Genomic DNA, 113,950 nt, shown 5'->3' with positions numbered 1-113,950 from the left:
GTGAGCCGGGGCGAGAAGAGGTCCGCCCAGGCGAAGTCGTCGAAGCAGCACAGCGCGAGGTCACCGGGCACGGACAGGCCCCGGTCCCGCAGGGCGCGCAGCGCGCCGATGGTCATGGCGTTGTTGGCGGTGACCAGCGCGGTGGGCGGCACCGCCAGGGACAACAGGTCCGACGCGGCCCGTTCGCCGCCGGCCGCCTCGGAGTCGCCGTGGACCAGCAGCCGCTCGTCGAAGGGCAGCCCCGCCGCGGCGAGGCCGTGCCGGTACCCGGTGATCCGCTCACGGGTGGTGCTGAGCCCCGGCCGGCCCGCGACCAGGCCGATCCTGCGGTGGCCGAGTCCGGCGAGATGGCCGACCAGCCGGGCCGTCGGCTCGGTGCTCTCGGCGCAGATCTGGTCGAGGCGCGGCGCCGCTTCGCCCTCGGGCACGTCGACGACCCGGTCGAGGAGCACGGCCGGCACACGGTGGCGTCCGAGATAGGCGAGGAGGGCGCGCGGGTCCGCGGACGGTGCGACGATCATGCCGTCTACGCGCCGCTCGTGCAGCAACTGGACGACCTTGCGCTCGTGCCCGGGATCGTCGTGCGGGTCGGCGATGAGCAGGCTGTAACCGTGCTCCAGGGCGCGGGCCTCGACGCCCTGGAGGATCTCCGTGAAGTACGGGTTGCTGATCGCCGACACCGCGAGCCCGATGGAGCGGGTGCGGGAGGTCACCAGGGAACGGGCCAGGGTGTTCGGGGTGTAGCCCAGCTCCTCGACGGCGTCGAGGACGGCCTGACGGGTGTGCGGCAGCACCGGGCGGGTGTCGTTGAGCACGTGCGAGACCGTAGCCACCGAGACCCCGGCGCTCCGCGCCACATCGGCCATGGTCACCACCCGCCCACCCCCTTCGCGTACGGCCGCGGCGCCTGCGGGCACACGTCGTCCCGGGTGTCCTTGCCGCGCGCACTGGCCGGACCGTACCCCATCGCACAGAGGCACGTAAACGCTTGCGCAAGCGTTTACGTGCCCCCTCGACTCTCCCGCCTTCCGGTCACCCGGTCCACGGGACCAGCCGGGCCGCCGGATATCGTCGCCCTGCACCCGCACACCCCCGCTCCGACCAGTGGAGATGCCATGTCCGGCCGTCCCGTCCCGAGCCGCCGTACCGTCCTGCGCTCGGCGGCGCTCACGCCCGTCGCCGGGCTCGGCCTCGCCGCCTGCTCGCCGGGCGACGACGGCGCCGCGCCGGCCACGCCGACCGCGCCCGTGGACCTCGGTGCCGACGGGGAGGTCGCCAAGGGTGCGACCAAGCTCTTCCCGGACGGGAACGTCGTGGTCAGCCGGGCCGATGACGGTTCCCTGAAGGCGTACAGCACCGTCTGCACGCACGCGGGGTGCCCCATCAAGAAGCTGGAGGGGACCAAACTCGTGTGCAACTGCCACGGCAGCGAGTTCGACGCCCGTACCGGCGAGGTGCTGCACGCCCCGGCGACCGTGCCGCTCACCGAACTGCCGGTCGAGGTGAAGCAGGGCCGGATCGTCGCGAGCCCGGCGACCTGACCGGGGCGGGCCGGCGTCCTACTCCCAGTCCCAGCCGATCCCCAGCATCCCCGACCTGACCCGCGGCTCCACGAGGAGCACCGAGTGGTGCCGCCCGCTGAGCGCCAGCTCCTGCCGGCCGCCGCGCGGCGCCGCCGGCGAGTGCTGAGTGAACCGGTGACAGCGCACCGGCAGCACCCCGGAGTCGAACCGCACCTGGAGCGCGTACTGTCCGCCCGCCGTGGCGAACCCGCGGACGTACTCCCGCGACACCCCGGCGGTGCCGTCCTCGACGCCGTAGCGGAACAGGTGGGTGTCGCCGGCCCGCAGCCGCGTGTCGAAGAGCAGCTCGGTCACGAGCACACCCGTGTCCTCGTGGGTGCGGACCCGCCCCGTGCGGCAGTTCTCCAGCGCGTGGACGGTCATCCGGGCGGGAGCGCACCCGGGATCGCCGTAGTGGACGGCGACGAAGCGGTCCACGCCGTCGCGGTGGGCGCGCACGATGTGCTGCGACTCCCGCCCCGCCAGCTCGCGGCGCGGCCCGATCCGGACGCGTTCGTGGTGCCCGAGGGTGTGCACCCCGCCGTCCGGGGCGGGCTGGTCCAGATCGGCCAGCAGCCGGTCGAGAACGCCCGTGGCCGCCAGGTGGGCGCGGTAGGAACGGGCCGCGGGCCGCCGCTCCAAAATCTCCTCGTCGGCCTCGGCGAGCAGGCGGATCAGCGACTCCTCGGGCAGCTGGAGTATCTCCTCCAGGGCCCGCACGGCCCGCAGGGACTCCGGTCGCTGCGGACGCCGGGCGCCCTGCTGCCAGTAGCTCAGGCTCGTGACGCCGACCTTCACCCCGTGGCGCGAGAGGTGGTGCTGCACGCGCTGCAGCGGCAGTCCGCGAGCGGCGATCGCGGCGCGCAGGGCGACGTGGAAGGGGCCACCGCGCAGGGCCGAGTCGAGTTGCGCGGTGGCGACGTCCGCGTGCGGTGTGGCGTGCGGCATGCAGGGGCCTTCCTGTGAAGTTCACGACGGCTGGTCAGGCCGTCGACACGGATCGGCCGGGGCCGTCCCCCCGCTCGCGGCGCAGGGGTCTTCACATCCGTACGCCACGCTTCAGGGCCCCGAGTCCCCCCGCATTGAAGCGTGTTGACAAAGTCCCGACAACACTTTGCGCCCGACCGTCACGCGCTCCTGGCCGAGAACGCACGGGCCCGTCGTCCCCGGGGCACCCGGAGTGACCGACCGGCCCCGCACCGTCCTCCCCGGCCGTCCCGTCCGGCCGTCCACAGGGGGCCCGGCCCGTCGTCCACAGCCCCGCCGAAGTGTCGGTCCGCGCCAGTAGGGTGTGAGTCATGGCCGACCCCTCCAGCTACCGCCCCAGGCCGGGAGAGATCCCGGACTCCCCGGGGGTGTACAGGTTCCGTGACGAGCACCGCCGGGTGATCTACGTCGGAAAGGCGAAGAGCCTGCGCCAGCGCCTGGCGAACTACTTCCAGGACCTGGCGAACCTCCACCCCCGCACCCGCACCATGGTCACCACGGCGGCGTCCGTCGAATGGACGGTGGTGTCCACGGAGGTCGAGGCGCTCCAGCTGGAGTACTCCTGGATCAAGGAGTACGACCCCCGGTTCAACGTCAAGTACCGCGACGACAAGAGCTACCCGTACCTCGCGGTGACGATGAACGAGGAGTTCCCGCGCGTGCAGGTGATGCGCGGCCACAAGAAGAAGGGCGTGCGCTACTTCGGGCCCTACGGGCACGCCTGGGCGATCCGCGACACCGTCGACCTCCTGCTGCGCGTCTTCCCGGTGCGCACCTGCTCCGCGGGCGTCTTCAAGAACGCCGCCCGCACCGGCCGCCCCTGCCTGCTCGGCTACATCGGCAAGTGCTCGGCCCCCTGCGTGGAGCGGATCTCCGCCGAGGACCACCGTGACCTCGCCGAGGAGTTCTGCGACTTCATGGCCGGGCGCACGGGCACCTACCTGCGCCGCCTGGAACGCCGGATGGCCGAGGCCGCCGACGACATGGAGTACGAACGGGCGGCGCGGCTGCGCGACGACATCAGTGCCCTGAAGAAAGCCATGGAGAAGAGCGCGGTCGTGCTCGCCGACGCCACCGACGCGGACCTGATCGCGGTCGCCGAGGACGAGCTGGAGGCCGCCGTCCAGATCTTCCACGTACGCGGCGGACGCGTGCGCGGCCAGCGGGGCTGGGTCACCGACAAGGTGGAGGAGATCACCACCGGCGCCCTCGTCGAGCACGCCCTCCAGCAGCTGTACGGCGAGGAGAGCGGGGACGCCGTCCCCAAGGAGGTCCTGGTCCCCGCCCTGCCCGACCCGGTCGAGCCCGTGCAGCAGTGGCTGACCGACCGGCGCGGCTCGGGCGTGTCGCTGCGCATCCCGCAGCGCGGCGACAAGAAGGCGCTGATGGAGACCGTCCAGCGCAACGCCCAGCAGGCCCTCGTCCTGCACAAGACCAAGCGGGCCTCCGACCTGACGACGCGCTCGCGCGCCCTGGAGGAGATCGCCGAGGCCCTCGGTCTCGACAGCGCCCCGCTCCGGATCGAGTGCTACGACATCTCGCACCTCCAGGGCGACGACGTCGTCGCCTCCATGGTCGTCTTCGAGGACGGGCTGGCCCGGAAGAGCGAATACCGCCGGTTCCAGATCAAGGGCTTCAGCGGACAGGACGACGTCCGTTCCATGCACGAGGTCATCACCCGGCGCTTTCGCCGCTACCTCGCCGAGAAGGAGAAGACCGGCGAGTGGGTGGACGGCGAGGAACTCCCCGCCGGCGAGCAGGGCAGTGAGGGAGAGCGGGGCACCGAGGGAGAGCGGGGCACCGGCGGCCCGGCCGCCGCGGGCGAGGGACGGGCCCTCACGGAGGGACCGGCGCTCAAGGACGACGACGGTCGCCCCAAGCGCTTCGCCTACCCGCCTCAGCTCGTCGTCGTCGACGGCGGGCAGCCGCAGGTCGCGGCAGCCCAGCGGGCGCTGGACGAGCTGGGCATCGACGACATCGCCGTCTGCGGCCTCGCCAAGCGTCTGGAGGAGGTCTGGCTGCCCCGCGAGGACGACCCGGTCGTCCTGCCCCGCACCAGCGAGGGCCTGTATCTGCTGCAGCGGGTCCGCGACGAGGCCCACCGCTTCGCGATCACCTACCAGCGCGCCAAGCGCGCCAAGCGCTTCCGCTCCAGCCCGCTGGACGACGTGCCGGGCCTGGGCGAGACGCGCAAACAGGCGCTGATCAAGCACTTCGGTTCGGTGAAGAAGCTGAGGTCGGCGACGATCGACCAGATCTGCGAGGTACCCGGCATAGGCCGCAAGACGGCCGAGACCGTCGCCGTGGCCCTCGCCGGCGCCACCCCGGCCGCACCCGCCGTGAACACGGCGACCGGAGAGATCATGGACGACGAGGACGGGGCACCCGAGACGAGGGCGGATGCCCCGGGGGAGCCCGTGACCGCGGGCACCCCGGACGAACGACGGGGGCAGGAGAGATGACCGAGCACGAGACAGAACCCACAGTCGGACGAGAACAGACCCGCGACGACGGAGCACAGGTGAGTACGGGCAAGGAAACGGCCGGGGCGCACGAGGCGGCCATCCCCGAGCTGGTGATCATCTCCGGCATGTCCGGGGCCGGCCGCTCGACGGCCGCCAAGTGTCTGGAGGACCTGGGCTGGTTCGTCGTCGACAACCTCCCGCCCGCGCTGATCCCCACCATGGTGGAGCTCGGCGCCCGGTCCCAGGGCAACGTGGCCCGCATCGCGGTCGTGGTCGACGTCCGCGGCCGGCGCTTCTTCGACAATCTGCGCGAGTCCCTCGCGGACCTCGACGCCCGCGGCGTCACCCGGCGGATCGTCTTCCTGGAGTCCTCCGACGACGCCCTGGTGCGCCGCTTCGAGTCGGTGCGCCGCCCGCACCCCCTCCAGGGGGACGGCCGCATCGTCGACGGCATCGCCGCCGAGCGCGAACTCCTGCGCGAGCTGCGCGGCGACGCCGACCTGGTGATCGACACCTCCAGCCTCAACGTGCACGAACTGCGCGCCAAGATGGACGCCCAGTTCGCGGGCGACGAGGAGCCCGAGCTGCGGGCCACCGTGATGTCCTTCGGCTTCAAGTACGGCCTCCCGGTCGACGCCGACCTCGTCGTCGACATGCGCTTCCTGCCCAACCCGCACTGGGTCCCGGAGCTTCGCCCCTTCACCGGCCTCAACGAGGAGGTGTCCAGCTACGTCCTCAACCAGCCCGGCGCCAAGGAGTTCCTCGACCGCTACGCCGAGCTGCTCCAGCTGATCGCCGCGGGCTACCGTCGGGAGGGCAAGCGCTATGTGACCGTCGCCGTCGGCTGCACCGGCGGCAAGCACCGGTCCGTGGCCATGTCGGAGAAGCTCGCCGCACGGCTCGCCGCCGAGGGCGTGGAGACGGTGGTCGTCCACCGGGACATGGGACGGGAATGACAGGGGAATGACAGGACGTACTCCGCGGCTGAGCAGGCTGCGCCGGGTGGTGCCGGAAGGGCGCGGCGGCAGACCCGCCGACGCCCGCGCCGCCAGGCCCGAGCAGACACGCGGCGGCAAGCCGCGTCGCCGGGGCGCCCAGCCCAAGGTCGTCGCCCTCGGCGGCGGCATGGGCCTGTCCGCCTCGCTCGCCGCACTGCGCCGGATCACCGGCGACCTCACCGCCGTCGTCACCGTGGCCGACGACGGCGGCTCCAGCGGGCGGCTGCGCGACGAGTTGGGCGTCCTGCCGCCCGGCGACCTGCGCAAGGCGCTGGCCGCGCTGTGCGGCGACGACGACTGGGGGCAGACCTGGGCCCGCGTCATCCAGCACCGCTTCCAGTCCCAGGGCGACCTGCACGAACACGCGGTCGGCAATCTGCTGATCGTGGCCCTGTGGGAGCAGCTCGGCGACCATGTGCAGGCGCTGGACCTGGTGGGCAAGCTGCTCGGCGCACACGGGCGCGTGCTGCCCATGTCGGCGGTCCCGCTGGAGCTCCAGGCCCTGGTCAAGGGCCACGACCCGGACCGGCCCGACGAGGTGGACACCGTCCGCGGACAGGCGACCGTGGCACTGACGCCCGGCGAGGTGCAGTCCGTGCACCTGGTGCCCAACGACCCGCCCGCCGTCGTCGACGCGGTCGACGCCGTCCTGGACGCCGACTGGGTGGTGCTGGGCCCCGGCTCCTGGTTCTCCTCGGTCATCCCGCACCTGCTGGTGCCCGATCTGCTGGACGCGCTGGTCGAGACGAAGGCCCGCCGGGTGCTCTCGCTGAACCTCGCCCCCCAGCCCGGAGAAACCGAGGGCTTCTCTCCGCAGCGTCATTTGGAGGTTTTGGGACGACACGCCCCTAAACTCGCTCTGGACGTGGTGCTGGCCGACGAGGCCGCCGTGCCCGACCGTGACTCACTCACCGACGCCGCGAAACGGTTCGGCGCCGCGGTCGAACTGGCTCCGGTCGCCCGGACCGACGGGACCCCGAGGCACGACCCGGAGCTGCTGGCCGCCGCGTACGACCGTATTTTTCGGATGCATGGAAGGATCGGCCCATGGCGATGACGGCAGCGGTGAAGAGCGAGATCTCCCGGCTCCCCGTCACCCGGACCTGCTGCAGAAAGGCGGAGGTCTCCGCAATTCTGCGATTCGCCGGCGGCCTTCACCTGGTGAGCGGGCGCATCGTGATCGAGGCGGAGCTGGACGTCTCACGGGCGGCACGCCGGCTCAAGCAGGACATCCTGGAGATCTTCGGGCACAGCTCTGAGCTGATCGTGATGGCGCCGGGCGGGCTGCGCCGCGGTTCGCGTTACGTCGTACGGGTGGTTGCGGGCGGTGACCAGCTGGCCCGGCAGACCGGCCTGGTGGACGGCCGGGGCCGCCCGATCCGGGGCCTGCCGCCGCAGGTGGTCTCGGGGGCCACCTGCGACGCCGAGGCCGCCTGGCGCGGGGCCTTCCTGGCCCACGGCTCGCTCACCGAGCCCGGCCGCTCCTCCTCCCTCGAGGTGACCTGCCCGGGCCCCGAGGCGGCGCTCGCCCTGGTCGGCGCCGCCCGTCGGCTGTCGATCCCCGCCAAGGCGCGCGAGGTGCGCGGCGTGGACCGGGTCGTGGTCCGCGACGGCGACGCGATCGGCGCCCTGCTGACCCGGCTCGGCGCCCACGACGCGGTGCTGGCCTGGGAGGAGCGCAGGCTGCGGCGCGAGGTCCGCGCCACCGCCAACCGCCTCGCCAACTTCGACGACGCCAACCTGCGCCGCTCGGCCCGCGCGGCCGTCGCCGCCGGTGCCCGGGTCCAGCGCGCCCTGGAGATCCTCGCCGACGACGTTCCCGAGCACCTCGCCGCCGCGGGCCGACTCCGCATGGAGCACAAGCAGGCCTCCCTGGAGGAGCTGGGGGCCCTCGCCGACCCGCCGCTGACCAAGGACGCCGTCGCCGGCCGCATCCGCCGCCTGCTGGCCATGGCCGACAAGCGGGCCTCCGACCTCGGCATCGCCGGCACGGACGCCAACCTCGGCGAGGAGGAACTGGCCGACAACCTCGTCGGCTGAGCGAGTCCGGCCCGAGACGGCCCTTCGCCCGGGCCGAGACGGCCGTTCGCCCGGGCCGGGACTGTCGGACGCCCGGACCCGGGACGGCCGGGCGCCCATGCCGGGCCAGCTGGACGCCCGGACCGACCGGGGCCACTCGGATACCCGGACCGGAACGGCCGAGGGGTCCGGACCGGGACAGCCGAGGGGTCCGGACCGGGACAGCCGATGGGTCCGGGTCGGGACAGCCGAAATGCCCGGACCGACCGGGCCAGCCGAAGGGCCCGAACCGTGGACAGCCGATGCTGTCCGGACCACGGGCGGCCGATGCGTCCGGACCACGGACGGCCAGTGATCCGACCACGGACGGCCGGCGATCCGACCACGGACGGCCGGTGATCCCGGCCGCCGGTCGTCGGCCACCTGGCGTCCGGATCGCGAAGCGGCAGCCAACAGGCCGGTGCGAGCCCCCACTTGGGTGACCGGCACCGGCTTTCGCGTGTCCTTGCCGCACCCTTGACTCGATCATGAGCTGTCATGAGCCTGGCATCTGTTCGCCACTGTGGCGGACCCAGGCCTGTCGGACAGGCCCCATCTAGGGGGGTTCATGAGACGAAGAGCGAGATCGATCCTCGCCGTCGGCGCGCTCCTGCTCGGCGGAGCGGGCTTCGCACCCGTCGCCCAGGCACAACCCGCGGACCCGGCAACCCCGGACGCGAACGAAGTGAAGGTCTTCCGCGCCGACGTCACCAAGGAGCAGGTACCCCTGCTGCTGGCCACCGGCCAGGACGGCCACGAACTCGGCGAGCAGGTACCCGACCGGGGAACCGCCGCCGTCGAGCTGTACCTCACCGAGAAGCAGGCCGGCACGCTCCAGAAGCAGGGCGTCGACCTCACCGAGCACACCCTGTCCACCCAGGCCGAGAAGCGCGTCGAGAGTGCCGCCGACGGCGTCTTCCGCCCCTACAGCGGCAGCGGCGGCCTGCGCGAGGAGATCCTGCGCACCGCCCAGGAGAACCCCGGGCTGACCAAGGTCGTCTCCATCGGCAAGACGGTGAAGGGCCAGGACATCCTGGCGCTCAAGCTCACCAAGCACGCGAAGAAGTCGAAGGACGGCTCCAAGCCCTCCGTCCTCTACATGTCCAACCAGCACGCGCGCGAGTGGATCACCCCGGAGATGACGCGGCGGCTGATGCACCACTACCTGGACAACTACGAGAAGGACCGGCGGATCAGGAAGATCGTCGACTCCACCGAGCTGTGGTTCGTCCTGTCGGCCAATCCCGACGGCTACGACTACACCTTCGAGAGCACCGACAACCGCCTCTGGCGCAAGAACCTGCGCGACGTCAACGGAGACGGCGCCATCAGCACCGGCGACGGCGTCGACCTCAACCGGAACTTCGCCTACAAGTGGGGCTACGACGACGAGGGCTCCTCCCCCAACCCCACCAGCGAGACCTACCGCGGCGCGAGCCCCGGCTCCGAGCCCGAGACGAAGGCCCTGGACGCCTTCCAGAAGCGGATCGGCTTCACCTACGGCATCAACTACCACTCCGCCGCCGAACTCCTCCTCTACGGCGTCGGCTGGCAGGTGGCCACCAACACCCCGGACGACGTCCTCTACAAAGCGCTGGCCGGCACCCCCGACAACTCGGCGATCCCCGGCTACCACCCGCAGGTCTCCTCGGAGCTGTACACCACCAACGGCGAGGCCGACGGGCACGCGGCCAACGTCAACGGCATGGCGATGTTCACCCCGGAGATGTCGACCTGCAAGACGGCCTCCGACGTGGACCCCGACGACCAGTGGAACGCGCGGGACTGCCAGTCCGGCTTCAACTTCCCCGACGACGAGAAGCTGATCCAGCAGGAGTTCGCCAAGAACATCCCGTTCGCGCTCTCCGTCGCCGAGACCGCCGCCCACCCCGACCGGCCCTCCTCCTCGGTCGGCCTGGACGCCGCCGACTTCACCCCGTCCCCCTTCACCACCTCCTACGCGCGCGGCGCCGACCAGGAGGTCTCCGTCGTCGTCCGCAAGTCCGTGCGCGACAGGGAGCTGAAGTACCGGGTCAACGGCGGACGCACCCACGACGCGACGCTGCGGCCCTGGCGGGGCGGCGAGACGTACGGCGGCGAGGACAACCTGTACTTCGACGAGTACCGGGCCAAGGTCCGGGGCGCCGGCCCCGGCGACCGCGTCGAGGTCTGGTTCACCGGCGAGACACCGCGCGGCACCCACGACCGGCACGGCAAGCACGGCAAGCGCACCGAGAGCGAGCACTTCACGTACTCGGTCGCCGAGCGGCCCCGCGCCGACGTCCTCGTCGTCGCCGAGGAGGGCGCGAAGGCCACGCAGACCCAGACGTACGTGGACGCCCTCAAGGCCGGCGGCCACCGCGCCGCCCTCTGGGACGTCGCCACCCAGGGCGCCCCCGACGCGCTCGGCGTCCTCGGCCACTTCGACACCGTCGTCCACTACACGGGCGCCGCGGTGCCCGGCAACGCCACCCAGCTCCAGTTGCGCGCCTTCCTCAACGAGGGCGGCAAGCTGATCGAGGCCGGAGAGCAGGCCGGCGGCGACGTCGACCTCGGCGGCGGCACCCTCTCCGACGACTTCAGCCAGTACTACCTGGGCGCCTACACCCGCACCGCCACCTCCGGCGCCACCGGCTTCACCGGCTCCGGCACGCTCGACAAGGCGGGCGGCACCCTCGGCGACGCCCCCGGCAACCCCCTGGACGGCGCCGGCACCTACAGCGTGACCTCCGACGAACTCGACCCCGGCACCTACCCGCAGTTCGCGAGCGCGGGCGCCGGGAAGTTCGCCGGGACGGTCAACCCGTACGGGCCCTACGCGGGGGAGTGGATGGCCGCCGCCGTCCACACCGACGACGCCTACAAGCGCCTCACCCGCACCGTCGACCTCACCGGCGTCACCGCCTCCGACCGCCCCACGCTCCGCACCCAACTGCTGTGGGACACCGAGCGCGGCTACGACCACGCCCTGGTCGAGGCCCACACCACCGGCGCCGACGACTGGACCACGCTCCCCGAGGCCAACGGCACGACCGGCACGGCCGTGCCCGCCGAGTGCGCGGCCGGGTTCTACCTGGCCGGGCACCCCTGGCTCGGGCACTACCTCACCCTGTCCGACGACGGCTGCACCGCGACCGGCACCAGCGGGCAGTGGAACAGCCTCACCGGCTCCTCCGGCGGCTGGAAGCAGGTCGAGTTCGACCTGAGCGCGTACGCCGGGAAGTCCGTGGACGTCTCGATCGCCTACGTCACCGACCCGGGCAGCGGCGGCCGCGGCGTCCTCGCCGACGAGGCCTCCCTCGTCGTGGGCGGCACGGCGACGCAGACCGAGGGCTTCGAGACCTCGCTGGGCGCCTGGCTGCCCTCCGGGCCCCCGGAGGGCAGCCCCGCCGTCCTGAAGGACTGGACCCGCACCGGGACGCTGTTCCAGACCTACGGCGCCGTCACCACGGACGACACCGTGCTGCTGGGCTTCGGCCTGGAGCACCTCGCCGAACCGGCCGACCGCGCGGCACTGGTCCGGCAGGCGCTGCGTGCCCTGGACGAGTGAATTCCGGTGTGCGGGGGACTGACCCGGTGTAACCAAATCGGGTGATCAGTCCCCGTGGCCCGGGGCGGTCCGTACCCCTACTGCCGGGTACGGACCGCCCTGCCGGGTATGGGGCGTCTCGATGTCACCCCCGAGGCCCCGGAGAGGTAGGGTCGGAGGTGGTCGGGGACATCCCAAATACAGCTCGCCGGCACATCGGGCCGGCGTACCAACGAGGAGATCGGTTCGTGACGATCCGCGTAGGCATCAACGGCTTTGGCCGCATCGGTCGTAACTACTTCCGCGCGCTGCTGGAGCAGGGTGCGGACATCGAGATCGTGGCTGTCAACGACCTGGGTGACACCGCGACCACCGCCCACCTGCTCAAGTACGACACCATCCTCGGCCGCCTCAAGGCGGAGGTCTCGCACACCGAGGACACCATCACCGTCGACGGCAAGACCATCAAGGTCCTCTCCGAGCGCAACCCGGCCGACATCCCGTGGGGTGAGCTGGGCGTCGACATCGTGATCGAGTCGACCGGCATCTTCACCAAGAAGGCCGACGCCGAGAAGCACATCACCGGCGGTGCGAAGAAGGTCCTCATCTCGGCTCCGGCCAAGGACGAGGACATCACGGTCGTGATGGGCGTCAACCAGGACAAGTACGACCCGGCGAACCACCACGTCATCTCCAACGCCTCCTGCACCACCAACTGCGTGGCGCCGATGGCCAAGGTCCTCGACGAGAACTTCGGCATCGTCAAGGGCCTGATGACGACGGTGCACGCGTACACGAACGACCAGCGCATCCTGGACTTCCCGCACAAGGACCTGCGCCGCGCCCGTGCCGCCGCGGAGAACATCATCCCGACCACCACCGGTGCCGCCAAGGCCACCGCGCTGGTCCTGCCGCAGCTCAAGGGCAAGCTCGACGGCATCGCGATGCGCGTCCCGGTCCCCACGGGCTCGGCCACCGACCTGGTGGTGGAGCTCCAGCGCGAGGTCACCAAGGACGAGGTCAACGCCGCGTTCAAGAAGGCCGCCGACGACGGCGACCTCAAGGGCATCCTGTTCTACACCGAGGACGCGATCGTCTCCTCGGACATCACGGGCGACCCGGCCTCCTGCACCTTCGACTCCTCCCTGACCATGGTCCAGGACGGCAAGTCGGTGAAGATCCTCGGCTGGTACGACAACGAGTGGGGCTACTCGAACCGCCTCGTCGACCTCACGGTCTTCGTCGGCAACCAGCTCTGATCGACTTCAGCAAGGCACCTCGATGCGGTAGCAGGGCTCGGGCAGCGCAAGGTCGCGCTGTCCGGGCCCTGCGTCGCGTCCACCGCGACCAGCCCTCGTAGGATCACGAGCGATCCGAGAACCCAGGAGCCCTCTTGAAGACGATCGACGAACTGCTCTCCGAAGGCGTCGCGGGCAAGCGCGTCTTCGTCCGCGCCGACCTGAACGTGCCGCTGGACGGCACCACCATCACCGACGACGGCCGCATCCGCGCCGTGCTGCCCACCGTCAAGGCCCTGGCCGGCGCGGGCGCCCGCGTGATCGTCGCCTCGCACCTGGGCCGCCCCAAGGGCGCCCCGGACCCCGCCTTCTCCCTCGCCCCGGCCGCCGCCCGCCTCGGTGAGCTGCTCGGCGCCGACGTCGCCTTCGCCGAGGACACGGTCGGCACCTCCGCCGAGGCCGCCGTGTCCGGCCTCGCCGACGGCGGCGTCGCCGTCATCGAGAACCTGCGCTTCAACGCCGGAGAGACCAGCAAGGACGACGCCGAGCGCGCCGCCTTCGCCGACAGGCTGGCCGGCCTCGCCGACGTCTACGTCGGCGACGGCTTCGGCGCCGTCCACCGCAAGCACGCCTCGGTCTACGACCTCCCCAAGCGCCTGCCGCACTACGCCGGCTACCTCATCGCCACCGAGGTCGGCGTCCTGAAGAAGCTCACCGACGACGTCAAGCGGCCCTACGTCGTCGTCCTCGGCGGCGCCAAGGTCTCCGACAAGCTCGCCGTCATCGACGAACTGCTCGGCAAGGCCGACCGGCTCCTCATCGGCGGCGGCATGGTGTACACGTTCCTCAAGGCCAAGGGGTACGAGGTCGGCATCTCCCTCCTCCAGGAGGACCAGATCCCGACCGTCAAGGAGTACATGGAGCGCGCCGAGAAGAACGGCGTCGAGCTGGTGCTCCCCGTCGACGTCGTCGTCGGGCCCGGATTCCCGGACCTGAAGACCAAGGCCCCCGCCGACGCCACCACCGTCGCCGCGGACGCCGTCCCGGCCGACCGGATGGGCCTGGACATCGGCCCCGAGTCCCGCAAGCTGTACGCGTCCAAGCTCGCCGACGCCGCCACCGTCTTCTGGAACGGGCCCATGGGCGTCTTCGAGCACCCCGACTACGCCGAGGGCACCCGAGCGGTCGCCCAGGCACTCCTCGACGCCCCGGGCTTCACCGTGGTCGGCGGCGGAGACTCCGCCGCGGCCGTGCGTACGCTCGGCTTCGACGAGAACGCATTCGGCCACATCTCGACCGGTGGCGGCGCCTCCCTCGAATACCTCGAGGGCAAGACGCTCCCCGGCCTCGCCGCACTGGAGGACTGACCCGATGACCACCCGCACGCCGCTGATGGCGGGCAACTGGAAGATGAACCTCAACCACCTCGAGGCCATCGCCCACGTCCAGAAGCTCGCCTTCGCCCTCGCGGACAAGGACTACGACGCCGTCGAGGTCGCCGTCCTCGTACCCTTCACCGACCTGCGCTCGGTGCAGACGCTGGTCGAGCACGACAAGCTCAAGATCAAGTACGGCGCGCAGGACGTCTCCGCCCACGACGGCGGCGCCTACACCGGCGAGATCTCCGGCCCCATGCTGGCCAAGCTGCGCTGCACCTACGTCGCGATCGGCCACTCCGAGCGCCGGCAGTACCACGCCGAGACCGACGAGCTGGTGAACGCCAAGGTCAAGGCCGCCTACAAGCACGGCCTGACCCCGATCCTGTGCGTCGGCGAGGAGCTGGACGTCCGGGAGGCCGGCCACCACGTCGAGCACACCCTCACCCAGGTCGAGGGCGCTCTGAAGGACCTCCCGGCCGAGCAGGCCGAGACCGTCGTGATCGCCTACGAGCCCGTGTGGGCCATCGGCACCGGCAAGGTCTGCGGCGCCGACGACGCCCAGGAGGTCTGCGCGGCGATCCGCGGCAAGCTCGCCGAGCTGTACTCGCAGGAGCTGGCCGACCGGGTGCGCATCCAGTACGGCGGCTCCGTGAAGTCCGGCAACGTCGCCGAGATCATGGCGAAGCCCGACATCGACGGCGCCCTGGTCGGCGGCGCCTCGCTGGACTCGGACGAGTTCGTCAAGATCGTCCGCTTCCGCGACCAGTAGCCGGGCCGCCGGTCGAGGGCGGATCGACCGGTGAGTATGCTCCGGCGGCGATACGTCGTACCCTTGCGGGGGCATGGTGGCCTGCTGTCACCGTGCCCCCGTCGTTCATCCGAATCCGAGGAAGTTGGTCCAGCCGTGGTTTTGGGGTTCTCGATCGCCCTGATCGTCTTCAGCCTGCTGCTGATGCTGCTGGTGCTGATGCACAAGGGGAAGGGCGGCGGCCTCTCCGACATGTTCGGTGGCGGCATGCAGTCGTCCGTCGGCGGCTCCTCGGTCGCCGAACGCAACCTCGACCGCATCACCGTGGTGGTCGGTCTGTGCTGGTTCGCGTGCATCATGGTGCTCGGTCTGGTGATGAAGGCCAACAACTGACCGGTCCCACCGACCCGTCACACACTTGTGCACGTAAAGCCCCATGTCCGGTACGCGCCCCACGGCGCCGCCTATCATGGGGCTTGCGTCTGCGCGCTGGAGCTTGTAACTCCAATCACTGGACGCGCGTTGGGCCTTACGTAGACTGAGGCGCTCGCAGCGAAGCGAAACGCCGACTCGCTTCGCGGCACCATCACGCAGGGAGTTACACCGTGGCAAGTGGCAACGCGATCCGGGGAAGCCGGGTCGGGGCGGGGCCGATGGGCGAGGCCGAGCGCGGCGAGTCCGCGCCGCGTCTGCGCATCTCCTTCTGGTGCTCCAACGGACACGAGACACAGCCGAGCTTCGCGAGCGACGCCCAGGTCCCGGACACCTGGGACTGCCCGCGCTGCGGCTTCCCCGCCGGACAGGACCGGGACAACCCGCCGGACCCGCCGCGCACCGAGCCCTACAAGACGCACCTCGCGTACGTGCGCGAGCGCCGCAGCGACGCGGACGGCGAGGCGATCCTCGCCGAGGCACTCGCGAAACTGCGCGGCGAGATCTAGCTCCCCTCTCCGTCGATCGCCTTCATCTCCTGATCACATAGGTTGGAACAGCCGGGACAGCTGGGACACCCAAGGAAGAAGGCTGACGTCCGACATGACCGCAGACGGCCGTACCAGGCTCCACCAGACGCCCGAATGGGCCGCGCTGGCCAAGCACCGCGAGCAACTCGGCGAGGTGCGACTGCGCGAGCTGTTCGCCGCCGACCCGGGGCGCGGCACCGACTGCACGCTCCGCGTGGGAGACCTGTACGTCGACCACTCCAAGCACCTCGTCACCGACGAGACCCTGCGGCTGCTCCAGGAGCTGGCCGCCGCCACCGACGTGTTCGGGCTGCGCGACGCCATGTTCCGCGGCGAGCGGATCAACATCACCGAGGACCGGGCCGTCCTGCACACCGCGCTGCGTGCCCCGCGGGACGCGGTGATCGAGGTCGACGGCGAGAACGTCGTCCCCGAGGTGCACGCGGTCCTCGACAGGATGGCCGGCTTCGCCGACCGGATCCGCTCCGGCGAGTGGACCGGCCACACCGGCAGGCGCATCAGGAACGTCGTCAACATCGGCATCGGCGGCTCGGACCTCGGCCCGGCGATGGCCTACGAGGCACTGCGCGCCTTCACCGACCGCTCGCTCACGTTCCGCTTCGTCTCCAACGTGGACGGCGCCGACCTGCACGAGGCCACCCGCGACCTGGACCCGGCCGAGACGCTGTTCGTCATCGCCTCCAAGACCTTCACCACCATCGAGACGATCACGAACGCGACGTCGGCGCGCTCGTGGCTGCTGGCCGGGCTGGGCGGTGACGAGAAGGCGGTCGCCAAGCACTTCGTGGCCCTGTCGACGAACGCCGAGAAGGTCTCCGGCTTCGGCATCGACACGGCCAACATGTTCGAGTTCTGGGACTGGGTCGGCGGCCGCTACTCCTTCGACTCGGCGATCGGGCTCTCCCTGATGATCGCCATCGGCCCGGACCGCTTCCGCGAGATGCTCGACGGCTTCCACCTCGTCGACGAGCACTTCCGCACCGCCCCCGCCGAGTCCAACGTGCCCCTGCTGATGGGCCTGTTGGGCGTCTGGTACGGCAACTTCCTGGGCGCCCAGTCGCACGCGGTGCTGCCGTACTCGCACTACCTGTCGAAGTTCACGGCCTACCTCCAGCAGCTCGACATGGAGTCCAACGGCAAGTCCGTCGACCGTGACGGCGACCCGGTGGAGTGGCAGACCGGGCCGGTGGTCTGGGGCACGCCGGGCACCAACGGGCAGCACGCGTACTACCAGTTGATCCACCAGGGCACCAAGCTGATCCCGGCCGACTTCATCGGCTTCGCCCGGCCCGCGGCCGAACTGAGCGGCGAACTCCAGGCCCAGCACGACCTGCTGATGGCCAACTTCTTCGCCCAGACCCAGGCACTCGCCTTCGGCAAGACCCCCGACGAGGTACGCGCCGAAGGGGTGCCCGAGGAACTCGTCCCGCACAAGACGTTCCGCGGCAACCACCCGACGACCACCATTCTTGCGCGCGAGCTGACTCCGTCGGTGCTCGGGCAGCTCGTCGCGCTCTACGAGCACAAGGTGTTCGTCCAGGGCGCGGTCTGGAACATCGACTCCTTCGACCAGTGGGGCGTCGAGCTCGGCAAGGTGCTCGCCAAGCGCGTCGAGCCGGCCCTCACCGAAGGGGCGGAGGTACCGGGTCTCGACGCCTCCACCGCGGCGCTGGTCGCCGCCTACCGGGAGTCGCGCGGGCGGGCCTGAACGCGCCGAAGGGGCGGCGGGAGGTCCTCACCTCCCGCCGCCCCTTCCCGTCTCAGACGCAGGACGGCCGAGTCACGCCGACGCCGGCGGGTACAGCGACCTCGGCAACCGCGACGCCGCCGCGGAGTCCAGGAGCCACAGGGTGCGGGCGCGGCCCCGCGCCCCCGCCGCCGGGGCCTGGATCTCGCCCGTGCCGGACAGGGCCATCGCGACCGCGTTCGCCTTGTCCTCGCCCGCCGCGAGCAGCCACACCTCACGGGCCGCCCGGATCGCGGGCAGGGTCAGGGAGATACGGACGGGCGGCGGCTTGGGGGAGCCGTGGACGCCGATCACCGTGCGCTCCGTCTCCCGGACCCCGGGGTGCTCAGGGAAGAGCGATGCCACGTGGGTGTCCGGGCCGACACCGAGGAGCAGGACGTCGAACGACGGGACCGCGGCGTGGTTCTCCGGCACGGACGCCGTGGCCAGCTCCTGCGCGTAGGCGGCGGCCGCCGCCTCCACATCCGAACCGTACGGGCCGTCGGACGGTGCCATCGCGTGCACCCGCTTCGGGTCCAGCGGCACCGCGTCGAGCAGCGCCTCGCGCGCCTGGGTGACGTTGCGCTCAGGGTCGCCCTCCGGCAGGAAGCGCTCGTCGCCCCACCACAGGTCGAGGCGGGCCCAGTCGACGGCGTCCCGGGCCGGGGAGGCGGCCAGCGCCGCGAGCAGGCCGTTGCCGTTGCGGCCGCCGGTGAGGACCACGGACGCGCTGCCCCGGGAGGCCTGCGCGTCCACGATCTTCGTGATCAGCCGGGCCGCCGCGGCCTCGGCCATCAGCTCCTTGTCGCGGTGCACGACCAGCTGCGGGGTGTCAGTCATTTCGCCGCCGCCTTTCTCACCGGTGCCTTCTTGCGCGTGGCGTCCTTCGCCGGGGCCTTCGCGGCCGTGGGGACGGGAGCGGAGACCGCGCCGGAGTCGTCACCGTCGACCGCGTCCGCCCGGGCCGGCGCGTCGAGCCGGTCCACCCCGTACCGCAGCGCCGAGGCGTACGTGTCGTCCGGGTCCAGCCGCCGCAACTCCTCCGCGATCAGCTCCGCCGTCTCACGGCGCTTGAGCGCGACCGCGCGGGCCGGCTGCCCCTGGATGGAGAGGTTCGCCAGCGAGCCGTCGGCCCGGTCCAGGACGACCGGACCGCAGTCCGTGTCCATCCGGACCGCCGTCAGACCCGGCCCGCTCGACACCGAACGCTTCACCGGCACGTCCAGCCGGTCCGCGAGCCACATCGCGAGCAGCTCACAGCTCGGGTTGAACTCCTCGCCCTCCACCTCGACCGCCTGCACCTGGCAGTCGACCTGGTCGAGGGCCGCCGCCAGCATCGAGCGCCACGGCGTGATGCGGGTCCACGACAGGTCCGTGTCGCCCGGCGCGTAGGCGTCGGCACGGGCCACCAGCTCCCGTATCGGCTCCTCGCAGGCGTAGGTGTCGGTGACCCGGCGCTGGGCGAGCGCGCCCAGCGGGTCCTTCGCCGGGTCCAGCGGCGCGTTCACCGGCCACCACACCACGACCGGCGCGTCCGGCAGCAGCAGCGGCAGGACCACCGACTGGGCGTGGTCGACGACGTCGCCGTACAGCCTGAGCACGATCGTCTCGCCGGTGCCCGCGTCCGCGCCGAGGCGCACCTCGGCGTCCAGCCGGGACTGGGTGCGGTCCCGGGGCGAGCGGGAGACGCGCTTGATGACCAGGAGCGTGCGCGAGGGATGCTCGTGCGCGGCGTCGCTCGCGGCCCTCAGCGCGTCGTAGGCGTTCTCCTCGTCGGTGACGATGACCAGGGTGAGGACCATGCCGATGGCCGGAGTGCCGATCGCCCGGCGGCCCAGCACCAGCGCCTTGTTGATCTTGCTGGCGGTGGTGTCCGTGAGGTCTGTCTTCATGGCCGCCGCCAGCTCCGTCCGTCTCGCTCCAGCATGTCGTCCGCCTCGACCGGCCCCCAGGTGCCGGCCGGGTACTGGGCCGGGGTGCCGTGCTCGTCCCAGTACACCTCGATCGGGTCGAGGATCTTCCAGGACAGCTCGACCTCCTCGGTGCGCGGGAAGAGGTTGGCGTCGCCCAGGAGGACGTCGAGGATCAGGCGTTCGTACGCCTCCGGGCTCGACTCCGTGAAGGACTCGCCGTAGGCGAAGTCCATGGACACGTCCCGGATCTCCATCGACGTGCCCGGCACCTTGGAGCCGAAGCGGACGGTGACGCCCTCGTCGGGCTGGACGCGGACGACGATCGCGTTCGAGCCGAGTTCCTCGGTGGCCGTCGTGTCGAAGGGGGAGTGCGGGGCCCGCTGGAAGACGACCGCGATCTCCGTGACCCGGCGGCCCAGACGCTTGCCGGTGCGCAGGTAGAAGGGGACGCCCGCCCAGCGGCGGTTGTCGATGCCGACCTTGATCGCGGCGTAGGTGTCGGTCTTCGACCTGGGGTCGATGCCGTCCTCCTCCAGGTAGCCGACGGCCTTGGCGCCGCCCTGCCACCCGGCCGCGTACTGGCCGCGCACCGTGTCCCGGCCCAGGTCCCTGGGGATGCGGACCGCGCCGAGCACCTTGGTCTTCTCCGCCGCCAGCGCGTCCGCGTCGAAGGAGGCCGGCTCCTCCATCGCGGTCAGCGCGAGCAGCTGGAGCAGGTGGTTCTGGATGACGTCACGGGCCGCGCCGATGCCGTCGTAGTAGCCGGCCCGGCCGCCGATGCCGATGTCCTCGGCCATCGTGATCTGGATGTGGTCCACGTACGACCGGTTCCAGATCGGCTCGAACATCGTGTTGGCGAAGCGCAGCGCCAGGATGTTCTGGACGGTCTCCTTGCCCAGGTAGTGGTCGATGCGGAAGACCTGGTCCGGGGCGAAGACCTCGTGGACGATCGCGTTCAGCTCCTCGGCCGACTTCAGGTCGTGGCCGAACGGCTTCTCGATCACCGCGCGGCGCCAGGAGCCGCTCGACTGGTCGGCGAGGCCGTGCTTCTTCAGCTGCTGGATGACCACCGGGAAGGACTTCGGCGGCACAGACAGGTAGAAGGCGAAGTTGCCGCCCGTACCCTGCGCCTTGTCCAGCTCCTCGATGGTGCCGCGCAGCCGCTCGAACGCGTCGTCGTCGTCGAAGGTGCCCTGGACGAAGCGCATCCCCTGGATGAGCTGCTGCCAGACCTCCTCTCGGAACGGGGTGCGGGAGTGCTCCTTGACGGCGTCGTGCACGACCTGGGCGAAGTCCTCGTGCTCCCAGTCGCGGCGGGCGAACCCGACGAGCGAGAAGCCCGGCGGCAGCAGACCCCGGTTGGCGAGGTCGTACACGGCGGGCATGAGCTTCTTGCGGGAGAGGTCGCCGGTGACGCCGAAGATGACCAGACCCGACGGCCCCGCGATACGCGGGAGCCGTCGGTCTGCGGGGTCACGCAGCGGGTTGCTGCTTGACAATGTTTTAGCCCTCCGAGGGGGCGAGGCGCTTCAGCTCCGCCTCGGTCGACTTCAGCAGGTCCTTCCAGGCGTCCTCGAACTTGTCGACGCCCTCCTTCTCCAGCAGCTGGACCACCTCGTCGTAGCCGATCCCGAGCTTCTCGACCGCGTCGAGGTCGGCGCGGGCCTGCTCGTACGTACCGGCGACGGCGTTGCCGGTGATCTCGCCGTGGTCCTCGGTGGCGAACAGGGTCGCCTCCGGCATCGTGTTCACCGTGTTCGGCGCGACCAGGTCGGTGACGTACATGGTGTCGCTGTACGCCTTGTCCTTGACGCCCGTCGACGCCCACAGCGGACGCTGCTTGTTGGCGCCGGCCTTCTCCAGGGCGGCCCAGCGGTCGGTGCCGAAGACCTCCTCGTACGCCTGGTAGGCCAGGCGGGCGTTGGCGACGGCGGCCTTGCCGCGCAGGGCCTTGGCCTCGTCGGTGCCGAGCGCGTCGATCCGCTTGTCGATCTCGGTGTCCACGCGGGACACGAAGAAGGACGCCACGGAGTGGATCTGCGAGAGGTCCAGGCCGCGCTCCTTGGCCTTCTCCAGGCCGGTCTGGAAGGCGTCCATGACCGCGCGGTAGCGCTCCAGGGAGAAGATCAGCGTGACGTTGACGCTGATGCCCAGGCCGATCGTCTCGGCGATCGCCGGGATACCGGCCTCGGTCGCCGGGATCTTGATCAGCGTGTTGGGACGGTCCACCAGCCAGGCGAGCTGCTTGGCCTCGGCGACCGTCGCCTTGGTGTTGTGCGCCAGACGCGGGTCCACCTCGATGGAGACCCGCCCGTCCTTGCCGCCGGTGGCGTCGAAGACGGGGCGCAGGATGTCGGCGGCGTCACGGACGTCCGCCGTGGTGATCATTCGAATGGCCTCTTCGACCGTGACCTTGCGGAAAGCGAGGTCGGAGAGCTGCTGGTCGTAGCCGTCGCCCTGCGAGATCGCCTTCTGGAAGATCGACGGGTTGGTCGTGACGCCCACGACGTGCTGCTGGTCGATCAGCTCGGCGAGATTGCCGGACGTGATCCGCTTGCGCGACAGGTCGTCCAGCCAGATCGCGACGCCTTCGTCGGAGAGGCGCTTGAGTGCGTCTGTCATGGAAAATGCATCTCCTATATGTCGTTACGAGCGTCAGCGCCGGGCCGCGGCGAGGGATTCCCGCGCGGCGGCGGCCACGTTCTCGGCGGTGAAGCCGAACTCGCGGAAGAGCACCTTGGCGTCCGCCGAAGCACCGAAGTGCTCCAGGGAGACGATGCGACCGGCGTCCCCCACGTACTTGTGCCAGGTCAGACCGATGCCGGCCTCCACCGCGACACGAGCCTTCACGGACGGGGGCAACACGCTGTCCCGGTACCCCTGGTCCTGCTGCTCGAACCACTCGACGGACGGCATGGACACCACACGGGTGGGCACACCGTCGGCCTGGAGCTGCTCGCGCGCCCCGACGGCGACGTGCACCTCGGAACCGGTCGCGATCAGCACGACCTCGGCGTCGCCGCCGTCCGCCTCGAACAGCACGTAGCCGCCCTTGGCCGCGTCGTCGTTGGGCGCGTACGTCGGCACGCCCTGGCGGGTCAGCGCCAGACCGTGCGGCTGGCCCTTGCCGAACTCCTTCGTCCAGCGGCGCAGGATCTCGCGCCAGGCGATCGCCGTCTCGTTGGCGTCGGCCGGACGGACCACGTTCAGACCCGGGATCGCGCGCAGCGACGCCAGGTGCTCGACCGGCTGGTGGGTCGGGCCGTCCTCGCCCAGCCCGATGGAGTCGTGCGTCCACACGTACGTCACCGGCAGGTGCATCAGCGCCGACAGCCGCACCGCGTTGCGCATGTAGTCGGAGAAGACCAGGAACGTTCCGCCGTAGATGCGGGTGTTGCCGTGCAGCGCGATGCCGTTCATCTCCGCGGCCATCGCGTGCTCGCGGATGCCGAAGTGGATGGTGCGGCCGTACGGGTCCGCCTCGGGCAGCGGGTTGCCCGCCGGGAGGAAGGACGACGTCTTGTCGATCGTCGTGTTGTTCGAGCCGGCCAGGTCGGCCGAGCCGCCCCACAGCTCCGGAACCACCGCGCCGAGCGCCTGGAGCACCTTGCCGGACGCGGCACGGGTGGCGAGACCCTTGTCCGTCTCGAAGACCGGGATCTTCTCCTCCCAGCCCTTGGGCAGCTCACCCTTGGCGACACGCTCGTACTCGGCGGCGCGCTCCGGGTTGTTGTCCCGCCACTGCTGGAAGGACTTCTCCCACACCGCGCGGGCCGCCCGTCCCTTCTCCAGGGCCTTGCGGGTGTGCCCGATGACCTCGTCGGAGACCTCGAAGGTCTTCTCCGGGTCGAAGCCCAGGACCCGCTTGGTCGCGGCGACCTCGTCGTCACCGAGCGCCGAGCCGTGCGCGGCCTCGGTGTTCTGCGCGTGCGGGGCGGGCCAGGCGATGATCGAGCGCATGGCGATGAAGGACGGCCGGTCGGTGACCTTCTTCGCCTCCTCGATCGCGTCGTAGATCGCGTTCGGGTCCAGGTCGCCGTCCGGCTTCGGGGCGACGCGCTGCACGTGCCAGCCGTACGCCTCGTACCGCTTGCAGGTGTCCTCGGAGACGGCGGTCTCGGTGTCGCCCTCGATGGAGATGTGGTTGTCGTCCCACAGCAGCACCAGGTTGCCGAGCTTCTGGTGACCGGCCATCGACGACGCCTCGGCGGAGATGCCCTCCTGAAGGCAGCCGTCACCGGCGACGCAGTAGACGAAGTGGTCGAACGGGGAGGTGCCCTCGGCGGCCTCCGGGTCGAACAGACCGCGCTCGTAGCGGGCGGCCATGGCCATGCCCACCGCGTTGGCGACACCCTGGCCCAGCGGGCCGGTCGTCGTCTCCACGCCCGTGGTGTGGCCGTACTCCGGGTGGCCGGGGGTCTTCGAGCCCCAGGTGCGGAAGGACTCCAGGTCCGCCAGCTCCAGGCCGAAGCCGGCCAGGTACAGCTGGGTGTAGAGGGTCAGGGACGAGTGACCCGCGGACAGCACGAAACGGTCGCGCCCGACCCAGTTCGCGTCGGCGGGGTCGTGCCGCATCACCTTCTGGAAGAGGGTGTAGGCGGCGGGCGCCAGGCTCATCGCCGTACCCGGATGGCCGTTGCCAACCTTCTGTACGGCATCGGCGGCCAGGACGCGGGCGGTGTCCACGGCCCGCTGGTCCAGTTCGGTCCACTCGAGGTCTGTGGTGGTCGGCTTGGTGCTCACCCTGAGTCAGGGCTCCTCTCCACATGTCGGATGCCGGTGCACGGGTGCACCGGCTGCCGGCGCGTCCGTGAGTCGGCCGGCCGTTGTCGAGCCTACCCCCGTAAGTACGTGCGCTTTTCCCCTGGAAACCAGACTGCCGGGACTCTTCGCGATCCGCCTGCCGACTGGGTGAAACCGCATTCGGCAAGTGAATACGGAGCCGCTCATCTGACTGCTCAATCGACTCTCCGAACGCACGTCGGAGCGCCCCTTCCAACACGACCCCACCCCCGCGAAGGCCAAGGTATGGGCAACGTCTAAAGTGGCGTGGTACGCGCGAGCCTTTACCGCCGCTTCACACGGCGAGGGCTTGCTGGGAGTCTCTGTCAGGGGTGTGCGTGACGGCCGTTGAATCCCGTCCTGCGGGGGTTATCGGGACGAGCCAGAGCCCGAGTCACCGGCCGTTCGGGGCCCGTGTCAAGGCGTTCGTGGCGCTGACCAAGCCGCGGATTATCGAGCTTCTGCTGATCACCACCGTTCCGGTGATGTTCCTCGCCGAGCAGGGTGTTCCGGATCTGAAACTGGTGCTGCTGACCTGCGTCGGCGGATACCTGTCGGCCGGCGGCGCCAACGCGCTCAACATGTACATCGACCGCGACATCGACGCGCTGATGGACCGGACCTCGCAGCGTCCGCTGGTGACCGGCATGGTCAGTCCGGTGGAATGCCTCATCTTCGGCATCGCCCTGGCGATCGTCTCGACGCTGCTGTTCGGCCTCACCGTCAACTGGCTGTCGGCCTGGCTCTCGCTCGGCGCGCTCCTCTTCTACGTCGTCGTCTACACGATGATCCTCAAGCGCCGCACCGCGCAGAACATCGTCTGGGGCGGCATCGCCGGCTGCCTGCCGGTGCTCATCGGCTGGTCGTCCGTGACCAACTCGATGTCCTGGGCGCCGATCATCCTCTTCGCGGTGATGTTCTTCTGGACGCCGCCGCACTACTGGCCGCTGTCCATGAAGGTCAAGGACGACTACGCGCGCGTCGGCGTGCCGATGCTCCCGGTCATCGCCTCCAACAAGGTCGTGGCCCGGCAGATCGTGATCTACAGCTGGGCGATGGTCGCGGTGTCGCTGCTGCTGCAGCCGCTCGGCTACACCGGCTGGTTCTACACGGCGGTGGCCCTGGCCGCCGGCGGCATGTGGCTGTGGGAGGCACACGGGCTGCAGAACCGCGCCAAGGCCGAGGTCACGGGCGGCAAGCTCAAGGAGATGCGGCTGTTCCACTGGTCGATCACCTACGTGTCGGTGCTGTTCCTGGCGATCGCGGTGGACCCCTTCCTGCGCTGAGCGCCTCCGGCGAAGCCGTCCGACGGGCGGGGTGCGTGGCCAAGGCCACGCACCCCGCCCGTCGCCGTTCGATCTACCCGTCGGTAGCATCCTGGTCATGGCAGACACGCAGCAGGTGGACACGGAGCGGACCGGCGCGAAGGGCGGCTGGGCCGACCGGTGGGCCGCGTACGAGGTGACCCGGATGGCCGGGCGGATCGAAGCCTTCGCCAAGGCCCACGGCGGCGCCGGGGCCCAGGTGGCCTACCTCGGCGAGCGCGGCGCCCGGATCGTGCTCGTCGGCGAGGACGGCGCTTGGGGCGACCTGGTCGCCCGCACCCACGAGAGGGCCCGCGAGGCCGTCGAGCGGTCCGGGATCACCGTCCACGAGGACTTCGACGGCGAGTTCGCCGCCAAGGTCACCACCGGCCGCTACGAGTGGTCGCGCATGGCGGGCATCCAGGTCGGCGGCCCGAGCAACACCTGAGACCCGGTTCACCCGTTAGGACCGTAGGAAGCCACGAGGCGCACGGGCCGGAAAGGGCCGCGAGCCGCGAGGCGCACGGAGCACGGGGAGCCCGGATGATCGAAACGCCGTCCCTGGTCGACCAGTACTGCCACGGCGTCCTGAGAACGGAGCTGGGCCTCGGCACCTTCGAGGCCCAGCTGGCCCGCACCGAGGGGCCGCCCGCCCCCGGCACCACCCTCTTCGACACCCAGACCGGCTTCGCGGTACGCCGCTGGTGCCCGCCCCTGCTCGGCCTGGAACCGCACTGCCCGCCCGCCCGCTACCTGGCCCGGCGCCGCGAACTGGGCGTCATGGAGGCCGACCGCAGGCTGCTGCGCGGCAGCGGCATCACCACCTACCTGGTCGACGCGGGCCTGCCCGGCGACCTCACCGGGCCCGCCGAGATGGCCTCCGCGGCGGACGCGGACACGCGCGAGATCGTGCGCCTGGAACTGCTCGCCGAGCAGGTCGCCGACACCTCCGGCACCGTCGAGTCCTTCCTCGCCAACCTCGCCGAGGCCGTGCACGGCGCCGCCGCGAACGCGGTCGCCTTCACCTCCGTCGCGGGCGTACGGCACGGGCTGGCCCTCGCTCCCGAACCGCCCGGCGCGGGCGAGGTCCGCGGGGCCGCCGCCCGCTGGCTGTCCGGGCGGGAGGTCGGCGGGGAGCTGAGCGACCCGGTCCTGCTGCGTCACCTGCTGTGGGCCGCCGTCGCCTCCGGCCTGCCGCTCCAACTGCACGCGGGCCTCGGCGAACCGGGCCTGCGCATCGACCGCACCGACCCGGTCCTGCTCACCGACTTCGCTCGGGCCACCGCGGGGCTCGGCACCGACCTGGTCCTGCTGCACGGCTACCCGTACCACCGCCACGCCGCCCACCTGGCCGGCGTCTTCCCGCACGTCTACGCCGACTCGGGCGCCGCCCTGGTGCGCACTGGCGCCCGGGCCGCGACGGTCCTCGCGGAGATCCTGGAGCTGGCGCCCTTCGGCAAGGTCCTGTTCTCCAGCGGTGCCCAGGGCCTGCCCGAGCTGCACGTGGTCGCAGCCCGCCTGTTCCGCGAGGCCCTCGGCCGGGTGCTGGGCACCTGGGCGGCCGAGGGGGCGTGGTCGCTCGCGGACGCGCGACGGGTCGCGGGGATGATCGCCTCGGGGAACGCGGGGCGGGTCTACGGGCTGGAGTGACGGGTGCGGGGCGAGCTCGTACGGGCCGGAGCGACCGCTGTGCGAACCGGAGCGACGTCTGTACGGACCGGGCGACGCCTGTACGGACCGGAGCGCGTCGTCGACAATGGGGCGCATGCCGACCGACGCCCTGCTCGACCGCTTTCTCACCGGCCTGCTGCCCCTCGACCCCGTCGCCGTCTGGGCGCACGGTTCACTGGGCGCGGGCGACTACCAGGAGGGCCGCAGCGACCTCGACCTGGTCGCGGTCCTGCCCCGGCCGGCCACCGCCCGCACGGCCTGGCGCCTCGGGCTGCTCCACGCCCGGCTGCGCGCCGAGCCCCTGGCCGGACTGCTGCACTGCACGTACCTGTCGCCGGACACCCTCGCCGACCCGGCCCTGCGGCACCTGACCTGGGCCCACGAGCAGCTGTTCAAGCGGCCGGTCACCCCGGTCACCCGGCGCGAACTCCACAGCTTCGGCCGTGTCCTGCACGGCGCGACGCCCGGCCACCTGCTGCCGCCGGTGCCGGACCCGGAACTGGACGCGTTCGTCGTCCGCGACCAGCGGGAATTCTGGCGGCCGAACGTGCGCAGGGCGGAGCTGTGGCGGCAGGACGTCTGGGTCGACCTGGGTCTGATCACCTTCGCCCGCGCCACCGTCACGCTGCGGGAGGGCCGCCTGATCACCAAGCGGGAGGCGCTGGAGGAACTCCCCGCCCTGGGCGCACCCGGCGAGGTCGTCGGGGACATCACCGAGCGGCGGTACGGAGAGGGCGCGCGGCCCGCGGCCACGGGGGAGTGGGCAGCCCGCCGCGCCGAGCTGACCCGGAGCTACCTGGGGCCGGCCATCGACACGCTGGTGGCGTCGTACTCCTGAGAGGGCAGCCCGGAGACCGTCTCCTCGGGCCGCTCGCGCAGCGCCAGCAGCACCCGCAGCACCGCGATCCACATCAGGCACGAGCCGAACATGTGCAGGCCGACGAGGACCTCGGGCAGGTCGGTGAAGTACTGGATGTAGCCCACCGCCCCCTGCGCCAGCAGCACCAGGAACAGGTCGCGGGTGCGGGCCAGCGGGCCCCTGGGCGCGTCGACCGCCTTCAGCACGAACCACAGGGCGAACGTCAGCGTCACCACGATCCACGCCAGGACCGCGTGGGCCTTGCTCACCATCTCCCAGTCGATCGGCATCCGCGGGACGTCGCTGGAGTCACCCGCGTGCGGTCCCGCGCCGGTCACCACGGTGCCGAGCGCGATCAGCAGGACCGAGACGCCGGTCAGCACCCACGTCAGCTGCTGGACCGCCTTGCCCACCAGGGGGCGCGGTGCCGTGTCGCCCTCCCGGGTGCGCTGCCACATCACGGTCGCGACCGCGATCAGGGCCGTGGACAGCAGGAAGTGGGCCGCGACGGTGTACGGGTTGAGGCCGACCAGGACCACGATGCCGCCGAGGACCGCGTTGCCCATCACGATCCAGAACTGCAGCCAGCCCAGCCGGGTCACACTGCGCCGGTACGGCTTCTGCGACCGGGCGGCGATGATCGCCCAGCCGACCGCGGCGCACAGCACGTAGGTCAGCAGGCGGTTGCCGAACTCGATGATGCCGTGGAAGCCCATCTCGCTCGTGGTGGTGAGCGAGTCGTCGGTGCACTTGGGCCAGGTCGGGCAGCCGAGACCCGAGCCGGTGAGGCGTACGGCACCGCCGGTGACGACGATGACGACCGCCATGGCGAGCGCGAGGAGGGCCGCCCGCTGGACCGTCCGGGGGTGCGGGGTCCAGCGCGCGGCGATGAAGGCGAGGGGGTTGCGCACGGCGGCTGCGGCGTCGTCGCGGGTCACGTTTGGCACGCCGTCCATCGTAGGCGCCCGCTTGTGCACGCTTTCACGAGGGTCGGTGTCCGGCATCGTGTCCCTACTCCCAGCGGAAGAACTTCCCCGCGGCCGCGAGCCCCGCGACCGCCCACACGGCGAGGATGCCCAGGTCGCCCCAGGGCATCCCGGCCCCATGCTGGAGCACGTCCCGCAGTCCGTCCGACAGGGCGGAGATCGGCAGCAGCCCCAGCACGCTCTGTGCCGCGTCGGGGAACTTGTCCAGCGGCACGATGACCCCGCCGCCCACGAGGAGCAGCAGGAACACCAGGTTGGCCGCAGCCAGCGTGGCCTCCGCCTTCAGCGTGCCCGCCATCAGCAGCCCGAGCCCGGAGAAGGCGGCGGTGCCGAGGACCAGGAGCAGCAGCACGGCCGCCGGGTTGCCGTGCGGCGACCAGCCGAGCCCGAAGGCGATCGCCGTCAGCAGGATGATCTGGAGCACCTCGGTGACCAGCACCGACGCCGTCTTCGCGGTCATCAGGGCCCAGCGCGGCAGCGGGGAGGCGGCCAGCCGCTTCAGCACCCCGTACCGGCGCTCGAAGCCGGTGGCGATGGCCTGACCGGTGAACGCCGTCGACAGCACCGCCAGCGCGAGGACGCCGGGGGCGAGGAAGTCGACGGACTCGCCGGCTCCCGTGTCGATGATGTCGACGGAGCTGAACAGGACCAGCAGCAGCGTCGGGATGATCACCGTCAGCAGTAGTTGCTCGCCGTTGCGCAGCAGCATCCTGGTCTCGAGCACGGCCTGCGCCGCGATCATGCGCCCGAGCGGTGCGGCACCGGGCCTGGGCGCGTACGCCCCCGGCGTCCCTGTCGTGGTGGTCACCCGCGCAGCTCCTTGCCAGTCAGCTCCAGGAAGACGTCCTCCAGTGTGTGCCGCTCCACCGAGATCCGGTCCGGCATCACCCCGTGCTGGGCGCACCAGGAGGTCACCGTCGCGAGGAGCTGCGGGTCGACCTCGCCGTTCACCCGGTAGGAGCCCGGGGTCAGCTCGGCGGCCGAGGAGTCCGGGGGGAGCGCCTTGAGGAGGGACGCGACGTCCAGCCCCGGCCGGCCGGAGAACCGCAGGGTGTTCTCGGCGCCGCCGCGGCACAGCTCCTCCGGTGCGCCCTGCGCGATGACGCGGCCGGTGTCGATGATGGCCACGTCGTCGGCCAGTTGCTCGGCCTCGTCCATGTGGTGCGTGGTGAGGATCACCGAGACGCCGTCGCCGCGCAGGTCCCGCACGAGGTCCCAGGTGGCGCGGCGGGCCTGCGGGTCGAGGCCGGCGGTCGGCTCGTCGAGGAAGACCAGCTCGGGGCGCCCGACCACGGCCATCGCGAGGGCGAGCCGCTGCTGCTGCCCGCCGGAGAGCCTGCGGTACGCGGTCCGGCCGCACGAGCCGAGCCCGAGCCGCTCGATCAGCGCGTCGACGTCCAGCGGGTGGGCGTGCAGCTTCGCGACGTGGCGCAGCATCTCGTCGGCGCGGGCGCCGGAGTAGACGCCACCGGACTGGAGCATCACGCCGATGCGCGGGCGCAGCTCGGCACCCTGTCGCACCGGGTCCAGGCCGAGCACGCGCACCGTCCCGGAGTCCGGTCTGCGGTACCCCTCGCAGGTCTCCACCGTGGTGGTCTTGCCCGCCCCGTTGGGGCCGAGGACGGCGGTGACACCCGTCCGGGCCACCAGGTCGAGGCCGTCCACCGCGGTCTTCGTGCCGTACCGCTTCACCAGGGCCTGGACCTGGACCACGGGCTCGCTTCGCATGGGTCACGAGTCTAGGTAGGCGGCGGACCGGCCGGGCGCGGGGGTGTGGAAAACCCCCTCGCCGCCGGGAGCGGACTCACTCGCGGGGGCGATGCACCGGCAGCCACCGCTCGGCGTACGCGACCGCGTCCGGCAGGGAGAACAGGCGCACGCCGGCGGCGCCCACGGTGCCGCGCAGGACGGGCCGGTCGCGCTCGAAGTCGTGGCCCAGTTCGTCGAAGCGGTCCGACGTGATCGACACCTCGGTCACCCGCTCCCAGCCCACCGGCCCCGGGCGCCCCACCTCCACCAGCGGGGCGGGGATCCGGTACTCGGCGAGGTGGAAGGCGGTGCACGCCTCGTACCCGGCGCCGAGCAGCAGGACCCGCGCGCCCAGCCGTTCCAGCGCGGCCAGCGGGCTGCGCTCGCCCAGCCGGCAGTCGGTCGCGTGGCCGGCGACGACCTCGGCGGCGCGGGCGCCGAGGGCCGCGAAGGAGGTCTGGGGATGCGCGCTGCGCCGGGCGCCGGGCCAGGTGCGCACCGTCTCGGGGACCACGCCGACACCGCGCGAGGGAGTGATCAGCGGGTCGTAGGCGGGCATCGCGGTCCGCACGGTGTTCCACCACGCCTCGGGCACCGACGGGCTCTGCCACAGTGCCGGGTCCGAGAGGTCGCCGGTCTGGGTCGGAACCACCAGGGTGCCGCCCGGGCCGAGGGCGTCGAGAAGTCCCTGGACGACCGCGACGGGGCCGCCGCAGACCCAGCCGAGCGAGCTGAGGGAGGAGTGCGCGAGGAGGGTGTCACCCGTGCGCACGCCCAGCTCGCGCAGTCCGGCGGCGATCGTGCCCCGGGTGACGAGTGGGCCGGTCGGAGGGGGTGTGGGCATGCGGGGGAGTGTCCCCGACGCCGTCCCGGAACGCCAGCGAATTGCCCCGTGCCCGATCGACCGGAGATCGTTTCCGCAGGTCACGTTAGGTATGCCTAAGTGACGCAGGGCACCGTTCGGTGATCGGGACGCGGCTTGCCCGCCCCCGATGAATTACGCAACAATGGCGTTGTGAAAAACGTTGGCGAGGCTCCGCAGGAGGAACTCGCGACCGGTGAGCGGTCCACCCGCAACCGCGTCGCGCGCTCCATCCTGGACCACGGGCCGTCGACCGTCGCCGAGCTCGCCGGACGCCTGGGCCTGACCCAGGCCGCCGTCCGGCGCCACCTCGACGCGCTGGTCGCCGACGCCGTGGTCGAGGCCCGCGAGCAGCGGGTCTACGGCGCGCGCACGCGCGGGAGGCCCGCCAAGGTCTTCGCGCTCACCGACTGCGGCCGGGACGCCTTCGACCAGTCGTACGACAAGCTGGCCGTCGACGCCCTGCGCTGGATCGCCGAGCAGGAGGGCGGGGAACAGGCGATCGCCGCCTTCGCCCGCGCCCGGATCGCCACCCAGTCGGGTGCGTACCGCGAGGCCGTCGAGTCCGTCCCCGCCGAGAAGCGCGCGGAAGCGCTGGCCAAGGCCCTGAGCGGCGACGGGTACGCTGCTACCGCGCGGAGCGCACCCCACCCCCAGCAGGGCGAGCAGCTGTGCCAGCACCACTGCCCGGTCGCCCACGTCGCGGAGCGGTTTCCGCAGCTGTGCGAGGCGGAGACGGAATTTTTCGCCGAGCTGCTCGGTACGCATGTACAGAGACTCGCGACCATCGCGCACGGCGACGGGGTCTGCACCACGTTCATTCCGAAGACTTCGCACGCGCCACCCACGGCGCACGCGTCCAAGAACACCGCTAACGCATCTGCAAGCACGGCCGGGAGGAACCCCGCATGACTCTCCCCACGGAGACTGCTCACCCCGAGCTCGAGGGCCTGGGCAAGTACGAATACGGCTGGGCCGACTCCGACACGGCCGGCGCCTCTGCCAAGCGCGGCATCAACGAGGACGTCGTCCGCGACATCTCCGCGAAGAAGAACGAGCCGGAGTGGATGACCAAGCTCCGTCTCAAGGGCCTGCGCCTCTTCGAGAAGAAGCCCATGCCGAACTGGGGCTCGGACCTGTCGGGCATCGACTTCGACAACATCAAGTACTTCGTGCGCTCCACGGAGAAGCAGGCGGAGTCCTGGGAGGACCTGCCCGAGGACATCAAGAACACGTACGACAAGCTCGGCATCCCCGAGGCGGAGAAGCAGCGCCTCGTCGCCGGTGTCGCGGCCCAGTACGAGTCCGAGGTCGTCTACCACCAGATCCGCGAGGACCTGGAGGAGCAGGGCGTCATCTTCCTGGACACCGACACGGCCCTCAAGGAGCACCCGGAGCTCTTCAAGGAGTACTTCGGCACCGTCATCCCCGTCGGCGACAACAAGTTCGCGTCGCTGAACAGCGCCGTGTGGTCCGGCGGCTCCTTCATCTACGTGCCGAAGGGCGTGCACGTGGAGATCCCGCTCCAGGCCTACTTCCGTATCAACACGGAGAACATGGGCCAGTTCGAGCGGACCCTGATCATCGTCGACGAGGGTGCCTACGTGCACTACGTCGAGGGCTGCACCGCGCCGATCTACAAGTCGGACTCGCTGCACTCCGCCGTGGTCGAGATCATCGTCAAGAAGAACGCCCGCTGCCGCTACACGACCATCCAGAACTGGTCGAACAACGTCTACAACCTGGTCACCAAGCGCGCCGTGGCGTACGAGGGCGCGACCATGGAGTGGATCGACGGCAACATCGGCTCCAAGGTGACGATGAAGTACCCGGCCGTCTACCTGATGGGCGAGCACGCCAAGGGCGAGACCCTGTCCATCGCCTTCGCGGGCGAGGGCCAGCACCAGGACGCCGGCTCCAAGATGGTCCACATGGCGCCGAACACCTCCTCCAACATCGTCTCGAAGTCCGTGGCGCGCGGCGGCGGCCGCACCTCCTACCGCGGGCTCGTCGAGATCGGCGAGGGCGCCCACGGCTCCAAGTCGAACGTGCTGTGCGACGCGCTGCTCGTCGACACCATCTCCCGCTCCGACACGTACCCCTACGTGGACGTCCGCGAGGACGACGTGTCCATGGGGCACGAGGCGACCGTCTCCAAGGTCTCCGAGGACCAGCTCTTCTACCTGATGAGCCGCGGTCTGAGCGAGTTCGAGGCGATGGCGATGATCGTGCGCGGCTTCGTCGAGCCGATCGCCAAGGAGCTGCCCATGGAGTACGCCCTCGAACTCAACCGGCTGATCGAGCTGCAGATGGAGGGCGCGGTCGGTTAGGACCCGCACCCTCGAAGCAGTCGCCAGATTTCCGACGTAGGAAGAGAGCAGACCGACAGCCATGGCTGAGGCTCAGAACATCCCCGTGGGGTCGACCACCGCGGGCCAGATCGCGGTGGCCGCCGAGTCGACCGTCGCCACGCGCATGAGCGCGCCCGCGTCCTTCGACGTGGCGGACTTCCCGGTCCCGCACGGCCGCGAGGAGGAGTGGCGGTTCACCCCGCTGGAGCGGCTGCGCGGGCTGCACGACGGCACCGCCGTCGCCACCGGCGACGGCGTGAAGGTCGACATCGAGGCGCCCGAGGGCGTCGTCGTGGAGACCGTCGGCCGCGACGACGCGCGCATCGGCAGGGCCGGCACCCCCGTGGACCGGGTCGCCGCGCAGGCCTACTCGGCGTTCGAGAAGGCCGGCGTGATCACCGTCCCCAAGGAGACGGTCCTCACCGAGCCGATCCGCATCGCCGTGCACGGCGAGGGCGGCACCGCCTACGCCCACCAGGTCGTCGAGCTGGGCGCCTTCGCCGAGGCCGTGGTCGTCATCGACCACACCGGCGACGCGGTGCTCGCAGCCAACGTCGACTACGTCCTGGGCGACGGAGCCAAGCTGACCGTCGTCTCCGTCCAGGACTGGGACGACAAGGCCGTGCACGTCGGCCAGCACAACGCGCTGATCGGCCGCGACGCGACCTTCAAGTCCTTCGTGGTCACCTTCGGCGGCGACCTGGTCCGCCTGCACCCGCGCGTGGCCTACGCCGGTCCCGGCGGCGAGGCCGAGCTGTTCGGTCTGTACTTCACCGACGCCGGCCAGCACCAGGAGCACCGCCTCCTGGTCGACCACAACGTCCCGCACTGCAAGTCCAACGCCGTCTACAAGGGCGCCCTCCAGGGCGACGACGCGCACGCGGTGTGGATCGGCGACGTGCTCATCGAGGCCGCGGCCGAGGGCACCGACACCTACGAGATGAACCGCAACCTCGTCCTCACCGACGGCGCGCGGGTCGACTCGGTGCCGAACCTGGAGATCGAGACCGGCGAGATCGTCGGCGCCGGTCACGCCTCCGCCACCGGCCGCTTCGACGACGAGCAGCTCTTCTACCTGATGGCGCGCGGCATCCCCGAGCTGGACGCCCGCCGCCTGGTGGTCCACGGCTTCTTCGCCGAGCTGGTCCAGCAGATCGGCGTCGCGGACATCGAGGAGCGGCTCCTCGCCAAGATCGCGGAGGAGCTGGAGGCGTCGGTCGCATGACCTTCGTACGCGTCTGTGGAGCGGACGAGCTGGAAGAGGACACCCCGAAGCGGGTGGAACTCGACGGCACGCCGATCTCCGTCGTGCGGACCGAGGGCGAGGTCTTCGCGATCAACGACATCTGCTCGCACGCGAACGTCTCCCTGGCCGAGGGCGAGGTCGACGACTGCCACATCGAGTGCTGGCTGCACGGCTCGCGCTTCGACCTCCGTTCCGGCAAGCCCGACAGCCTTCCGGCGACGCGCCCCGTCCCCGTTTACCCCGTAAAGATCGAAGGGGGCAGCGTCCTCGTTGACGTACGCGCCTCCCTCACCCAGGAGTCCTGAGGCACCCATGGCAACGCTTGAAATCCGAGACCTGCACGTCACCGTCGAGGCCGACAACGCCACGAAGGAGATCCTCAAGGGCGTCGACCTCACCGTGAAGCAGGGCGAGACGCACGCCATCATGGGCCCCAACGGCTCCGGCAAGTCGACCCTCGCCTACTCCCTCGCGGGTCACCCCAAGTACACGATCACCGGCGGGACCGTCACCCTCGACGGCGAGGACGTCCTGGAGATGTCCGTCGACGAGCGCGCCCGCGCCGGCCTCTTCCTCGCCATGCAGTACCCGGTCGAGGTCCCCGGCGTCTCCGTCTCCAACTTCCTGCGCACCTCCGCCACCGCGGTGCGCGGCGAGGCCCCCAAGCTGCGGCACTGGGTCAAGGAGGTCAAGGAGGCCATGGAGCGCCTCAACATGGACCCCGCCTTCGCCGAGCGCAACGTCAACGAGGGCTTCTCCGGCGGTGAGAAGAAGCGCCACGAGATCCTCCAGCTCGAGCTGCTCAAGCCGAAGATGGCGATCCTCGACGAGACCGACTCCGGCCTGGACGTCGACGCCCTGCGCGTCGTCTCCGAGGGCGTCAACCGCGTCCGCGAGACCGGCGAGGTCGGCACGCTGCTGATCACGCACTACACGCGCATCCTGCGCTACATCAAGCCCGACTACGTCCACGTCTTCGCCAACGGCCGCATCGCCGAGTCCGGCGGCGCCGAGCTGGCCGACAAGCTGGAGGCCGAGGGCTACGAGGCATACACGAAGGGCGGCGCATCCGAGTGACACAGCTGCCGGGCCTCCTCGACACCGAGGCGATCCGCAAGGACTTCCCCATCCTGGACCGCCAGGTCCACGACGGGCACAAGCTCGTGTACCTGGACAACGCGGCGACCAGCCAGAAGCCGCGGCAGGTGCTGGACGCGCTCAGCGAGTACTACGAGCGCTACAACGCCAACGTCCACCGCGGCGTGCACGTCCTCGCCGAGGAGGCCACGGCGCTGTACGAGGGCGCGCGTGACAAGGTCGCGGAGTTCGTCAACGCGCCCTCGCGCGACGAGGTGATCTTCACCAAGAACGCCTCGGAGTCCCTCAACCTCGTAGCGAACATGCTGGGCTGGGCCGACGACCCGTACCGCGTGGACCACGAGACCGAGATCGTCATCACGGAGATGGAGCACCACTCCAACATCGTGCCGTGGCAGCTGCTCTCGCAGCGCACCGGTGCGAAGCTCCGCTGGTTCGGCCTCACCGACGACGGCCGCCTGGACCTGTCCAACATCGACGAGGTCATCACCGAGAAGACGAAGATCGTCTCCTTCGTGCTGGTCTCCAACATCCTGGGCACCCAGAACCCGGTCGAGGCGATCGTGCGCCGCGCCCAGGAGGTCGGCGCGCTCGTGTGCATCGACGCCTCGCAGGCCGCGCCGCACATGCCGCTGGACGTACAGGCCCTCCAGGCCGACTTCGTGGCCTTCACCGGCCACAAGATGTGCGGCCCGACCGGCATCGGCGTGCTGTGGGGCCGCCAGGAGCTCCTTGAGGACCTCCCGCCGTTCCTCGGTGGCGGCGAGATGATCGAGACCGTCTCGATGCACTCCTCCACCTACGCCCCGGCCCCGCACAAGTTCGAGGCGGGCACGCCCCCGATCGCGGGCGCGGTCGGCCTGGGCGCGGCCATCGACTACCTGAACTCGATCGGCATGGACAAGATCCTCGCCCACGAGCACGCGCTGACCGAGTACGCCGTCAAGCGCCTGCTGGAGGTCCCGGACCTGCGCATCATCGGCCCCACCACGGCCGAGGAGCGCGGCGCGGCGATCTCCTTCACGCTGGGCGACATCCACCCGCACGACGTGGGCCAGGTCCTCGACGAGCAGGGCATCGCGGTCCGGGTCGGCCACCACTGCGCCCGCCCCGTGTGCCTGCGGTACGGAATTCCTGCGACCACGCGAGCGTCGTTCTATCTGTACTCCACGCCGGCCGAGATCGACGCGCTGGTCGACGGCCTGGAGCACGTACGGAACTTCTTCGGCTGACGGGACGAGCGAAGAGCATGAAGCTGGACTCCATGTACCAGGAAGTCATCCTGGACCACTACAAGAACCCGCACGGGCGGGGCTTGCGGGATGGCGACGCCGAGGTCCACCACGTCAACCCCACCTGCGGGGACGAGATCACGCTCCGCGTGAAGTACGACGGTACGACGATCAGCGACGTCAGCTACGAGGGCCAGGGCTGCTCCATCAGCCAGGCGAGCGCCTCCGTGCTGAACGACCTGCTGGTCGGCAAGGACCTGGCCGAGGCGCAGCGGATCCAGGAGACCTTCCTGGAACTGATGCAGTCCAAGGGCAAGGTCGAGCCCGACGACGCGATGGAGGAGGTCCTGGAGGACGCGGTCGCGTTCGCCGGGGTCTCGAAGTACCCGGCCCGGGTCAAGTGCGCCCTGCTGAGCTGGATGGCCTGGAAGGACGCGACGGCCCAGGCACTGGACGGCGCCGACGCCGAGAAGGAGACGACGGCATGAGCGAGACCGTGGAAATGAAGCCCGCCTCCGAGGAGGAGGTCCGTGAGGCCCTGCTGGACGTCGTGGACCCCGAGCTGGGCATCGATGTCGTCAACCTGGGCCTCATCTACGGCGTCCACATCGACGACGCGAACATCGCGACGATCGACATGACCCTGACGTCGGCGGCCTGTCCGCTGACCGACGTGATCGAGGACCAGGCCAAGTCCGCCACGGACGGCCTCGTCAACGAGCTGCGCATCAACTGGGTCTGGATGCCGCCGTGGGGCCCGGACAAGATCACGGACGACGGCCGCGAGCAGCTGCGCGCGCTCGGGTTCAACGTCTGAGCCACACCGGCAGCACGGGTTTCGGGAACGGCGGCACCTTCGGGTGCCGCCGTTCCCGTGTTCGGGCCCGCCCCCGTTCCTCGTTATGTACGCTCGTACACATGGGATATCTGCTCCTGGCCGGAGCCATCGCCGCCGAGGTCGCCGGCACCACCGCCATGAAGTACAGCGAGGGCTTCAGCAGGCTCGTGCCGTCGCTCCTGACGGCCCTCGCCTACGTCCTCTCCTTCGCGCTCCTCGCCCAGACCCTGAAGATCCTCGCCATGGGCACGGCGTACGCGATCTGGGCCGGGGTCGGCACGGCCGCCATCGCCGCCATCGGCGTGGCCTTCATGGGCGAGGGGATGACACTCACCAAGGCCGCCGGCATCGCGCTGATCATCCTCGGGGTCGTCGTCCTCAATCTGGGCGGGGCCCACTGATGCCCCGCCGCCACGACCCCGAGCGCCGCCAGCGCCTCATCGACGCGGCGATCCGCGTCGTCGGGCAGAAGGGCATCGCCGGGCTCAGCCACCGCACCGTCGCCGCCGAGGCGGACGTGCCGCTGGGCTCCACGACGTACCACTTCGCGACCCTCGACGACCTGATGGTCGCCGCCCTGCGCCAGGCCAACGAGGGCTTCGCCAAGGTCGTCGCCGCCCACCCCGCCCTCCTGGACCCGGAGGCCGACCTGCCCGCCGAACTCGCCCGCGTCCTCGGCGCATGGCTTGGCGGCGACCGCACCGGCGTGGAGCTGGAGTACGAGCTGTACCTCGCCGCCCTGCGCCGCCCCGCCCTGCGCCCGGTGGCCGCCGAGTGGGCCGAGGGAGTGGGCGCCCTGCTCGCCGCCCGCACCGACCCCACGACGGCCCGCGCCCTGGTCGCCGTACTCGACGGCATCTGCCTGCAGGTCCTGCTCACGGACACGCCGTACGACGAGGACTACGCGCGGGACGTACTGACTCGGCTGATCCCCGCGCCCCGTCCCCGAGACGGCCGCGGTCCCGGCTCGCTTCCACCCGCGACCGCCGGTTAGGTTGCCCTCATGACCGACACGACTGCTCCCCGCACCACCGGCGCCGTGGCCGCCGGCCTCGCCACGATCGCCGCCGACGGCACCGTCCTCGACACCTGGTTCCCGGCCCCCGAACTGTCCACTGCGACTGCCGAGGGGCCCGGCCCGTCCGGCACCGAGCGCCTCACCGCCGAACAGGCCGCCGAACTCCTGGGCGGCGGCGCCACCGCCGCGGTCGGTCCGGACGCCCGCCGCGGCGTCGAGGTGGTCGCGGTCCGCACGGTCATCTCCTCGCTGGACGAGAAGCCGGTCGACACGCACGACGTCTACCTGCGCCTGCACCTGCTCTCGCACCGCCTGGTCCAGCCGCACGGCCAGAACCTGGACGGCATCTTCGCCCACCTCGCCAACGTCGCCTGGACCTCGCTGGGCCCGGTCGCCGTGGACGACATCGAGAAGGTCCGCCTCAACGCCCGCGCCGAGGGCCTGCACCTCCAGGTCACCTCGATCGACAAGTTCCCCCGCATGACGGACTACGTCGCCCCCAAGGGCGTCCGCATCGCCGACGCCGACCGCGTCCGGCTCGGCGCGCACCTCTCCGCGGGCACCACGGTCATGCACGAGGGCTTCGTCAACTTCAACGCCGGCACGCTCGGCACCTCGATGGTCGAGGGCCGCATCTCCGCGGGCGTCGTCGTCGGCGACGGCTCCGACATCGGCGGCGGCGCCTCCACCATGGGCACCCTCTCCGGCGGCGGCAACGTCCGCATCGTCATCGGCGAACGCTGCCTGGTCGGCGCCGAGGCGGGCGTCGGCATCGCGCTGGGCGACGAGTGCGTGGTCGAGGCCGGCCTCTACGTCACCGCGGGCACCCGCGTCACGATGCCCGACGGCCAGATCGTCAAGGCCCGCGAACTCTCCGGCGCCTCGAACATCCTCTTCCGCCGCAACTCGGTCACCGGCACGGTCGAGGCCCGCCCGAACAACGCGGTCTGGGGCGGCCTGAACGAGGTGCTGCACAGCCACAACTGAGCGGACGCCGATCCGCCGAGCGCCCTTCCCGCCCGTCGCGGGGAGGGCGCTCACCGTTTCAGGGCCCGGTACCGTTTCAGCAGCGCGGTGACGCGGGTCTGGTCGGCCGGGCCGTTCAGCTCGGTCAGGAGGTCGTCGGGGCACAGCTCGTAGAGGTCGCCCCACCAGCGGCGGCCCCTGTCGTCCCAGATGCGGTAACCGCCCGTAACGCCCCGGGCCACGTAGCGTCTTCTGCTCATGGCGGGCCACCGTAACCCGCACGTACGGATGACCGCCCGTGACTTTCCGGTGGTCTTGGCGGATGAACGGGTGGACGCAGAGTCCGATCAGACGCCGATCCGACGAGACGAGGGGCCTGGGATGACGACGAACGAGCGGGTGAGGGCCGTGGGGCGCCTACTGGCAGGGGCGGGCGCCGCGGTGCTGGTGTGCTGTGCCGCGGTGGGGGCCGCGGGGACCGCGCACGCCGACGAGACGACGACCGGTTCGCACAACGGCCCCCGGGTCGGGCTCCTCAACGTCCACGTCGGGCAGATCGACGACCCGGCGGAGGACGTACTGGAGCACACCCTGCTGTTCGGCGACGGCTACGCCTGGGACTGACCGGCGGGGGCGGCCACGTCCCCGTAGGCCGCCAGCAGAGCGGTTGTCGCCGTCCGGTCCGCGGGCCGCAGCGGTGCGCGGACCGGACCCGCCGGCAGGCCCAGCGCGCCGAGCAGGGCCTTGGTGGTGACCGTGCCGGGCAGGCCGCCCGCCATCATCGGCTCGACGAGCCGCACCGCCCGCCGCTGCAGCAGGGCGGCCCGCCCGGTGTCGCCCGCGTCGAAGGCGTCGAGGACGGACCGGAACAGTTCCGGTACGACGTTGGCGACGGTGCTGACGTATCCCGTCGCGCCGATCGCGTACAGGGCGAGAACCTGCTCGTCGCAGCCCGCGTAGTAGGCAAGACGGGTGCGGGAGAGCACCCGCTGGATGCCGAGGAGGTCGTAGGAGCAGTCCTTCACGGCGACGATCCGCGGGTGCTCGGCGAGGCGGACGACGGTGTCGGGCTCGATGCGGGTGCCGGTGCGGCCCGGGATGTCGTACAGCATCACGGGCAGGCCGCTCGCGTCGGCGACCTCGCGGAAATGCGCCTCCAGGGCGTCCTGCGGGGGCCTGCTGTAGTACGGCGCGACCACCAGCAGGCCGTCCGCGCCGGCCTTCTCGGCGGCCAGGGCCAGCTCCACGGTGTGCCGGGTGTCCGCGGTGCCCACCCCGGCGACCAGGGCGGCGCGGTCCCCGACCGCCTCCCGGACCGCCGTCACCAGCGCGGCCTTCTCCGCGTCCGTGGTGGTCGGCGACTCGCCCGTGGTGCCGGACAGCACGAGGCCGTCGCACCCCCGGGAGACCAGCCGCTCGGCGAGCCGCCGGGCACCGTCGAGGTCGAGCGCACCGGACTCGGTGAAGGGCGTGACCATGGCGCACAGGGCGCGGCCGAAGGGGGCGGGGCGGTCGTCGTCTGTCGTCATGGGAGTAGTGTCGGCCGCCGCATGGTGTAGCTCCACTTAATTCTCCTACGAGGTACCTGTAAGTACTGCTTCAGTGGCCTCGGGTGTCCGGGCGCGGGCGCGGGCAGGGGTAGCGCCGCTCGGCCCGGGGTACCCGGGGTGCTCCGAACCGAGAGGAGGCGGGAACACCGTGACCGGAACCCTGCACACCAGGCCGGTGCGCGACGAGCAGCACTCCGTGGGCGAACTCGTCGGCCAGGCCACCGAACAGCTCTCCCGGCTCGTGCGCCAGGAAGTGGCCCTCGCCAAGATGGAACTGGCCGAGAAGGGCAAGCGCGCCGGGCGCGGCGGCGGAATGCTCGGTGCGGCGGGCGCCATCGCCTACGTCGGCCTCTTCGCCCTGGCCGGCACGGCCGTCGCCGCGCTCTCGCTGGTGCTGCCCGTCTGGGCCGCGGCGCTCATCGTGACGGGGGCGCTCTTCGTGATCGCCGGCGTCCTGGCCATGACCGGTCGCACGCAACTGCGCCGGGCCGTGCCGGCCAAGCCCGAGGAGACCCTCGGCAGCGTCCGGGCCGACGTGGACCAGATCAGGGAAAGGGCACATCGATGACCGACGCGACGGGCCGGGACGGGACGAGGAGCGGCTCCACCGTGCAGCCGGTCGGCGGGGCCAAGGGCCCCGACGAGCTGCGGCAGCAGATCGAACGGACCCGCGGGGAACTCGGCGACACCGTGGAGGAACTGGCGGGCAGGGCCGACGTGAAGGGCCGCGCCAAGGCCCGGGCCGCCGACCTGAAGGACAAGGCCGGTGCCATGACCGTGCAACTGCGCAGCTCCGCCGCGCACGCCGGGCAGACCGCGCAGGACAGGGCGGGCCGCGCCGGACACGCCGCGCGGCACAAGGCGGGACGGGCCACGGACGGCGCGGAGCGGCACACGCCGCCGGGGCGGGCCCGGGGCGCGGTACGCGCGGGACTCGGGCACCCACGCGCCGTGCTGGTCGCCGGAGCGACGGCGGGCGCGGTGGTCGCGGCGGGTCTCGTGCTGCGCCGTCAGCACGGGCACTGCTGAGAGCACTGCCGAGCACGCGGTGCGGCGAGGGGCTCCGGGCGGGGCCCCTCGCCCCGTGCGTCGTGGCGCCAGTGCCGTGCCGCCAGTGCCGTGCCGCCACCGGGAGGGGCTTGACCTCAACCTTGGTCGAGGCCGGAGGGTGGTGCGTGCCCTCGCGGTGCACGCACCACGCACCCGACGACCACCGACCACTGGAGGCCGGCATGACCCGCCGCACCGACGCCCATCCCGAATTCGCCCGCCCCGACGTCCGGGCGCCCTTCTTCAGCACCTGGTCCGTGGGCACCCCGCAGCGGCAGCGGCAGACCGTCGACGCCATCGCCCGCACCTGGGAACGCCGGCCCTGGCCCGCCGACGGCCTGCGCGGCTACCACGTCTACACCGGCCACGACGGCAGCACCCTGCTGCACCACTCCCAGTGGGCGAGCGAGCAGGCGTACGAGGCGTTCGTCAAGACGCACCGGCAGGAGCGCGTCGACGAGATCGACACCGCCGTGCCGGGCATCGAGCGGCTCGGCCTCGGCCGGTACCGGCACTACCGCAGCGCGAGCCGCGCGCACGGGGCGGCACCCGCCGTACCGGGATGCGTGGTGATCGTCGACGTCGAGTTCGAGGGACCCGACCCCGACCGGCAGCGCGCCTGGGTCGACGCCGTCCTCGAGGCCCTGGAGAGCGAGCCGGCACCCCGCCCCGGCGGGATCGCCGCCCACTTCCACCTCAGCACCGACGGCACCCGCGTCCTCAACTACGCCGAGTGGGAGAGCGCCCGGGCCCACCGCGACGCCCTGGCCGCACCGGGCGAGGGCGTCGGGTCGGGGACCGCGCCGTGGGAACGGGTGCGGAACTGGCCGGGCCTGAAGAGCAGCACGGTCAACCGCTACGACCACGCCCTCGGCCTGGTGCCCCGCTGAACCCGCCCCCAGGGCCCGCCGGTCACGGGCGGAAGCGCAGCACCTGCGGATCGTGGTCGCTGATCTGGTCGTGGAACTCCGCGTTGACGTGCACGCTGTCGTACGACAGCCGGCCGCCGTGCCGGACCGACGGGCTGACCAGGATCTGGTCCAGGACCTGGCTGTTGCCCTGGTAGACGTGCGAGTAACGCTCGCTCCGCGGCAGCGACTTGACCGCCGACCACAGGGCGCCGTCGCCCTCCAGGATGCGGGCGGTCGTCGAGAACTCGAAGTCGTTGATGTCACCGAGGGCGACGACGTCCGCGTTCTTCTGGGCGGCCAGGACCTCCTTGACGAAGGTGTTCACCACCTTCGCCTGGGCGTGCCGCTGCGTCTCCGAGCTGCGTGACGGCGGCTGGTACTGCGCCGTCAGTCCCTGGTCGCCGCCCTTGGAGTTGAAGTGGTTGGCGATGACGAAGACCGTCCGGCCGCGGAAGACGAACTCGCCCGCCAGCGGCTTGCGGCTGTCCTCCCAGGCAGGGTTCGCCGGGTCCACCCGGCCGGGGGAGAGGGTCAGCGCCGCCTTGCCGCGCACCGTGCGCACACCGGTCGCGGTGGTGGCGTCGCCGCCCGCGCGGTCGGTGAAGGAGACCCGCTCGGGGTTGAACAGGAACGCCTGGCGGATGTTGCCGCCGGGCTGGCCGCCGTCCGCCTTGTCGACCGGGTCGATGCCCCGCCAGTCGTAACGCGGGCCGCCCGCGGCGACGATCGCGTCGATCAGCTTGCCGACCGTCTCGTCGGCGGCCACCGTGCCGTCGTCCGTGGCGCCGTTGTTGTCCTGGATCTCCTCCAGCGACACGATGTCGGGCGACCTGAGGTGGTGCACGATCGCGTCGGCGTGCGCGGCGAAGGTGTCGTCGGACGGGTCGAGGTTCTCGACGTTGTACGTCGCCACCGCCAGTTCGCGGGCGCTCTGCGGGCGCGTGGACTCGCGCTCCGTGCCGCCCTTCTCCAGGGCGCCGATCTCGCTCGCGACCAGCGTGTAGCCGCCGTACTGGTTGTAGTCCAGCGGGCCCGCGGTGGCTCCGGCGAGGGTGTCGCCGACGTCCGCGGCGGGGAAGTCGGCCGGCCTGCCCAGCGACTGGACCTGCAGCCGGCCGGTGTTCTGGGCGTCGTAGGAGCCGTAGACCGTGCCGCCGCGGCGGTTCGGGTTCTCCCAGGGCTTCACCGTGACCCACAGCTCGGTGTACGGGTCCGAGGCGCCGACCACGCGGGCGTCGGCGACCCGCACGTTCATGCCCTCCAGGGACTCGTAGTAGTCCAGGGCGTACTTCGCGGGCCTCAACGGCAGGGCGTTGACCGACCCGTTGGCGTCCCCGTCGCCCTCGGGGGCGTACGCGCGCGGCACGGAGCGGGCGGAGACCGTCGTCGCGGCCGGGAGCGCGTTGCCGCCGGAGACGACGGTGACCGTCGGGCGGGTGATCTCGGTCAGCGACTGGTTCCCCGAGGACGTACCGCCGGGGACGTACTCCGAGACCGTGCCCGAGACGGTGACCGCGTCACCGACGGCGACCTCCGGGGCCCGGTTCGTGAAGACGAAGACACCCTCACTGGTGGCCGGGTCGGCGTCCGGCCGCGGGTCCTGCATCCAGAAGCCCTTGGAGCCGTAACCGCGGACGCCGATGACGATTCCGGCCACGTCCGCGACCTGCCGGCCGGCGTACGGCGACAGCCGGGTGCTGCCCTGGATGTCGTGGACGCGCACGGCGTCGTCCGGTGCGGAGCCGGCGTGGGCGGGCACGGTGAGGACGAGGGTGGACGCCGCCGAGCAGACGGCGGCGACGGTGAGCGCGGCGAGGCGCGCGGAGGACTTGCTGGCCAACGGGATCCCTCCGGGGACGTGACGTGGCGCCGGGACGAGGGCGGGACGCGAGGGGCGGCGGGCGGGTGCACGGGGACCCGAGCGAACAGGTGTCCCCCCGGCCGCCCCCCCCCTGGCCCTTCCCTCGCCTTCTACGCGCGTCAATCTCCTGCCTGGTCACGCCGGTTGTCAAGGTTTCGGCCATGCACACCACCCGACGGGGAGATGAACCGGGCGGCATGGGTGGAAACCCGTCTAGGCTGAGTCGTTGAGCGGTACGGCGTCCGGATGGTCGTACGGCGGTCAAGGCGCGCGAGGAGAAACAGCCGATGTCAGACAGCTCCACCCTGCCGCCCGCACGGCTGCGCCCCGAAGCGGAGCTGGCCCGCGACGCGCTGGCCGCGCCGGTGCTCGCCCGGGCCGCCCGGCTGGCCCGCTGGGCGGGCCCCGACACCCGCGTCGACGCCGGGGGCGGACTCGTCGAGGAGCAGGTGCCGGCGGCGGCCGAGCAGCTCGGGCTGACCGGCGACGAGGCCGCGGCGTACGCCAGCGAGGCCTGGCGGGTCGCCGTGGACACCGGGCTCGTCGAGATCACCGACGACGAGGAGGGCACCGTGGCGGCGGGCGAGGACCTCGCCCTGCTCACCGGCGGCTCCCCCCAGGACGTGCTCGGGGTCTGGCTCACCGCGCTGGAGACGGTGCTCGCCGACGCGAGCGTGCCCGATCTCGACGACCTGGTCGACGCCATGGCCGAGGGCGGCGAGATCGACCTCTCCTCCCTCGACTGGGACCCCGACGCCGAGTCCGAGTTCCTCGACGGTGTCCTCGGCAACCTCTACCTGCTCACCGTCGGCGAGGACGGCCCCGGCGACGCCGCGGTGCCGCTGCCCGCGCTGGCCGCCTCCGTGATCGTGCCCAGCGACATGAGCGAGCCCAGCAACGAGGTGCTGGAGCAGGTCTCGGACGCGATGATGCGCCTCGACGACCAGTTCCGGCTCCTCGAACCGGTCGGGCTCGTCGAGTACCAGCCGGTCGACGAGGCGCTCATGGCCGACGCCGACGAGGAGCCCGCGGCGCCGGTCGACGAGGCCGACGTCGCCCGCTACGGCATGGTGCGGCTCACCCCGCTCGGGCTGTACGGGCTGCGCGCCCGGCTCCTGGACGCCGGCTTCGACGCCCCGGCCGTCGGCGACCTCGCCGACAAGGGCGCCGACGCGCTCCTCGACGGCACCGCCCCCTTCCCGTCGGCCGCGGCCCACGCCGAGACAGAGCTGTGGCTGGCCGGGCGGAGCCCGCTCGACGCCGCCCGCGAACTGCTGGCCGCGGCCCGCGGCTCCGACACCGGGGCGCCGCTGCGCCGGCTCCGCTGCCAGCAGGCGCTCTCCCTCGTCGGCGCGGAGGCCGAACCCGCGCTGCGGGACGTCCTCGGCGACGCCGAACTGGGCGGCCTCGCCCGCGTCTGGCTCACCGAGCACGGCGCCCGCGACGTACCGGCCCCGTCGCAGGACATGGTCTTCTGGCTGACCATCGACACCGTGGCCGCGCAACTCGCCGCCGAAGGAAACTCCGAGGAACTGCGCGCCCTGGTGGAGGGCCTCGCCCGTCGGCACAGCGGCTTCTTCGACACCGTCTGGCGCGTCGAGCACCCGGCCACACCGGACGTCCTGGAGGCGATGGGGCGACTGCACCCCGACAAGAAGGTCGCCAAGGAGGCCCGCAAGGCGGCGTTCAAGGCGCGCTCCCAGCAGGGCGGCTGACGTAACGGGGCCCGAGCCGGCCGACGGAACGGTCGGTCTGCGACGCCGGGCCGTGCGTGGGACACCGGTGCGGCGCGGGGCACGGGTGGGTGAGCGGGCGAGTGGGCGGGGCAGAGGTCGTCGGGGGTTCAGATGGCGTTCACGTGTGGGCTCGTTCGTCGTTCAGGCGGGGGCGGGACGGTGGCGCCGGACCGGAGTCCGCCACCCCCCACGGCTCGCCCGCCCACCGTCACAGGAGACACCATGTCGCTCACCCGCAGGGACTTCACCAGTCGATCCGCGCTCACCGGCGCCGGGGTCGTGCTGGCGGGCAGCGTCGGCGCCCTCGCCACCGCGCCGAACGCCCTCGCGTCCACGGACATCGACAGCGCGGGGAGGGAGCACGGCCACGGACACGGCCACGGACACCACCACGGCCACGACGGAGTCGGCTACGGACCGCTGATCCCCGACCCGGACGGCATCCTCGCCCTGCCCGCGGGCTTCCGGTACGAGATCATCACGTACTCCGGCCGGACCAGGCTGGAGTCCGGCGAGTACACCCCGTCCAACCACGACGGCACGGCCACCTTCGACGGCCCGCGCGGCGCCACGCTCCTCGTCAACAACCACGAACTCGGCGGCCACCGCGACGACTGGCCGCACCCCGTCCCGCTCACCGAGGGCCTCGTCTACGACCCGGCGGCCGCCGGCGGCTGCACCGTCGTCGAGGTCCGCCGCGGCGGCCACGTCGCCGAGTGGGTCGGCATCGCCGGTACCGCCACCAACTGCGCCGGCGGCAGCACCCCGTGGGGCACCTGGCTGACCTGCGAGGAGACCGAGGACAAGGCCGGCAAGAACGGCATGACCAAGGATCACGGCTACGTCTTCGAGGTCGACCCCGAGGACCGCCGCGCCAACCGCGACCCCAAGCCGGTCAAGGCACTGGGCCGCTACGCCCACGAGGCCGTCGTCGTCGACCCCAAGCGCGGCCACGCCTACCTCACCGAAGACGCCTCCGGCCCCAACGGCCTCCTGTACCGCTGGACCCCGCCGGAGCACTTCCGGCACGGCCGCGGCCGGCTGCGCACCCTCGCCGACGACGCCGGGATCCTCCAGGCCTTCAAGTGCTTCGACTCCGGCGGCAAGTTCGTCGACGACCTCTCCCGCGCCACCAGGACCGGCACCGTCTACGGCGTCGACTGGGTCGACGTCCCCGACCGCGACGCGAAGAGCACCTCCGTGCGCAAGCAGTTCACCGCCGGCCAGGTCACCCGCGCGCGCAAGCTGGAGGGCATGTGGTGGGCCGACGGCGGCACGTACATCGTCTCCTCCTTCGCCCGTGACGAGAGCCCCGGCCGCCCGCACGACGGCCAGGTCTGGTTCTACGACCCCAAGCGCCGCACCCTCACGCTGAAGGTCCTGCTCGGCGTCAACGCCGACCCCTCCGCCGACGGCGCCTTCGACGGCCCCGACAACATCACCGTCTCCCCGTACGGCGGCCTGGTCATCGCCGAGGACGGCGACGGCGTCCAGCACCTGTTCGGTGCCACGGACAGCGGGCGCACCTACCCCATCGCCCGCAACGAACTGAACCTCGGCACCGAGGACGACCCCGAGTACAGCGAGTTCACCGGCGTCACCTTCTCGCCCGACGGCCGGACCCTCTACGCCAACATCCAGACGCCGGGCATCATGCTGGCGATCACGGGACCCTGGAAGCGCCACAAGCGCGCCGGTCATTAATTCGGTCGCCCGGGCGACGGCCGCCCTTTTAGAGTGATGAACGTCCAGGTGCGAAGGCAGGACCTACTTCCACTCATAATGGGGCGGCCACGGGTTCGAGTCCCGTCACCGGCACAGCACGCCGGTGTAGCTCAGGGGTTAGAGCACCTTGTCGGTTCCGCCGACCTGAACTCTGGACACCCATAACTTCATGCACCTCCCGGTGCGCCGGTCGCGGCTACTTCTTCTGCAAAAAGAATCCCATGCCGCGGCCCACTTGATCTCGGGAGGCCCAGCAGTCGAAGGGTGCCCGGTGCGCAGGCAGCGGATACTTCTCGGATCGGACGGTTGCGGGTTCGAATCCCGTCATCGACTTCGGGTCGGTGTAGCTCAATAGGGCAGAGCATCCGCATGGTCCCGTCGCCGATTCCGACCTCGGGCACCCTTCCGCTGCCGTGTCTCCCTCCGGAATATTCGAGAACGTTCAGGCTTTGAGAATTCGGGGGAATTCACCATGGCGCGATTCAACACCAAGACCGCCGAGGCGCAGCCCACCTCGCGCGTGACGTCGACGGGCCGCGTGCTGCGCACCCACGAGGGCGGCCGGGGCACCGAGCGGGACGCCCGCTCCGAACTCTTCCTGCTCGCGGTGGCCAACTTCGTCTCCCAGCAGTCCTTCTACGAGTCCGGCGCCGCCCGCGACGACCGGTTCACCACCCTCGTGCGCGAACTCGCCCTCTCCGACCCGTCCTGGACGGCCGGCCTGCTCGGCTGGCTGCGCGGCGAGGGCAACCTGCGCACCGCGTCGATCGTCGGCGCCGCCGAGTACGTCAAGGCCCGCCTGGACTCCGGCGTCACCGACGGACCGTCCAACCGGCAGGTGACCGCCTCCGTCCTGCGGCGTCCGGACGAGCCCGGCGAACTCCTCGCCTACTGGACCGCGACCCACGGCCGCGCCGTGCCCAAGCCGGTCAAGCGGGGGATCGCCGACGCCGTGCGGCGGCTCTACCACGGCAAGTCGCTGCTGAAGTACGACACCGCGTCCAAGGGCTACCGCTTCGGCGACATCCTCAACCTGGTGCACGCGGCGCCCGACCCCGACAAGCCGTGGCAGGGCGAGCTGTTCCAGTACGCCCTCGACCGCCGGCACAACCCGGACACCGCGGTGCCGCCCGCCTCGAACCGCGTCCTGACCGCGCACCGCGAGCTGATGGCGCTGCCCGTCCGGGACCGGCGAGCGGTGGTCACGGCGCCCGACGGTGCCGAGCGGCTCGCGGCGGCGGGCGTCACGTGGGAGATGCTGGCCGGCTGGCTCCAGGGCCCGATGGACAAGGCGGCCTGGGAAGCGGTGATTCCGTCCATGGGAGCGATGGCATTGCTCCGCAACCTGCGCAACTTCGACGAGGCCGGTGTCTCGGACGAGGTCGCGGCCCGGGTGGCGGCGCGGATCAGCGACCCGGCCGAGGTGGCGCGCTCGCGGCAGTTCCCCTTCCGCTACCTCGCCGCGTACCGGCACGCCCCGTCGCTGCGCTGGTCGTACCCGCTGGAGCAGGCGCTCGGCCACTCGCTGGCCAACGTGCCCGCACTGCCCGGCCGGACACTCGTCCTCGTGGACCGCTCGGGTTCGATGTTCTACTCGCGGATGTCGGACCGCTCCGAGCTGAACCGGGCCGACGCGGCGGCGGTCTTCGGCACGGCGCTCGCGCTGCGGGCGGCCGACGCGGACCTGGTCGAGTTCGGGACGTCCAGCAACCGCGTGACGTACCGCGAGGGCGAGTCGGTGCTGAAGGTCCTCGACCGCTTCGGCGACCTCGGCGGCACCGACACCACCGAGGCGGTACGGCGCCACTACGAGCAGCACGACCGGGTGCTCATCGTCACCGACGAGCAGTACGCCCACAGCCGGCACGGCGACCCGACCGAGCAGGTCCCGGCGCACGTGCCGGTCTACACCTGGAACCTCGCCGGGTACCGGGCGGGCCACGGCCCGTCGGGCCGGGCGAACCGGCACACCTTCGGCGGTCTCTCCGACGCCGCGTTCCGGATGGTCGCGTTGCTGGAGGCCGGCCGGGACGCCCAGTGGCCGTGGGACACCCGGGCCGAGCTCGCGGGGTAGGGTGCGGCGACGAACCTCTGTGTGCAGGGAGTACCGGGATGGCGCAGGTCAGACCCATGCGCGCGGATGCCCGCCGCAACCGCGAACGGCTGCTCCAGGCCGCGGCGACCGCCTTCGCCGAGCACGGTGAGGGCGCGTCCCTGGACGACATCGCCAAACGCGCGGGGGTCGGGACGGGCACGCTGTACCGGCACTTCCCGACCCGGCAGGCGCTGCTGGAGGCCGCCTACCTCGACCGGATCGAGGCGATCGCGGCCCGCGCCGACCTGATCGCGGCCGAGCGGTCACCGGGCCACGCGCTGCGGGAGTGGCTGGGTGAACTCGCCGCCGGGATGATCCAGGTCCGCGGGATGAAGACGCTGCTCGGCACCGCCGTCACGGCGGGCGGCACGGCGGTGGACACGGCCTGCGGCGACTGTCTGCGCGCCGCGGCCGGGCGGTTGGTGCGGGCGGCGCAGGCGGAGGGCACGCTGCGGCGGGACGTCGAACCGATCGAGGTGCTGCGGCTGGTGCACGGGGTGGCCACGGCGGCCGAGTCCGCCGACGGGACGGACCCGGCGGACGCGACGTCCGTCCGCCGCTGCCTGTGGCTGGTGTGGGGCGGACTGCGGGCGTAGTCCGCCCCGAAGGGGCGCTCGCGGAGCGATCCGGGAGCGCCCCGACGTCCGGGTGCCTACAGGGCCTTGGCCGCCGGCTTCACCATGCCGCGGACCGTGCGGGACTTGACGAAGTCGCCCATGGCGGTCATCTCCCACTCGCCGGAGTACTGGCGGATCAGCTTCGCCATCATCACGCCGGTCTGCGCCTCGGCGCCGGTGAGGTCGAAGCGGACCAGCTCCTCGCCGCTCGCGGCGTCGATGAGGCGGCAGTACGCCTTGGCGACCTCGGTGAACTTCTGGCCCGAGAACGAGTTCACCGTGAAGACCAGACCGGAGACCTCCTGCGGGAGCCGGCCGAGGTCGACGACGATCACCTCGTCGTCTCCGCCGCCCTCGCCGGTCAGGTTGTCGCCGGAGTGCTTGATCGCGCCGTTGACGATCGAGAGCTTGCCGAAGTAGCAGCTGTCGATGTGGTTGCGCTGGGGGCCGAAGGCGATGACCGACGCGTCCAGGTCGATGTCCTTGCCGCGGAACGCCGGTTCCCAGCCGAGGCCCATCTTGACCTGGGAGAGCACCGGCCGACCGCCCTTGACCAGGGAGACGGTCTGGTTCTTCTGGAGGCTGACCCGGCCCTTGTCGAGGTTGATCTTGCCGCTGCCCGGGGCGGGGGCCGGCGGCGCGGCGGGCGGTGCGGGCGGCGCCGCGGGCATCGTGGGCGCGGCGGCCGGCGGGGGCGTGGCCGCGTGGGACCGCTGCGGGGCCGCGGGCTGGGCCGGGGGAGCGGCCGGGGCGGGCTCCTCCACCGTGACGCCGAAGTCCGTCGCGATGCCGGCCAGGCCGTTGGCGTAGCCCTGGCCGACCGCGCGGGCCTTCCAGGCGCCGCCTCGCAGGTAGACCTCGACGATCACCAGTGCGGTCTCGGCGCCGAGCTGCGGCGGCGTGAAGGTGGCGAGGACGGAGTTGTCGTCCGCGTTGCGGATGGTGGCGGTCGGCTCGATGCCCTGGAAGGACTGGCCGGCGGCGTCCGGGCTGGCGGTGACGACGATCTTCTCGATGCCCGGCGGGACGGCGGAGGTGTCGACCGTGATCGCGTCCGGGGCGGAGCCGCCGCCGGAGCGGTAGGTCACGCCCTGGCCGGTGGGCTGGTTGTAGAAGATGAAGTCGTCGTCGGAGCGCACCTTGCCGTCGGCGGTGAGCAGCAGGCCCGATACGTCGAGCCGCACGGGAGCGGTGACGTCCACCGTCACGCGGGCGGCGGAGAGGGGGATGTTCGAGCCGGGGGTCATAGCTGTCATGCCGGGTGAACGAGCGGGGGCGTTTTACCGTTCCCTTACCCGGGGGCCAATCGGGGCGGGGGTGGTGGGAGCGGCGGCGTCAGGGTTTTCGCCCCCGCCGCCCCTTCCCTTCCCGTCCCTGGGGGCTGCGCCCCCAGACCCCCCTTTCGGCCTGAACGGCCTCGTCCTCAAACGCCGGACGGGCTAAAAGATCAACATCTACGGCACGACCACGATCTTGCGGCCCACGCCCGCCGCGAACTGCTCCAGGGCCTGCGGGTAGCGGTCCAGTGCGATGCGGTCGCTGATGAAGACGTCGGGGTCGAGGACACCGTTCGCGAACAGCTCCGCCGCGCGCTCGTAGCTGTGGAGGACCGCCATCGAGCCGGTGATGGTGATCTCCTGGTTGTAGATGCGGTACGGGTCGATCTGGACGCGCGTCGCGTAGTCGGCGACGCCGAACTGGAGGAACGTGCCGGCCTTGGCGACCCGGTCCAGGCCGTCCTGGATCGCCGCCGCGTTGCCGGTGGCGTCGATGACCAGGTCCCAGCCCTGGGGGCGGTCCAGCTCGTCCGGGGTCGCGGCCGACGCCGAGACGCCGAGGCCGCGGGCCGTCTCCAGGCGGGCCGGGTTGAGGTCGACCATGTCGACGCTGGCCGCGCCGGTCCGCTTGGCCAGTTCCAGCATCATCAGGCCCATCGTGCCGGAGCCGTAGATGAGGACGTGCGCGCCGAGGCGGGACTGGAGAACGTCGTAGCCGCGGACGGCGCAGGAGAGCGGTTCGATCAGGGCCGCGTCCTGGGTGCGGACGTGCTCGGGGAGCTTCACGCAGTTCGCGACCGGTGCGACCGCGTACTGGGCCGCGCCGCCCGCCGTCGTGACGCCGATGGCCGCCCAGCGTTCGCAGAGGTTGTTGTGGCCGGTGCGGCAGTAGCGGCACTCGTAGCAGTACAGGGAGGGGTCCACCGCGACCTGGTCGCCGACCGCCACCTCCGTGACCTGGGCGCCGACGCCGACCACCGCGCCCGCGAACTCGTGGCCCGGCACGATCGGCAGCTTGGGCGCGAACTCGCCCTGGAGGATGTGCAGGTCGGTGCCGCACAGGCCGCAGGCGGCGACCTCGACGACGACCTCGCGGGGACCCGGCGTCGGGTCCGGGACCTCGGTGACGACGGCGCGGCCCACGGACTCGATGACGGCGGCCTTCATTTCACGGCTCCCAACGACAGGCCCTGGACCAGTTTGTCCTGGGCGGCGAACCCCGCGGCGAGCACCGGCAGGGAGATGACGAGCGACGCGGCGCACACCTTGGCCAGGAAGAGGCCCTGGCTGGTGATGAAGCCGGTCAGGAAGACGGGGGCGGTCTCGGCGACCACGCCCGTCAGCACCCGGGCGAACAGCAGTTCGTTCCAGCTGAAGATGAAGCAGATCAGTGAGGTGGCGGCGATGCCGGGCAGGGCGATCGGGGCCACCACGCGGGTCAGGACGGTGGGCAGTCTCGCGCCGTCCACCCGGGCCGCCTCGATGATCGCGACGGGGACCTCGGCCAGGAAGGACTGCATCATCCAGACCGCGATCGGCAGGTTCATGGAGGTGTAGAGGATGACCAGCAGCCAGATGTTGTCCAGCATGTCGGTGTTCTTCGCGAACAGGTAGATCGGCAGCAGGCCCGCCACCACCGGCAGCATCTTGGTGGACAGGAAGAAGAACAGGACGTCCGTCCACTTCTTCACCGGGCGGATGGAGAGGGCGTACGCGGCGGGCAGGGCCAGGACCAGGACGAAGAGGGTCGAGGCGATCGACGCCACCGCCGAGTTGATCAGGGCGGGCCAGGGGCTGGCGCCGCCGCCCGCGCCGAAGAACTCGCGGTAGCCGTCCAGGGTCAGCGACGCCGCGAAGGACGGCGGGTTGGTGGCCGCGTCCGCCTCCGAGTGGAAGGAGGTCAGCGCCATCCACGCGATGGGCAGGAAGAAGACGATGCCGACCAGCCAGGCCACCAGGCCCAGACCGGCGCCGGCCTTGCGGCGGGTCCGTGCGGGCTTGGTGTCGGTGACGACGGGGCGTACGGCGGTGGCGCTCATGCGCGGCCGACCTCCTCGCGGAACAGGGACGACACCACGCGCAGCGCGAAGGTCGCGATGATGATCGAGCCGATGACGACCAGGACGCCCGCGGCCGAGGCGAGGCCGTTCTCGTGGGCCTGGTAGAAGCTCTGGTAGACGGTGTAGGGCAGGTTGGCGGTGCCCAGCCCGCCCGAGGTGATGGTGAAGACGGCGTCGAAGTTCTGGACGATGTAGATCGAGCCGAGCAGGGCGCCGAGTTCGAGGTAGCGGCGCAGGTGGGGCAGGGTGAGGTGGACGAAGATCTGCCAGTCGCTCGCGCCGTCCACCCGGGCGGCCTCGATCTGCTGCTGGTCCCGGCTCTGCAGGCCGGCCAGCAGGATGAGCATCATGAACGGCGTCCACTGCCACACCAGTGAGGCTTCGACCGCGAGCAGCGGGGTGTCCGAGATCCAGTCCGGCTGGGGGCCGCCGACGTAGTGCAGCAGGCCGTTGAGCAGGCCGTACTCGGGGTTGTAGAGGACGTGCTTCCAGAGCAGCGCCGCCGCCACCGGGACCACCAGGAACGGGGCGATGAGGAGAGTGCGGACCACGCCGCGCCCCTTGAACCTCCGGTCGAGGAGCAGGGCGAGGGCGAGGCCGAGGACCAGGCTGGCCAGGACGACCGCGACCGTCAGCAGGATGGTCGTCCACACCGACTTGCGCAGGGCGGCGTCGCCGAGGACGTCGCCGTAGTTGGCGAAGCCGGCGAAGCTGCGGGCGTCCGGGTAGAGGGCGTTCCAGTCGAAGAAGGAGATCACCAGCGTCGCCACGAAGGGCAGCTGGGTGACCACGATCATGAAGACCAGGGCGGGGAGGAGCGGGGCGCGGGTGGCCCAGGCGCGCAGCCGGTTGGACGGCGGGCGGACGGTGGGGCGGGTGTGGTCGGGTGCGGCCGAGGGGGCCGTGGTCGTGGCGGTCATCGTCCCTCGTACTCCTCGGAGATCTTCTCGGCGAGCTGCTGGGACTTCTTCAGGGCCTCCTCGACGGACTGGCGTCCGGCGATGGCCGCGCTGATCTCCTGGGAGACCTTGGTGCCGAGGTCGGTGAACTCGGGGATGCCGACGAACTGGATGCCGGGTGCCGGGCGGGGCTGCACCCCCGGGTCCTTGGGCTTCGCGCCCTCGATGGCCTTCCTGGTCATCTCCTGGAAGGCGGCGGCCTCCTTGACGTAGTCCGGGTTCTCGTACGTCGAGGCGCGCTTGCCGGCCGGGACGTTGGACCAGCCGAACTCGTCGCCGACCAGCTGCTCGTACTCCTTGCTGGACGCCCAGGAGACGAACTTCCACGCCTTGTCGGAGTTGCGGGAGGCCTTCTGGATGCCCCAGGCCCAGGTGTAGAGCCAGCCGGAGGAGTCCGTCTTCTCCACGGGGGCGGGCGCGTAGCCGACCGTGCCCTTGACCGGGGAGTCGGCGGCGTCCAGGGAGCCGGCCGCGGAGGTGGCGTCGTACCACATGGCGACCTTGCCCTGGGTCATGTTGTTCAGGCACTCGGCGAAGCCGGACTGGGCGGCGCCGGACTCGCCGTGCTCGCGGACGAGGTCGACATAGAACTTCGTCGCCTTCTCCCACTCGGGGGAGTCGAGCCGGGCCTGCCAGTCCTGGTCGAACCAGGTGCCGCCGAAGGTGTTCACGACCGTCGTCAGGGGCGCCATGATCTCGCCCCAGCCGGGCAGTCCGCGCAGGCAGATGCCCTTCATGCCGGGCTGGGACCCGTCGAGCTTCTCGGCGAAGGAGGCCACCTGGGTCCAGGTGGGATGCTCGGGCATGGTGATGCCCGCCTTGGCGAACAGGTCCTTGCGGTACATGAGGAAGGACGACTCGCCGTAGAAGGGCTGGCCGTAGAGCTTGCCGTCGTCGCCGGTGAGCGACTCGCGCATCGGGCCCAGGATGTCCTGCTCGTCGTAGCCCGGGTCCTCGGCGACGTAGGAGTCCATCGCGTGCAGCCAGTCGTTGCGGGCGTAGATCGGTATCTCGTAGTTGGAGAGGGTCGCCACGTCGTACTGGCCGGCCTGGTTGGCGAAGTCCTGGCTGATCTTGTCGCGGACGTCGTTCTCCGGCAGGACGGTGAAGTTCACCTTGATGCCGGTCTCTTCGGTGAAGTGGTCGGCGGTGAGCTTCTGCAACTCGACCATCTGCGGGTTGTTGACCATGAGGACGTTGATGGCGTTGCCGCCGGATCCGGCGCCGCCCGCCCCGACCCAGCAGCCGGTGAGCAGCGGGGCGAGCAGCGTCCCTGCGGCGGCCATGGCGAGCGTGGCTCGCGGCCTCCGTCGGCTCTGGGTTCGCATGGATCGCTCCTGAACGTATGGGGAGGTATGGGGAAACATCGGGAGGTAAAGGGTGGTGGAAGGTGTGGGTGTGCCGTGCGGGGACCGGGAATGACGGGGGCTCAGACGCGGATGACCTGCGGCCCGAGCAGCGAGTAGCGGTGGGCCTCCGCCGTGGGCAGCAGGGTGCTGGTGACGATGGCCTCCAGGGCGCCGACCTCCGCGAACCGGCAGAAGCTCACCGCCCCGAACTTGGTGTGCGCGCCGGCGAACACCGTGCGGCGGGCGGCCCGTATCGCCTGCGCCTTGACCTCGCTGACCGCGGGGTCGGGCGTGGTGAGGCCGTGCTCGCGGGAGATGCCGTTGGCGCCGATGTAGGCCAGGTCGACGACGAAGCCGGCCAGCATCTTCGTCGTCCAGTGGTCGACGGTGGCCAGGGTGCCCGAGCGGACCCGGCCGCCGAGCAGCAGGACGGAGGTGTCGCCGGCCTCGGCCAGGGCGCCGGCGACGGGCAGGGACGCGGTGACGACGGTCAGCGGACGGTCCCGGGGCAGCGCCTCGGCGATGAGCTGGGGGGTGAAGCCCTCGTCGACGAAGACCGTCTCCGCGTCGCCGAGCAACTCGACCGCGGCGGAGGCGATCCTTCGCTTCTCGGGGACGTGGCTGGTGGCGCGGAAGGCGAGCGTGGTCTCGAACCCGGCGCTCTCCACCGGGTAGGCGCCGCCGTGGGTGCGGCGGACCAGACCGTGGTCCTCCAGGGCGCGCAGGTCCCGTCGTACGGTCTCCTTGGCGACGCCCAGTTCGGCGGCGAGCGCGGTGACGTCGACCGAGCCGCTGGCGCGGGCGACCCGCACGATCTCGCGCTGGCGTTCCTCCGCCGTCCGCATGCCCATGCCGAACACCTGCCTCACCGCCTCGTCGCCGTGTGGTTGCCCGTTCGGGCCCGTGTGGCCCTTGGGGGAAGTTCTACAGCGGCCGTGCGGCACTGACCAGGCCTGTTGCGGACCCGATACTGCCCGGGTGGGCCCGTTTGCGGGGCCGGGTGCCCGTCTCGGACCTGGGATGCAGTGCGGGGCTGGGTGGGAACGGGCAGTGCGGATGCCCGTATACGGAAGCGGACGGGCCCGTTCGGTGCCCGTCCGCCTCTTCGACGGCCTCGCGCGGGCGTCTTCTGGTCAGTACGGCCAGATCGGGGGGTCGGTCACGAAGTGGCCGCCCAGGCGGGCGTGCGCGGGGTCGTCCGGGTCGAGGTCGCCCTGCTCGGCGAGGAGCTTGTCGGCGTACGGCTCGGAGTCGTCCCGCGGCTCGTAACCGAGCGCCCGCGCGGAGGTGAGGTCCCACCACAGGCGGGTGTTGGCGGAGGAGCCGTGGACGACGGTGTGCCCGACGTTCTCGGCGGTCAGGGCCGCGTGGAAGAGGCGGGCGCCGTCGGCGGGGCTCATCCACACCGACAGCATGCGCACGCTGGTCGGCTCGGGGAAGCAGGAGCCGATGCGGACGGAGACGGTCTCGATGCCGTGCTTGTCCCAGTAGAGCTGGGCCAGGTCCTCGCCGAAGCACTTGGACAGGCCGTAGAAGGTGTCCGGGCGGCGGGGCGTGTCGATCGGGATGAGGGGGTCGTCGCCGCGCGGGCGCGGGGTGTAGCCGACGGCGTGGTTGGAGGAGGCGAAGACGATGCGGCGCACGCCCTCCTCGCGGGCGGCCTCGTACAGGTTGTACGTGCCCTCGATGTTGGCCGCGAGGATCTTCTCGAAGGGGGCTTCCAGGGAGATGCCCGCGAGGTGGATGATCGCGTCGACGCCCCGGACCGCCTCGCGCAGGGCGTCCCGGTCGGCGAGGTCGGCGACGACCGCCTCAGGCTCGCCCTCGACCGGACGCAGGTCGAGCAGGCGCAGCCGGTAGCCGTGTTCGGGGAGCAGTTCCCGCATCAGGGTGCCGAGGCCGCCGGCGGCGCCGGTGAGCAGGACGGTGCGGGGAGCGGGCATCCTCGGGACTCCTAGGTCTGCTGAAACGGCGGCAGTCGTACGAATGCGTGCCTCGTGTTCATATGCGTGGACACGCTAAGGAGCGGAGAGGTGCGCGTCAAGAGGGGACCTGCTTGACGGTGTTCGCGGGGCGGCTTAGCGTGGTCGCGTTCAGAAATATAGACGTAGGTCATAGATATGGAATGGGGAGCGCCCGTGACCTCAGCCCCTCTCGCCGCCCGGCTCACCGCGCCCAGCGGGCCGCTGTTCTTCCCCGTCACGGCGTACGGACCCGACGGCGGACTCGACCTCGACGTCTACCGCACCCATGTGCGTCGCGGGGTCGAGGCGGGTGCCGCCGCCGTGTTCGCCTGCTGCGGCACCGGCGAGTTCCACGCCCTGACGCCAGAGGAGTTCGCGGCCTGTGTCCGCGCGGCCGTGGAGGAGACCGCGGGCCGGGTGCCCGTCCTCGCGGGCGCGGGCTACGGCACCGCCCTCGCGGTGCGCTACGCCCGCCTCGCCGAGGACGCCGGCGCCGACGGGCTGCTCGCCATGCCGCCCTACCTGGTGCACGCCGGGCAGGAGGGACTGGTGCGGCACTACCGGGAGGTGGCCGCCGCGACGCCGCTGCCCGTCATCGTCTACCAGCGCGACAACGCCGTGTTCACCCCGTCGAGCGTCGTGGAACTCGCCCGCACGGACGGCGTCGTCGGCCTCAAGGACGGGCTCGGCGACCTCGACCTGATGCAGCGGATCGTCAGCGCGGTGCGCACGGAGCTGCCCGGCGAGGAGTTCCTGTACTTCAACGGACTGCCGACCGCCGAACAGACCCAGCTCGCCTACCGCGCGCTGGGCGTCCCCCTGTACTCCTCCGCCGTGTTCTGCTTCGCCCCCGAGATCGCCGTCGCCTTCCACCGGGCGCTGCGCGAGGGCGACGACACCACCGTCCACCGCCTGCTGGACGGTTTCTACCGGCCGTTCGTCGACCTGCGCGACCAGGGCCGGGGGTACGCCGTCGCCCTGGTCAAGGCGGGCGTACGGCTGCGCGGCCTGGACGTGGGGGAGGTGCGGACGCCGCTGCGGGAGCCGCCCGAGGAGCATGTGAAGCAGCTCGCCCGGATCATCGAGCGGGGTCAGGAGCTGCTTGGGGAAGGGGCCGGCCGGTGAAGGCGTCGGCGTTCGTCTACCCCTGGGACGTCAACGGCGACCCGGAGGCCCCCGCGCGCGTCGCGGACCTCGGCGTGGCACAGGTGACCCTGGCCGCCGCCTACCACTCCACCCGCGCCCTCACCCCGCGCCACCCGCGCCACCGCGTCGTCACCGCCGAGCACGCGGCGGTCCTCTACCCGCCGGACGCCGCCCGCTGGCAGGGCCGCCCCCTCCGCCCGTACGAGTCCGGCGACTGGGCACCCGGCGACGCGTACGGCGAGGCCGCCGCCGCCCTCGCGGACGCGGGCCTTCACGTGCACACCTGGGTCGTCCTCGCCCACAACTCCCGCCTCGGCGCGGAGCACCCGAGCACCTCCGTCGTCAACGCCTACGGCGACCGCTACCCCTGGGCGCCCTGCATCGCGCAGCCCGCCACCCGCGCGTACCTCACCGACCTGGCCGCCGAGGCGGCGGTACGGCCCGGAGCGCGCGGCACGGAGCTGGAGTCCCTCGGCTGGTACGGCCTCGCCCACCTGCACGCCCACGACAAGACCGGCGGGGTGGGGCTCGGGGACGCCGGGCAGTACCTGATGTCGCTGTGCTTCTGCCCCGACTGCCGCGCCGGGTACGCCGGTCGGGGCCTCGACCCCGACGGACTCGCCACCGCCGTACGCACCGCCCTCGATCCGGTGTGGCGGGGCGCGGCGCCCTCGGACGGGGGCTGGACGGGCGTCGAGAAGCTCCTCGGAGCGGCGACGGCGAACGCCACGCGCGCGTGGCGCGACGACCGGGCCCGCACCCTTCAGGAGGCCGCGGTCGCGGCGGTCCGCGCCGCCGCACCCGACGGCTTCCAGGTCCTCCTGCACGCCGACCCGGTCTCCCACCACTGCGGCGCCAACGCCGGCGTCGACCCCGCGCACATCCTCTCCGTCGCGGACGGCGTGGTCGTCCCCTGCACGGGCGGCCCGGCCCTGTTGACCCCCTTCGCCGAGCAGGCCGGTGACGGGGCCGTCCTCGCCGCCAACCTCACGGTGGTCTCCGGCATGGGCGGCAGTCCCGGCACCCTCGCCGCGGACGCCGCTCGTGCGCGGGAGCTGGGGGCCACGGAACTGCGGCTGTATCACGCGGGGCTGGCGTCGGACCGGGACCTGGAGGGGGTGCGGGCGGGGCTGGGGGTGAGGTGAGGCCGGTCGGGTGGTGGCCGCGGGGCGGGCGACTGCCATAGGCAGGGAGCAGCACTGGGCGGGGTCCTTACCTCCCTTGGAGCGGGGATGGTCCCACCGGCGACCTCGAGCGCATCCGCGAGGGGACGCATTCACCGTGTGATCCGGCTCCGTGACGGGATGAGCGGCGCGCGAGGGGCACAACGTACTACGGCGACCGCAGCGCCGTCGCCGTGGCCAGCAGGACCGCGCCCACGGCCGGCAGCAGCAGCCACGGGCTCACCGTCTCGACCAGGGCCGCCCCCGCGGCCAGGCCGAGGACGTTCGGGGCGAGGACCAGGGAGTCGGCCGTCGCCGCGACCCGGCCCAGGATCGGCCCGGGCGTCTCGTGCTGGACGGCGGTCAGGGCGGCGATCAGCACCGTGGGCAGGCCCGCGCCGATCGCCGCGCTCGAGGCCAGGGCCAGCGCGTCGGACGGGACTGCTCGCGCTGCCACCGCCACCGCGAGCAGAGTGATCCCGGTGGCTGCGAAACGGCGTCCGCCCAGGCGTCGCACGGCCGGTCCGGCGAGCAGGCCCACCGCCACCGAGCCGGCGCCCTGGACGGCGTACAGCGTGCCGGCGTACGCGGGGGAGTGGCCGAGGGCGTCGACGACGGCGTAGACCGCGGCGCCGTTGACGCCCGCGCAGAGCATCGTGATGCCGCCCGCCAGGACGAGCGGGCGCAGCCCGGGGTGGCCCCACAGGTGCCGGGCGCCCTCGGCCGTCTGCCGCCGCCAGTTCGCCATGGGACGGCGCGGGGGTGCCTCACGCACCCGCAGGGCGGCGTACACGCCGGTGGCCAGCACGAACGTCGCCGCGTCCAGCAGCGCCACGCTCGGTCCGCCGTACGCCGCGTACAGGCCCGCACCGGCCAGCGGCGCCACGAGTTTCATGCCCTCGTTGGCCGTCGTGCGCAGGCCGTTGAAGTCGCCGAGCAGGTCCGGATCGACGGCGGCCGCCACCAGCGCCGACTCGGCCGCGTCGTGGACGACGCCCGCCGCGCCGTACACGAAGAGCACCGCGAAGAGCAGCCACAGCGAGTCCCGCGAGTCGACGGCGAAGAGCGTGAGCAGCAGGCAGGCCATCAGCAGGCTCGCGGTGATCAGCAGCGGCTTGCGGCGGACGCGGTCCGCCACGGTGCCCAGGAGCGGGCCCGCGAGCGTCGGCGTCCACATCGCGAGCACGCACAGCGCCGCGAGCCCGTCCGAGCCGGTGAGGTCCTTCACCCACACCCCGGAGGCCAGCCACAGCGCCGAGGTGCCGAAACCGGACACCACCACCCCGGCGAGATACAGGGCCGCGTCGCGGTCGCGCAGGACGCGGACGAGGGGCCGGCGTGCTTCCGGTCCCGCGGGGTTCTTCCTGTGTGCCTTCGTCATACCTGGTCAGCGTGGGGCTAAGGCCGGGGCGCGGGCATCGGGCGGATGACCTGGTACCGGCCGCCGCGGCCGATGAGTTTCGCGGGCGCGATGAGTCCACCTACCGAGAGAGACGGCCACGCACACCACGAGGAGCAGCCCATGACCGCCGACACCACCACCCTCGACCTCGGTCCGCAGACGCGGATCCTGGCCCGTCTCGCCGACGGCGTGTGCGAGGACCGGCTCACGGACCCGACGCCCTGCCCCGACCTGGCGGTGCGCAACCTGCTCGGCCACCTCACCGGCCTCGCCGTCGCCTTCCGCGACGCCGCCCGCAAGGACCTGGGGCCCACCACCGACACCAGCCCCGAGGCGTCCATGCCGGACATCGGGCCGAACTGGCGCCAGGAACTCGCCGCCGCGCTCGCCGCACTCGCCGAGGCGTGGCGCGAGCCCGACGCCTGGACCGGCGCGACCCGGGCCGGCGGCATCGACCTGCCCGGCGCGGTCGCGGGCGCCGTCGTCGCCGACGAACTGGTGATCCACGGCTGGGACCTCGCCCGCGCCACCGGCCAGGAGTACGCCCCCGACGCGGCCGCGGTCCGGGCGGCGTACGGGCTGCTCGCCGCCGCCGCGGACGAGTCCGACCGGGGCCAGGGCATGTTCGGGCCGGTCGTCGCCGTGCCCGCCGACGCGCCGCTGCTGGAGCGCGCGCTGGGGCTGAGCGGACGCGACCCGGGCTGGTCCCGCACCGCCTGACGCAGCCCTGACGCGGGAGGACACCCGACCCAACTTCCTTTGTCAGAAGCATTGACGTGGCCGCGCGCCCCTCTTACCTTCAACGCGTCGTACTCCGTACGTCATATATGAGACGCGATACGCGAGATCTGATGTCCGAGATCTGTCCGCGCATCCGACGCGAGATTCCGAGAGGCGCGCATGACCTCTGTGCCCACGCCGATCCCCTCCCGCACGCAGTACGTGCTCGAGGAGATCAAACGCCGCATCCTCACCGGCCGGCTGACGCCCGGCCAGGCTCTGGTCGAGACCGACCTCGCCGCACAGTTCGGGGTGTCCAAGACACCGGTGCGCGAGGCGCTCAAGACGCTGGCCGGTACCGGACTGGTCGTGATGAGCCAGTACAAGGGCGTCACGGTGCGCATGGTGGACGCGGACATGGCGCGCGAGGTCTACGACGTGCGGCTCCTCCTGGAGCCCGAGGCCCTCAAGCGCGCCGTGCGCCGCGGAGCGTCCCTGGACGCCGCCCGCGACGCGCTCACCACGGCCGACCGGGCCACGGACACCGCCGAACGGTCGCTGGCCAACCGCGAGTTCCACCGAGCCCTGTACGTGCCGTGCGGCAACCCGCTGCTCGGCCGGATGCTGGACGAGGTCCGCGACCAGGCGGCCCTCGTCTCCGCGGTCGCCTGGGCCGCCGACCCCTCCTGGGAACGGGAGGCGGGCGAGCACCAGGAGATCCTGCGCCTCGCCCTCGCCGGTGACGCCGACGGCGCGGCCCGCGCCCTCCACGCGCACATCGCGTCGTTCGTCGAGCGGGCCTTCCCCGAAGCGGGGACCGCGGCCCAGGAAGAGGACGGTCAGGCATGACAGCGACGTTCGAGACCCAGCGGGCGGCCCTGGCCGACGTGGTGGCGATCCCGGTGACCCCGTTCGCCGAGGACGGCACCGTCGACCCCGCCACCTACCGGGCCCTGCTGCGTCGTCTCCTCGACGGTGGCATCACGACCCTCACCCCGGGCGGCAACACCGGCGAGTTCTACGCCCTCGACCCGGCCGAGCGGCGCCTGGTCACCGAGCTGACCGTGGAGGAGGCAGGCGAGCGCGCGGACATCCTGGTCGGCGTCGGCCACGACGTGCCGACCGCGGTCGCCTCCGCCCGGCACGCCCGCGACCTGGGCGCCTCCATGGTGATGGTCCACCAGCCCGTCCACCCCTACGTCTCCCAGGGCGGCTGGGTCGACTACCACCGCGCCATCGCCGAGGCCGTGCCCGAACTGGGCGTCGTGCCCTACATCCGCAACGCCCAGCTCACCGGCGCCCGCCTCGCCGACCTCGCGGACACCTGCCCCAACGTCGTCGGCGTGAAGTACGCCGTGCCGGACGCCTCCAAGTTCGCCGCGTTCGCCCGCGACGCCGGCCTCGACCGCTTCGTCTGGATCGCGGGACTCGCCGAGCCGTACGCGCCCTCGTACTTCAGCGCGGGAGCCACCGGCTTCACCTCGGGCCTGGTGAACGTCGCCCCGGCCGTCTCGCGGAACATGATCGAAGCACTCCGCTCGGGCGACTACCCGGCCGCCATGAAGGTCTGGGAGCAGATCCGCCGCTTCGAGGAACTGCGCGCCGCCAACGGCTCCGCCAACAACGTCACCGTCGTCAAGGAGGCCCTCGCCTCGCTGGGCCTGTGCCGCCGGGAGGTCCGCCCGCCGAGCAAGCCGCTGCCCGAGAGCGAGCGCGCCGAGGTCGCCGCCATCGCCGCGGGGTGGTCCATATGACAGCCCCGAGCAGCCGGAAGGCGCCCGAACAGCTCCGCAGCCACCAGTGGTACGGCACGGACGGCCTGCGCTCCTTCAGCCACCGCGCCCGCACCCGCCAGCTCGGCTACCTGCCCGAGGAGCACCTCGGCAAGCCCGTCATCGCCATCCTCAACACCTGGTCCGACATCAACCCCTGCCACGTCCACCTGCGCGACCGCGCCCAGGCGGTCAAGCGCGGGGTGTGGCAGGCGGGCGGGTTCCCGCTGGAGTTCCCGGTCTCCACGCTCAGCGAGACCTTCCAGAAGCCGACCCCGATGCTCTACCGCAACCTCCTCGCCATGGAGACCGAGGAGCTGCTGCGCTCCTACCCGGTCGACGGCGCCGTCCTGATGGGCGGCTGCGACAAGTCCACGCCCGCCCTGCTCATGGGCGCCGCCAGCGTCGACCTGCCCGCCGTCTTCGTGCCCGCCGGGCCCATGCTGCCGGGGCACTGGCGCGGCGAGACCCTCGGCTCGGGCACCGACATGTGGAAGTACTGGGACGACAAGCGGGCCGGCCTCATCGGCGACTGCGAGATGCAGGAACTGGAGAGCGGCCTGGCCCGCTCGCCCGGCCACTGCATGACCATGGGCACCGCCTCCACGCTGACCGCGGCCGCCGAGGCGCTCGGCGTCACCGTCCCGGGCGCCTCCAGCATCCCGGCCGTCGACTCCGGGCACGACCGGATGGCCGCCGCCGCCGGACTGCGCATCGTCGAACTGGTCCACCGGGACCGGAAGCTGAGCGACATCCTCACCGCCGACGCCTTCGAGGACGCCGTCACCACCGTCCTCGGCCTCGGCGGTTCCACCAACGCCGTGATCCATCTGATCGCCATGGCGGGCCGGGCCGGAGTCACCCTCACGCTCGACGACTTCGACCGCGTCGCGCGCACCGTCCCGGTGCTCGCCAACGTCCGCCCCGGCGGACGGACCTACCTGATGGAGGACTTCCACTTCGCCGGCGGACTGCCCGGCTTCCTCTCCCGCATCACCGACCTGCTCCACCTGGACCGCCCCACCGTCTCCCACGACACCCTGCGGGAGCAGCTGGACGGCGCCCTCGTCCACCACGACGACGTCATCAGGACCCGCGACAACCCCGTCGCGAGCGAGGGCGGGGTCGCCGTACTGCGCGGCAACCTCTGCCCGGACGGCGCGGTCATCAAGCACATCGCCGCCGAACCGCACCTGCTCAAGCACACCGGGCCCGCCGTCGTCTTCGACGACTACCGGACCATGCAGCGCACCATCAACGACCCAGAGCTGGGCATCACCGCCGACACCGTGCTGGTGCTGCGGGGCTCCGGGCCCAAGGGCGGACCGGGCATGCCCGAGTACGGCATGCTGCCCATCCCCGACCACCTGCTCAAGCAGGGCGTGCGCGACATGGTCCGGATCTCCGACGCCCGGATGAGCGGCACCAGTTACGGCGCGTGCGTGCTGCACGTGGCCCCCGAGTCGCACGTCGGCGGACCGCTCGCCCTGGTGCGCACCGGCGACCCCATCACCCTCGACGTCGAGGCCCGCACCCTGCACCTGGGCGTGGACGACGAGGAGCTGGAGCGCCGCAGGGCCGCCTGGACCCCGCCGCCCGCCCGCTACGAGCGCGGCTACGGCGCGCTCTACAACGAACAGATCACCCAGGCCGACACCGGCTGCGACTTCGAGTTCCTGGCCCGCCCCGGCACGGTGCAGGACCCCTACGCGGGCTGAGCCCGCCGAACGGCGGAACCCCGCACACCCCTGCCCGGCGAGAAAGCGCTTCCTGTACGACCCCCGCACGCCGCACCAGAACGGAGAACTGTCATGGCCCAAGCCGCAGCCGTGGCGAAACCGCCCGCGCCACCCCGGCGGCGCCGTGCCTCGGCCACGCCGCGCAGGCTCCCGTACCTGCTGATCGGACCGGCCGCCCTGCTGATGCTGGGCTTCATCGCCTACCCGGTCATCAGCGTCTTCTACTACAGCCTCCAGGAGTACAACCCCACCAAACCATGGCGGAACGGCTTCGCCGGCTTCGACAACTTCGTCAAGATCTTCACCGACGACCCGGTCTTCTGGGACACCCTCGTCTTCAGCGCGAAGTGGGTCTTCGTCGAGGTCGGACTGCAACTGCTCTTCGGCCTGGCACTGGCCCTCATCGTCAACCAGACCTTCGTGGGCCGGGGCGTCGGGCGGGCCCTGGTCTTCTCCCCGTGGGCCGTCTCCGGCGTGCTGACCTCCGCGATCTGGGTCCTGCTCTACAACTCGCAGACCGGCGTGACCCGGTACCTCGCCGACATGGGCATCGGCTCGTACGGCACCAGTTGGCTCTCCGACACCTCGACCGTGTTCTCCGCGGCGGTCGTCGCCGACCTGTGGCGCGGCGTGCCCTTCTTCGCGATCCTCATCCTCGCCGACCTCCAGTCCGTCTCGAAGGACCTGTACGAGGCCGCCGAGGTCGACGGCGCCAGCCGGTTCAAGCAGTTCTGGCACATCACGCTGCCGCACCTGAAGGACGCCATCATCCTGTCCACGCTGCTGCGCGCGGTGTGGGAGTTCAACAACGTCGACCTGCTCTACACCCTGACGGGCGGCGGACCCGCGGGCGAGACCACGACGCTGCCCCTGTACATCGCCAACACCAGCGTCGACGCGCACGACTTCGGCTACGCGTCGGCCCTCACCACGGTCGCGTTCGTGATCCTGCTCTTCTGCTCGATCGTCTACCTGCGGCTGAGCAAGTTCGGAGGCGAGAACAAGTGATCACCAAAGAAGCCCCCGCGGCCGCCCCCGCCCCCACGCCGGTCGCCCCCGCGGCCTCGCGGCCCGGCAAGAAGCGCCCGGCCTGGGACGAGGTGCCCCGCTGGCAGATCTACCTGCCGCTCGGGATCTACCTGGTCTTCACCCTGATCCCGTTCTACTGGATCCTGCTCTTCGCGCTGCGCCCGGCCGGCTCGACCTCGCTCGTGCCCTGGCCGATGACCACCGAGCACTTCGAGAAGGTGTGGACCGACCGCGGCTTCGGCACCTACTTCGAGAACAGCGTGTACGTCGGGCTCGCGACCCTGGTGATGACCACCCTCGTCGCCCTGGCCGGCGGCTACGCCCTCGCCCGGTTCGACTTCAAAATCAAGCGGGGCTTCATGCTCGCCCTGCTCTGCTCCCAGTTCGTGCCCGGCGCGCTGCTCCTGGTGCCGCTGTTCGAGATCTTCGCCAAGCTCCAGATGATCAACTCGCTGGGCAGCGTCATCATCGCCGAGACGGTCTTCCAACTGCCGCTGTCGATCATCCTGATCAGCAACTTCATCAAGAACGTGCCGTACTCCCTGGAGGAGGCCGCCTGGGTCGACGGCTGCGGCCGGTTCCGGGCCTTCCGGATCGTCGTACTGCCGCTGCTGCGGCCGGGCCTGATCGCGGTGGGTTCCTTCGCCTTCGTGCACTCCTGGAACCACTTCCTGTTCGCCCTGATGTTCCTCAACAACCAGAGCAAGCAGACCATCCCGGTCGGCCTCAACTCCCTGATGAGCGCGGACAGCGTCGACCTCGGCGCGCTCGCCGCCGGCGGCATCGTCGCCGCCGTCCCCGTCGTGATCGTCTTCGCCTTCATCCAGAAGTGGCTGATCACCGGCTTCAGCGCGGGGGCGGTGAAGGGATGACCCCGGTCCCCGTCGTCCTCGCCGGCGCCCGCGGCCACGGCCGCTGGCACGTCGCCAACATCCGCCGCCTGGAGCGGGCGGGACTGGTCCGGCTGGCCGGCATCTGCGAGCTGACCCCGCTGACCGAGCAGGAGGCGGGCGGCGACCTCCCCGAGCAGTCCGCCGACTTCGGGGCACTCCTCGACTCCACCGGCGCCCGGATCGCCGTGATCTGCACGCCGATCCCCACCCACACCGACCTCGCGCTGACCGCCGCCCGGCGGGGCGTGCACCTGCTCCTGGAGAAGCCCCCGGCACCGTCGTACGCCGAGTTCCGGCGCATGGCCGACGGGGTCGCGGAAGCCGGGGTCGCCTGCCAGGTCGGGTTCCAGTCACTGGGCTCGCACGCGGTCCCCGCCATCCGGGAACTGGTGGCCGAGGGGGCGATCGGCGAGGTCGTGGGCATCGGCGGGGCCGGCGCCTGGGTGCGGGACGAGGCCTACTTCCGCCGGGCGCCCTGGTCCGGCAAGCGGCGGCTGAACGGCGCCGACGTCATCGACGGCGCGCTCACCAACCCGCTGGCCCACGCCGTCGCCACCGCCCTCGCGCTCGGCGGGACCGCCCGCGCCGAGGACGTCACCGGCATCGAGACCGAGCTGAGCCACGCCAACGACATCGAGGCCGACGACACCTCCTGCGTGCGGATCGCCACCGCGCGCGGGCACCGCGTCACCGTCGCCGCGACCCTGTGCGCCGAGCGGGCCGACGAGCCGTACGTGCTGGTGCACGGCACCGGCGGCCGCGTCACCTTCTGGTACAAGCAGGACCGCGTCCTGCTCCAGCGCGGCGGCCACGGCCCCGAGGAGTTCCACCACGACCGCACCGACCTGCTGGAGAACCTGGTCGACCACCTCACCACCGGCGTGCCGCTGCTGGTGCCGCCGGACGAGACGGGCGCGTTCATGCGGGTCGTCGAGGCGATCCGGCTGGCCCCCGACCCCGACCGGCTGCCCGAGGCCGCCTGGCGCCGCGTCCCCGGCGAGAGCCGCCGCGTCGTCCCCGGCATCGACGCACTCGTGGCCGCCGCCGCCGACACCCTCTCCCTGTACTCCGAGCTGGGCGCACCCTGGGCGCCGCGCACCGAGCACCCGCGCTACGAGGTGAGCACCCGATGACCGGCAACGACTCCCCGGTACTGCGCGTGGCGGGCCGCCCCGTCGCCCGCTACGTCACCCGGCCCGACCTGCCCCCCAGGCTCTCCCCGCGCCCCTGCCTGCACCCCGTCACCACCCTGGCCGGCACCGCCGTCACCGAGTTCAGCCCCGCCGACCACCTCCATCACCTCGGCGTCGGTGTCGCCGTTCCCGACGTCGAGGGGCACAACTTCTGGGGCGGACGCACCTACGTCCAGGGCCGGGGGCCGACCGAGCTGGACAACCACGGCACCCAGCGGCACACCGCCTTCCAGCTCAGCGACCCCGACGGCTTCGTCGAGGAGCTGCGCTGGACCGCGGCCGGCGCCGAGCTGCTGCGCGAGCGCCGCACGGTCGCGGCCACCGAACTCACCGCCACCGCCTGGGCGCTCGACTTCACCTTCTCCCTCACCAACATCACCGCGAACCCGCTCACCCTCGGCAGCCCCGCCACCAACGGACGCCCCGGCGCCGCGTACGGCGGCTTCTTCTGGCGTGCCCGCAAGGAGAGCGCGGCGCCCGGTGTCTTCACCGCCGACCGGGAGGGCGAGGACGAGGTGCACGGCACGAGCGCCGACTGGCTCGCCCTGACCGGGGACACCTGGTCGCTGGTGTTCGCCGGCGCCACCGAACGCACCCGGCGCGACCCGTGGTTCGTGCGCACCGCGCAGTACCCGGGGGTCGGGTCCTCGCTGGCCCACGACGAGCGGGTGGCCGTCGACCCCGGCGACACCCTGGTCCGGCGGATCGTCACCGTCGTCGCCGACGGCCGCCTCGACGCGGACGGCGCCGCCTCCCTCGTACGCAAGGCGGTGGGCCCGTGACCGCCGAGAGCGCCGCCGGGGCCGCCCTCCGGAGTGCGGGGACGTACACCAACCCCGTCCTGAACGCCGACTGGTCCGACCCGGACGCCGTCCGCGTCGGCGACGACTTCTACCTCACCGCCTCCAGCTTCGGCCGCGTCCCCGGACTGCCGCTGCTGCACTCCCGGAACCTGGTCGACTGGACCCTCGTCGGGCACGCCCTGGACCGCCTGGAGCCCGAGCGGGAGTTCACGAGGCCCCGTCACGACTGCGGCGTCTGGGCTCCGTCCCTGCGCCACCACGCTGACCGCTTCTGGATCTTCTGGGGCGACCCCGACCAGGGCGTCTTCCAGGTCAACGCGCCCGAGATCAGGGGCCCGTGGACCGCGCCCCTGCTGGTGAAGGCGGGCAGGGGGCTGATCGATCCGTGCCCCCTGTGGGACGAGGAGAGCGGCGAGGCGTACCTCGTGCACGCCTGGGCCCGCTCCCGCTCCGGCGTCAAGAACCGGCTCACCGGTCACCGCATGCGCCCCGACGGCACCGGACTCCTCGACGACGGCAAGGTGATCGTCGACGGCGACGGCCTGCCCGGCTGGTTCACCCTGGAGGGCCCCAAGCTCTACCGCCACGACGGCTGGTTCTGGATCCTGGCGCCCGCCGGCTCGGTGGAGACCGGCTGGCAGGGCGCCTTCCGCTCCCGCGACTTCTTCGGGCCGTACGAGGAGAGGGTCGTCCTCGAACAGAAGGACACCGACGTCAACGGCCCCCACCAGGGCGGCTGGGTGCGCACGGCGTCCGGCGAGGACTGGTTCCTGCACTTCCAGCAGCGCGGCGCGTACGGCAGGGTGGTCCACCTCCAGCCGATGCGGTGGACGCGGGACGGCTGGCCGGTGCTGGGCGACGACGGCGCCCCCGTCACCGAGCACGCCCGTCCCGCGCTGCCCCCGCAGCCGCCCGCCGCGCCAGCGACCGACGACGACTTCCCCGGCGGACGGTACGGCCGCCAGTGGTCGTGGACGGCCAACCCCCGTGACGGCTGGGCCACCCGGCACTCCGGGGACGGACTGCGCCTCGCCTGCGTCCGCTCGTCCGACGCGCACGACCTGCGCCTGCTGCCGAGCGTCCTCACCCAGAGGTTCCCCGGCGTCCCCGCGCTGATCGAGGTCGACCTGCGGCTGGACAGCGCGGAACCCGGCGCGCGGGCGGGACTCGCGGTCCTCGGCGACGCCTACCGCTGGATCGGGCTCCAGCGGGACCCGGACGGCACGGTGCGGCTGGTGCACCGGTTCGCCGAGTCGGTGGCCGAGGCCGAGCGGGACGCCGACCGTCCGCGCCCGGCGCCCGGGGGACGGGCACGGCTGCGGATCGAGACCGTCTCCGGGGCGCGCTGCCGCTTCTCCTACGACCTCGGCGACGGCCCGCGGCCCGTCGGCCGGGAGTTCGCCGCCGCCCCCTGGCGCTGGGTCGGCGCGCTGCTCGGCCTGTTCGCACTCGCCCCCGACGGCCGGGGACCCGCCGGCACCGCCGCCTTCACCCGGTTCCGCGTCGGGCCCCACTGACCCCCACGTTGTCGTTCCACCGCTTTGTTGGATCCAGAAGAAGAGAGCCGACCGATGAGGATCAACATGCTCAGCAGCAGAGACAAAGGCACAGCCAGGCGCCGGACGTCCGCCGCCGTGGCCCTGGGGGCCGTGCTCGCGCTCACCGCCACCGCCTGCGGTGACGACGGCAGCGGGTCGGGCGGCGGCAAGGGCGCCGAGGGCAGCGGCACGGGGAAGATCACCTTCTGGGACAACAACGGCGGTATCCGCACGGCCGTCTGGAAGGAGATCATCGCCGCCTTCGAGAAGGCGAACCCGGACATCGACGTCGAGTACGTCGGCATCGCCGCCACCGAGTACCAGTCCAAGGTCGACACCGCCATCCAGGGCGGCGGACTGCCGGACGTCGGCGGCGTCACGGCCTCGATGCTCGCGGGCTTCTCCGCCCAGGGGGCGCTGGAGCCGCTGGACGACCGGCTCGCCGAGTCCGCCCTGAGCGGCGAGCTCAACAAGGACATGGTCGAGTCCCTGAAGGCCGCCGGCGGCGGCGACGGCACCCTGTACTCGGTGCCGACCTCCGCCAACAACGGCGTCCTCTACTACCGCACCGACCTGTTCGAGAAGGCCGGTCTCGACGCGCCGACGACGTGGGACAAGTTCTACGACGCCGCCGAGAAGCTGACCGACACGGGCAAGAACGAGTTCGGCTACACCATCCGCGGCGGCTCCGGCTCCATCGCCCAGGCGCTCGACGCGATGTACGGGCAGTCCGGCATCACCTCGTTCTGGGACGCCGGCAAGAAGAAGACCACCGTCAACGACCCGAAGAACGTGGAGGCGCTGGAGAAGTACGCCGCCCTCTACAAGAAGGTCACGCCGGCCGCCGACGTCAACAACGACTTCGCGAAGATGACCGCCCAGTGGGACACCGGCACCATCGGCATGCTGAACCACAACCTGGGCTCGTACCAGGACCACGTGAAGGCGCTCGGGGCCGGGAAGTTCCGCGGCATACCGCAGCCGGTCGGCCCCTCCGGCAAGCGGGTCCAGGTGTCCAACCCGGTCGACGGGCTCGGCATGTTCAAGAGCGGCAAGAACAAGGAGGCCGCCTGGAAGTTCATCGAGTTCGCCACCTCGAAGGAGCAGAACTCGAAGTTCAACGCCTCGGCCGGGCAGGTGCCGTCCAACACCGGTGCCGCGAACGACGCGTGGATCCAGAAGGCCGAGCCGACGAAGCTGGCGGCGCAGGCGCTGAACGACGGGTCCACGACCATCATCCAGCTGCCGTACTACCTGCCGGACTGGAACACCATCTCCAAGGCGGACAACGAGCCGAACTTCCAGAAGGTGCTGCTCGGGAAGATGAGCGCGAAGGCGTTCCTGGACACGGTGGCCGAGCAGCTGAACGAGGCGCAGGCCGAGTGGACGGAGCAGATGGGTTAGTCGGCGGTCTCGGTTTCGCCGTGGGCGGTCCGTGGTTCGTTGCGGGCTGCGGGCCGTCCGTGGTTGATCGCGCCCACGCGGCGCAGCCGCACATCGGTACAGCCCCGCGCCCCTGAGTTTCTATCCCAGCCCCTCGTTGAAAGGTAGCCCGCGTGTCACTCAGCCGAAGGCAGGTCGCTGCCGCTGCCGTCACCTCCATCCCTCTGGCGTTCGCTGCCGCCCAGACCGCCCAGGCCGGCGGACACCGCCGCCCTCGCAGCCTCTACATCGCCGGGGACTCCACCGCCGCGCAGAAGTACGCCGACGCCGCGCCCGAGACCGGGTGGGGCATGGCGCTGCCCTTCTTCCTCAGCGGGGACCTCGGTGTCGCCAACCACGCCGTGAACGGGCGGAGTTCCAAGAGCTTCGTCGACGAGGGACGGCTCGACGTCGTCCTCGGCGCGATCCGGCCCGGCGACTTCCTCCTGATCCAGTTCGCGCACAACGACGAGAAGGACGAGGACCCCACCCGCTACACCGAGCCCTGGACGACGTACCAGCGGTATCTGCGGATGTACGTCGACGGGGCGCGGGCCCGCGGGGCGCGGCCGGTGCTGGCCACGCCCGTCGAGCGGCGCCGGTTCGACGCGGAGGGCGACGCCGTGCCGAGCCACGGGGAGTACCCGGCCGCGATGCGGGCGCTCGCGCGCCGGGAGGGCGTGGCACTGCTCGACGCGCAGGCGCTGTCGCTCGCCCTGTGGCAGCGGCTCGGCGCCGAGGGGACCAAGGCGTACTTCAACTGGACCGCCACCGAGCAGGACAACACCCACTTCAACCCGCCGGGTGCGATCGCGGTCGCCCGGCTCGTCACCCGGGAACTGCTGCGCGGGCGGGTGCTGGCGCACCGGGACGTGCGCCGACTGGACGAGGAGATCCCCGAGTCCTGGATCAGCTGGCCGGACCCGGCCACCGCGTAACACTGCGCACACCACCCCGAGCAACCCCGAGAAACCCCGAGAAACCCCGAGAACCAGGGAGAGCCGCACCATGAGCACCCAGAGATGGCATGGGCATGCCATGAAGAGCGCCGCCGCACTCGTCGGCTGCACCGCCCTCGTCCTGAGCCTGACCGCCGCCACGGCCGAGGCCCGCCCCGGCCACCACCATCCCCGCGACACCGCCCGGCAGACGCTGCCCGCGAACGACGGCTGGGCCGCGCAGGGCGCCGGCACCACCGGCGGCGCCGCCGCCGACGCCGAGCACGTGTACACCGTCTCCACCTGGGCCGAGTTCAGGGCCGCGCTCGCCGCCGACGGCACCGCGCCCAGGATCATCAAGGTCAAGGGCACCGTCGACGCCGTCTCCGAGGGCTGCGAGGCCTTCGCCGCACCCGGCTACGACTTCGACGCCTACCTGGAGAAGTACGCGCCCGAGAACTGGGGCATGGACACCGACCTGAGCGCCGAGCCCGACGACAGCCCCGAGGGCCTGCGCCGCACCTCCGCCGCCCAGCAGGACCGGTCCATCAAGGCGAACGTCCCCTCCCACACCACCATCATCGGCGTCGGCCGGGGCGCCGCGCTCAAGGGCGCCAGCCTCCAGATCAAGGACGTCGACAACGTCATCGTCCGCAACCTGACCTTCGAGAGCCCCGTCGACTGCTTCCCCCAGTGGGACCCGACCGACGGGGACCGGGGCAACTGGAACTCCGAGTACGACAGCGCCGTCGTGTACGGCTCCACCCACGTCTGGCTCGACCACAGCACGTTCACCGACGGCGAGCACCCCGACAGCGCGGCGCCCACCTACTTCGGCATGCTCTACCAGCAGCACGACGGCCAGCTGGACATCGTCAAGGGCGCCGACTACGTCACCGCGTCCTGGAACGTCTTCACCGAGCACGACAAGACGATCCTGATCGGCAACAGCGACAGCGAGTCCACCGCGGCCGTCGACCGCGGGCACCTGCGGGCCACCTTCCACCACAACCTGTTCAAGAACCTCGTCGAGCGCGCACCCCGGGTCCGCTTCGGCCAGGTCGACGTCTACAACAACCACTTCGTGGGCTCCGACGACTACGCCTACAGCTTCGGCGTCGGCAAGGAGTCCGCCCTCGTCGCCGAGCACAACGCCTTCACCCTGCCGGCCGGGGTCAGCCCCGCGAAGGTGCTCAAGCGCTGGAACGACTCGCCGCTCAGCGCCGCCCACAACCGCGTCAACGGCCGCACCGTCGACCTGATCGCCGCGCACAACGCCGCGAACCCGGACGCGGCCCTCCGCTCCGGCGCGGGCTGGACGCCGACGCTGCGCACCAAGGTCCTCCCGTCCCGGGCGGTCCCCTTCGTCGTCGACCACGGCGCGGGCGCCGGCCGTCTGCGCTGACGGCCGTCCATGAACCGGGCCGGGGCGCCCGCACCGCCCCGGCCCACCCCTCCCGCCCCTCCTCGCCCCGTCCGCCCCGAAGGAGCACCCGCATGCACCGACCCGCCCCCTCCCGCAGAGGCTTCCTGCTGGCGACCGCCGGCGCGGGCACCGCCCTCGGCCTCGCGGCAGCCGGCCCCGCCGTCGCCGGCACCCGGTCCCGCCCGCACCCGCGTCCCTTCGGCCGGTACGGCTCGCCCGCCGCCCGCCCCACCCCCAAGACCCTGTACGTCGACCCGCACGGCCGCGGCGACTTCACCTCCGTCCAGGCCGCCGTCGACGCCGCCGCGGGCGACGGCTGGACACTGGTCCTCGCCCCTGGCACCTACCGCGAGACGGTCTCCGTCGACGCCTCGCGCACCGGGGCGACCTGGATCGGCGCCTCCGGGGACCCGCGCGACGCCGTCATCGTCTTCGACAACGCGGCCGGCACGCCCAGGCCGGACGGCTCCGGCACCTACGGCACCAGCGGGTCGGCCACCACCACCGTGCGCGCCGACGGCTTCACCGCCCGCGCGATCACCTTCGCCAACGACTGGCTGCGCGCCGACCAGCCCGGCTGGACCGGCACCCAGGCGGTCGCGATCAAGGCCATGGGCGACCGGTCCGCCTTCCACGACTGCCGCTTCCTCGGCCACCAGGACACCCTCTACGCCGACACCCGAGACCTCTCCCTCTTCGCCCGCCAGTACTACGAGCGCTGCCACGTCGAGGGCGACGTCGACTTCGTCTTCGGCCGGGCGACCGCCGTGTACGAGCACTGCCACTTCCGCACCCTGGTCCGCCCCGACCTCGACGCCGCCCCGTACGGCTTCGTCTTCGCACCGTCCACGGCGGGCGCCAACCCGCGGGGCTACCTGGTGATCCGCGGCCGCGTCAGCAGCGAGGCCCCCGACGGCTACTACAAGCTGGCCCGCCCCTGGGTGCCCAGCTCCGACACCACCGCCCGCCCGATGCTCACCGTGCGCGAGACCCACCTGGGCGCGGGCATCGACGCGGTGGCGCCCTACGCGAACATGCGGGACGACTCCCCCTGGCAGGAGCAGCGGTTCGCCGAGTACCGCAACACCGGGCCCGGCGCCGCGGTCACCGTCCCGGAGAACCGGCCCCGGCTCACCCGCGCCGAGGCCGCCGCGCACACCCGGGAGGCGTACCTCGGCGACTGGCGGCCCTACGACCGGCGGCCCCACCACGGACGGCACTGAACGGGCCGACCGGGCCGTCGCGGCCGGTACTTGACCTGCTTGACGCGATCTTTGCCAGATACGGGGGCGCGAATCCGGCCACGGGTCTCGCGCTCACCCGAGTGACGCGCGTAGAAACATGTGCCATGCATAAACCACTGCGGATCGCGACCGTCACCGCCGCCTGTGCCGTCGCCGGTGCCGTCCTGTACGGCACGGGCGCCGCCACCGCCGACCAGTCGACGGCCAACTCCACCCACGAGCCGTACAACATCGGGGTGCTGGCCAAGGACATCGACGCCTACTACGGCACCACACTCGACGACGACGGCGTCTACCAGGCATCCCCGGACAGCCCCTACGCCGACGACCTCGCCCGCGTCGACGCCGCCGCGAGGAAGCAGATCGACCGGGCGGCCCGCACCGCCCACCACAAGCACACCAGGCCCGCGGTCGTCTTCGACATCGACGACACGCTGCTGCTCAGCCTCGACTACGAGAAGAAGAACGACTACGGCTACGACGGCGCCACCTGGGCCGCCTACGTCGACCGGGCCGACCGCCCCGCCGTCCCCGGCAGCCCCGAACTGGCCATGTACGCGCAGAAGAAGGGCGTCGAGGTCTTCTACAACTCGGGGCTCGGCGAGGCGCAGCGTGCCGCCGCCGTCGAGAACCTGAAGAAGGTCGGCGCCGACGTCAACCTCGACACCGCCCACATCTTCCTCAAGGACAAGGCGAACCCGCCGTCCTACCTGGCCCACTGCGCCACCCCGGGCACCTGGAAGTGCACCACCGTCCAGTACAAGGCGGGCACCCGCCGGCACATCGAACGGGACCTCGGCTACGACATCGTCGCCAACTTCGGCGACCAGTACTCCGACCTCCAGGGCGGCTACGCGGACCGCACCTACAAGCTGCCCAACCCGACGTACTTCGTCGAGTAGCGTGCCGCCCGCTCAGCCGCCGCGGGTGAAGCCGCCCTCGACCGAGAGGCGCCCGGACGCGGCGGTGGCCGTCGCGGTGTAGCGGTCGCCGCGGGCGTCCCGGCCGCCCCGCACGTGGTTGTACTGCCCGGCGAAGATCCACTCGCCCGCCGGGACCGTGCGGCCCCGCCTGAGCGTCCACCGGTAGACGAGGAAGCCGTCCCGCTCGGCGACCGCGAACGCGAAGTCGTCCTCCGGCAGCGACCGCCAGGCACCGGTGGAGGTCACCGAGCCGGTCTGCGCCACCCGCAGCTCGACGGTGAGCGCGGTCAGGGGAGCGCGCGTTCGCAGGGTGAGGTTGCTCTGCGCCCAGAACTCGTTGCTGTGCGGGTCCACCGCCCCCTGCGAGGACAGCGGGCCCGCCTGCCACGACTCGGGCCGCCGGGACTCGGACCGCCGGGACTCGGGCTCCCGGGCCCCCGGCGAGGCGGCGACCGAGTGCCGTACGCCGGTGTCGTCCCGCACCGCCGAGGCGACGATGTAGCCGCCGGCGACCAGGACGGCCGCCACGGCCACCGTCGCACCGGTCACCCGTGCCCAGCCCGCCAGCGGCGGCCGGGCCGGGCTCCGGTCCCCGGCCGCCATGCCGCGCTCGACCCGGGCCAGCATCCGGGCCCGGTCCGGCCGGTGCGCCCCGGCCGGACCGGGCAGCCGGGCGCGCAGCCCGTCGCGCGGTTCGCCGTCCCCGTCCCCGTCCCGCCGCGATCCGGTCATCGGGCCCCTCCCGCGGCTTCACCGCTGTGCGCGATCGCCGTGCGCACCTGCCGGGGAGCGCGGGGAGCCGCCCGGGTGCCGAGCAGCCGCTGGAGTTCGGCCACTCCCTTCGACGTCTGGCTCTTGACCGTGCCCACCGAGACGCCCAGGGCGAGCGCCGTGTCCCGCTCGGAGAGGTCGAACGCGTGCCGCAGCACCACGCACGCCCGCTTGCGGAACGGCAGCCGGCGCAGCGCCTCCCGCACGTCCACCACGCCCGCGACGTCCGGGTTCTCCGTCCGCTCCTCGCGCTGCGACCAGAACAGGGCGACGCGTCGGCGCTCGCGCACGGCGCTGCGGACGCGGGTGCGGGCGAGGTTGGCGACGACCCCGCGCGCGTACGCCACCGGACGGTCGGCCGCGCGGACCCGGTCCCAGCGGTGCCACAGGGCGAGCAGGGCGTCCGCCGCGAGGTCGTCGGCGGCGTCCGGCTCGCCCGTCAGCAGGTGGGCGAGCCGGGCCAGTTCCGCGTAGTGGCGCTCGAAGAAGGCGCGGAACTCGGCGGAGGCGGCGTCGTCGACGACTGTCCTCACGGCGGACTCTCCTCGCAGCGGCTTCCCGGGTGCCGAACACCGTACGGCAGAGCGAACCCGCGTGGACCCGGGAAAGTCAGCCCTTGAGCGCGGCCTCCATCATCGCCTTGGCCACCGGGGCCGCCAGGCCGTTGCCGCTGACCTCGCTGCGGGCCGCGTCGGACTGCTCGACGATGACCGCCACCGCCACCTCCTTGTCCGAGGTGTCGGACTTGGCGTACGAGGTGAACCAGGCGTACGGCGTCTTGCTGTTGTTCTCGCCGTGCTGGGCCGTGCCCGTCTTGCCGCCCACCGTCGCGCCGGCGATCTGCGCGTTCGAGCCGGTGCCGTCGTCGACGACGGTCCGCATCGCCGACCGCAGCTGCTCGGCGGTGGAGGCGCTGACGATCCGCCTGGTGTCCGGGTCGGTGTGGTCCTCCAGGACGTCGCCGCCGCTGTCGGTGACCTGCGACACCATGTGCGGGGAGACCAGCTCGCCGCCGTTGGCCAGGGCCGCGGAGACCATCGCCATCTGCAGCGGGGTCGCCGTCACGTCGAACTGGCCGATGCCCGTCAGCGCCGTCGACGACCGGTTCATGTCCTTCGGGTACACGCTGGTGTACGCCCGGACCGGCACGTCCTGCGACGTGTCGTTGAAGCCGAACTTCTCGGCCGTGGCGCGCAGCTCGTCCTGGCCGAGGTCGACGGCCATCTTCGCGAAGACGTTGTTGCAGGAGTACTGCAGCGCGGTGCGGATCGTGGCGTTCTCGCAGGGCGCGTTCGGGTTCTCGTTGCTCAGGTCTGTCGTGGTGCCCGGGAGGGTGTAGGGGTCGGGGCTGTCGGTCCTCACGTCCACCGAGTCGTACAGTCCGTTCTCCAGCGCGGCCGCCGCCACGACCAGCTTGAACGTCGAGCCCGGTGGCAGCGGCTGGCGCAGCGCGCGGTTGGTCAGCGGCTTGTCGGGGTCGCCGGTGAGCTTCTCCCAGGCCTCACCCGCGGTGTTGGCGTCGGTCAGCGACGTCGGGTCGTAGGAGGGGGTCGACACGACCGACAGGATCCTGCCCGTCCCGGGGTCGATCGCCACGGCGGCGCCCTTCTTGTCGCCCAGCGCCTCCAGCCCGGCCTTCTGCACGGCCGGGTCGATCGTCGTCACCACGTTGCCCGGCTCCGCGCGCGTGCCGGTGACCGTGTCCATCACGGTCCTCAGCCGCGGATCGGTGCCGTTGAGCACGTCCTGGTAGATCCCCTCCAGCTGCGTCGGCGCGTACGCCTGCGAGGCGTAGCCCGTCACCGCCGCGTACAGCTTCCCGTTCTCGTACGTGCGTTTGTACGCGAGGTCGCCGCCCTTCGTCGGCGCCGAACCGGTGACCGAACGTCCGGCCACGATGATGTTCCCGAGCGGCTCCGCATAGGTCTCTATGGCGTTGCGCCGGTTGTCCTTGCTGTCCGCGAGCGCCTGGCCCTCGTAGAACTGCACCCAGGTCGCCCTGATCAGCAGAGCGAACACCAGGAGCAGCGTGAGGACCGATGCGCGCCTGATCGTCTTGTTCATCCCGACGACAGGACGAACGGGCGGGCGGCCATCGTTCCCATGTGCCCCGTTTTCTCATCTTTCTCATCCTTCTCAGCGGCCGTTCACGAAGCCCGCCTCATACGCCCGGATCACCGCCTGGGTGCGGTCCCCGGCGCCGGTCTTCGCCAGTACCGCCGCCACATGGGTCTTCGCCGTGGCCGGTCCCACCCCCGGCCGCCCGGCGATCTCCGCGTTGGTCAGCCCGGTCGCCACCAGCCGCACCGCCCCTACGAGGGTGTCGGCGTCGGCACGCTTGAGCAGGAAACCGGCGGCACCGGCGCGCAGGGCGTCATAGACGTAGGAGTCGTTCTCGAAGGTGGTCACGACGACGATGCGGGGCGGCTCGGGGAGCGTGGCGAGGATCCACTCGGTGGCGCGGGTGCCGTCGGCCTCGGGGCGGGCCCGTAGGCGAGCCCGTCGGCCTCCACGCCGCACAGCCACCGCACCACACCGGACTCCAGGGGGCGGGTCGGCGGGAACGGCGACGTGACGGCGGCGAGCGGCAACCCGAGTGCGAACGACAGCAGTTGGAGGCGGAACGGGCCGAAGGCGTTCGCGCCCCCGGCGACCGGCCCGACGACGGCCGAGCCGACGAGGACGTACGGCACGGCGAGCGCGCCGCCGAGGACCAGGTGGATCCATCGGAGGCGGGCCCACCGGCCGAACAGCGACCGGGCCGCGCGGCGGAGACGGGACCCTCCGCGGGGCATCGCCCGGGATGCCGCCCGGGGCACCGTGCGGGTCACTCCGCGAGGTGCAGGACGACCTCGTCGATCTCCTCGCCGCGGGCCGTCGCGAACCCGCGCGCCCGCGCGCTGGTCTCGAAGCCGCACTTCTCCAGCACGCGCCGCGACCCCGTGTTGTCGGCCGCCGCGCGTGCGTACAGCGGGCGGTCCCGCACCTCGGCGAGCAGGGCCCGCAGCGCGGACGTCGCCACGCCCCGCCCCCAGTACGCGCGGTCGACCCAGTACGTCACCTCGCGCTCACCCGGCTCCCCGTACACCGCCGTGCTGCCGACCACGTCACCGTCGCCGAGGATGGTCCGCACGACGTCGCGGGAGGCGCGGATCTTCCCCCAGTGCGTCGCGAACGCGTCCCAGTCGGCCGGGTCCTTCGGGGTGAAGGCCGCCATGCGCAGGGCCTCCGGATCGTTCATCTGCCGGAAGAAGACGGGCAGATCGCTGTCGTGAACCTCGCGCAGGGCGATATGCATGGGTCAGAGCCTACGCGTGGCCAGTGTCAGCCGGTCCCGCGCGTCGAACAGCGCGTCCTTCACCATCTGTTCGTGCGCGGGCGTCAGCCGCGCCACCGGCACCGAGCAGCTGATCGCGTCCCGCGCGGGGGTGCGGTACGGGACCGCCACACCGAAGCAGCGCAGCCCCAGCGTGTTCTCCTCGCGGTCCACGGCGAAGCCCTGCTCCCGCACCTGGTGCAGCTCCTCGATGAGCTTCTCCCGGTCGGTGAGGGTGTGTTCGGTGAGCGCGGGCAGCGTCTCCGGGAGCAGCTTGCGCACCTGCTCGTCGCTGTACGTGCTCAGCAGCGCCTTGCCCAGCGAGGTCGAGTGCGCGGGCAGCCGGCGGCCCACCCGGGTGAACGGCCGCAGGTAGTGCTGCGACTGCCGGGTGGCCAGGTAGACCACGTTCGTGCCGTCCAGCCGCGCGAGGTGGATGGTCTCCGTCGTGTCGTCGGAGAGCCGGTCCAGCGTCGGCCGGGCCGCCGCGACCACCTCGTCGCCGTCGATGTACGAGGTGCCGACCAGCAGGGCCCGTACGCCGATGCCGTACCGCGTGCCCGTCGCGTCCGTCTCCACCCAGCCCAGCTCCACCAGGGTGCGCAGCAGCATGTACAGGCTGGACTTCGGGTAGCCGACGGCCTCCTGGACCGACGCGAGTGAGTGCATACCGGGGCGTCCGGCGAAGTACTCGAGCAGCTCAACCGTCCGCACCGCGGACTTGACCTGCGCTCCGCCCCCCGTCTCGACAGCCGACATCGCCCTTGACCCCTTCGTTCGACGGGAAGCTGAAGATATAGTCTCGAACAGCATATTCATCAGTAGAGACAGCGTTCAGTATATCGAACGAGTTCTGTGGACAGCACGTGGAGGGACCCGCGGTGGCAGCAGCACCAGTCTGGAGTGTCGACCCCCGTACCGGGAAGCAGCGTGAGCAGGTCGCCGTGGAAGCCACGGCCCAGGAGGTGGACGCCGCCGTCCGCGCCGCGCACGCCGCCCGGGACGCCCTCGCCGACCGCGCCGTCCGCGCGGCCTTCCTGCGCAGCGCCGCCGACGAGCTGAAGGCGGCGGAGGGCACCCTGGTCGAGGCCGCCGACGCGGAGACCGCGCTGGGCCCGGTCCGGCTCACCGGCGAACTCGCCCGCACCTGCTACCAGTTGCGGGCCTTCGCCGACATCGTCGACGAGGGCGAGTTCCTCGGCGTGGTCGTCAACCACCCCGACGACACCGCCACCCCGCCCATCCCCGACCTGCGCCGCTACAAGGTGCCGCTCGGCGTCGTCGCCGTCTACTCCGCCTCCAACTTCCCCTTCGCCTTCTCCGTCCCCGGCGGCGACACCGCCAGCGCGCTGGCGGCCGGCTGCCCGGTCGTCGTCAAGGCCCACCCCGACCACCCGGCCCTGTCCGAGCTGGTCGCCAAGGTGCTGCGCCGGGCCGCGGCCCGCCACGACATCCCGGACGGCGTCCTCGGTCTGGTGCACGGCTTCGAGGCGGGCGTCGAACTGATCAAGCACCCGCTGGTGGCCGCGGCCGGCTTCACCGGCTCCGTCCGCGGCGGGCGCGCGCTGTTCGACGCGGCGGCGGCGCGTCCGGTGCCGATCCCCTTCCACGGCGAGCTGGGCTCGCTGAACCCCGTCGTCGTCACGGAGGCGGCGGTCACCGAACGGGCGGAGGCGATCGGCGCGGGGCTGGCCGGTTCGATGACGCTGGGCGTCGGCCAGTTCTGCGTGAAGCCCGGCCTGGTCCTCGTGCCGGCCGGTGACGTCGGTGACGGCCTGGTCAAGTCCCTCACCGACGCGGTCAGCGCCACCGGCGCCGGTGTGCTCCTCGACCACCGCATGCGGGACAACTTCGTCGCGGGCGTCGCCGAGCGCGCCGCGCTGCCCGACGTGGACTCCCCGGTGACCCCGGGCGCGGGCGGCGAGCACACCGTCAGCGCCGGGTTCCTCACCGTGCCGGCCGGGCGGCTGGCGGAGGAGGGCGAACACGACCTGCTCCTGGAGGAGTGCTTCGGGCCGGTCACCGTGGTGGCCCGCTACCAGGACGAGGGGGAGGTGCGGGGGGTGCTGTCGCGGCTGCCGGGAAATCTGACGGCTACCGTGCAGCTCTCCGCCGAGGAGGCGGCGGGTCAGGGACGCGGGGCGTCCATCCTCGCGGAGCTTGTGCCGTTGGCGGGGCGGGTGCTGGTCAACGGCTGGCCGACCGGGGTTGCGGTGGCCGCGGCCCAGCAGCACGGGGGGCCCTACCCGGCCACCACTTCGACGTCCACGTCGGTGGGAGGGACGGCTGTCGAGCGGTGGCTGCGGCCTGTCGCTTATCAGGGGACGCCTGAGGCGCTGCTTCCTGCGGAGCTTCGGGACGACAATCCGCTGGGGCTGCCGCGGCGGTTCAACGGGGTGCTTGAGCGGTAGCGCTCCGCGGACGCGTCGTAGGGGTGCGGGTCGTTCGGCGGGTCACGCGCCGTCGTGGCTTGTCGCGCCCACGAGGCGGAGCCGCAAACCGATACAGCCCCGCGCCCCTCAGGTACGTGCCCCGGCCCTGCGATGATCAGTGCATGACTCTTGAACTTCCCGAACTGCCGTTCCCTCTCCGCCCCTACGGGCCCGACGGCCGTTGGTCCTACGCCGACGGTGTGCTCACCGGAGTCGCCGGGCCCCGGCAGGACCGGTTCGTGCCGCCCACGGGGGAGGCACTGGAGTCCGTGTCCGACGCGCCGCGGCTGCTGGGGGCGCCGGACGGCGACTTCCAGCTGATCGCCCGGGTGTCCGTCGGGTTCCGCGGTGCCTTCGACGCCGGGGTGCTCTACGTGCACGTGGGGGAGCGGGCCTGGGCCAAGCTGTGCCTGGAGTACTCCCCGGACGCGCCCACCGTCTGCACGGTGGTCACCCGGGGGCACTCCGACGACTGCAACTCCTTCACCGTCGAGGGGGACTCCGTCTGGTTCCGGGTCAGCCGGAGCGGGCGGGCCTTCGCCTTCCACGCCTCCCTCGACGGGGAGCGCTGGACCTTCGTACGGCTCTTCACACTGGGCGACGAGGCGGAGACCGGAGCGGCCCTGGTCGGCTTCCTGGCCCAGGCGCCGACGGGGGAGGGCTGCACGGTGACGTACGACCACCTGGAGTTCCGGCCGGGCTGGCCCGCGGATCTGCGGGACGGCAGCTGAGGGCGGGGCGGGAATGAGCGCGGCTGGTTGAAGGTTCACGTAGGGGGCGGAGAGGGTCTCCGCCACCGTACGAGCTGGAGAAGAGCCGAGACATGCGCGTCGAGATCTGGAGCGACATCGCCTGCCCGTGGTGCTACGTGGGCAAGGCCCGCTTCGAGAAGGCGCTCGCGGCCTTCCCGCACCGTGACGGGGTCGAGGTGGTCCACCGGTCGTTCGAACTCGACCCCGGGCGGGCCAAGGACGACGTGCAGCCGGTGCTGACGATGCTCACCGCCAAGTACGGCATGAGCGAGGCGCAGGCGCGGGCCGGCGAGGACAACCTCGGCGCCCAGGCCGCCGCCGAGGGCCTCGACTACCGCACCCGGGACCGCGACCACGGCAGCACCTTCGACATGCACCGCCTGCTGCACCTCGCCAAGGCGCGCGGGCGGCACGAGGCCCTGCTCGACGCGTTCTACCGGGGCAACTTCGCCGAGGAGCGCTCGGTGTTCAACGACGACGGGCGACTCCTCGAACTGGCCGTCGGCGCCGGACTCGACGCCGAGGAGGTCCGCGCGGTGCTCGCCGACCCCGGCGCCTACGCCGACGAGGTGCGCGCCGACGAGCGCGAGGCCGCCCAGCTCGGGGCCACCGGAGTGCCGTTCTTCGTGCTCGACCGGGCCTACGGCGTCTCGGGCGCCCAGCCCGCCGAGGTCTTCTCCCAGGCGCTGACCCAGGCGTGGGGCGAGCGCACACCGCTCAAGCTGATCGACGACGGCGGCGCGGAGGCCTGCGGCCCGGACGGGTGCGCGGTGCCACAGAAGTGAAGCGTCACGCGAAACCCCAGGTGAGCGGCCGTACATAAGCGTTGCTTGGAGAAACCGGGTAGAAACACGCGATGGACGGGGAGGTCCGGGGGCCGCACAGTGGTGCCATGGGAAGCTTCGAGAACCTCGTCCGTACCGAGTTCGCCCCGAAGACCACGTACCTGAACACCGCCAGCACCGGACTGCTCCCCGCCCGGACCCTCGTCGCGATGCGTGACGCGGCGGCCTTTGCGGCGGACGGGCAGCCGCTCGACATGTTCGCCGACGTCGAGGCGGCCCGGGCCGCGTACGCCCGTCTCGTGGGAGTGCCCGCCACCCGGGTCGCGACCGGCGCGTCCGTCGCCACGTTCAGCGGGCTCGTCGCCGCGTCGCTGCCTCCGGGCGCCGAAGTCCTCACCGCGGAGGGCGACTTCAGCTCCCTGGTGAACCCGCTGTACACGCGGGGCGATCTGAAGGTGCGCAGCGTGCCGCTGGAACTGCTCGCCGAGTCGGTGGGCCCCGACACCGCGCTCGTGGCGGTCAGCTCCGTGCAGTCCGCCGACGGGCGGGTCGCCGACCTCGCCGCACTGCGGGACGCCGCCCGGGCGCACGGGGCGCGGACGCTGATCGACGTCTCCCAGGCGAACGGCTGGCTGCCGACGGCCGCGGACGACTTCGACTACGTGACCGCCGTCGGCTACAAGTGGGTGCTCTGCCCGCGCGGCGTCGCCTTCCTCGTCGTCCCGCAGGACCTGGGAGCGGCGGCCGGGCTGACGCCCCTGTTCGCAGGGTGGGCGACCGGTGAGCACCCCTGGGACAGCTGCTACGGCCCCGTCGGGGAACTCGCGCGCTCCGCCCGGCGGTTCGACGAGAGCCCCGCCCTGTTCTCGTACACGGGCGCCCGGCACTCCCTGGCGCTGATCGAGGAACTGGGCGTGGACGCGGTGCACGCCCACGACACCGCGCTCGCCGACCGGTTCCGCGCGGGAGCGCGCTCGCTCGGCCACGAGCCGGTGCCCGCGCCGGGCTCCGCGATCGTGTCCGTGCCGGGGCTCGGCCACCGGCAGGGCGAGCTGGCCGGGGCGGGCGTCCAGGTGTCCGACCGGGCGGGCAATCTGCGCGCCGCCTTCCACCTGTACAACACCGCGGCCGACGTGGACCGGCTGCTCGACGTGCTGGCGGGCTGAGAGAAGGATCCGGGGACAGCACCGGGCAGGGGCCTCCCGTCCCACACGAGAAGGCCCCTGCCCGAGATCAGATGCGGATCACCGCACCGGCGTGAAGTCCCGCGCGCCGACGAAGTCCGGCCGCCGGATCGGTGCCGCGAACGGCTCCACGGCCGTGTTCTCCACGCTGTTGAACACGATGAACACGTTGCTGCGCGGGAACGGCGTGATGTTGTCGCCCGACCCGTGCATGCAGTTGCAGTCGAACCACGTCGCCGAGCCGGCCTTGCCGGTGAACAGCTTGATGCCGTACTCCGAGGCCAGCTTCGTCAGGCCCTCGTCGGACGGTGTCCCCGCGTCCTGCATCTGCAGGGACTTCTTGTAGTTGTCCTTCGGCGTGGCCCCCGCGCACCCGAGGAACGTCTTGTGCGACCCCGGCATGATCATCAGACCGCCATTGGTGTCGTAGTTCTCGGTGAGCGCGATCGAGACCGAGATCGTCCGCATGTTCGGCAGGCCGTCCTCGGCGTGCCAGGTCTCGAAGTCCGAGTGCCAGTAGAAGCCGCTGGCACCGAATCCCGGCTTGACGTTGATCCGCGACTGGTGGACGTAGACGTCCGAGCCGAGGATCTGCCGGGCCCGCCCGACCACGCGCTCGTCGCGCACAAGCTTCGCGAACACCTCGCTGATCTTGTGCACCTCGAAGACCGAACGGATCTCCTTGGACTGCGGCTCGACGATCGAGCGCTCGTCCGCGCGGATGGCCGGGTCGCCGACCAGGCGCTCCAGCTCGCGCTGGTAGACGCCGACCTCGTCCGGACCGATGAGCTGGTCGATGGCGAGGAAGCCGTCGCGGTCCAGGGACTGCAGGTCACCCGCCGAGACGGGACCGGGCGTGTCCGGGGAGCCCCAGACGACCGGGTCCTGCCGAGGGGTGGCCACCTCGGTGGCGCCGCGGGTGGGATAGAGATCAGTGACGTTCGTGGTCGTGGTGGTCACGGTGACTCACACCTCCTCGGTGAGCAGCGGGTAGACGCCGTTCTCGTCGTGATCCTCCCGTCCGGTGACGGGCGGGTTGAAGACACAGATGCAGTGGAAGTCCTCCTTGACCTTGAGCGTGTGCCGCTCATGGCCGTTGAGGAGGTACATCGTGCCCGGCGTGATGTGGTAAGTCTTCCCCGTCTCGCGGTCGGTCAACTCGGCGTCGCCCTTGGTGCAGACGACGGCCTCGATGTGGTTCGCGTACCACATCGACGTCTCCGTACCCGCGTACAGGATCGTCTCGTGGACGGAGAAGCCGACCTTCTCCTTGGCGAGGACGATCCGCGTGCTCTCCCATGTGCCGGACGCGCTCTTCACGTGCCGGTCGGTGCCTTCGAACTCCTTGAACGAACGGACGATCACGGTGTTGCGATGCCTCCTAGGTGAAGGGTGTGCAAGGGTCCCCGGCGCCCTCGGCCGCGCGGGCCGAAGGCGCCGGGAGTATGGGTGGTGCCGTGCGGGTCAGGCCGTCTCGCGCACGGCCCGGGCGAGGGTCTTCATGCCCTCGTCCAGCTCGTCGGGCGTGATGGTGAGCGCCGGCAGCAGCTTGACGACCTCGCTCTCCGGCCCGGACGTCTCGATGAGCAGCCCCAGCTCGAAGGCGCGCTTGGCGACCCGGCCCGCGCGGCCCTTGTCGTGGAACTCCAGGCCCCAGACCAGGCCGCGGCCGCGGTACTCCTTGACGTCGGCGAGGTTCTCCTCGGTGATGGCGATCATGTGCTGCTCGACCTGCTCGCCGCGCTTGCGGGTCTGCTTCTCCATCGCCGACCCGTCGGCCCAGTAGGCCTCCAGCGTGGCGGTCGCCGTGACGAAGGCCGGGTTGTTGCCGCGGAAGGTGCCGTTGTGCTCGCCCGGCTCCCACACGTCCAGCTCCGGCTTGAACAGGGTCAGCGCCATCGGCAGGCCGTAGCCGCTGATCGACTTGGAGACGGTGACGATGTCCGGCGTGATGCCCGCCTCCTCGAAGGAGAAGAAGGCGCCGGTCCGGCCGCAGCCCATCTGGATGTCGTCGACGATGAGCAGCATGTCCTGGCGCTCGCACAGCTCGGCCAGGGCGCGCAGCCACTCGGCGCGGGCGACGTTGATCCCGCCCTCGCCCTGCACGGTCTCGACGATCACGGCGGCCGGCTTGTTCAGACCGGAACCCTGGTCCTCGAGCAGCCGCTCGAACCAGATGAAGTCCTCGACGGTGCCGTCGAAGTAGTTGTCGAACGGCATGGGCGTGCCGTGCACCAGCGGGACGCCGGCGCCGGCCCGCTTGAAGGCGTTGCCGGTCACCGCCAGCGAGCCCAGCGACATGCCGTGGAAGGCGTTGGTGAACGACACGATCGACTCGCGCCCCTTCACCTTGCGCGCCAGCTTCAGCGCGGACTCCACGGCGTTGGTGCCCGTCGGGCCCGGGAACATGACCTTGTAGGGCAGGTCGCGCGGCCGCAGGACGGTGTTCTGGAACGTCTCCAGGAAGCGGCGCTTGGCGGTGGTCGACATGTCGAGCCCGTGCGTGACGCCGTCCCGCTCCAGGTAGTCGATCAGCGCCCGTTTCAGGACGGCGTTGTTGTGCCCGTAGTTGAGCGAGCCCGCTCCGGCGAAGAAGTCGAGGTACTCGTGGCCGTCCTCGTCGTACATGCGGCTGCCGACCGCACGGTCGAAGACGGTGGGCCAGCCGCGGCAGTAGCTGCGCACCTCGGACTCGACGGTCTCGAAGACGCTGAGGTCGGGCTGGGTGATGGTCACGACGAATCGCTCCTCGTGGGGTGAGGGTGGGAGAGGAAGGTCGTACGGATCCGGGGACCGGTGCGGTCCGCGGGAAGTCTCTGGGGCCGGACTGGCACGGGGTGCCGGGCCGTCCGGACGGCCGGTCAGCCGGTTGCGGTCAGGGGACCTATGCGGTAGAGGACCTCGGGCTCGTGCGGACCGTCGGGGAACACGTCCGTGTCGAACAGCACCTCGCGCTCCAGCCGGGCGCCACGACGCTCGGCGAACGAGGTGAACAGCCGCTGGGAGGCCGTGTTGTCGGGGGAGATGGTGGTCTCCAGCGTGGTCAGACCGCGTTCCGCGACGGTCCGCTCGGCCAGCCCGTCGAGCAGGGAGGCGGCGAGCCGGCGCCCGCGGTACGCCGCGTCCACCGCCACCTGCCACACGAGCAGGGTGTCCGGACGGTCCGGACGTACGTATCCGGTGACGAAGCCGACCGGCTCACCGCGCTCGTCGCGGGCGACGGCCGACGTGGCGGCGAAGTCCCGGCACCAGAGCAGATAGCTGTAGGACGAGTTCAGGTCGAGGACCTCGGAATCCCTCGCTATCCGCCACAGGGCGGCCCCGTCGGCCACTCTCGGACGATCGATTTGCAGGTCTGCTTGCGCGGCAGTCATGCAAATTGAATTTACCCAGGGAAATTCGAAATTGCATCGCCGGATGGGGTTACGAATGGACGCCCCATGTGTTATCACGCGGGCGCGTGCTGCCGCGCGAGACGGCGGCGTTATGAGAGGTTTTGTGCGGGATACATGCCGCAAAACGGGCAGCATGTGGATCGGGTCACAATCGCGTAACCCGTGCGAGACGTGTCCGAAATGTGAAGATCGGGACTCGTGAAATCTTTGTGTTTAGGTCCGGGGAAAGCGGGCAGAAGAATACGGGAAGCTGCGCTGAGTGGAATTCCTAAATTCTGCTTGTGTGAGCTTCGGGAATTCCCTCGAATTCATCCTTCCGAAAGGCCGGTGCCGGCCGGCCGCTCCCACGCCTCCTCGACGGCCCGCCGAGCGGCCTCCAGGTCGGCCTTCAGCCCCCGCTCGGCCAGCGCGGCACCCAGTGCCGCCAGGCAGCCCTGCACCGCCCCGCGCGTCGCGTCCGGACCGTAGTGGTTGACCCGGATCATCTCGCCCGCCAGCGCGCCCCCGCCCGCCGCCAGCGGCAGCGCCGGGTCGGACTCCAGGGCCCGGGCCACCAGCGCGGACGCGTCGACGTCCGACGGCGTCCGCAGCGTCGTCGCGACCGGCGCCGCGTCCCTCGCCTCGTACACGTACGGCTCCAGGCCGCCCAGCGCGAGCGCGCCCGCCCGGGTCGCCGCCGCGGCCGACGCGTGCCGCGCCATCACCGTGCCGGCGCCCTCCGCCTCGAAGCGCTCCACGCACGCCTGAAGCGCGAGCATCTCCAACTGCGCCGGCGCGTGCGGCAGCGCCTTGCGCCCGCCGTCGATCCAGCGCTCCTTCCAGTCGAGGAGCGACAGGTACGACCGGCGCGGGGCGTTCGGGTTCGCCGCCATCCGCGCCCACGCCCGCTCGCTCACCGACACCGCCGACACCCCGGCCGGGCCGCCCATCGCCTTCTGCGCGCCGATCACGCACAGGTCCACGCCCCACGCGTCCGGCAGCACCGGCTCCGCGCCCACGGAGGCCACCGCGTCCAGGTAGAACAGCGCGCCGTGCGCCCGCACCACCTCGCCGACCTCCGCGACCGGGTTGGTGTTGCCGGTCGCCGCCTCGGCGTGCACCAGCGACACGAAGTCGATCTCCGGGTGCTCGGCGAACGCCCGGCGGACCTGCTCGGCGGAGACGGCCGCGTGGAACGGCACGGCGAGGTCGTGCACGGTCGCGCCGCAGTCCCGCAGCCAGTTCCCGAAGGTCTGCCCGTAGGGCCCCGTGACGATGTTCAGCGCGACGGTGCCCGGACCTGCGGCGGCGCGGATCGCGCCCTCCAGCGGCAGCAGCGCCTCGCCCTGCATGACCACCACGTCCTGCGCGGTGCCCAGCAGACGCGCGACCCGGTCCTCGATCGCGGCGAAACGGCCGGCGCTCAGCGGGGCGAGATCCAGGAAGGGATGGGTCACGGCGGTGCTCTCTTCAGTAACGGCAGGTGCGCGGCGCGGGTACGTCGCGTATGGAGTCGAGAGTAACCACGGCCCCCGCCGTCACTCGCGCCGGAGGGCTTCCGTTGCGACACCCCCACGCCCGGAATTGTGGCTTCCGCCACAGCCGGGTGGGTGCCGGACTGATGGACTTGCGCCCGTGCCCGCTCTGCTGCTGCTCGTCCTCGTCGCGCTGGTGACGGCCGTCGTCCTGCGCCGGGGCGCCGGCACCTACCCCCGCCGCCCCGTCGCGGCGGTCCCGGCGGCGGCCGTCGCCGGGCCGCGCGGACCGGGGGCGCCCTTCCGGATCCTCGCCGGGGCCGCCGGCGGCGCCGCCGTCCTGCTGTACCTCTGGGGCGCGCTGTGCGTCGGGCTCGCGGTCATGCAGGCCGAGGACGGCGGCGCGGGCTCCTCGCCCCCGCTGCCCTGCCGCGCCGGGGTGTCCCCGGAGCTGTCCGGGACGGTCGTCGGCCATTCCGCCTCCTACCTGCCCTTCGGCTTCCGCTGCGAGACCCTCGACGGCGACGGCTACGCGTCCGCCGACATCCCCGGCTACCTCAACCCCGGCGTCGCGGTCCTGGCGCTCACCGCCGTCGGCGGCGCCGTGGCGGCCGGGTTCGCGACCGAGCGGCAGGCCCGCGCCGCGGCCCGCGGTGACGGCCGGTGACCGGGCCGCGAAGAGCCCCGGGCCCCGGTCTAGGGTGCGGGGCATGAGCGATCGCGCGGTGCTGCACGTGAGGGGACGGGTGCTCGTCGGGCCGGAGGAGGTCCGGGACGAGTTGTGGGTGGTCGACGGCCGGATCTCGTACGACCGCCCCGCGGGCGCCGCCGACGTCCGCACCGTCGAGGGGTGGGCGCTGCCCGGCCTGGTCGACGCGCACTGCCACGTCGGCCTGGACCAGCACGGGGCCGTCCCCGAGGACGTCGCCGAGAAGCAGGCGCTGACCGACCGGGAGGCGGGCACCCTCCTCGTCCGCGACGCGGGCTCGCCCTCCGACACCCGCTGGATCGACGACCGCGAGGACCTCCCGAAGATCATCCGGGCCGGCCGGCACATCGCCCGCACCCGCCGCTACATCCGCAACTACGCCTGGGAGATCGAGCCCGAGGACCTCGTCGCGTACGTCGCCCAGGAGGCCCGGCGCGGCGACGGCTGGGTGAAACTCGTCGGCGACTGGATCGACCGCGACCTAGGCGACCTGTCGGCCTGCTGGCCGCGCGGCGCCGTCGAGAAGGCCATCGCGGAGGCCCACCGCCTCGGCGCCCGCGTCACCGCGCACTGCTTCGCCGAGGACTCCCTGCGCGACCTGGTCGAGGCCGGGATCGACTGCGTCGAGCACGCCACGGGGCTCACGGACGACACGATCCCGCTCTTCGCCGAACGCGGCGTCGCCATCGTGCCCACCCTCGTCAACATCGCCACCTTCCCCACGCTGGCCGCCGGTGGCGAGACCCGGTTCCCGCGCTGGTCCGCCCACATGCGCCGGCTCCACGAACGCCGCTACGACACCGTTCGGGACGCCTACGACGCGGGTGTCCCCGTCTTCGTCGGCACGGACGCGGGCGGCGCCCTGGCGCACGGGCTCGCCGGGGCCGAGGTCGCGGAGCTGGTCACCGCGGGCATCCCGCCCGTCGAGGCCCTCGCCGCGACGACCTGGGCCGCCCGGCGCTGGCTCGGCCGTCCCGGCCTGGACGAGGGGGCGCCCGCGGACCTGGTGGTGTACGACGAGGACCCGCGCGCGGACGTGCGCGTGCTCGGCGCTCCGCGCCGGGTGGTGCTGAACGGACGGGTCGTCGGTTAGCCGACAGGAGTGACGTCGGGGAACGTCCGTGCGAGAGGAATCGAAAGGGTTCGCCAAAACCTCACGAAGGGGTGAAGTGCCCCGGGTTCGCTGACGGTTCGGCGGGTGCGGGGACATTCTGTGCGGGTCCCGAGCACATCGCTCATGCGTGCCCCGCACGCATGTCTCACTGGGGGTCCCACCACCTTGAACGGCAACACCTTCCGCATGCCCGCACGCCGTCTCGCCACCGTCGCGGCGGCCACGGCACTGGCCGCGGGCCCCGCGACGCTGGCCGGCGCGGGCTCGGCCCACGCGACCGGCGACCACGGCCGTGCGAGCGCCACCGTCCTGCGTACCGGGCTCGACGTCTCCCTGCTCAACAAGACCGTGAACGTCCCGCTCGCGGTCACCCTCAACGAGGTGCAGGCACCCGAGAGCGCCGAGAAGACCGCGCTCACCGCCCGGCTGGACGGCGTCGACGGCGGGAAGCCCTTCAGCGTCCTGCGCGCCGACGTCGCCGAGGCGAAGGCGACGGCCACCGCCGAGAGGAGCGAGGGCTCGACCACGCTGGCCCGCGCCCGGCTCCACGTTCCCGGGCTGCCGCTGCTGTCGGTGATCGAGGTCCAGGAGGTCACCTCCACGGCGACCTGCGAGGCGGGGAAGCAGCCCGTCGCCGACGCCAACCTGCTGGGCCCGGTGACGGTCCTCGGCAAGAAGGTCACGCTCACCACCGGCGGGACGACGGACGTGAAGGTGCCCGGCGTCGGCGAGGTGCGGCTCGACCTCTCGAAGGAGAAGACCACCTCCCGCACGGCCGCCGCGACGGCGCTCGAACTCAAGGTCTCCGTCAACCCCCTCGACCTGAACGTCGCCGAGGTCGAGGGCACCGTGACCCTGGCCGGGGCGACGTGCGAGTCCCCGGCCGCCCCCGCGGACGAGGCCGGGCAGCCCCCGGCGAAGGCCGACGCGCCCCCGGCCGACCAGGATGCCGAACCCGCCGCCGGACCCGCGGCCGACGTGAAGGCCCAGGGTGCCCGCACCGGGACCGACCTGGCCGAGACCGGCGGCAGCTCGTCGACCCCGTACCTCGCGGCCGGTGCCGCGGCCCTGGTCCTGGCGGGCGGCGGGGCACTGCTCCTGACCCGCCGCAGGCGAGGCTGACGGGGCAGCCGGCCGGAGGGGAGTTTCCGGACGGGGAGCCTGCCGGAGAGAGCCAGCCGGGCGGGATGCCGATTGGAGGCAGCCGCCCGGAGGGGGAGCGCGGCCGAGGGGGCTGGAGGGGGCCGGCTGGAGGCAGAGTTTCCGGACGGGAAGCCGTCCGGAGGGGAGCGAGGGGGACCGCCCGGACGGGAAGCCGTCCGGAGACGGTGTCGGCCGGAGGGAGCCGTCCGGAGGCGGAGCCGTACGGATGGGGAGCCGTGCGGAGGATGAGCCGTGCGGATGGGGAGCCGTGCGGAGGATGAGCCGTGCGGAGGGGAGGCCGTGCGGAGGGGGAGCGAGGGGGACCGCCCGGACGGGAAGCCGTCCGGAGACGGTGTCGGCCGGGGAGGGAGCCGTCCGGAGACGGTGGCGGCCGGAGAGGGAGCCGTGCGGAGGAGGAACCGCCCGGACGGGGAGCGGCCGAGGGCGGCCGGGGGGACCCGCGCCCTCAGGCCGCCAGGCCGCCTGGTCGGGCGGCCGGTTCCGTCACCGCACCGCCCGCTCCAGCGCCCGCAGGAAGCCGTCCGTCGTCGCCCGGTCCCGCACCGCCAGGCGCAGCCAGTCCGCGCCCAGCCCCGGGAACGTGTCCCCGCGCCGCACCGCGTACCCGAGGCCGCGCAACCGGTGCCGTACGGCGGCGCCGTCCGGAACGCGGAGCAGGACGAAGGGACCCTCGGCCGGTGCGACGACCCGGAGCCCGGCGTCGGCGAAGCCCGCCAGCCCGGCGACGAGACGGTCCCGGTCGGCGGCGACGCGGTGGGCGGCGTGGGCGGCCTCCGCCAGCGCCCGCGGCGCCACGCACGCCTCGGCGGCCGCCAGCGCGGGCGTGGACACCGGCCACAGCGGCTGGGCGCGCTCCAGTTCACCGATCGTCCCCGGGTCCGCCAGGACGTACCCGATGCGCAGCCCCGCCAGCCCCCACGTCTTGGTGAGGCTGCGCAGGACGACCAGGCCGGGCACGTCCGTCCGCCCGGCCAGCGCCTCCCGCTCACCCGGCACCGCGTCCATGAACGCCTCGTCCACGACCAGCGTCCGCCCCGGCCGGGCCAGCGACGCGAGTACGCCCGCCGGGTGCAGCACCGAGGTCGGGTTCGTCGGGTTGCCGACCACCACCAGGTCGGCGTCCCGGGGCACGGCCGCCGGGTCGAGCCGGAAACCGTCCGCCTCCCGCAGCAGCACCCGGTCGACCGTGTGCCCCGCGTCCCGCAGCGCCGCCTCCGGCTCGGTGAACTGCGGGTGCACCACGACCGGCCGGCGTACCTTCAGCGCCCGCGCCAGCAGCACGAACGCCTCCGCCGCGCCCGCCGTGAGCAGCACCCGTTCCACCGGCAGCCCGTGCCGCGCCGCCACCGCCGCCCGCGCGGCCCGCCCGTCCGGGTAGGCGGCGAGCGAGCCGAGCGAGGCGGCGACGTGCTCGCGCAGCCAGGCCGGGGGAGTGTCCGCGCGGACGTTCACCGCGAGGTCCACCAGCGCCGAACCGTCGTCGCGCACCTCGGCGTCCCCGTGGTGTCGCAGATCGGGTCCCCGCGGCTCGGCGTGCGGCCCCTGGGCCTCAGCGGGCGGGGGAGTGTGCGTGTCCATGCCCGTGATGGTGCCCGTGGTGGTGGTCGCCGTCGTCGTCGGGGTGGAAGTGCGGCTGCTGCGGCAGCCCCACCTTGTCCTCGAACCCCGGCAGCGCGATCCGGTACACGCAGCTGTCGCAGTTCATCCGCAGGTCGCCGCCGACGGCCTCCTCGTACCGCTCCCACACCAGGTCGAGCAGCTCCGGCTCGGGGCCGATGACGTCCGCCGACCGCACCTCGGTCTCCGGGTGCGCGGCCGCCCACTCCTCGGTCTGGTGCCGGACCCGGTCCGGAAGGATCCCGGTGAACAGGAAGTACGGCAGCACGACCACCCGCCGGGCGCCCAGCCGCACGCACCGCTCCAGACCGCCTGGCACGTCCGGCTGCGCCAGCGACACGAACGCCGTCTCCACGGCCGCGTACCCGCGCCCCTCCCACATCAGCCGCGCCGCCTTGAACACCTCGGCGTTGGCGTCCGGATCCGTCGACCCGCGCCCGACCAGCAGCACGGTCACCTCCGCCGGGTCCCAGGCCGGATCGACCGCCGCCGCCAGACGCCGCTCCAGCACCCGCAGCAGCGCCGGGTGCGGGCCCAGCGGGCGTCCGTAGGTGTACGTGATGCCGGGGTGGCGCTCCCGCTCGCGGGACAGCGCCGCCGGTATGTCGCCCTTGGCATGCCCGGCCGACACCAGCATCAGCGGCACCGCGGCGAACCGGCGCACACCGCGCTCCACCAGTTCGGCGACCGCGTCGCCCAGCGGCGGCGGGGACAGCTCGATGAAGCCGCCCGCGACGGGCAGTTCGGGGTGGCGTCGGCCCAGCTCGCGCACGAAGTCGCGGAACGCCTCGGCTCCGGCCTCGTCCCGGGTGCCGTGTCCGGCGATGAGCAGGGCGGGCGGGGTCCTCACAGGGTCTCCTCGGGTTGCTCGGATGCGAACGTCCCGGACCCCGAGGCCCGGGAGGAAGGGGCAGGGGAGCGGCGGGTCGCCGGGTCCTCCTGCCAGCGGTAGCCGCGCGGTGTCACCATGCGCCCGGAGATCTCCCGGGTCGCGGTGTTGCCCACCGTCACGACGGTCATCATGTCGACGGTCGCCGGATCGAGCGCGGCGAGCGTGGACAGGCGGCTGGACTCGTCGGCGCGCGACGCGTTGCGCACCACACCCACCGGAGTCGACGGTTCCCGGTGCTCCGCGAGGATCGCCAGGGCCTTGGGCAACTGCCAGTCCCGGCCCCGGCTGCGCGGGTTGTAGAACGTCACGACGAGATCCGCCTCGGCCGCCGCCCGCACCCGCCGCTCGATGACCTCCCACGGCGTGTGCAGGTCGGACAGGCTGATCGACACGTGGTCGTGGCCCAGCGGTGCGCCCAGGATCGCCCCGGCCGCCAGGGCCGCCGTCACGCCCGGCACCCCGACCACGTCGATGTCGTCGGACGCCTCGGCCAGCGCGGGCGAGGCCATCGCGTACACCCCGGCGTCCCCGCTGCCGATCAGCGCCACGGCATGCCCGCGCCGCGCCTGTTCGACCGCCGTCCGGGCCCGCTCCTCCTCCGCGCCGAGCCCCGACTCCAGCACCCGCGTGCCGGGCCGCAGCAGATCGCGGATCTGGTCGACGTACTGGTCGAGACCGACCAGCACCGACGCCCGCCGCAGCTCCGCCCGCGCCCGCGGCGTCACCAGGTCCCGGGCACCGGGCCCGAGCCCGACCACCGCGAGCCGCCCGCGCCCCGGACGCCGTACGACCGCGCAGGTCGCCCTCGCGGGCGCCGCCGCCGACTTCCGCTTGGGCACCAGGAGTTCACCCCCGCCCACCAGCGCCGCCGCCTCCGCGACCGACGGGGTGCCCACGGCCGCGAGCGGCGCGTCGGAGGGGTTGGGCACCTCCACGCCCGCCAACGCGTCGGCCGGGTACGTCACCAGGGGCACGCCCAGCCGCTCGGCGGCCCCGACGATCCCCGGCTCCTCCGCCTTGGCGTCCACGGTGGCCAGTTCGGCGACCGACGCGGCGGACAGTCCCGCCTCGCGCAGGGTGTCCCGGACCAGCCCGAGCACCTCCCCGACCGGCGCCCCCCGGGAGGCGCCGACCCCGACGACCAGGGACGGCGGACGCAGGACGACCTCGCCCCCGGCCGGCTCCACCGCGCGGTCCGTCACCCGGACCGCGTACGCCGCGTCGGCCCCCTCCCGCGCCACCCGCAGCGGCGGCAGCGGCCACGCCACCTCGGCGCGCAGGGCCACCGGCACGCCGTCCAGCAGCGCCCGCGACACCCCGGCGACGTCGCCCTCCACGGGCAGTCCGAGCGTGTCCAGGCCGGCCAGCCCGACGGCGTCGGTCGCCGTCGTCACCACCGGCTCCGCGCCCAGCACCTCGCCGACCGCACGCGCGAGTCCGTTGGCGCCGCCGCCGTGCCCGCCGACCAGCGACACGGCGAACCGGCCGCCCTCGTCGACGCACACCACACCCGGGTCGGTGCGCTTGTCGTCCAGCAGCGGCGCCACGAGCCGGACCACGGCGCCCGTGGCCAGGAAGCACACGATCCGGTCGCACTCGGCGAACGCGGTCCGTACGGCGTCCGCGACGGGACCCCCGTACACCCGCGTGCGGTCCGGCCACGCCGCGGCCAGCCGGTCCCGCGCCGCCGCTCCCGCCGCCGTGGCGGAGATGAGGCCGATCAAGGGGAAACTCCTTCGGTACGGCCGTGCGGCCTGACGCCCCACAGCAGGAAGACGGGATTGGCGGCCGCCAGCCGGGTCACGTCCCCCGGCAGCGGCGCCAGCCGCGACGACTGCAGCAGCACCCCGTCGCACACGAGCCCGGCGCCGAGCAGCGCCTCGCGGGCCGCCGGCACCCGGTCGAGCGCGGCCACGGCGACGACCACGACGCGCCGGGCCCGCCGCGCACACGCGGCGACGATCGCGGGCAGCTCGCGCCCGCCACCGCCCACGAACACGGCGTCGGGGTCGTCCCCGAGGCCGGACAGGACCGCGGGCGCCGCCCCGTGCACCACCCGCACGTCGACGCCGTGCGCGGCGGCGTTGGCGCGGACCCGCCCGACCCCGTCCGGCGTCTTCTCGACGGCGGTGACGGCGGCACCCAGCCGCGCACACTCCACGGCCACCGACCCGGAGCCCGCGCCGACGTCCCACACCAGGTCGCCGGGGCGCGGCCCGAGCCGCGCCAGCGCCAGCGCCCGCACCTCGAACTTGGTGATCATGGAGTCGCGGTGGGCGAACTCCGCCTCGTCCAGCGCCCACCCCGCGGGCCCCGGCCGCGGCCCCGCCACCGCCCGCACCGGCCCCAGCGCCCGCGCCTCGTCCAGGCACAGCACCACGCTCACCGCCGCACCCCAGTCGCGTACGGCCGCCTCGGCGGGCGTCACCCGCTCCACCCGCTCCTCGGCCGAACCCAGCGCGGAGGCGACGACGAACACCCGCCCGTCGGACCCGAGCGCGTCCCCCAGCTCCGCGGGACCGGCCCCGGGACCGGTCAGCACGGCGACCTTCGGGTGCGCCCGGCACAGGTTCACCGCCCTCCGCAGGTCCCGCCCGTGCGCGCTGGCCACCACGGCGTCGTCCCACGGCAACCCGGCCCGCGCGAAGGCCGCCGCGACGGACGACACCCCGGGCCGCACGTCCAGCCGCTCCCGACCGAACCGCTCCGCCAGCACCCGCACGATCCCGAAGAACCCCGGATCACCGGAAGCCAGCACGGTCACCGGCCGCCCCTTCGCGACGTACTCCGCGACCGTGTCCAGCGCGGGCGCCAACGCCCCCAGGACGACCGTCCCGGCCCCTGCCGGCAGCCGTACGGCGTCCAGGTGCCGCCGCCCGCCGACGACCAGCTCCGCACCGTCGGCCACGTCCTCGGGCAGCGGGGAGCCGGTCCCCGCCCCGACCACGGTGATCACGTGCTCGCACCCCGCGAGCGCAACTCACGGCGTGCCTCGGGGTCGGCCTTGCGATAGCCGTGGAAGTGCCCCGGGTGGTACAGGTGCGAGCGGGTGCCGTGCGCGTCGAGCGCCGGGCCGACCAGGAACAGGGTGTGCTTCCAGAGCCGGTGCTCCTTGACCGTCTCCTCCAGCGTGCCGATCGTGCACCGCACGACCAGCTCCTCCGGCCAGGTGGCCTGGTAGGCGACGACGACCGGCGTCTCGGTCGGGTAGCCGCCCTCCAGCAGCTCCCGCACCAACTGGCCGCTGCGCGCCGCCGACAGGAAGACCGCCATGGTCGTGCCGTGCTTCGCGAACTCGCGGACCTCCTCCCCGGGCGGCATCGGCGTCTTGCCCCCGCCGAGCCGGGTGAGGATCACGGACTGCGCGACCTCGGGAATCGTCAGCTCCCGCCCGGCGAGCGCCGCGACCGCGGAGAACGCGGAGACACCGGGCACGATCTCGGTCGCCACGCCGATCTCCGCGCATCGGTCGAGCTGCTCCTGCGTCCCGCCCCACAGCGCCGGGTCCCCGGAGTGGATGCGGGCCACCCGCAGCCCCTCCGCCCGCGCCCGCCGGTAGACGGCGACCACGTCCTCCAGCGACAACGTCGCCGAGTCCAGCACCTCGGCACCCTCCCGCGCGTGCTGGAGCACCTCCGCCTGGACCAGGCTCGCCGCCCAGATCACCACGTCCGCCTCGGCGATGGCACGCGCCGCACGGAACGTCAGTAGATCGGCGGCGCCGGGACCGGCACCGACGAAGGTCACCTTGGCCTCGGAATCCATCGTTTTCGGTCCTCTCCTGTGCATCCTGCGCATATTTACTGCGGTTGCTGCTGTCGTACGCGCGTGAACGCGGGGTGATCGGATACCAAGGGCCCATGGCGGTCTTCGTCGCGCTCGGCGCGTTCCTGATGACGCTGGCCGGCGGCTGGACGGCGCAGCGCGTGACCGACCGGCGCCACCTGGTCCTGGGCCTGGCCGGCGGCCTCATGCTGGGCGTCGTCGGCCTCGACCTGCTGCCCGAGGCCCTGGAGGCGGCGGGCGACGAGGTGTTCGGCGTGCCGGCCGCACTGCTGCTCTTCGTCGCCGGATTCCTGCTCGCGCACCTCGTGGAACGCCTGCTGGCGGCCCGCCGCGCCGCACACGGCGGCGACGAGCACGGCGGGCGCTCGCCCGAGGTGGGCCTGACGGCCGCCGCCGCGATGGTCGGGCACAGCGCGATGGACGGCGTGGCGATCGGCGCGGCCTTCCAGGTCGGCGGCGGCATGGGCGCGGCGGTGGCGATGGCCGTGATCGCCCACGACTTCGCGGACGGCTTCAACACCTACACACTGACCAGCCTGTACGGCAACGCCCGCCGCCGCGCCATCGCGATGCTGGTCGCCGACGCGATCGCCCCCGTCCTCGGCGCGGCCTCCACCCTGCTCTTCACCATCCCCGAGGGCGCGCTCGGCGCCTATCTCGGTCTCTTCGGCGGCGTGCTCCTCTACCTCGCCGCGGCCGAGATCCTGCCCGAGGCCCACCACGAGCACCCCGCCCGCTCGACCCTGCTGTGCACGGTCGCGGGTGCGGCGTTCATCTGGCTGGTGGTCGGCATCGCCGACTGAGCGCCGCGAGCCGCACCCGTCGTCACGGGCGCTCACAGCTTCCCGCCCCGCCCGCCCTCGCGCCGGGCGGGTGCGATCAGCGTCGACAGATACGGCAGCGGCGCCCCGTCCAGCTCGCCGGCCGGCCGCACCGACTCCTCCGGCAGCCCCAGCGCCGACCCCCACACCGCGTCGTCCAGCCGCCCGCTCTCCCGCAGCGCCTCGGCCACCTCGGCGGCCTGCCGGCCGAACTTGTACGCGACGACCGTGCCGGGCCCGTGCAGCGCCTCCTTGAGCACCGCGGACCCCGCGGTGACCGGCACCAGCGTCAACGGCTCGGTGCCCTCCGTCAGCACGGCCCCCGACCGCGCCGCGAGATCCTGCATCGCGGTGATCCCCGGCACGGTCTCCACGACCGTCCCCGGCACGAGCGCGCCGACGGTCTGCGCGAGGTAGGTGAAGGTCGAGTACACGTTGGGATCCCCGATGGTCGCGAAGGCGACGGCGGCATGCTCCCGCAGCAGCCCGGCCACCCGCTCCCCGGCCGCGTCCCAGGCCGCCTCGCGCCGCGCCCGGTCGGCGCGCTCGTTCAGCGCGAACACCACCCGTACGACCTTCTCCGCGCCCACGTAGTGCAGCACGGTCGCCTCGGCGCGGCCGCGCTCGCCGCCGTCCCTCCCATCGGGTGCGGCCATCACCGGCACGACCACCGCGTCGGCGTCCCGCAGCGCGTTGACGCCCTTCACGGTCACCAGCTCGGGGTCCCCGGGCCCGACTCCCACCCCGATCAGCCTGCTGCTCATGACGTCCGGCACCTCTCCACGAACCGACGGGCGACACCGGGCTCGGCCGCCCAGTGCGTGTGCAGATAGCTCGCGTGCACACCGCGCTCCACGAATCCCTCGACGCGCCGCTCCGGCGCCCGCATCCCCCAGGCCGGCGCCGCCCCGGCCCCCGGCTCCACGACCGTCCGGTGGAACTCGTGCCCCCGCATCCGCGTCCCCGCGACGGCCAGCGAACTGTCGGACACGGCCACGGCGTCCCGGTAGCCCAGCGTCAGCCGCTCCGACATCCGCGCGGAGGCGTCCAGCACCCCGCACATCGGCAACCCGTCCAACTCCCGGCACAGGTACAGCAGCCCCGCACACTCGGCGGCGACGGGAGCCCCGCTCAGCGCCAGCTCGGCGACGGACTTCCGCAGCCCCTCGTTGGCGGACAGCTCGGAGGCGTACACCTCCGGGAACCCGCCCCCGATGACGAGCCCCGCGGTCCCCTCGGGCAACTCCTCGTCCCGCAACGGATCGAACGGCACGACCTCGGCCCCGGCGGCGGCGAGCAGCTCGGTGTGCTCGGCGTAGGAGAACGTGAAGGCGGGCCCACCGGCCATGGCGACCTTCACACCCCGGCCGGCGCCCTCCGGCCCGCCCGGCGCTTGAGGACCAGGCCGTCCAGGCCGAGGGCGGGGGTCTGGGGGCGCTGCCCCCGGGGACGGGACGGGAAGGCGCGGCGGGGGCGAGGAAACCAAGGCCTCACCCGCATCCCAAGCCGCACAACCCAAGGGCCCCGCACTCCGCGCCAGCCGGACCAACGCCTCCAGATCGCACCCGCCCGCGACCTGCGCCGCCATCGCGTCAACGGCGTCCACCGCCGCACCGCGCCGCTCCGCAACCGGCACCAGGCCCAGATGCCGCGACGGCACGTCGACCCGCGGCGCCCGCCGCAACACCCCGAGGACCGGCACCCCGACGGAGTCCACCGCCTCCCGCAGCAGCGCCTCGTGCCGGTCCGACGCGACCTTGTTCAGGATCACGCCCCCGATCCGCACCTCCGGGTCCCAGGACACGAACCCGTGCACCAGCGCCGCCACCGACCGCGACTGCGACGACGCGTCCACGACCAGTACCACCGGCGCCCGCAGCAGCTTGGCGACCTGCGCGGTGGAGGCGAGTTCCCCCTCGCCCGCCGCCCCGTCGTACAGCCCCATCACACCCTCGACGACGGCGAGGTCGCACCCGCGCGCCCCGTGCAGGAACAGCGGCCCGACCAGCTCGGGCCCGCACAGATACGCGTCGAGGTTCCGCCCCACCCGCCCGGTGGCGAGCGCGTGGTAGCCGGGGTCGATGTAGTCGGGCCCGACCTTGTGCGGGGACACGGTGAGCCCGCGCGCCGTGAGCGCGGCCATCAACCCGGTGGCGACGGCGGTCTTGCCGCTGCCGGACGAAGGCGCGGCGACGACCAGCCGGGGAACGGCCGAGCCGGCGGGACCGACGGAGCCAGCAGGACCGACGGAGCCGGAGGACGTCACCACTCGATGCCCCTCTGCCCCTTCTGCCCCGCGTCCATCGGATGCTTGACCTTGGACATGTCGGTGACGAGATCGGCGCACTCCACCAGCGCCCCGGGCGCGTTCCGCCCGGTGATCACGACATGCTGGGTCCCGGGCCGCTCGCGCAGCACGGACACCACCTCGTCGGTGTCGACCCACCCCCAGTGCATCGGATAGGCGAACTCGTCCAGCACGTACAGCTTGTACGTCTCGGCGGCCAGGTCCCGCTTGACCTGCTCCCAGCCCTCGCGGGCCTTCTCCTCGTTGTCCAGCTGCGCGTCGCGCTGGACCCAGGACCAGCCCTCGCCCATCTTGTGCCAGGCGACGGACCCGCCCTCGCCGCTGGCGCCCAGCACCCGCAGGGCGTTCTCCTCGCCGACCTTCCACTTGGCCGACTTGACGAACTGGAACACCCCGATCGGCCACCCCTGGTTCCAGGCGCGCAGCGCCAGCCCGAACGCGGCGGTGGACTTGCCCTTCCCGACGCCCGTGTGCACCACGACCAACGGACGGTTGCGCCGCTGACGGGTCGTCAGCCCGTCGTCCGGTACGACACTCGGCTTGCCCTGCGGCATTACGCGGCCCTCCTGCTGCCCTGCACGTCCTTCACGAGACCGGCGATCGAGTCCGCCCGCAGCTCGTCCAGCGTCACCGCCGTACCGCCCAGCTCACCCGCCAGCCGCCCGGCGAGCCCGAGCCGCACGGGACCCGACTCGCAGTCCACGACCACCGAGGCGACCCCGTCGGCGGCGAACAGCCGCGCCGCGCGCCCCGCCAGCGCGACGGGCTCGGGGCCGCCGGTGGCCCGCCCGTCCGTCACCACCACGACCAGCGCCCGCCGGGCCGGATCCCGCAACCGCTCCACCCGCAGCACCTCGTGGGCGCGCAGCAGCCCGGCGGCCAGCGGCGTACGCCCCCCGGTCGGCAGCGACTCCAGCCGCACCGCCGCCGCGTCGACCGACGACGTCGGCGGCAGCGCCACATCGGCCGCCGAACCCCGGAAGGTCACCAGCCCCACCTTGTCCCGCCGTTGGTACGCGTCCAGCAGCAGCGACAGCACGGCACCCTTGACGGCACTCATCCGCTGCCGCGCGGCCATCGACCCGGAGGCGTCGACGACGAACAGCACGAGATTCCCCTCACGCCCCTCCCTCGTCGCCTGCCGCAGGTCGTCCCGGCGCACCACGAGCCCGGGCCCGCTGCGGCCCCGCGCCCGCTGGTGCGGCGCGGCGGCCTGCACGGTCGCGGCCAGGTGCAGCTTCGTCAGCGCGCCCGCGGCCGCCGGGCGCCCGTCGTACGCCCGTGCTCGGTCCGCGCCCGTGAACGCCTCCCGGCGGCACCCTGACCCAGCCCCGGCACGCTCAGCACCTTGGTGCGGAACGGCTCGGCGGCACGCGCGGGGGACTGCTCACCGGCGCCGCCGGAAGGCTGCGGCTCGCCGCCCTCCCCGGCCTCGGGACGCGCGGCGGCATCCCCGTCGCCCTGCGGTGCGTCGTCGGGCTCCGGCTGCCCACCGGGACCGCCGTCGGGACCCGGATCGGGGTCGTCGTCCCCGTCCTCGCCCTGACCGTCCTGCCCGCCGAACTCCTCGAGCGTCTCGTCCAGTTTGTCCTCGTCAAGGCCCGGCGCGTCGAACGGATTGCGCCGCCGCCGGTGCGGCAGCGCCAGCAACGCCGCCTGTCGTACGTCCTCCGCGAGGACCTCCGTCCGCCCGGCCCACGCCGCCAGCGCGGTCGCCGTCCGCGCCATCACGATGTCGGCCCGCATGCCGTCCACATCGAAGGCCGCACAGGTCGCCGCGATCTGCCGCAGCGCCCCGTCGCCCAGCCGCACCGTCGGCAGCAGCTCCCGCGCCGCCACGATCCGCGCCCGTACGGCGGCCTCCTCGTCGGCCCAGCGCTCGGCGAAACCGGCCGGGTCGTCGTCGTACGCCAGCCGGCGCCGGACGACCTCCACCCGCTGCTCGGGCTCGCGCGAGGCGGCGACCTCGACGGTGAGTCCGAAGCGGTCCAGCAGTTGGGGACGCAGTTCACCTTCCTCGGGATTCATGGTCCCGACCAGCAGGAACCGCGCGGCGTGCCGCACGGAGACGCCCTCGCGCTCGACGTAGGAGGCGCCCATCGCGGCGGCGTCCAGCAACAGGTCCACGAGGTGGTCGTGGAGCAGGTTGACCTCGTCGACGTAGAGGATCCCGCGGTGCGCGTCGGCGAGCAGGCCGGGCTCGAACGCCTTCACGCCCTCCGCCAGCGCCCGCTCGATGTCGAGGGCGCCCACCAGCCGGTCCTCGGAGGCCCCGACGGGCAGCTCGACCATCCGCGCCGGACGCGAGGCGAAGGCGCCCGGCTCGTGCGGGCCGTCCGGGCAGGCGGGGTCGGGGGAGTCGGGGTCGCAGGAGAAACGGCACCCAGAGACGACGTCCACCTCCGGCATCAGTGCCGACAGCGCCCGCACGGCCGTGCTCTTGGCGGTGCCCTTCTCACCGCGCACCAGCACACCGCCGACGCTCGGTGAGACGGCGTTCAGCAACAGCGCGAGCCGCAGGTCGTCCTGGCCCACGACGGCCGTGAACGGGAACGGGGTACTCACTTGTCGTCGCCCTCCAAGTCGCCTTCGAGCTCCAGATAGGTGGTGCGCAGCCGCTCCAGCGTCTCCGCGTCCGGCTCCGCCCACAGCCCCCGGTCGGCGGCCTCCAGGAGCCGCTCGGTGATGCCGCGCAGGGCCCAGGGATTGGACTTCTTCATGAAGTCCCGGTTCTCCGCGTCGAAGACGTACTCCGCGCTGAGCTTCTCGTACATCCAGTCGTCCACCACCCCTGCCGTGGCGTCGTAGCCGAAGAGGTAGTCCACGGTGGCCGCCATCTCGAAGGCGCCCTTGTAGCCGTGCCGCCGCATCGCCGCCATCCAGCGCGGGTTGACCACCCGCGCCCGGAAGACTCTGTGCGTCTCCTCGCTCAACGTCCGCGTCTTCACCTGGTCGGGGGTGGCGGAGTCGCCCACGTACGCCTCCGGGCTCTCGCCCGTCAGATGGCGCACCATGGCGACCATGCCGCCGTGATACTGGAAGTAGTCGTCCGCATCGGCGATGTCATGTTCACGCGTATCGACATTCTTCGCCGCCACCGCGATCCGCCGGAACGCCGTCTCCATGTCCCCGCGCGCCGCCCGCCCGTCGAGCCCCCGCCCGTAGGCGTAGCCGCCCCACACCGCGTACACCTCGGCCAGGTCCGCGTCGCTGCGCCAGTTGCGGGCGTCGATCAGCGGCAGCAGACCCGCCCCGTACGCGCCCGGCTTGGAGCCGAAGATGCGGGACGTCGCCCGGCGCCGGTCGCCGTGCTCGGCGGTGTCCTCGTCGGCGTGCGCCTTCACGAAGTTGGACGACGCGGGCTCGTCCAGCTCCGCCACCGCCCGCACCGCGTCGTCGATCAACCCCACCACGTGCGGGAACGCGTCCCGGAAGAACCCGGAGATGCGCACCGTGACGTCCACGCGCGGCCGGCCCAGCTCCGCCACCGGCACCACCTCGAAGCCCGTCACCCGGCGCGACGCGTCGTCCCACACCGGGCGGCAGCCCAGCAGCGCCAGGATCTCGGCGATGTCGTCGCCCTGGGTACGCATCGCGGACGTGCCCCACACCGTGAGGCCGACCGACCTCGGGTACTCGCCCGTGTCGTTCAGGTACCGCTGGATCAGCGAGTCCGCCAGCGACTGGCCGACCTCCCAGCTCAGCCGGGACGGGATCGCCTTCGGGTCGACGGAGTAGAAGTTCCGGCCGGTCGGCAGGACGTTGACCAGGCCGCGGGTCGGGGAGCCCGACGGCCCGGCCGGGACGTAACCGCCGTCCAGGGCCCGCAGGATGTGTCCGATCTCGTCCGTGGTCCGGGCGAGGCGCGGTACGACCTCGGTGCAGGCGAACTCCAGCACCGCGACCGCGTCGGACAGTTCGGTGCCGAGCACGTCGCGGACCAGACCCGGGACGGCCACCGCGTCCCACGCCCGCAGCTCCATGCCCTCCGCGAACCGCCGGCACAGCTGCTCCAGCAGATCGATCGCGTCGGCCGCCGACCGCGCAGGGCCGTCCACCAGGTCCGTCAGCTCCACCGGCACCTTCACGGGGGCGCCGGGTTCGGCCAGCAGCTCCTTCTCCACCAGCCCGAAGCGCTCGGCCAGCGACGCCCTGAGGCCCGGCAGCGCGTTCGCCTGCCCGCCCCACACCTGCGAGGCGCGCAGCACCGCGAGGACGAGGTTGACGCGCGGCTCGCCGACCGGGCCGCCGCCCAGGATGTGCAGGCCGTCGCGGATCTGCACGTCCTTGATCTCGCACAGGTAGCCGTCGATGTGCATGACGAAGGAGTCGAAGGCGTCGTCGTCCGGCTGGTCGTCCACGTGCAGGTCGTGGTGGAGCTCGGCCGCCTTGACCAGCGTCCAGATCTGCGCGCGGACCGCGGGCGCCTTCGTCGGGTCCAGGTCGGAGACGAGGGCGTACTCGTCGAGCAGCTGCTCCAGCTTGGCCAGGTCGCCGTAGGTGTCCGCGCGCGCCATCGGCGGGACGAGGTGGTCGACGACGGTGGCGTGGCCGCGCCGCTTGGCCTGGGTGCCCTCGCCGGGGTCGTTGACGATGAACGGGTAGATCAGCGGCAGGTCGCCGAGGACGGCGTCCGGTGCGCAGCCCGAGCTCGACCCCAGGCCCTTGCCCGGCAGCCACTCCAACGTGCCGTGCTTGCCCATGTGCACGATCGCGTCGGCGCCGAAGCTGTTCTCCAGCCAGCGGTAGGCCGCCATGTAGTGGTGCGAGGGCGGCATGTCCGGGTCGTGGTAGATCGCGATCGGGTTCTCCCCGAAGCCGCGCGGCGGCTGGATCATCACCACGACGTTCCCGAACCGGAGCGAGGCCAGCACGATGTCGTCGCCGTCGACGTACAGCGAACCCGGCGGCTCGCCCCACGCCTCCCGCATGCCGTCCCGCAGCTCCGGGTCCAGCTTCTCGAACCAGGCCCGGTAGTCGGCCAGCGGCACCCGCGCGGGAGCGGCGGCCAGCTGGTCCTCCGTCAGCCACTCCACGTCGTGGCCGCCGGCCTCGATCAGCCGGTGGATCAACTCGTCGCCCTCGGACGGGTATCCGGTGACCCCGTACCCCGCGTCCCTGAGCGCGTCCAGGACCCGCACGGCCGACGCCGGGGTGTCGAGACCGACGGCGTTGCCGACGCGGGAGTGCTTGGTCGGGTACGCCGTGAAGACCAGCGCGACCCTCTTGTCGGCGTTCGCCTTGTGGCCGAGCGCCGCGTGCCGTACGGCGATCCCGGCGACCCGCCCCGCCCGCTCCGGGTCGGCGACGTAGACCGGGACCTCGTCCGGCCCCTGCTCCTTGAAGGAGAAGGGCACGGTGACCAGCCGCCCGTCGAACTCCGGGATCGCGACCTGCATCGCCGCGTCCATGGGGGAGAGCGCGGCGTCCGACGCCTCCCAGGCGGCCCGGGAGGAGGTCAGGCAGAGCCCTTGCAGCACCGGCACGTTCAGGTCGGCCAGCGCGCCGATGTCCCAGGCCTCCTCGTCACCGCCCGCCGAGGCCTGCGAGGCGTGCGTGCCGCCGGCCGCGAGGACCGTGGCGACCAGGGCGTCGGCCCGGCCCAGCAGCCCGTACAGCCCGGGGTCCGCGTCGCGCAGCGAACCGCAGTACACCGGCAGGGCGTTGGCGCCGCGTGCCTCGATCGCGTCGCACAGCGTGTCGACGAACGCGGTGTTGCCGCTCAGCTGGTGGGCCCGGTAGAAGAGCACGCCGACCGTGGGGCGGCCCTCGGTGAAGAGGCGCTCGCCGTGGACGCCGTACTCCGGCATCTTCTCCGGCTCGTCGAAGCCCTCGCCGGTCAGCAGCACCGTGTCCGACAGGAAGCGGGCGAGTTGGGTGAGGTTGTCCGGGCCGCCCTCGACCAGGTAGCGCAGCGCCTCGGCCACCACCCCGGCCGGGACCGACGACTCGGCCATCAGCTCCGCGTCCGGCACGCTCTCGCCGCCCAGCAGGACGGTCGGGATCCCGGCGGCCCTGAGCGCGGCGAGCCCGTCCTCCCAGGCGCGCTTGCCGCCGAGCAGGCGGACGACGGCGAGGTCCGCGCCCTCGACCAGGCCCGGCAGCTCCTCGCGGACGTCGACCCGGGTCGGGTTGCCGATCCGGTAGGCGGCGTCCGACGCGCGGGCCGCCAGCAGGTCCGTGTCGGCGGTCGACAACAACAGCACTGTGCTCATGCGGGCGCTCCCGGTGGAATGAAGGGCAGTCCTTGCGGCGCGCCGGACTCGATGAGCCGCCACAGCGCGTCCGTGTCCGCGTGGTGTTCGATCAGGTCGCCGAGCCGGTCGAGCTGCTCCTCGCGCAGCGCGGCGAACGAGGTGTCGGGAGCCGGCACGAAGCGGCGGCCCGCGGCGGCGGCCACCTCGCGCAGGAACGCCCGCCGGAAGCCGTCCGACTCCAGCGAGCCGTGCCAGTGCGTGCCCCAGGTCTGGCCGACCCGGCAGCCGTCCAGGAAGGGTGTGCCGCCGGTCACCTCGGCCACCCCGTGGTGGATCTCGTACCCCTCGACGCGCTCGCCGAGGGCCTCGCCCACCGGCCGGGTGAGGGTCTTCTCGCGGGCGAACCGCACCCGCACGGGCAGCAGTCCGAGGCCGTCCACGTGCCCGGCGCGGGACTCGACCTCGTCCTCGATGTGCTCGCCGAGGACCTGGAAGCCGCCGCAGATGCCGAGCACGGGCCGCCGCTCGGCCACCCTGCGCGCGATGGCGTCCGCGAGCCCCCGCTCCCGCAGCCACTCCAGGGCCCGTACCGTCCCGCGCGTCCCCGGCACGATCACCAGGTCGGCGTCGGCCAGTTCCTCCGGACGGTCCACGAACCGCACCACGACACCGGGTTCGGCGGCCAGCGCGTCCACGTCCGTGAAGTTGGACATGAGCGGGACCGCGCAGACGGCGACCCGCAGCACGTCCTCGCCGACCGGCGGCGCGACGACCGACTCCCGCACCGTCCCGCGCAGGGAGACCCGCAGCCCGTCCTCCTCGTCGATGCCGAGCCCGTGCCGGAAGGGCAGTACGCCGTACGTCCGCCGCCCGGTGAGACCGTGCAGCATCTCCAACCCGGGCTCCAGGAGCGAGACATCACCCCGGAACTTGTTCACCAGGAACCCGGCGACCAGTGCCTGGTCCTCGGGCGCCAGCAGCGCCACCGTGCCGAAGAAGGAGGCGAAGACGCCCCCGCGGTCGATGTCGCCGACGACCAGGACGGGGAGTCCGGCGCCCCGGGCGATCCCCATGTTGACGATGTCGGTGCGGCGCAGGTTGATCTCGGCCGGGCTGCCCGCCCCCTCGCAGATCACCGCGTCGTACGTGCCGCGCAGTGCGGCGAGCGAGTCGAGCACCGTGCCGAGCAGCCGCTCCTGGCGCCCGCCGTGGTAGCCGCGGGCGCTCATCTCGCCGACCGGCCTGCCGAGCAGCACGACCTGGCTGCTGCGCTCCCCGCCGGGCTTGAGCAGCACCGGGTTCATGTGCGCGGTCGGCTCCACCCGGCACGCCTGGGCCTGCATGGCCTGGGCCCGGCCGATCTCGGCACCCTCGCGGGTCACGAAGGAGTTCAGCGACATGTTCTGCGCCTTGAAGGGCGCGACCTTGACGCCCTGGCGCACCAGCCAGCGGCAGATCCCGGCGGTGACGACGCTCTTGCCCGCGTCGGAGGTGGTACCGGCGACGAGCAGGCCACCGTTCACGACGTACGTCCCTTCCCGGCGATGCCGTGCGCGAGCAGCCGCGCGCCCGCGCACACGCCCAGCGCCAGCCAGCCCACGCGCCGCGAGAGGCGCACGGCCCGGTCGATGTCGCCGGAACCGGCCCGGACGGCGCGTCCCGCCGCCCCGTTGAGGACGGGCCGGTGCTCCACCCGCCCGCCGTAGGAGAGCGTCCCGCCGAGCCGCACGCCGAGCGCGCCCGCGAACGACGCCTCCACGGGCCCGGCGTTGGGGCTCGGATGCCGCCCGGCGTCCGCACGCCAGGCGCGTACGGCGCCCCGCGGATCGCCACCGGCCGCGGTGGTCAGTACGGCGGTCAGACGGGCGCCCGGCCAGCCCGCGAGGTCGTCCAGGCGGGCCGAGGCCCAGCCGTAGCGGCGGTACCTGGCGGACTTGTGGCCGACCATGGCGTCCAGCGTGTTCACGGCCCGGAAACCGAGCAGTCCCGGGACTCCGGCCACGGCGCCCCACACCAGGGCGCCCACGACCGCGTCCGAGGTGTTCTCGGCGACGGACTCCACGACGGCCCGGGCGATCCCGTCGGCGTCCAGCGCCTGCGGGTCCCGCCCGCACAGGTGCGGCAGCCGCGCCCGCGCCGCCTCGACGTCCCCCGCCTCCAGGGCCCGCCCGATCGCACCGGCCTCCCGGGCGAGCGACGT

102 protein-coding genes and 2 pseudogenes (2 of these 104 only partly in view) are annotated in these 113,950 nt (G+C 72.4%); 59 read left to right on the top strand and 45 right to left on the bottom strand.

Annotated elements, in window-relative coordinates; translation table 11 throughout:
• A protein-coding gene (locus BJ961_RS26515) for a LacI family DNA-binding transcriptional regulator (protein WP_271417170.1) crosses the window boundary here: on the bottom strand, positions 1–875 show its 5' portion. It extends 220 nt beyond the left edge of the window; 875 of the gene's 1,095 nt are visible here — the first part of the coding sequence; the start codon lies at positions 873–875; the stop codon falls past the left edge of the window.
• 240 nt (positions 876–1,115) lie between these two features.
• Between BJ961_RS26515 and BJ961_RS26510 the strand changes: the two genes are divergently transcribed.
• Positions 1,116–1,541 (top strand): Rieske (2Fe-2S) protein, encoded by a 426-nt coding sequence (locus BJ961_RS26510; protein ID WP_271415306.1) that lies wholly within the window; start codon positions 1,116–1,118, stop codon positions 1,539–1,541.
• Between the two features lie 18 nt (positions 1,542–1,559).
• Here the strand turns inward: BJ961_RS26510 and BJ961_RS26505 are convergent, their stop codons facing one another.
• Positions 1,560–2,510, bottom strand: coding sequence for a hypothetical protein (locus BJ961_RS26505; protein ID WP_271415305.1), 951 nt, complete (start codon positions 2,508–2,510; stop codon positions 1,560–1,562).
• 350 nt (positions 2,511–2,860) lie between these two features.
• Here BJ961_RS26505 and uvrC point away from each other — a divergent pair.
• The 11 genes and pseudogenes from uvrC to pgi all read left to right on the top strand — a co-directional run.
• Positions 2,861–4,849 (top strand): annotated as a pseudogene (gene uvrC, locus BJ961_RS26500) (excinuclease ABC subunit UvrC); the annotation flags it as partial.
• 158 nt (positions 4,850–5,007) lie between these two features.
• Entirely contained in the window at positions 5,008–5,970 is a 963-nt protein-coding gene (rapZ, locus tag BJ961_RS26495; protein WP_271415303.1) for an RNase adapter RapZ, read from the top strand.
• A gap of 7 nt (positions 5,971–5,977) precedes the next feature.
• Positions 5,978–7,069, top strand: a complete 1,092-nt coding sequence (locus BJ961_RS26490; protein WP_271415302.1) for a gluconeogenesis factor YvcK family protein — start codon at positions 5,978–5,980, stop codon at positions 7,067–7,069.
• Positions 7,060–8,052, top strand: coding sequence for a DNA-binding protein WhiA (gene whiA / locus BJ961_RS26485; protein ID WP_271415301.1), 993 nt, complete (start codon positions 7,060–7,062; stop codon positions 8,050–8,052). Before BJ961_RS26490 ends, whiA begins: the two co-directional genes overlap by 10 nt.
• Positions 8,053–8,638: 586 nt before the next feature.
• The gene (locus tag BJ961_RS26480; RefSeq protein WP_271415300.1) at positions 8,639–11,620 is read left to right on the top strand and encodes a M14 family metallopeptidase; all 2,982 of its coding nucleotides are present in this window, start codon (positions 8,639–8,641) and stop codon (positions 11,618–11,620) included.
• Between the two features lie 227 nt (positions 11,621–11,847).
• Complete coding sequence (gap, locus tag BJ961_RS26475; protein WP_271415299.1) at positions 11,848–12,858, top strand: type I glyceraldehyde-3-phosphate dehydrogenase; 1,011 nt, start codon at positions 11,848–11,850, stop codon at positions 12,856–12,858.
• 134 nt (positions 12,859–12,992) lie between these two features.
• Positions 12,993–14,204: a phosphoglycerate kinase gene (locus BJ961_RS26470; RefSeq protein ID WP_271415298.1), complete on the top strand. Its 1,212-nt coding sequence runs from the start codon at positions 12,993–12,995 to the stop codon at positions 14,202–14,204.
• Between the two features lie 4 nt (positions 14,205–14,208).
• Entirely contained in the window at positions 14,209–14,985 is a 777-nt protein-coding gene (tpiA, locus tag BJ961_RS26465; protein WP_271415297.1) for a triose-phosphate isomerase, read from the top strand.
• Between the two features lie 135 nt (positions 14,986–15,120).
• Complete coding sequence (gene secG, locus BJ961_RS26460; protein WP_271415296.1) at positions 15,121–15,357, top strand: preprotein translocase subunit SecG; 237 nt, start codon at positions 15,121–15,123, stop codon at positions 15,355–15,357.
• 260 nt (positions 15,358–15,617) lie between these two features.
• A complete protein-coding gene (locus BJ961_RS26455) occupies positions 15,618–15,905 on the top strand; it encodes an RNA polymerase-binding protein RbpA (protein ID WP_004002138.1) in 288 nt (95 codons plus the stop codon).
• A 94-nt stretch (positions 15,906–15,999) separates the two neighbouring features.
• Positions 16,000–17,655: a glucose-6-phosphate isomerase gene (gene pgi / locus BJ961_RS26450; RefSeq protein ID WP_271415295.1), complete on the top strand. Its 1,656-nt coding sequence runs from the start codon at positions 16,000–16,002 to the stop codon at positions 17,653–17,655.
• A 72-nt stretch (positions 17,656–17,727) separates the two neighbouring features.
• On the opposite strand, the gene pgl is transcribed toward pgi, so the two are convergent.
• The 5 genes from pgl to tkt are packed head-to-tail and all read right to left on the bottom strand — an operon-like array spanning position 17,728 to position 24,329.
• Positions 17,728–18,513 (bottom strand): 6-phosphogluconolactonase, encoded by a 786-nt coding sequence (gene pgl, locus BJ961_RS26445; RefSeq protein WP_271415294.1) that lies wholly within the window; start codon positions 18,511–18,513, stop codon positions 17,728–17,730.
• The gene (gene opcA, locus BJ961_RS26440) at positions 18,510–19,565 is read right to left on the bottom strand and encodes a glucose-6-phosphate dehydrogenase assembly protein OpcA (RefSeq protein ID WP_271415293.1); all 1,056 of its coding nucleotides are present in this window, start codon (positions 19,563–19,565) and stop codon (positions 18,510–18,512) included. The genes pgl and opcA overlap by 4 nt, the downstream gene beginning before the upstream one ends.
• Complete coding sequence (zwf, locus tag BJ961_RS26435; RefSeq protein ID WP_271415292.1) at positions 19,562–21,085, bottom strand: glucose-6-phosphate dehydrogenase; 1,524 nt, start codon at positions 21,083–21,085, stop codon at positions 19,562–19,564. Before zwf ends, opcA begins: the two co-directional genes overlap by 4 nt.
• Before the next feature lie 4 nt (positions 21,086–21,089).
• On the bottom strand, positions 21,090–22,208 hold the full coding sequence (tal, locus tag BJ961_RS26430; protein WP_271415291.1) for a transaldolase: 1,119 nt from the start codon (positions 22,206–22,208) through the stop codon (positions 21,090–21,092).
• Between the two features lie 33 nt (positions 22,209–22,241).
• On the bottom strand, positions 22,242–24,329 hold the full coding sequence (gene tkt, locus BJ961_RS26425) for a transketolase (protein ID WP_271415290.1): 2,088 nt from the start codon (positions 24,327–24,329) through the stop codon (positions 22,242–22,244).
• Positions 24,330–24,700: 371 nt separating this feature from the next.
• Here tkt and BJ961_RS26420 point away from each other — a divergent pair, with 371 nt between their 5' ends.
• The 4 genes from BJ961_RS26420 (at position 24,701) to BJ961_RS26405 (ending at position 28,181) form a co-directional block, all read left to right on the top strand.
• Positions 24,701–25,654 (top strand): heme o synthase, encoded by a 954-nt coding sequence (locus BJ961_RS26420; RefSeq protein WP_271415289.1) that lies wholly within the window; start codon positions 24,701–24,703, stop codon positions 25,652–25,654.
• A gap of 97 nt (positions 25,655–25,751) precedes the next feature.
• Complete coding sequence (locus tag BJ961_RS26415; protein ID WP_271415288.1) at positions 25,752–26,120, top strand: hypothetical protein; 369 nt, start codon at positions 25,752–25,754, stop codon at positions 26,118–26,120.
• 95 nt (positions 26,121–26,215) lie between these two features.
• Positions 26,216–27,322, top strand: coding sequence for an amidohydrolase family protein (locus tag BJ961_RS26410; protein ID WP_271415287.1), 1,107 nt, complete (start codon positions 26,216–26,218; stop codon positions 27,320–27,322).
• A 115-nt stretch (positions 27,323–27,437) separates the two neighbouring features.
• Positions 27,438–28,181: a nucleotidyltransferase domain-containing protein gene (locus BJ961_RS26405; protein WP_271415286.1), complete on the top strand. Its 744-nt coding sequence runs from the start codon at positions 27,438–27,440 to the stop codon at positions 28,179–28,181.
• Here the strand turns inward: BJ961_RS26405 and BJ961_RS26400 are convergent.
• From BJ961_RS26400 to BJ961_RS26385, 4 genes are all read right to left on the bottom strand, one after another.
• Positions 28,136–29,158 (bottom strand): COX15/CtaA family protein, encoded by a 1,023-nt coding sequence (locus tag BJ961_RS26400; RefSeq protein ID WP_271415285.1) that lies wholly within the window; start codon positions 29,156–29,158, stop codon positions 28,136–28,138. The genes BJ961_RS26405 and BJ961_RS26400 overlap by 46 nt on opposite strands.
• A gap of 55 nt (positions 29,159–29,213) precedes the next feature.
• Positions 29,214–29,996 (bottom strand): ABC transporter permease, encoded by a 783-nt coding sequence (locus tag BJ961_RS26395; protein WP_271415284.1) that lies wholly within the window; start codon positions 29,994–29,996, stop codon positions 29,214–29,216.
• Positions 29,993–30,916: an ABC transporter ATP-binding protein gene (locus tag BJ961_RS26390; RefSeq protein ID WP_271415283.1), complete on the bottom strand. Its 924-nt coding sequence runs from the start codon at positions 30,914–30,916 to the stop codon at positions 29,993–29,995. Before BJ961_RS26390 ends, BJ961_RS26395 begins: the two co-directional genes overlap by 4 nt.
• A 76-nt stretch (positions 30,917–30,992) precedes the next feature.
• On the bottom strand, positions 30,993–31,781 hold the full coding sequence (locus BJ961_RS26385) for an aminoglycoside N(3)-acetyltransferase (RefSeq protein WP_271415282.1): 789 nt from the start codon (positions 31,779–31,781) through the stop codon (positions 30,993–30,995).
• 171 nt (positions 31,782–31,952) lie between these two features.
• On the opposite strand from BJ961_RS26385, the gene BJ961_RS26380 reads away from it, so the two are divergent.
• The 11 genes from BJ961_RS26380 to dapD all read left to right on the top strand — a co-directional run bounded on the left by BJ961_RS26380 (position 31,953) and on the right by dapD (position 40,569).
• Positions 31,953–32,711 carry a helix-turn-helix transcriptional regulator gene (locus BJ961_RS26380; RefSeq protein ID WP_271415281.1) on the top strand — a complete coding sequence of 253 codons (759 nt, stop codon included), beginning with the start codon at positions 31,953–31,955 and terminating at the stop codon, positions 32,709–32,711.
• On the top strand, positions 32,708–34,129 hold the full coding sequence (gene sufB / locus BJ961_RS26375) for a Fe-S cluster assembly protein SufB (protein WP_003976894.1): 1,422 nt from the start codon (positions 32,708–32,710) through the stop codon (positions 34,127–34,129). The genes BJ961_RS26380 and sufB overlap by 4 nt, the downstream gene beginning before the upstream one ends.
• Before the next feature lie 61 nt (positions 34,130–34,190).
• Positions 34,191–35,375, top strand: a complete 1,185-nt coding sequence (sufD, locus tag BJ961_RS26370; RefSeq protein ID WP_271415280.1) for a Fe-S cluster assembly protein SufD — start codon at positions 34,191–34,193, stop codon at positions 35,373–35,375.
• Positions 35,372–35,701, top strand: coding sequence for a non-heme iron oxygenase ferredoxin subunit (locus BJ961_RS26365; protein WP_271415279.1), 330 nt, complete (start codon positions 35,372–35,374; stop codon positions 35,699–35,701). Before sufD ends, BJ961_RS26365 begins: the two co-directional genes overlap by 4 nt.
• A gap of 7 nt (positions 35,702–35,708) precedes the next feature.
• Positions 35,709–36,473, top strand: coding sequence for a Fe-S cluster assembly ATPase SufC (gene sufC, locus BJ961_RS26360; protein ID WP_271415278.1), 765 nt, complete (start codon positions 35,709–35,711; stop codon positions 36,471–36,473).
• Positions 36,470–37,726: a cysteine desulfurase gene (locus BJ961_RS26355; RefSeq protein ID WP_007448281.1), complete on the top strand. Its 1,257-nt coding sequence runs from the start codon at positions 36,470–36,472 to the stop codon at positions 37,724–37,726. The genes sufC and BJ961_RS26355 overlap by 4 nt, the downstream gene beginning before the upstream one ends.
• 17 nt (positions 37,727–37,743) lie before the next feature.
• Positions 37,744–38,214, top strand: coding sequence for a Fe-S cluster assembly sulfur transfer protein SufU (gene sufU / locus BJ961_RS26350; RefSeq protein ID WP_271415277.1), 471 nt, complete (start codon positions 37,744–37,746; stop codon positions 38,212–38,214).
• The gene (locus BJ961_RS26345; protein ID WP_007448279.1) at positions 38,211–38,543 is read left to right on the top strand and encodes a metal-sulfur cluster assembly factor; all 333 of its coding nucleotides are present in this window, start codon (positions 38,211–38,213) and stop codon (positions 38,541–38,543) included. Before sufU ends, BJ961_RS26345 begins: the two co-directional genes overlap by 4 nt.
• Positions 38,544–38,644: 101 nt before the next feature.
• Positions 38,645–38,965, top strand: coding sequence for a DMT family transporter (locus tag BJ961_RS26340; protein ID WP_271415276.1), 321 nt, complete (start codon positions 38,645–38,647; stop codon positions 38,963–38,965).
• Complete coding sequence (locus tag BJ961_RS26335) at positions 38,965–39,558, top strand: TetR/AcrR family transcriptional regulator (RefSeq protein WP_271415275.1); 594 nt, start codon at positions 38,965–38,967, stop codon at positions 39,556–39,558. The genes BJ961_RS26340 and BJ961_RS26335 overlap by 1 nt, the downstream gene beginning before the upstream one ends.
• A gap of 9 nt (positions 39,559–39,567) precedes the next feature.
• On the top strand, positions 39,568–40,569 hold the full coding sequence (dapD, locus tag BJ961_RS26330; protein WP_271415274.1) for a 2,3,4,5-tetrahydropyridine-2,6-dicarboxylate N-succinyltransferase: 1,002 nt from the start codon (positions 39,568–39,570) through the stop codon (positions 40,567–40,569).
• 50 nt (positions 40,570–40,619) lie between these two features.
• Here the strand turns inward: dapD and BJ961_RS26325 are convergent, their stop codons facing one another.
• A complete protein-coding gene (locus BJ961_RS26325) occupies positions 40,620–40,808 on the bottom strand; it encodes a hypothetical protein (RefSeq protein WP_271415273.1) in 189 nt (62 codons plus the stop codon).
• Between the two features lie 121 nt (positions 40,809–40,929).
• Here BJ961_RS26325 and BJ961_RS26320 point away from each other — a divergent pair, with 121 nt between their 5' ends.
• Complete coding sequence (locus BJ961_RS26320; RefSeq protein WP_271415272.1) at positions 40,930–41,172, top strand: hypothetical protein; 243 nt, start codon at positions 40,930–40,932, stop codon at positions 41,170–41,172.
• Here BJ961_RS26320 and dapA read toward each other — a convergent pair.
• The gene (gene dapA / locus BJ961_RS26315) at positions 41,157–42,077 is read right to left on the bottom strand and encodes a 4-hydroxy-tetrahydrodipicolinate synthase (protein WP_271415271.1); all 921 of its coding nucleotides are present in this window, start codon (positions 42,075–42,077) and stop codon (positions 41,157–41,159) included. The genes BJ961_RS26320 and dapA overlap by 16 nt on opposite strands.
• Positions 42,078–42,246: 169 nt before the next feature.
• Here dapA and BJ961_RS26310 point away from each other — a divergent pair, with 169 nt between their 5' ends.
• The 3 genes from BJ961_RS26310 to BJ961_RS26300 all read left to right on the top strand — a co-directional run bounded on the left by BJ961_RS26310 (position 42,247) and on the right by BJ961_RS26300 (position 44,038).
• The gene (locus BJ961_RS26310; protein WP_271415270.1) at positions 42,247–42,666 is read left to right on the top strand and encodes a phage holin family protein; all 420 of its coding nucleotides are present in this window, start codon (positions 42,247–42,249) and stop codon (positions 42,664–42,666) included.
• Entirely contained in the window at positions 42,663–43,127 is a 465-nt protein-coding gene (locus BJ961_RS26305; RefSeq protein WP_271415269.1) for a DUF3618 domain-containing protein, read from the top strand. Before BJ961_RS26310 ends, BJ961_RS26305 begins: the two co-directional genes overlap by 4 nt.
• A 203-nt stretch (positions 43,128–43,330) precedes the next feature.
• Positions 43,331–44,038: an antibiotic biosynthesis monooxygenase gene (locus tag BJ961_RS26300; RefSeq protein WP_271415268.1), complete on the top strand. Its 708-nt coding sequence runs from the start codon at positions 43,331–43,333 to the stop codon at positions 44,036–44,038.
• Between the two features lie 22 nt (positions 44,039–44,060).
• On the opposite strand, the gene BJ961_RS26295 is transcribed toward BJ961_RS26300, so the two are convergent.
• Positions 44,061–45,899: an endonuclease/exonuclease/phosphatase family protein gene (locus BJ961_RS26295; RefSeq protein WP_271415267.1), complete on the bottom strand. Its 1,839-nt coding sequence runs from the start codon at positions 45,897–45,899 to the stop codon at positions 44,061–44,063.
• A 308-nt stretch (positions 45,900–46,207) separates the two neighbouring features.
• Between BJ961_RS26295 and BJ961_RS26290 the strand changes: the two genes are divergently transcribed.
• From BJ961_RS26290 to BJ961_RS26275, 4 genes are all read left to right on the top strand, one after another.
• Positions 46,208–47,635 (top strand): hypothetical protein, encoded by a 1,428-nt coding sequence (locus BJ961_RS26290; RefSeq protein ID WP_271415266.1) that lies wholly within the window; start codon positions 46,208–46,210, stop codon positions 47,633–47,635.
• Positions 47,636–47,878: 243 nt separating this feature from the next.
• Complete coding sequence (locus BJ961_RS26285) at positions 47,879–49,360, top strand: PhoX family protein (RefSeq protein ID WP_271415265.1); 1,482 nt, start codon at positions 47,879–47,881, stop codon at positions 49,358–49,360.
• Positions 49,361–49,853: 493 nt separating this feature from the next.
• Positions 49,854–51,455: a TROVE domain-containing protein gene (locus BJ961_RS26280; RefSeq protein WP_271415264.1), complete on the top strand. Its 1,602-nt coding sequence runs from the start codon at positions 49,854–49,856 to the stop codon at positions 51,453–51,455.
• Positions 51,456–51,493: 38 nt separating this feature from the next.
• Positions 51,494–52,072, top strand: a complete 579-nt coding sequence (locus BJ961_RS26275; protein WP_271415263.1) for a TetR/AcrR family transcriptional regulator — start codon at positions 51,494–51,496, stop codon at positions 52,070–52,072.
• A gap of 56 nt (positions 52,073–52,128) precedes the next feature.
• Here the strand turns inward: BJ961_RS26275 and BJ961_RS26270 are convergent, their stop codons facing one another.
• The 7 genes from BJ961_RS26270 to BJ961_RS26240 form a co-directional block, all read right to left on the bottom strand.
• Positions 52,129–53,340 carry a TerD family protein gene (locus tag BJ961_RS26270; RefSeq protein ID WP_271417169.1) on the bottom strand — a complete coding sequence of 404 codons (1,212 nt, stop codon included), beginning with the start codon at positions 53,338–53,340 and terminating at the stop codon, positions 52,129–52,131.
• Positions 53,341–53,547: 207 nt separating this feature from the next.
• Positions 53,548–54,537: a zinc-dependent alcohol dehydrogenase family protein gene (locus tag BJ961_RS26265; protein WP_271415262.1), complete on the bottom strand. Its 990-nt coding sequence runs from the start codon at positions 54,535–54,537 to the stop codon at positions 53,548–53,550.
• Complete coding sequence (locus BJ961_RS26260) at positions 54,534–55,409, bottom strand: carbohydrate ABC transporter permease (protein ID WP_271415261.1); 876 nt, start codon at positions 55,407–55,409, stop codon at positions 54,534–54,536. The genes BJ961_RS26265 and BJ961_RS26260 overlap by 4 nt, the downstream gene beginning before the upstream one ends.
• A complete protein-coding gene (locus BJ961_RS26255) occupies positions 55,406–56,350 on the bottom strand; it encodes a carbohydrate ABC transporter permease (RefSeq protein ID WP_271415260.1) in 945 nt (314 codons plus the stop codon). The genes BJ961_RS26260 and BJ961_RS26255 overlap by 4 nt, the downstream gene beginning before the upstream one ends.
• A complete protein-coding gene (locus BJ961_RS26250; RefSeq protein WP_271415259.1) occupies positions 56,347–57,717 on the bottom strand; it encodes an ABC transporter substrate-binding protein in 1,371 nt (456 codons plus the stop codon). The genes BJ961_RS26255 and BJ961_RS26250 overlap by 4 nt, the downstream gene beginning before the upstream one ends.
• A gap of 101 nt (positions 57,718–57,818) precedes the next feature.
• Positions 57,819–58,589: a DeoR/GlpR family DNA-binding transcription regulator gene (locus tag BJ961_RS26245; protein ID WP_271415258.1), complete on the bottom strand. Its 771-nt coding sequence runs from the start codon at positions 58,587–58,589 to the stop codon at positions 57,819–57,821.
• Positions 58,590–58,871: 282 nt separating this feature from the next.
• Positions 58,872–59,681 carry an NAD-dependent epimerase/dehydratase family protein gene (locus tag BJ961_RS26240; RefSeq protein ID WP_271415257.1) on the bottom strand — a complete coding sequence of 270 codons (810 nt, stop codon included), beginning with the start codon at positions 59,679–59,681 and terminating at the stop codon, positions 58,872–58,874.
• Positions 59,682–59,876: 195 nt separating this feature from the next.
• On the opposite strand from BJ961_RS26240, the gene BJ961_RS26235 reads away from it, so the two are divergent.
• Positions 59,877–60,827 (top strand): 5-dehydro-4-deoxyglucarate dehydratase, encoded by a 951-nt coding sequence (locus tag BJ961_RS26235; RefSeq protein ID WP_271415256.1) that lies wholly within the window; start codon positions 59,877–59,879, stop codon positions 60,825–60,827.
• Positions 60,824–61,993 (top strand): hypothetical protein, encoded by a 1,170-nt coding sequence (locus BJ961_RS26230; RefSeq protein WP_271415255.1) that lies wholly within the window; start codon positions 60,824–60,826, stop codon positions 61,991–61,993. The genes BJ961_RS26235 and BJ961_RS26230 overlap by 4 nt, the downstream gene beginning before the upstream one ends.
• Before the next feature lie 187 nt (positions 61,994–62,180).
• Here the strand turns inward: BJ961_RS26230 and BJ961_RS26225 are convergent, their stop codons facing one another.
• Positions 62,181–63,392, bottom strand: a complete 1,212-nt coding sequence (locus BJ961_RS26225) for an MFS transporter (protein WP_271415254.1) — start codon at positions 63,390–63,392, stop codon at positions 62,181–62,183.
• A gap of 141 nt (positions 63,393–63,533) precedes the next feature.
• Here BJ961_RS26225 and BJ961_RS26220 point away from each other — a divergent pair, with 141 nt between their 5' ends.
• From BJ961_RS26220 to BJ961_RS26155, 14 genes are all read left to right on the top strand, one after another.
• Positions 63,534–64,133 (top strand): TIGR03086 family metal-binding protein, encoded by a 600-nt coding sequence (locus BJ961_RS26220; RefSeq protein ID WP_271415253.1) that lies wholly within the window; start codon positions 63,534–63,536, stop codon positions 64,131–64,133.
• Between the two features lie 180 nt (positions 64,134–64,313).
• Positions 64,314–64,982 carry a GntR family transcriptional regulator gene (locus tag BJ961_RS26215; RefSeq protein WP_271415252.1) on the top strand — a complete coding sequence of 223 codons (669 nt, stop codon included), beginning with the start codon at positions 64,314–64,316 and terminating at the stop codon, positions 64,980–64,982.
• Positions 64,979–65,887, top strand: a complete 909-nt coding sequence (locus BJ961_RS26210) for a dihydrodipicolinate synthase family protein (protein WP_271415251.1) — start codon at positions 64,979–64,981, stop codon at positions 65,885–65,887. The genes BJ961_RS26215 and BJ961_RS26210 overlap by 4 nt, the downstream gene beginning before the upstream one ends.
• Positions 65,884–67,623, top strand: coding sequence for an L-arabinonate dehydratase (araD, locus tag BJ961_RS26205; protein ID WP_271415250.1), 1,740 nt, complete (start codon positions 65,884–65,886; stop codon positions 67,621–67,623). Before BJ961_RS26210 ends, araD begins: the two co-directional genes overlap by 4 nt.
• A gap of 93 nt (positions 67,624–67,716) precedes the next feature.
• The gene (locus BJ961_RS26200) at positions 67,717–68,652 is read left to right on the top strand and encodes a carbohydrate ABC transporter permease (RefSeq protein ID WP_271415249.1); all 936 of its coding nucleotides are present in this window, start codon (positions 67,717–67,719) and stop codon (positions 68,650–68,652) included.
• Positions 68,649–69,545: a carbohydrate ABC transporter permease gene (locus BJ961_RS26195; protein ID WP_271415248.1), complete on the top strand. Its 897-nt coding sequence runs from the start codon at positions 68,649–68,651 to the stop codon at positions 69,543–69,545. Before BJ961_RS26200 ends, BJ961_RS26195 begins: the two co-directional genes overlap by 4 nt.
• Complete coding sequence (locus BJ961_RS26190) at positions 69,542–70,699, top strand: Gfo/Idh/MocA family protein (RefSeq protein WP_271415247.1); 1,158 nt, start codon at positions 69,542–69,544, stop codon at positions 70,697–70,699. Before BJ961_RS26195 ends, BJ961_RS26190 begins: the two co-directional genes overlap by 4 nt.
• Positions 70,696–71,541 (top strand): DUF6807 domain-containing protein, encoded by an 846-nt coding sequence (locus tag BJ961_RS26185; RefSeq protein ID WP_271415246.1) that lies wholly within the window; start codon positions 70,696–70,698, stop codon positions 71,539–71,541. The genes BJ961_RS26190 and BJ961_RS26185 overlap by 4 nt, the downstream gene beginning before the upstream one ends.
• Entirely contained in the window at positions 71,538–73,079 is a 1,542-nt protein-coding gene (locus BJ961_RS26180) for a glycoside hydrolase family 43 protein (protein ID WP_271415245.1), read from the top strand. The genes BJ961_RS26185 and BJ961_RS26180 overlap by 4 nt, the downstream gene beginning before the upstream one ends.
• A 66-nt stretch (positions 73,080–73,145) precedes the next feature.
• Positions 73,146–74,504 (top strand): ABC transporter substrate-binding protein, encoded by a 1,359-nt coding sequence (locus tag BJ961_RS26175; protein WP_381159941.1) that lies wholly within the window; start codon positions 73,146–73,148, stop codon positions 74,502–74,504.
• 152 nt (positions 74,505–74,656) lie between these two features.
• Positions 74,657–75,460, top strand: coding sequence for a rhamnogalacturonan acetylesterase (locus BJ961_RS26170; RefSeq protein WP_271415243.1), 804 nt, complete (start codon positions 74,657–74,659; stop codon positions 75,458–75,460).
• A 70-nt stretch (positions 75,461–75,530) separates the two neighbouring features.
• Positions 75,531–76,865: a pectate lyase family protein gene (locus tag BJ961_RS26165; protein ID WP_271415242.1), complete on the top strand. Its 1,335-nt coding sequence runs from the start codon at positions 75,531–75,533 to the stop codon at positions 76,863–76,865.
• Between the two features lie 92 nt (positions 76,866–76,957).
• A complete protein-coding gene (locus BJ961_RS26160) occupies positions 76,958–78,109 on the top strand; it encodes a pectinesterase family protein (protein ID WP_271415241.1) in 1,152 nt (383 codons plus the stop codon).
• A gap of 125 nt (positions 78,110–78,234) precedes the next feature.
• Positions 78,235–79,032, top strand: a complete 798-nt coding sequence (locus BJ961_RS26155) for an HAD family acid phosphatase (protein WP_271415240.1) — start codon at positions 78,235–78,237, stop codon at positions 79,030–79,032.
• Positions 79,033–79,044: 12 nt separating this feature from the next.
• Here the strand turns inward: BJ961_RS26155 and BJ961_RS26150 are convergent, their stop codons facing one another.
• The 6 genes from BJ961_RS26150 to BJ961_RS26120 all read right to left on the bottom strand — a co-directional run bounded on the left by BJ961_RS26150 (position 79,045) and on the right by BJ961_RS26120 (position 83,899).
• Complete coding sequence (locus tag BJ961_RS26150; protein WP_271415239.1) at positions 79,045–79,785, bottom strand: hypothetical protein; 741 nt, start codon at positions 79,783–79,785, stop codon at positions 79,045–79,047.
• Positions 79,782–80,357, bottom strand: a complete 576-nt coding sequence (locus BJ961_RS26145) for a SigE family RNA polymerase sigma factor (protein ID WP_271415238.1) — start codon at positions 80,355–80,357, stop codon at positions 79,782–79,784. The genes BJ961_RS26150 and BJ961_RS26145 overlap by 4 nt, the downstream gene beginning before the upstream one ends.
• 76 nt (positions 80,358–80,433) lie before the next feature.
• The gene (locus BJ961_RS26140; RefSeq protein WP_271415237.1) at positions 80,434–81,888 is read right to left on the bottom strand and encodes a peptidoglycan D,D-transpeptidase FtsI family protein; all 1,455 of its coding nucleotides are present in this window, start codon (positions 81,886–81,888) and stop codon (positions 80,434–80,436) included.
• Positions 81,889–81,960: 72 nt separating this feature from the next.
• The gene (locus BJ961_RS36210; RefSeq protein WP_381159950.1) at positions 81,961–82,551 is read right to left on the bottom strand and encodes a response regulator; all 591 of its coding nucleotides are present in this window, start codon (positions 82,549–82,551) and stop codon (positions 81,961–81,963) included.
• Between the two features lie 100 nt (positions 82,552–82,651).
• Positions 82,652–83,122: a GNAT family N-acetyltransferase gene (locus BJ961_RS26125; protein WP_271415236.1), complete on the bottom strand. Its 471-nt coding sequence runs from the start codon at positions 83,120–83,122 to the stop codon at positions 82,652–82,654.
• A gap of 3 nt (positions 83,123–83,125) precedes the next feature.
• The gene (locus BJ961_RS26120) at positions 83,126–83,899 is read right to left on the bottom strand and encodes an IclR family transcriptional regulator (RefSeq protein WP_271415235.1); all 774 of its coding nucleotides are present in this window, start codon (positions 83,897–83,899) and stop codon (positions 83,126–83,128) included.
• 122 nt (positions 83,900–84,021) lie between these two features.
• Between BJ961_RS26120 and BJ961_RS26115 the strand changes: the two genes are divergently transcribed.
• From BJ961_RS26115 to BJ961_RS26100, 4 genes are all read left to right on the top strand, one after another.
• Positions 84,022–85,551, top strand: a complete 1,530-nt coding sequence (locus BJ961_RS26115; protein WP_271415234.1) for an aldehyde dehydrogenase (NADP(+)) — start codon at positions 84,022–84,024, stop codon at positions 85,549–85,551.
• A 143-nt stretch (positions 85,552–85,694) separates the two neighbouring features.
• Complete coding sequence (locus tag BJ961_RS26110) at positions 85,695–86,303, top strand: DUF1349 domain-containing protein (protein ID WP_271415233.1); 609 nt, start codon at positions 85,695–85,697, stop codon at positions 86,301–86,303.
• A 92-nt stretch (positions 86,304–86,395) separates the two neighbouring features.
• On the top strand, positions 86,396–87,109 hold the full coding sequence (locus BJ961_RS26105) for a DsbA family oxidoreductase (protein WP_271415232.1): 714 nt from the start codon (positions 86,396–86,398) through the stop codon (positions 87,107–87,109).
• Between the two features lie 71 nt (positions 87,110–87,180).
• On the top strand, positions 87,181–88,275 hold the full coding sequence (locus BJ961_RS26100) for an aminotransferase class V-fold PLP-dependent enzyme (protein WP_271415231.1): 1,095 nt from the start codon (positions 87,181–87,183) through the stop codon (positions 88,273–88,275).
• 78 nt (positions 88,276–88,353) lie between these two features.
• Here the strand turns inward: BJ961_RS26100 and thpD are convergent, their stop codons facing one another.
• The 5 genes from thpD to BJ961_RS26075 all read right to left on the bottom strand — a co-directional run bounded on the left by thpD (position 88,354) and on the right by BJ961_RS26075 (position 93,124).
• Positions 88,354–89,253, bottom strand: coding sequence for an ectoine hydroxylase (thpD, locus tag BJ961_RS26095; RefSeq protein WP_271415230.1), 900 nt, complete (start codon positions 89,251–89,253; stop codon positions 88,354–88,356).
• A 6-nt stretch (positions 89,254–89,259) separates the two neighbouring features.
• Positions 89,260–89,658: an ectoine synthase gene (locus tag BJ961_RS26090; protein ID WP_217162780.1), complete on the bottom strand. Its 399-nt coding sequence runs from the start codon at positions 89,656–89,658 to the stop codon at positions 89,260–89,262.
• 99 nt (positions 89,659–89,757) lie between these two features.
• Positions 89,758–91,029 (bottom strand): diaminobutyrate--2-oxoglutarate transaminase, encoded by a 1,272-nt coding sequence (gene ectB / locus BJ961_RS26085; protein ID WP_271415229.1) that lies wholly within the window; start codon positions 91,027–91,029, stop codon positions 89,758–89,760.
• A 125-nt stretch (positions 91,030–91,154) separates the two neighbouring features.
• Positions 91,155–91,667, bottom strand: a complete 513-nt coding sequence (gene ectA / locus BJ961_RS26080; RefSeq protein WP_271415228.1) for a diaminobutyrate acetyltransferase — start codon at positions 91,665–91,667, stop codon at positions 91,155–91,157.
• Positions 91,668–91,996: 329 nt separating this feature from the next.
• Positions 91,997–93,124 carry a pyridoxal-phosphate-dependent aminotransferase family protein gene (locus BJ961_RS26075; protein ID WP_271415227.1) on the bottom strand — a complete coding sequence of 376 codons (1,128 nt, stop codon included), beginning with the start codon at positions 93,122–93,124 and terminating at the stop codon, positions 91,997–91,999.
• 178 nt (positions 93,125–93,302) lie between these two features.
• On the opposite strand from BJ961_RS26075, the gene BJ961_RS26070 reads away from it, so the two are divergent.
• From BJ961_RS26070 to BJ961_RS26060, 3 genes are all read left to right on the top strand, one after another.
• Positions 93,303–93,809: a hypothetical protein gene (locus tag BJ961_RS26070; protein ID WP_271415226.1), complete on the top strand. Its 507-nt coding sequence runs from the start codon at positions 93,303–93,305 to the stop codon at positions 93,807–93,809.
• Between the two features lie 43 nt (positions 93,810–93,852).
• Complete coding sequence (locus tag BJ961_RS26065) at positions 93,853–94,944, top strand: amidohydrolase family protein (protein WP_271415225.1); 1,092 nt, start codon at positions 93,853–93,855, stop codon at positions 94,942–94,944.
• 186 nt (positions 94,945–95,130) lie between these two features.
• Positions 95,131–96,087 (top strand): SCO1860 family LAETG-anchored protein, encoded by a 957-nt coding sequence (locus BJ961_RS26060; RefSeq protein ID WP_271415224.1) that lies wholly within the window; start codon positions 95,131–95,133, stop codon positions 96,085–96,087.
• A 525-nt stretch (positions 96,088–96,612) separates the two neighbouring features.
• Here the strand turns inward: BJ961_RS26060 and cobC are convergent.
• Genes cobC through cobM form a run of 5 tightly spaced genes read right to left on the bottom strand, consistent with a single transcriptional unit; the run spans position 96,613 to position 102,403 of the window.
• On the bottom strand, positions 96,613–97,707 hold the full coding sequence (gene cobC, locus BJ961_RS26055) for an Rv2231c family pyridoxal phosphate-dependent protein CobC (RefSeq protein ID WP_271415223.1): 1,095 nt from the start codon (positions 97,705–97,707) through the stop codon (positions 96,613–96,615).
• Positions 97,679–98,596, bottom strand: a complete 918-nt coding sequence (locus BJ961_RS26050; protein WP_271415222.1) for a sirohydrochlorin chelatase — start codon at positions 98,594–98,596, stop codon at positions 97,679–97,681. The genes cobC and BJ961_RS26050 overlap by 29 nt, the downstream gene beginning before the upstream one ends.
• Positions 98,593–100,362: a precorrin-3B C(17)-methyltransferase gene (gene cobJ, locus BJ961_RS26045; protein WP_271415221.1), complete on the bottom strand. Its 1,770-nt coding sequence runs from the start codon at positions 100,360–100,362 to the stop codon at positions 98,593–98,595. The genes BJ961_RS26050 and cobJ overlap by 4 nt, the downstream gene beginning before the upstream one ends.
• On the bottom strand, positions 100,359–101,594 hold the full coding sequence (gene cbiE, locus BJ961_RS26040; RefSeq protein ID WP_271415220.1) for a precorrin-6y C5,15-methyltransferase (decarboxylating) subunit CbiE: 1,236 nt from the start codon (positions 101,592–101,594) through the stop codon (positions 100,359–100,361). Before cbiE ends, cobJ begins: the two co-directional genes overlap by 4 nt.
• On the bottom strand, positions 101,591–102,403 hold the full coding sequence (cobM, locus tag BJ961_RS26035; RefSeq protein ID WP_271415219.1) for a precorrin-4 C(11)-methyltransferase: 813 nt from the start codon (positions 102,401–102,403) through the stop codon (positions 101,591–101,593). The genes cbiE and cobM overlap by 4 nt, the downstream gene beginning before the upstream one ends.
• A gap of 95 nt (positions 102,404–102,498) precedes the next feature.
• Between cobM and BJ961_RS26030 the strand changes: the two genes are divergently transcribed.
• On the top strand, positions 102,499–103,227 hold the full coding sequence (locus BJ961_RS26030) for a ZIP family metal transporter (protein ID WP_271415218.1): 729 nt from the start codon (positions 102,499–102,501) through the stop codon (positions 103,225–103,227).
• 32 nt (positions 103,228–103,259) lie between these two features.
• Here the strand turns inward: BJ961_RS26030 and cobI are convergent, their stop codons facing one another.
• From cobI to BJ961_RS25995, 7 genes and pseudogenes are all read right to left on the bottom strand, one after another.
• Complete coding sequence (cobI, locus tag BJ961_RS26025; RefSeq protein WP_271415217.1) at positions 103,260–104,009, bottom strand: precorrin-2 C(20)-methyltransferase; 750 nt, start codon at positions 104,007–104,009, stop codon at positions 103,260–103,262.
• Positions 104,006–105,514, bottom strand: a complete 1,509-nt coding sequence (locus tag BJ961_RS26020) for a cobyrinate a,c-diamide synthase (protein ID WP_381159968.1) — start codon at positions 105,512–105,514, stop codon at positions 104,006–104,008. Before BJ961_RS26020 ends, cobI begins: the two co-directional genes overlap by 4 nt.
• A complete protein-coding gene (cobO, locus tag BJ961_RS26015) occupies positions 105,508–106,107 on the bottom strand; it encodes a cob(I)yrinic acid a,c-diamide adenosyltransferase (RefSeq protein ID WP_271415216.1) in 600 nt (199 codons plus the stop codon). The genes BJ961_RS26020 and cobO overlap by 7 nt, the downstream gene beginning before the upstream one ends.
• Positions 106,107–108,118 (bottom strand): annotated as a pseudogene (locus tag BJ961_RS26010) (putative cobaltochelatase). The gene cobO and the pseudogene BJ961_RS26010 overlap by 1 nt, the downstream one beginning before the upstream one ends.
• The gene (gene cobN, locus BJ961_RS26005) at positions 108,115–111,768 is read right to left on the bottom strand and encodes a cobaltochelatase subunit CobN (protein WP_271415215.1); all 3,654 of its coding nucleotides are present in this window, start codon (positions 111,766–111,768) and stop codon (positions 108,115–108,117) included. Before cobN ends, BJ961_RS26010 begins: the two are co-directional and overlap by 4 nt.
• Positions 111,765–113,273, bottom strand: coding sequence for a cobyric acid synthase (locus BJ961_RS26000; RefSeq protein WP_271415214.1), 1,509 nt, complete (start codon positions 113,271–113,273; stop codon positions 111,765–111,767). Before BJ961_RS26000 ends, cobN begins: the two co-directional genes overlap by 4 nt.
• On the bottom strand, positions 113,270–113,950 hold the 3' portion of the coding sequence (locus tag BJ961_RS25995; RefSeq protein ID WP_271415213.1) for a cobalamin biosynthesis protein. It continues 285 nt past the right edge of the window; 681 of the gene's 966 nt are visible here — the last part of the coding sequence; its start codon lies off the right edge, out of view; the stop codon is at positions 113,270–113,272. Before BJ961_RS25995 ends, BJ961_RS26000 begins: the two co-directional genes overlap by 4 nt.

This window comes from Streptomyces lienomycini (assembly GCF_027947595.1).
Classification (GTDB): domain Bacteria; phylum Actinomycetota; class Actinomycetes; order Streptomycetales; family Streptomycetaceae; genus Streptomyces; species Streptomyces lienomycini.
Note: the sequence above shows the minus strand (reverse complement) of the source record. Positions and strands in the feature narration are given on the sequence as shown.

What these genes read in the sequence shown, in the direction of transcription:
- BJ961_RS26510 (WP_271415306.1), top strand. Translation starts at nt 1,116, where the DNA reads ATGTCCGGCCGTCCCGTCCCGAGCCGCCGTACCGTCCTGCGCTCGGCG.
- BJ961_RS26505 (WP_271415305.1), bottom strand. Translation starts at nt 2,510, where the DNA reads ATGCCGCACGCCACACCGCACGCGGACGTCGCCACCGCGCAACTCGAC.
- rapZ (WP_271415303.1), top strand. Translation starts at nt 5,008, where the DNA reads ATGACCGAGCACGAGACAGAACCCACAGTCGGACGAGAACAGACCCGC.
- BJ961_RS26490 (WP_271415302.1), top strand. Translation starts at nt 5,978, where the DNA reads ATGACAGGACGTACTCCGCGGCTGAGCAGGCTGCGCCGGGTGGTGCCG.
- whiA (WP_271415301.1), top strand. Translation starts at nt 7,060, where the DNA reads ATGGCGATGACGGCAGCGGTGAAGAGCGAGATCTCCCGGCTCCCCGTC.
- BJ961_RS26480 (WP_271415300.1), top strand. Translation starts at nt 8,639, where the DNA reads ATGAGACGAAGAGCGAGATCGATCCTCGCCGTCGGCGCGCTCCTGCTC.
- tpiA (WP_271415297.1), top strand. Translation starts at nt 14,209, where the DNA reads ATGACCACCCGCACGCCGCTGATGGCGGGCAACTGGAAGATGAACCTC.
- BJ961_RS26455 (WP_004002138.1), top strand. Translation starts at nt 15,618, where the DNA reads ATGGGCGAGGCCGAGCGCGGCGAGTCCGCGCCGCGTCTGCGCATCTCC.
- pgi (WP_271415295.1), top strand. Translation starts at nt 16,000, where the DNA reads ATGACCGCAGACGGCCGTACCAGGCTCCACCAGACGCCCGAATGGGCC.
- pgl (WP_271415294.1), bottom strand. Translation starts at nt 18,513, where the DNA reads ATGACTGACACCCCGCAGCTGGTCGTGCACCGCGACAAGGAGCTGATG.
- opcA (WP_271415293.1), bottom strand. Translation starts at nt 19,565, where the DNA reads ATGAAGACAGACCTCACGGACACCACCGCCAGCAAGATCAACAAGGCG.
- tal (WP_271415291.1), bottom strand. Translation starts at nt 22,208, where the DNA reads ATGACAGACGCACTCAAGCGCCTCTCCGACGAAGGCGTCGCGATCTGG.
- BJ961_RS26415 (WP_271415288.1), top strand. Translation starts at nt 25,752, where the DNA reads ATGGCAGACACGCAGCAGGTGGACACGGAGCGGACCGGCGCGAAGGGC.
- BJ961_RS26410 (WP_271415287.1), top strand. Translation starts at nt 26,216, where the DNA reads ATGATCGAAACGCCGTCCCTGGTCGACCAGTACTGCCACGGCGTCCTG.
- BJ961_RS26405 (WP_271415286.1), top strand. Translation starts at nt 27,438, where the DNA reads ATGCCGACCGACGCCCTGCTCGACCGCTTTCTCACCGGCCTGCTGCCC.
- BJ961_RS26400 (WP_271415285.1), bottom strand. Translation starts at nt 29,158, where the DNA reads ATGGACGGCGTGCCAAACGTGACCCGCGACGACGCCGCAGCCGCCGTG.
- BJ961_RS26390 (WP_271415283.1), bottom strand. Translation starts at nt 30,916, where the DNA reads ATGCGAAGCGAGCCCGTGGTCCAGGTCCAGGCCCTGGTGAAGCGGTAC.
- BJ961_RS26385 (WP_271415282.1), bottom strand. Translation starts at nt 31,781, where the DNA reads ATGCCCACACCCCCTCCGACCGGCCCACTCGTCACCCGGGGCACGATC.
- sufB (WP_003976894.1), top strand. Translation starts at nt 32,708, where the DNA reads ATGACTCTCCCCACGGAGACTGCTCACCCCGAGCTCGAGGGCCTGGGC.
- sufD (WP_271415280.1), top strand. Translation starts at nt 34,191, where the DNA reads ATGGCTGAGGCTCAGAACATCCCCGTGGGGTCGACCACCGCGGGCCAG.
- BJ961_RS26365 (WP_271415279.1), top strand. Translation starts at nt 35,372, where the DNA reads ATGACCTTCGTACGCGTCTGTGGAGCGGACGAGCTGGAAGAGGACACC.
- sufC (WP_271415278.1), top strand. Translation starts at nt 35,709, where the DNA reads ATGGCAACGCTTGAAATCCGAGACCTGCACGTCACCGTCGAGGCCGAC.
- sufU (WP_271415277.1), top strand. Translation starts at nt 37,744, where the DNA reads ATGAAGCTGGACTCCATGTACCAGGAAGTCATCCTGGACCACTACAAG.
- BJ961_RS26345 (WP_007448279.1), top strand. Translation starts at nt 38,211, where the DNA reads ATGAGCGAGACCGTGGAAATGAAGCCCGCCTCCGAGGAGGAGGTCCGT.
- BJ961_RS26340 (WP_271415276.1), top strand. Translation starts at nt 38,645, where the DNA reads ATGGGATATCTGCTCCTGGCCGGAGCCATCGCCGCCGAGGTCGCCGGC.
- BJ961_RS26335 (WP_271415275.1), top strand. Translation starts at nt 38,965, where the DNA reads ATGCCCCGCCGCCACGACCCCGAGCGCCGCCAGCGCCTCATCGACGCG.
- dapD (WP_271415274.1), top strand. Translation starts at nt 39,568, where the DNA reads ATGACCGACACGACTGCTCCCCGCACCACCGGCGCCGTGGCCGCCGGC.
- BJ961_RS26325 (WP_271415273.1), bottom strand. Translation starts at nt 40,808, where the DNA reads ATGAGCAGAAGACGCTACGTGGCCCGGGGCGTTACGGGCGGTTACCGC.
- BJ961_RS26320 (WP_271415272.1), top strand. Translation starts at nt 40,930, where the DNA reads ATGACGACGAACGAGCGGGTGAGGGCCGTGGGGCGCCTACTGGCAGGG.
- dapA (WP_271415271.1), bottom strand. Translation starts at nt 42,077, where the DNA reads ATGACGACAGACGACGACCGCCCCGCCCCCTTCGGCCGCGCCCTGTGC.
- BJ961_RS26305 (WP_271415269.1), top strand. Translation starts at nt 42,663, where the DNA reads ATGACCGACGCGACGGGCCGGGACGGGACGAGGAGCGGCTCCACCGTG.
- BJ961_RS26300 (WP_271415268.1), top strand. Translation starts at nt 43,331, where the DNA reads ATGACCCGCCGCACCGACGCCCATCCCGAATTCGCCCGCCCCGACGTC.
- BJ961_RS26290 (WP_271415266.1), top strand. Translation starts at nt 46,208, where the DNA reads ATGTCAGACAGCTCCACCCTGCCGCCCGCACGGCTGCGCCCCGAAGCG.
- BJ961_RS26285 (WP_271415265.1), top strand. Translation starts at nt 47,879, where the DNA reads ATGTCGCTCACCCGCAGGGACTTCACCAGTCGATCCGCGCTCACCGGC.
- BJ961_RS26280 (WP_271415264.1), top strand. Translation starts at nt 49,854, where the DNA reads ATGGCGCGATTCAACACCAAGACCGCCGAGGCGCAGCCCACCTCGCGC.
- BJ961_RS26275 (WP_271415263.1), top strand. Translation starts at nt 51,494, where the DNA reads ATGGCGCAGGTCAGACCCATGCGCGCGGATGCCCGCCGCAACCGCGAA.
- BJ961_RS26270 (WP_271417169.1), bottom strand. Translation starts at nt 53,340, where the DNA reads ATGACCCCCGGCTCGAACATCCCCCTCTCCGCCGCCCGCGTGACGGTG.
- BJ961_RS26265 (WP_271415262.1), bottom strand. Translation starts at nt 54,537, where the DNA reads ATGAAGGCCGCCGTCATCGAGTCCGTGGGCCGCGCCGTCGTCACCGAG.
- BJ961_RS26260 (WP_271415261.1), bottom strand. Translation starts at nt 55,409, where the DNA reads ATGAGCGCCACCGCCGTACGCCCCGTCGTCACCGACACCAAGCCCGCA.
- BJ961_RS26255 (WP_271415260.1), bottom strand. Translation starts at nt 56,350, where the DNA reads ATGACCGCCACGACCACGGCCCCCTCGGCCGCACCCGACCACACCCGC.
- BJ961_RS26250 (WP_271415259.1), bottom strand. Translation starts at nt 57,717, where the DNA reads ATGCGAACCCAGAGCCGACGGAGGCCGCGAGCCACGCTCGCCATGGCC.
- BJ961_RS26245 (WP_271415258.1), bottom strand. Translation starts at nt 58,589, where the DNA reads ATGGGCATGCGGACGGCGGAGGAACGCCAGCGCGAGATCGTGCGGGTC.
- BJ961_RS26240 (WP_271415257.1), bottom strand. Translation starts at nt 59,681, where the DNA reads ATGCCCGCTCCCCGCACCGTCCTGCTCACCGGCGCCGCCGGCGGCCTC.
- BJ961_RS26225 (WP_271415254.1), bottom strand. Translation starts at nt 63,392, where the DNA reads ATGACGAAGGCACACAGGAAGAACCCCGCGGGACCGGAAGCACGCCGG.
- BJ961_RS26220 (WP_271415253.1), top strand. Translation starts at nt 63,534, where the DNA reads ATGACCGCCGACACCACCACCCTCGACCTCGGTCCGCAGACGCGGATC.
- BJ961_RS26215 (WP_271415252.1), top strand. Translation starts at nt 64,314, where the DNA reads ATGACCTCTGTGCCCACGCCGATCCCCTCCCGCACGCAGTACGTGCTC.
- BJ961_RS26210 (WP_271415251.1), top strand. Translation starts at nt 64,979, where the DNA reads ATGACAGCGACGTTCGAGACCCAGCGGGCGGCCCTGGCCGACGTGGTG.
- araD (WP_271415250.1), top strand. Translation starts at nt 65,884, where the DNA reads ATGACAGCCCCGAGCAGCCGGAAGGCGCCCGAACAGCTCCGCAGCCAC.
- BJ961_RS26200 (WP_271415249.1), top strand. Translation starts at nt 67,717, where the DNA reads ATGGCCCAAGCCGCAGCCGTGGCGAAACCGCCCGCGCCACCCCGGCGG.
- BJ961_RS26190 (WP_271415247.1), top strand. Translation starts at nt 69,542, where the DNA reads ATGACCCCGGTCCCCGTCGTCCTCGCCGGCGCCCGCGGCCACGGCCGC.
- BJ961_RS26185 (WP_271415246.1), top strand. Translation starts at nt 70,696, where the DNA reads ATGACCGGCAACGACTCCCCGGTACTGCGCGTGGCGGGCCGCCCCGTC.
- BJ961_RS26175 (WP_381159941.1), top strand. Translation starts at nt 73,146, where the DNA reads ATGCTCAGCAGCAGAGACAAAGGCACAGCCAGGCGCCGGACGTCCGCC.
- BJ961_RS26165 (WP_271415242.1), top strand. Translation starts at nt 75,531, where the DNA reads ATGAGCACCCAGAGATGGCATGGGCATGCCATGAAGAGCGCCGCCGCA.
- BJ961_RS26160 (WP_271415241.1), top strand. Translation starts at nt 76,958, where the DNA reads ATGCACCGACCCGCCCCCTCCCGCAGAGGCTTCCTGCTGGCGACCGCC.
- BJ961_RS26155 (WP_271415240.1), top strand. Translation starts at nt 78,235, where the DNA reads ATGCATAAACCACTGCGGATCGCGACCGTCACCGCCGCCTGTGCCGTC.
- BJ961_RS26150 (WP_271415239.1), bottom strand. Translation starts at nt 79,785, where the DNA reads ATGACCGGATCGCGGCGGGACGGGGACGGGGACGGCGAACCGCGCGAC.
- BJ961_RS26140 (WP_271415237.1), bottom strand. Translation starts at nt 81,888, where the DNA reads ATGAACAAGACGATCAGGCGCGCATCGGTCCTCACGCTGCTCCTGGTG.
- BJ961_RS36210 (WP_381159950.1), bottom strand. Translation starts at nt 82,551, where the DNA reads ATGGATCCACCTGGTCCTCGGCGGCGCGCTCGCCGTGCCGTACGTCCT.
- BJ961_RS26125 (WP_271415236.1), bottom strand. Translation starts at nt 83,122, where the DNA reads ATGCATATCGCCCTGCGCGAGGTTCACGACAGCGATCTGCCCGTCTTC.
- BJ961_RS26120 (WP_271415235.1), bottom strand. Translation starts at nt 83,899, where the DNA reads ATGTCGGCTGTCGAGACGGGGGGCGGAGCGCAGGTCAAGTCCGCGGTG.
- BJ961_RS26110 (WP_271415233.1), top strand. Translation starts at nt 85,695, where the DNA reads ATGACTCTTGAACTTCCCGAACTGCCGTTCCCTCTCCGCCCCTACGGG.
- BJ961_RS26105 (WP_271415232.1), top strand. Translation starts at nt 86,396, where the DNA reads ATGCGCGTCGAGATCTGGAGCGACATCGCCTGCCCGTGGTGCTACGTG.
- BJ961_RS26100 (WP_271415231.1), top strand. Translation starts at nt 87,181, where the DNA reads ATGGACGGGGAGGTCCGGGGGCCGCACAGTGGTGCCATGGGAAGCTTC.
- ectA (WP_271415228.1), bottom strand. Translation starts at nt 91,667, where the DNA reads ATGACTGCCGCGCAAGCAGACCTGCAAATCGATCGTCCGAGAGTGGCC.
- BJ961_RS26065 (WP_271415225.1), top strand. Translation starts at nt 93,853, where the DNA reads ATGAGCGATCGCGCGGTGCTGCACGTGAGGGGACGGGTGCTCGTCGGG.
- cobC (WP_271415223.1), bottom strand. Translation starts at nt 97,707, where the DNA reads ATGGACACGCACACTCCCCCGCCCGCTGAGGCCCAGGGGCCGCACGCC.
- cobM (WP_271415219.1), bottom strand. Translation starts at nt 102,403, where the DNA reads ATGGATTCCGAGGCCAAGGTGACCTTCGTCGGTGCCGGTCCCGGCGCC.
- BJ961_RS26030 (WP_271415218.1), top strand. Translation starts at nt 102,499, where the DNA reads ATGGCGGTCTTCGTCGCGCTCGGCGCGTTCCTGATGACGCTGGCCGGC.
- cobI (WP_271415217.1), bottom strand. Translation starts at nt 104,009, where the DNA reads ATGAGCAGCAGGCTGATCGGGGTGGGAGTCGGGCCCGGGGACCCCGAG.
- cobO (WP_271415216.1), bottom strand. Translation starts at nt 106,107, where the DNA reads ATGCCGCAGGGCAAGCCGAGTGTCGTACCGGACGACGGGCTGACGACC.
- cobN (WP_271415215.1), bottom strand. Translation starts at nt 111,768, where the DNA reads ATGAGCACAGTGCTGTTGTTGTCGACCGCCGACACGGACCTGCTGGCG.